Here is a 90,458-nt window from a genome sequence, read left to right on the forward strand (position 1 = left end):
CATATGGCTTCGTGAGGCGAACGCTTAAGGCGCAGTCCTCCAGCAATTAATAAGGATTGCTTCGCATTGATGCGCTCATTCCGGATTGCGCGTCGGCGCGTCGCTGATACGGCCATCTCCCCACAGCCAGCCCGCTCCTTGCAGGCCAGTCCGTGTCCCACACCTCCCAACGAGCCCCGATCTGACGGATTTAACAATCCCTGACAGAAGTTTTGCGAGCTTGCAGCGACAATAGGTCGTCGCGGCGTATTGAGGTACGGACCGCATCGAAATTGGCGCGCAGCACGCGCGCCACAGCCAGAGAAATTCGGCTACGGGGGCCGGCGCAGTCGGGACACGGCGGCGCGCCGGCAGTGAGGAAATCAGAGCGGACTCGAGTTCGCCAGATAACGCTGGTAAACAGCGCCTGGAAGTACCAGCAGTGGCGATGGCAGCGGGAAGCGCCATGATGTGATCGGCTGCAGTCTGCGGGTGGGTGTCGGGCGGTGATGCCCGCCTGCGCGTGACGCGCCGGTACGGCGGCGCCTGCGCCGGCGGTCCGGGTCCGGGGGGAAAGGACGCGCCGGAGACCACGCGGTGCGCAGCCCGCGGCTGTCGCCACTCGTTTTTCATATACGAGGCCACGCATTGCGCGTGCGCCGTTCGCGCCGCGCGCAAGGCCGCGCCGCCGGGCGCGCGCAGTGCCGGGCCAGCGGGCCTGGAGCTAGTCTGCTACTCAACGAGGGATTTCATGTTTTTTCGTTCCGGCAGCATGCGGTTTCCGCCTGGCTCACGGGTGAACGGTTCGGGCCGCAGCCGCGATCTCGATCGCATCGAACTCGATCTCGCCCGCGACCGGCACGCGCGCGCGGCCATGGAAGCCTATGCGGATTCGTGCGAGGCCGAACTGCCATGGCTGACCGAGGCTTTGCGCCGTTCGCGCTTTGGCAGCTCGGATAAATTGACGCAGTGCTCGCCCACCGTCCTGCGCATCTTCGTGCTCGCTCAGGCACGCGCCGCGGCGCGGCCCGATTACGCGCATGCCGCGTGGGAGCATGTGCGCGTGCAACTGGCCGCTTTGCTTGCCGGTGCGCCGGTAGCGGGGCCGGCCTCGCAAGAGGGGCATGGGATTCATCAGGAAGCTCGTCAGGAAGCCAAACCGGCGGCAGCAGCTCGCGATGCGCTACACGCGGACGGCCCCATGGAGGATTTGCATTCGGCGGGTATGCAGGCCCGCCGCCGCGGCTGATGCGCGAGAGAGGCGGCCGAGGTCGCGCCGCGTTCGGTCGGGGGCGTTTTCGACTACCATGTGCGAAAACTGGTTCCCGATCTCTTCAGGCACAGGGCCGCGCGGCTCCCATTCATTTCAAGACGCGGCGAGAGTGGCGCTCTCGTTACGCAACAGGATTCACGCGACAAGGGATTGGGGAGGGACGCCCGGCGTCGCAGGGCCGGCCCATCCCGGGAAGATCAATAACGACACTGGGTGCAGGACATTATGAGAATTGCAGTACTCGATGACGATCCGGCGCAGACCGATTTCGTCTGCCAGACGCTGATGGCGGCTGGCCACGTCTGCCACGCGTTCGCCAAGGGAGGCGAGCTCGTCAAGCAGCTCCGGCGGCAGACGTTCGACTTGCTCGTGCTCGACTGGAACGTCCCCGACATGGCCGGCGACGAGGTTCTGCACTGGGTCCGCCAAAGCCTCTCCACGCGCTTGCCCGTGCTGTTCATGACGAGCCGCAGCCGCGAGGTCGACATCGCGCTGATGCTCAACAGCGGCGCCGACGACTACGTGGTCAAGCCGGTCTCCGCGCCGGTCCTGCTCGCGCGCGTGGGCTCGCTGCTACGCCGCGCCTATCAGCTCCAACCGCCCACGCAGAAGGAAGTCTTCGGCGAATACGAATTCGATCTGAAGGCGCGTCAGGCCTCGGTCGGCGGCAAGCCGGTGGCGCTCACGCAAAAGGAATTCGAGCTCGCGCTGCTGCTGTTCCAGCATCTGAGCCGGCCGCTCTCGCGCGCGCACATCCTCGATGTGATCTGGAAGCAGTCCGACGACATCCCGTCGCGCACCATGGACACGCACGTCTCCATGCTGCGCTCGAAGCTCGGCCTGCGGCCGGAAAACGGCTATCGCCTCACGCCGATCTACGGCTACGGCTACCGCCTCGAACGCATCGAGGGGGACGCGGCGTGAGGGGTGCCTATCCGGCGTGCCCGGCCGCGCCCGGGCGCGCGACGCTGGCCGTGGCGCTCGCCTTGGGGCTGCTGCCTGCCGTGGGCCGGGCCGAGGCCCGCAAGCCGCATCCGCCGGTGCCGGCCCAGCCGGCCGAAATGACGGTGTACGTCACGCGTGCGGGCGACTCGCTCTACGACATCGCGACGCGCTATCTGCGCAATCCCGCCGACTGGAGCAAGCTCGCGCGCCTGAACCACGTGAGCGCGCCGCGCCGCCTGCAGCCGGGCACCTCGTTGCGCGTGCCGGTCGCGCTGCTGCGCCAGGATGGCCTGAGCGCACGCGTGATCGCCACCTCGGGGCCGGCGAGCCATGCGTTCGGCGGCGGTCCGCTGCTGCCGCTCGTCGTCGGCGGCACGCTCGTCGAAGGCGACCGCGTGCAGACCGGCCAGAACGGCTTCGCCACGCTCGAGCTCGCCGATGGCTCGCATCTCGTCATCCCGCCGGGCGCGTCGCTCGATCTCGCCACGCTGCGTCAGACCGCGCTCACCGGCGCGACCGACCGCGTGATCGATCTGCGCCACGGCCAGGTGAACACCGAAGTCACGCACGCCACCCGCAAGGACGACCGCTTCCAGATCCGCTCGCCTTCGGTGGTGGCGGGCGTGCGCGGCACGAGCTTTCGCGTGAACTACGACGGCGACAAGGGCTCGACGGCCGTCGAAGTGCTCGAAGGCGCGGTGGGCGTGGACGCGGCGCCGCACGGCACGGCCGCGTCGGTGGCGCCCGCGCCGGGCCTGCCGCTCGCGGCCTCCACGCAGCTCGTCGCGGCGCGCCACGGCAGCCTCACGCTCGCGGGCGGCGCCGTGGGCGGCCCGGTCGCGCTGCTCGACGCCCCCGACCTGCGCCATCCCGCGAAGGTCCAGGACGACGACGAAGTCGCGTTCGACCTCGCGCCCGTGGCCGGCGCGCATCGCTACCACGTGCAGATCGGCCGCGACGCGGGGCTGTTGGACCTGATCCGCGACACGCGTTCGGACGGCCCGCACGTCGCCCTCGGCGCGCTCGACGACGGCACTTATTTCGCGCGCTTTTCGGCCATCGACGAGAACGGCCTCGAAGGCATGCCGTCGACCTATGCGTTCCAGCGCCGGCGCGTCGCGCTGGGCGCCTCGGCCGGACGCGTCGACGGCACGCGCGACTACGCGTTCCGCTGGTTCGTCGACGAGCGCAGCGCCGGCAAGACGCGCTTTCGCTTCGTGCTCGCCGCGTCGTCCGACCTGCGCGCGCCGCTCGTGGACCGCACCGACATCACGGGCGGCGAGGCCGTCGTCAGCGATCTGCCCAAGGGCGTCTACTACTGGACGGTGATTGCCGAGCAGTTCGAAGGGGGCCGCTACTTCCAGAAGGCCAGCCCGGTCCAGTCGTTCCGGCTCGACTGGTGAGGCTGGGGCGCATGAGCGTGAGCGCGCACCCCCGCTCCCGCCTTGGCCGTCCGGTCGGGCGGCGCTTTCTGATCGAGTGGGGCGGCGTTGCGTGCGCGGGCATCGCCGTCGTCCTGCTGAGCGTGGTATGGCAGTGGACGCTCAGCGCCGATCATCTGGTCTACGACCGCTTTCTCGCCGCGCGCGAGCGGCCAGTCTCGCCCGACATCGTGATCGTCGAAATCGACAATGCGAGCGTGGCCGCGCTCGGGCGCTGGCCCTGGCCGCGCAGCCTGCACGCGCAGCTCGTCGATCGCCTCGCGAAGGCGGGCGCGGCCGCCGTGGTCTACGACGTGCTCTTCACCGAACCCTCGCCCGACGACGCGCGCTTCGGCGCGGCCTTGCGCGAGTGCCCCTCGTATCTGCCGGTGCTGCTGTCGCCCGCCGACGAGGCCGACCACGGCCGACGCGAAGTCGAAAAGCCGGTCGCGCCGCTGGCGCAGGCCGCCGCGGGTCTCGGCCACATCAATCTCGAAGTCGATAGCGACGGCATCGTGCGCAGCGTCGCGATGTTCGAAGGCGACGCGCAGCAGCGCTGGCCCCAACTGATGGTGCCGCTCTGGCGCGCGGTGCGCAGCGGCCAGATCGCGCTTGCCGGTCCCGCCGTCGCGAGCAGTGCCGCGGCTGCGGCCGCCGACGCGAAGCTCATGCACGCGGGCGGCCCCGATAGCGAGTCGCGTTTCCTGCTGCCGTTCGGCGCCCATGAGCAAACCTCGCAGACCTGGCGGACGGTGTCGTTCGCGCAAGTGCTCGAAGGGCGCGTGCCGCCCGATCTGCTGCGCGGGCGCGTGGCGCTCGTGGGCGTGACGGCCTCGGGATTGTTCGACCGCTTCGCCACGCCGCTCTCGGGCACGCTCGGGCCGATGCCCGGCGTCTATATCCACGCGCTCGTGCTCGATACGCTGCTGTCGGGCACGGCCATCGAGCCGGCCTCGCAACTGACTGTGGTGCTCGCCTCGCTGGTGCCGCTCGCGTTGCTGCTGGCCGGCTTTCTCGTGCTCTCGCCGCTGCGCACGCTGCTCCTGCTGCCGCTGCTCGCGCTGCTCTCGCTGGCCGGCAGCGCCGCGCTGCTCTATTACGCGCGGATCTGGCTCGCGCCGGTGCCGGCGATCGTCGCGCTCGGGATCGTCTATCCGCTCTGGAGCTGGCGGCGCCTCGAAATGACGATGGCGTACTTGCGCAAGGAGCTGCGCCAGCTCGCCGACGAGCCCTACCTCTTGCCCGAGGCGCCCACGCCGCCGCGCGAGTTCGGCGGCGACGTGCTGGCCCAGCAGATGGCGCTGATGGCGCAGGCCGCGCAGCGCCTCCAGGACATGCGGCGCTTCGTGTGGGACAGCCTCGACTCCGTGCCGGAGCCGCTCGTGGTGGCCGACCTGCGCGGCGTGGTGCTGATCGCCAACCATGCGGCGCGCACCTATTTTGCACACCTGAACGAAAGCGCCGCCGAGGGCCGCGCGATGCAGGAAGTATTCGGCGATCTCGCGCTCGTGAAGCCGATCGACCCGAACCCCGACACGCTGGCGTTCGCCCACGCGCATTGGCCCGCGCCGCTCGATCCCGCGCGCGGCGAGTTCGCGCAGCTCATGGAGCGCGGCGTGGAAGTGCGCGCGCGCGACGGCAGCGACTACCTGCTGCGCTACGCGAGCTGCACCAACGCGCAGGGGCAGGCGGTGGGCTGGATCGCGGGTCTCGTCGACGTGACCGCGCTGCACGACGCCGAGCGCCAGCGCGAGCACGCGCTGCGCCTGCTCTCGCACGACATGCGCTCGCCGCAGGCGTCGATCGTGGCGCTCGTCGAGACCGAGCGCGAGCGCGGCACGCTCGCGGCCGCCCCGGTGCGCGAGGTGATGGACCGCATCGAGCGCTACGCGCGCCGCTCGCTCACGCTCGCCGACGACTTCGTGCAGCTCGCGCGCGCGGAATCGCAGGTGTACGCGCTGGAGCCGACGAGTCTCACCGAGCTTGCGATCGACGCCAGCGACGAAGTCTGGCCGCAGGCGAGCGCCAAGCACATCCAGATCGAGACCGCCTTCGAGGGCGAGCAGATGGGCTGGATCAACGCCGACCGCTCGCTGATGACGCGCGCGCTCGTCAATATTCTGAACAACGCAGTGAAATACAGCCCACCGGAAACCAGAATTGTCTGTAGTATCGCAGTCGCGGATGGCCGGACGCCGCGCGTGATCTGCGCGATTCGCGACGAAGGCTACGGTATTCCGCTCGAAGATCAGGCGAAGCTGTTCCAGCCGTTCCGCCGCTTTCATGCGGGCCAGCGGCCCGAAGTGAGCGGCGCGGGGCTCGGCATGGCGTTCGTGAAGACGGTCGTGACGCGTCACGGCGGCGAAGTCCACGTGGAGAGCGCGCCGGACCAGGGCACGACGGTGACGATGTCGCTGCCGGCGCTCGACGCCGGGGCCTGAGCGCGCCGTTAGCGCCGGACGCGCGCGCCGCCGCTTCGCGCGTATCGGCCATCGGCCGCCGCCTGATCCCGTCCAATGGCGCCCAAGGCGGCCTGGCAACGATTCCGATGGAGTTTTCGTGAAAGCCCTGATGACGATCTGCACCTTGTCGACGCTCGGCGTGCTCGCCGGCTGCGCGGGCGCGACCGCCGACGTGCGCGCAAACGGCGACCTGAGCGCGACGGACGCAGCACCCCAGACTTACCGGCTCGCGCGCACGCCCGCGCAGGCCGACGCCGGCGAGCCGCTGCCTTACGAGCGGCTGCTGCGCGCGGGCCTCGCGCAGCGCGGCTTTGAGGAAAGCGAGTCCTCCGCGGTGCGCTACCTCGTTTCCGCGGCATGGGCTTCGCGCCTGGCCGACGTCACGGTCGCGACCGGCCAGTGCACCGGCGGCTGCGTGCCCACCGAAGGGCCGTCGCTGCCGTGGTTCGGCAAGCGCTATGTGCATACGCTCACGTTGCGCTTTTTTGCGCTGCCGGACGGCCACGAGGCCTACAAGGTCAGCGTGGAGAAACGCGACCGCAACGCCGACGCGCAGCAGGCCCTCCCGTACCTGGTCGCCGGCGCGCTCGCGCGGCTGCCGTATGCGGGGGCGCCGCAATGGCGCGTGAAGCTCAAAGAGGCGGCGCCGGGCGTCGATCAAACCGGCGGCCAGGCCGGTGCGCCCGCCATGCCCGCCGTGATCTCCGTGACGCCGCTCGCGCAATGACGCCGTCGCCCGCGCGCTCGGGCGCGGGTCCGCACGCGCAGGCATGCGCAATTTTCCCCAGGCCGTGCGCCGGCGTCGCGTACTAAACTGATTTCCTGGTCCTCGCGGCAACGGTTGCCCGCAGGCGATGAGTTCCGCATGGAACGGGAGACGGACATGTACGACCACGTGGGTTTGCGCGTGCAGGATCTCGCACGCAGCTTGCGGTTCTACGAGGCGGCGCTGGCGCCGCTCGGTTATGGCGTTTGCGTGCGCTACGGCGACGATGTCGGCATCGGCAAGCCTGGCACACCGAAGTTCTGGCTCCACACCGTGACGGCCAGCGGGACCGATAAACCGCGCGGCGTGCACGTGGCGTTCGCGGCGGCGAGCCGCGCCGAAGTCGACCGCTTCCATGCCGCCGGCGTCGAGGCGGGAGGCGTGGACAACGGGGCGCCGGGACTGCGGCTCGACTACAGCCCCGATTACTACGGCGCCTTTCTCATCGACCCGGACGGCAATAACATCGAGGCCGTGACTTTCGGCGCTTGAGCGGCAGCGATGCCGCGTCCGGTGCGGTCAAACCGCGCCGGTTCGTGCCGGTTCGTGCCTCAGCGAATTTGTTTAGGCATGCCAGGCTAAGGCGCAGCCGTGCCGGCGTTTTCGCCTCGCGGCGCGTCTTGCGCCGGCTCGTCCGGCCAACGGTTTTCGGAGACGCACTCGCCGAGCGCCCGGCGCTCGGCCCAATGCTCGATCTCGAGCATTGGCTTCGGATAGAACGCGTCGACATGGCCGAGGCAGAGGATCGCCACCGGCTTCGCGCCGGCCGGCATGCGCAGCAGCGCGCGCACTTCGTCCACGTCGAAGATCGACACCCAGCCCATGCCGAGCCCTTCGGCGCGCGCGGCGAGCCACATGTTCTGGATCGCGCAGGCCACCGAGGCAAGGTCCATTTCGGGCAGCGTGCGGCGGCCGAAGACGTGCGTCTCGCGGTGGTCCATCAGTGCGGCGACGAGCAGTTCGCCGCATTCGCGCATGCCTTCCACCTTGAGCTTCATGAACTCGTCGCGGCGCTTGCCGAGCGCGTCGGCCGTGGCGAGCCGTTCGCGCTCGACGGCCTCGTGCAACTGCTCGCGCAACGCCGCGTCGGTAATGCGCACGATGCGCCACGGCTGCATATAGCCCACGCTCGGCGCGTGATGGGCGGCGTCGAGCAGACGCGCGAGCACCGCCTGATCGATGGGGCCGGGCACGAAGTGGCGCATGTCGCGCCGTTCGTAGATCGCGCGGTAGACCGCCGCGCGTTCGGCTTCGTCAAAGGGCTGTGCCATGGAAGAGTGCGGCCGTGAAGGCCGGGTTGGAGGGCCAATAGGCGTGCATATAGGTCGCGACGATGGAGCCGTGCCGGTAGAGCGGCTCGCCGTCCGCGTCCGTTTGCGCATGGCGTGCGCGCAGCGCGGTCGCGAGCGGCGTGCTCACGCGCGAGTAGTGGAACGTGTGGCCGGTGAGCGTGCCGTGTGCGCCGTCGAGCCGCTGCATGCCGAGCGCCGCGAAGCGCTTTTGCATGACCGCTTCGCCGGGCACGAGGCCGAGCATCGGCGTGCGCGTGCCGTCGACGCCGGTAAGCGCGTCGAGCAGATAGAGCATGCCGCCGCATTCGGCTAGGAGCGGCTTCCCCGCCATTGTGTGCGCGCGCAACGAATTCGCGCTGCGCGCGTTGCGCGCGAGCGCCGCCGCGTGGAGCTCGGGATAGCCGCCGGGTAGATAGATTGCGTCCGTATGCGTGGGCGCGGGTTCGTCGGCGAGCGGCGAGAAAAAGCTCACGCGCGCGCCCAGCGTTTCGAGCAGCGCGAGATTCGCGGGATAGAGGAACGAGAACGCGGCATCGCGCGCGATGGCGATGTGCATGCCATCGAGCAGCCGTGGCACGGGCGCGACGTCATCGGCATCGTTCGCATGAAACGCGACGGCTGGCGGCAATTGCGCGAGTTCGGTCTGCGCGAGCGCGTCGGCGGCCCGTTCGATGCGTGCATCGAGATCGTCGATCTCGCTCGCCTGATGCAGGCCGAGATGCCGGTCGGGCAGCGCAAACGCCGCGTCGCTCGCGACGTGGCCGAGCCAGCGGATATCGGCGGGCAGCCCTTGCTGGAGCATCTGCGCATGACGCGGCGAGCCCACGCGGTTGGCGAGCACGCCATGAAACGGCACGTCGGTGCGATAGCGCGCGAGCCCGAACGCGATCGCGCCGAAGGTCTGCGCCATCGAATTCGCGCTGACGATGGCGGCCACCGGAATGCCGAATTTCGCGGCGAGATCGGCGCTGCTCGGCGTGCCGTCGAAGAGGCCCATCACGCCTTCGATCAGGATCAGGTCCGCTTGCGCCGCCGCCTGCGCGAGCAGGGCGCGGCAGCCCGCTTCGCCCACCATCCACAAGTCGAGCGACAGCACCGGCGCGCCGCTCGCGCGCTCGAGAATCATCGGGTCGAGAAAGTCGGGGCCGGTCTTGAACACGCGCACGCGCCGGCCCATGCGCCGGTGCAGGCGCGCGAGGCCCGCCGTGAGCGTGGTCTTGCCCTGGCCCGATGCGCTCGCGCTGATAAAGAGCGCGGGGCACGCGAGTGCTGCTGCCGTGGCGGCCATCGCGTCAGAACTCCACGCCCTTTTGCGCCTTCACGCCTTGCTCGCGGTACGGATGCTTGACGAGCCGCATTTCGGTGACGAGGTCGGCGGCTTCGATCAGCGCATCGGGCGCGTGACGGCCCGTGACCACGACGTGCTGCGTCGGGCCGCGCGCGGTGAGCACGCCGAGCACTTCGTCGAGCGGCAGGTACTCGTACTTGAGCACCGTGTTGAGCTCGTCGAGGATCACCATGCCGTACTCGCCGCTCTCGATCATGTGCTTCGCGGCGTCCCAGCCCTTGCGCGCCGTGGCGATATCGGCGTCGCGGTTCTGGGTGTTCCAGGTGTAGCCGTCGCCCATCGTGATGAAGTCGCAGTGCGCGACGCTGCCGAGAAAATCGCGCTCGGACGTATGCAGCGCGCCCTTGATGAACTGCACCACGCCGAGCTTCATGCCGTGGCCCAGCACGCGCACGGCCATGCCGAACGCCGCCGTGCTCTTGCCCTTGCCGTTGCCGGTGTTGACGATGAGGAGGCCCTTCTCGTGCGTCGCCGAGGCCTGCTTCTTTTCGTGGCCTTCGCGGCGGCGCTGGGTCATGCGTTGGTGCGATTCGGGATCAGTTTTCATCGTCGGGGGCAGTCCTGGGTTGCGGCTTTCGTTGCGGCTTTCGTCGCGATAGTTCTTGCGGTTCGAGCCGAGAAGGTGGTTTCGATCGCGGCTGCGTGGCAGCGCGCCTGCATCATGCGGGAGGCGGTGCGCCGGCTTGCGTCTGTGCTTGTTGCGCGGCTTCGGCGAAAGCGGCGAGCGCGACGGTCACGCCATCGAGCGCGAGCTTGCCGCGCACGAGCGGTCCGCCTCGCGCGGCGAGCCGCGCGCACGGCTCGCATACGCCCTCCACGCCGAAGCGCGCACGCGCCGCCACGCTGGGCGCGCTGGACACGGACTGCATGCCGATGGCGTTCACGCGTTCGCGCGCGAAGGCCTCCAACGGCAGCGCATGCGCGGCGCAGAACGCGAGCAGCGCGGGCTCGGCGGCTTTTGCGTCGAGCGTGGCCACGGTCTTCACGCGTGCGAGCGGCCACGCGCCGAGCGCCGCCTGCACGGCCGCCTCCACCTGCGCGAGCGTCACGCCGCTGCGGCAGCCGAGGCCCAGCGCGAGCGGCGCAGCATTGTGCGCCGACGCGGGGGCGGCGGGCAAGGCGTCGGTGCTGAGGGGGCGGTTCACGTGAGGGTGCGATTTCGAGGGCGTGGCATGCGGGAAGCGCGCGCATTGCGCGGCGGGTCGACTCTGGATGGACCTGCGCGTGCATGCGATTGCGCTCCGGATGCGCGCAACGATAGCACACGGATTCCGGCCTTCGCGCGCGGGCCGCGTTGCGTCAAGGGTAAAACCGGAGCGCGCAGCGGGCCTCGCAAAAGGCCGTTGTGAAGCCCGCTGCACGCCTCGCGCGGCGCACGCGTCGGTTGACGCGCGCGCGGCCCGCGCCTACACTCGCACGCACTCTGGTGCTCGCGTGCGCGTACGTTCTGCACGCAGTTAAACGGGAATCAGGGAGCCATCCCGCCAAGGGCATGGCCAACCTGAACTGCACCCGCAACGGTACAACGAGCGCGTCGGCCGCCAGGCCGATGCAAGCCGCTTCGAAGCATGCAATGCATGCGTGACGCCACTGTGCGAACGGGCCATAAGGTCTGCCGCGCGGGAAGGCGAAGCGGCGCTTCGTCAGTCCGGATACCGGCCAGATACGAGGGACGCGCGCTGCGGGGTTGCGGCGCCGGGTCCATGATTTCCATGCGTCGGCAAGGGCCTGGCCCGCGGCGCGTCTTTGCGTGACACCGGTTACACCGTTGTGCAAGCCTCGCGGCGCACCATGCTTTGCCTTCGCGCGGCCATGCTGCCCGCGCTGTCCGTGCATTTTGCGTGGACGGCGTGCTCGACGGCGCGAACCCGCCAAAGACGTGCGCGCGAGCCCCGCGCGGCGCATCCCACCTGCGGCCCCGCGCCGAAGGAGCACCTCATGCAAACGCAGCACATGCGCAAGATCCCGGTCACCATCGTCACGGGCTTTCTCGGCAGCGGCAAGACCACGCTGCTGCGCCACATCCTCCAGCACGCGGGCGGCCTGCGCGTCGCCGTGATCGTCAACGAGTTCGGCGAGCTCGGCATCGACGGCGAGATCCTGCGCGGTTGCGGCATCGGCTGCGACGAGAACGGCAACGAACAGGCCGGCGCGCTCTACGAGCTGGCCAACGGCTGCCTGTGCTGCACCGTGCAGGAGGAGTTCTTTCCGGTGATGGAGCAACTGCTCGAGCGCCGCGGCGAGATCGATCACGTGCTCATCGAGACCTCGGGCCTCGCGCTGCCCAAGCCGCTCGTGCAGGCCTTCAACTGGCCGTCGATCCGCAACGCGTTCACCGTCGATGCGGTCGTCACCGTGGTGGACGGTCCCGCCGCCGCGAGCGGCCAGTTCGCCGGGAATCCGCAGGCCGTGGACGCGCAGCGCAAGGCCGATCCGAATCTCGATCACGAGTCGCCGCTGCACGAATTGTTCGAAGATCAGCTTGCGTCGGCCGATCTCGTCATCCTCAACAAGACCGATCTCATCGACGCCGCGGCGCAAGACGCGCTCATCGAAGACCTGCGTGAGGAACTGCCGCCGCAAGTGAAGATCGTGCGCGCCCAGCATGGCCAGCTCGATCTGCACACGCTGCTCGGTCTCGAAGCGGCTTCGGAGGAGAGCATCCATCTGCGCCACGACCATCACGGTCCCGCCGACGATCCCGACCATCATCACGACGAGTTCGATTCGGTCGTGGTGCAGGGGCGCGCGAGCTCGCGCGAAGCCGCGATCGAGGCGCTGCAAAAGCTCGTGGATACGCACACGATCTATCGCGTGAAGGGCTTCGCCGCGCTGCCGGGCGCGCCGATGCGCCTCGTGATCCAGGGCGTGGGCCGCCGCTTCGACAGCTATTTCGACCGCCGCTGGAACGCGCAGGAAAGCGCCGCGCAGCAGGACGGCACGATGGCGAGCCGCTTCGTGCTGATCGGCGAGGACCTCGACGCGGCCGTGCTGCAACGCGCGTTCGACGCCGCGCTCGCCGCGGTGCAGACCGCGCCGGCCAAATAAGAAGCATGCCTGGGCACGCAGCGATGCGTGCCCCCTGATTCACTGAAGCCCACGAGAACGCCATGCATTTGCTGCGCACCACGCCGGGCGGTTTCGTCGACGATACGCAGGGCGTCGTCCGCATCGACCAGCAGCCCGCCGAGATCGTCGTGCTCAGTTCCGCCGACACGACGCTCGCCTTGCTCGCGAGCGTCGTGCCGCGCCTGCCCGCAGGCTTCCCGAGCGTGCGGCTCGCGAACGTCACGTATCTGCGCCAGCCCGCTTCGGTGGACTTCTATGTAGACGATGTCTTGCAGCACGCGCGCGTGGTCGTGGTCGATCATCTGGGCGGCGAGACCTACTGGCCTTACGGCATCGAGCAGGTCGTCACGCTCGCGCAAAAGCGCGGGCAATTGCTCGCGATGTTCTCGGGCGACCTCCAGGAAGATCCGAACCTGATCGCGAAGAGCCGCGCTGCGCCCGAGTTCTGCCGCCTGCTATGGCGCTATCTGCGCGAAGGCGGCGCGGCCAATGCCGAAGGCTTTCTGCGCGCGCTCGCGTGGCAGGCGTTCAAGTGGGGCGCCGAGCCCGCGCCGCCCGTCGCGTTCCCCGCCGCCGCGCTCTATCACCCGCAGCGCGATATCGCGACCATCGACGACTGGCGCGCGCGCTGGCAGCCGGACGCGCCCGTGGTGGCGATCCTGTTCTACAAGGCGCACCTGCAGGCGGCCAACACGGCCGCCTTCGACGCGCTCATCGACGCGCTCGCCGAACGCGGCATGAATCCGCTGCCGCTCGCCATCACGTCGCTCAAGGACGCCTTGAGCCGCGACGTGCTGGAGCGTCTCACGGCCGAGCACGCGGTTTCGCTCGTGCTCAACACCACGGCGTTCGCGGCCTCGTCGCTCGACGACCCCGAGCCACTCGCGATCGCGGGCGACGCGCCCGTGCTCCAGGTGATCCTGAGCGGCGGCAATCGCGACGACTGGCTCAAGGACAATCACGGCCTCAATTCGCGCGACATCGCCATGCATATCGCGCTGCCCGAAGTCGATGGCCGCGTGATTACGCGCGCGATCAGCTTCAAGGGTCTCGCGTACCACTGCAAGGCAACCCAGGTGGACGTGGTGCGCTATCAGCCCGATGCGGAGCGCGTGGCGTTCGTCGCGGAGCTCGCGCGGCGCTGGTGCAGGCTGCGCCAATTGCCGAACGCGCAGAAGAAGCTCGCGCTCGTGCTCGCGAACTATCCGATGAGCGAAGGGCGCATCGGCAACGGCGTGGGGCTCGATACGCCGGCCTCGGTCGTGGGCATCCTGCGCATGCTGCGCGACGAAGGCTATCAAGTGGCCGAGCTGCCCGAGGACGGCGAAGCGCTCATGCGTACGCTCACGCAGGGCGTGACTAACGATCCCGGCACGCGCGCGCTGCGCCCCGCATGGCAGAGCCTCTCGCTCGACGACTATCGCAAGCGCTTCGCGCACTTGCCGGTGGAGGCGCAGAACGCGCTCATCGCGCGCTGGGGCACGCCCGAGCAGGACCCCGCGGTGCGCCGCGGCCGCTTCATGATCGCGGGCTGGCGCTGCGGCCAGGTGTTCGTCGGCATCCAGCCCTCGCGCTCGCGCGGCGACGACAGCTACGCGAACTATCACGACGCCGAACTCGTGCCGCCGCACGCGTATCTCGCGTTCTACTTCTGGCTGCGCGAGACCTTCGGCATCGACGCGATCGCGCACGTCGGCAAGCACGGCAATCTCGAATGGCTGCCGGGCAAGAGCGTGGCGCTCGCCGACACCTGCTGGCCCGACATGGCGCTCGGGCCGCTGCCGCATCTGTACCCGTTCATCGTCAACGATCCGGGCGAGGGCAGCCAGGCGAAGCGCCGCGCGCAGGCCGTGATCGTCGATCACCTGATGCCGCCGCTCACGCGCGCGGAGAACTACGGTCCGCTCCAGGACCTCGAACGCCAGGTCGATGAGTATTACGAAGCAATCATGGTCGACCCGCGCCGCGCGAAGCTCTTGCGCAAGACCATACTCGCGACGATCATCGAGCATCGCCTGCATGAGGAGCTCAGCATCGCGGCGCCGCGGGACCAGCAGGGCGAGGACGAGCTCCTGACGCGCGCCGACGCGTATCTCTGCGAGTTGAAAGAAGCGCAGATTCGCGACGGCCTGCATACCTTCGGCATTTCGCCGCAAGGCACGCAGCGGCGCGACACGCTGCTCGCGCTGGGCCGTTATTCGTGCGGCGACGGGCAGGGCGCGAACGCGGGGTTGATCGACGCGCTCGCGCGCGACCTCGGCATCGATCATCTGCTCGATCCCGCGAGCGTCGACTGGGCCGCGCCGTGGACCGGGCCGCGGCCCGCGCTGCTCGTGGCAGTGAGCGAGGCGCCGTGGCGCCATGCGGGCGACACGCGCGAGCGGCTCGAAGCGCTGGCCGTATCGTGGCTCGCAGGCGTTTGCGACGGCGCGCCGGGCGCGCTCGACGAAGCGGCGCCAACGCTGCCGCACGCGGCGCGCGTGATCGCACGCCTGCGCGACGACGTGCTGCCGCGCCTCGACGCCTGCGGGCCCGAGGAATTGCGCCAGTTCCGGCGCGGCCTCGAAGGCCGCTTCGTGCCGCCCGGCCCCAGTGGTTCGCCTTCGCGCGGCCGCCCCGACGTGCTGCCCACGGGGCGCAACTTCTATTCGGTCGACACGCGCGCCGTGCCCACCCAGGCGGCGTGGTCGCTCGGCATGAAGTCGGCGCAGCAGCTCATCGAGCGGCATTTGCAGGAGCATGGCGATTATCCGCGCGCGGTCGGTCTTTCGGTCTGGGGCACGGCCACGATGCGTACCGGCGGCGACGACGTTGCCCAGGCGCTCGCGCTGATCGGCGCGCGCCCGAAATGGGCTGCGGGCAGCCAGCGCGTGATCGACTTCGAGATCATGCCGGTGGAGGCGCTCGACCGTCCGCGCATCGACGTGACCTTGCGCGTCTCGGGCTTCTTTCGCGACGCGTTCCCCAACGTGATGCATCTGTTCGACGCCGCCGTGCAGGCCGTGGCCGAGCTCGACGAGCCCGCGCACCTGAATCCGCTGCGCGCGCGCATACAAAGCGAGCGCGACGCGTTGATGGCCGGCGGCATGGACGCGGACGAAGCGCGCCGCCGCGCGGGCTGGCGCGTCTTCAGCGCGCGCCCCGGCGCCTATGGCGCGGGCCTGCAATCGATGATCGATCACCGGCACTGGCAAACCGACGCCGATCTCGCGCACGCCTACCAGGCCTGGGGCGGCTATGCCTATGCACAGAAGAGCGCCGGCGACGACGCGCGCGATGCGTTCCGCGCGCGCCTCGCGACGCTCGACGTCGTGCTGCAGAACCAGGACAACCGCGAGCACGACCTGCTCGACTCGAACGACTATTACCAGTTCCAGGGCGGCATGGCCGCGGCGGCGCGGCACTTTTCGCAGGCACAGCCGAGCCTCTATCACGCCGATCACAGCAACCCCGCCGCGCCGCGCATTCGTCCGCTGCACGAGGAGATCGCGCGCGTGGTCCGCTCGCGCGTGGTGAATCCGAAGTGGATCGAAGGCGTGAAGCGCCACGGCTACAAGGGCGCGGCGGAGATGGCGGCCACCGTCGACTACCTGTTCGGCTATGACGCGACCGCGCGCGTGGTAGGCGACCATCAATACGCGCTGGTCGCCGATGCCTACGTGCACGACGACGACACGCGCGCGTTCATGGAGCGCCACAACCCGCACGCCTTGCACGCGATCTGCGAGCGGCTGCTCGAAGCGATGCAGCGCGGTTTGTGGCAACAGCCCGGCGAGCATCGCGCGCGACTCGAACACCGTCTGCTCGAAGCCGGGCAACATCTGGAGGAATCCTGACTATGAGCGAAGCGCGCGTGCGTGCAGCCTTTCCCTTTACGGCGCTCGTCGGCCAGGCGCCGCTCCAGCGCGCGCTGCTGCTCGCGGCCGTCGATCCGGCGATCGGCGGCGTGCTCGTGAGCGGCCCGCGCGGCACGGCCAAATCGACGGCGGCGCGCGCGCTCGCCGCGCTGCTGCCCGATGGCGCGTTCGTTACGCTGCCGCTCGGCGCGAGCGAGGAGAAGCTGATCGGCACGCTCGACCTCGAAGCGGCGCTGCGCGAGAGCGCGGTGCGCTTTTCGCCGGGCCTGCTCGCGCGGGCGCACGACGGCGTGCTGTACGTGGACGAAGTGAATCTGTTGCCCGACGCGCTCGTCGATGCGTTGCTCGATGCCGCGGCGAGCGGCGTCAACACGGTCGAGCGCGACGGCGTCTCGCATACGCACGAGGCACGCTTCGTGCTAGTTGGCACGATGAATCCCGAGGAAGGCGAGCTGCGTCCGCAACTGCTGGACCGCTTCGGCTTGATGGTCGAGCTCGATAACCGCTTCGACCTGGCCGAGCGCCAGCGCATCGTCAAGACGCGGCTCGCGTTCGATGCGGATCCGCTGGCGTTCTGCGCGGCGCACGAGGCCGCGCAGCGCGAGCTGGCGCAGCGCATTGCCGCTGCGCGAGGCGCGCTCGACGCGCTGGAATGGAGCGACGCGGTGCACGAGCGCGCGGCGCGGCTGTGTGTGGAAGCCGCCGTCGACGGCATGCGCGCCGACCTCGTGATGCTGCGCGCGGCGCGCGCGCTGGCCGCGTTCGAAGGCGCGGCGCAGGTGCTGCCCGAGCACGTCGATCAGGTCGCCGAGGCGGTGCTCGCGCATCGGCGCCGCGTCATGCCCGATCAGCCGCCGCGCCGTGGCGAAAGCGGCCAGCGGGGTGAGAGCGGTGAGGATGGTGCGTCGCGCGAACCGGACAACGCCTCGCCAGGCGCATCGCCGGAAAGCTCGCAGTCCGAAGTAAATGCGGATTGGGGCGAGCTGCCGCCCGAGCCGGTGGCCGCGCGGCACGTGAAAGGCGTGATTCCGCTGCCCGCAAAAAAACGCTGACCCGCCGGGCAAGGGCCGCCGCTCAGGTACAGAGCGGCGCACGGCGGCGTGAAGGTCCGGGGCGCACGCACGCGCGCATCGTCCGCGAGGCGATGCCGGGTGCGCGCATCGCCTGGCCGCCCACGCTCGCCGCGAAGCGCGGCACGGCGCTGGGCGCGGAGCATCTGCGCTACCGGAAGCACCGGACCGGCACGGGCGCGTTCCATTGCTTCGTGCTCGATTGCTCGGCCTCGATGCTCGCGCATGGGCAGCTCGCGCTGGCGAAGGGTCTGCTGATCGCGCTGTTCGACCGCGCGCGCAGCGAGCGCGTGGACGTGGCGCTGATCTGCTTCGGCGGCGCGCGCGCCGAGCTGCGTTTCGGGCCTGCGGTGCCGCGCTGGTGGAACGCGCGCTGGGTGGAGCCGATCGGCGGCGGTGGCGGCACGCCGCTCGAAGCCGGCATGCACCGCGCGGCGCAGTTGCTCGACAGCGCGGCGCGCCGCGACCCGGCGCGCGAGCGTCATCTCTGGCTCTTCAGCGATGGCCGCACCACGCAATGGCCCGCGCGTCCGCGCCATGCGGACCGCATCACCGTGATCGATTGCGAAAACGCCGCCGTGCGCGTGGGCCGTTGCCGCGCGCTCGCGCAGGCGTGGCACGGCGAGTGTCTCGACGCCGAGGCGCTGCTCGCCTGAACCGTGGCGAACGCGCCGCCCTTAGCGCGGGTTACTCGTCCAGTAGACCACGTCGTCCTGGCGATCGAACACGTAGACCTTCATCGCCATCTGCCCGGCGCTCGTCAGGCTGTCGAGTTCGAGGCCGAGCGTGGCCTGCGTGCCGTCTTCCTGCTGGACGTTGCGAATGACGGCGCTCGTTTCGATGAGCGTGTCGAGATTGCCCGAGCGCAGGCTGAAGGCGATGCGCAGCCGCTCGCCGATCTTGCCGAGCGCCCAGGGCGCCGTGAGCGAGAGCCCCAGCGCGCTGATGCCGCGCGCGAGCGCGACGCCCTGATAGCCTTCGTCGCCGATGCCGAAGCGCACCGGAAAGCGCGCGCGCACGCGGATCGAGTTGCGCTCGCGCAGCATGCGGATGTTGGCGGGCTTCGAGAGCACGAGATAGCTGGACGGCGCGTAGTGCATCGCGAGCAGCGTGCAGACGAAGCGATAGACGGCCTGGCTCGCGATCGCCACGATTTCCACGTTTTCGCCGGGCGTGACCTCGATCGGGCGGCCATCGACGTAAGGCAGCGTCACGAAGATCGATTCGTTCGGCGCAATGCCGATCAGCTTGCACGGATGCATTGGCGCGCCGCTCGCGCCTTGTTGCGGGCGCAGGCCCATCAACGCGCCGATGACGAGGTGCAGGTCGCGCACGCCGGGCTCGGCTTCGGGCTCCTGCGGCTTCGCGATCGCAAGTGCGGGTGTGGGCGCCGGTGTTTCATGGTCGCCGCGCTGGGGCGCGAAATGCCGGAACAGAAAGTCGCGCTCGATCTCGCCCACGAGCGTGGCGCCGCGTTCGAGCAGCAGCGCGCCGTCGTGATCCACGAGGGGCCATGCGAGCGGCTGGCCGAGCGGGATCTGCGCGGGCGTCAGCAAGGCGGTGTCGGGTGCGGCGTCGGCAGGGGCTTCGAGAGTGTCGTTCATCGGCGTGCGTTACATGCGTTACGTGCGTGAGCGGGACGGGACAGAACGGGGCAGGATCACTGCGTTTACGGCGCGCTGCGCAAAAGCTTGAGCGGGGAGCGCGAGGTTCGCGCCCCGCCGTGCTTCACGCCATGCGCTCAGCCCTGCGTTGCGCCGTCCTGCGCGTACCAGCGCGGCGTGTAGATCCATTCGCCATCCTGGCCGGCCGGACCGCCGCGCGCGAAGCCGCGCGTGGCCGACGACCCGACGATGACCATCGTGCGCATGTCCACCTCCGCCGACTGCAGCTCGCCCAGGGTGGTCGTTTTGAGCGTTTCCCCCGGGCGGCCCACGTCGCGTCCGAGCACGACGCGGGTGCCGGGCGCGCGCACTTCGCGCACGATGGCGAGCGCCCGATCGAGCTGCCAGGGCCGCGCGCGCGAAATCGGGTTGTAGAAGGCCATCGCGAGATCGGCGAGCGCGGCGTGGCGCAGGCGCTTTTCGATCACGCTCCACGGCTTGAGGTTGTCCGAGAGCGAGAGCATGCAGAAGTCGTGGCCGAGCGGCGCGCCGGCCCGCGCCGCCGTGGCGAGCGCCGCCGAGACGCCGGGCACGATCGCGAGCTCGACGCGGTGCCAGCGCGGCTCGCCGGAGGCTTCGAGCGCTTCGAGCACGGCGGCGGCCATCGCGAACACGCCGGGGTCGCCCGACGACACCACGGCCACGCGCCGCCCCGCGCTCGCGAGCTCGAACGCATGGCGGGCGCGCTGGAGTTCCTCGCGGTTGTCGGTGGCGTGGCGCACTTGCCCCGGACGCAACGGGCCCGCCATCTCCACATAGGTCGCGTAGCCGACGATGTCGGTGGCCTCGTCGAGCGCGGCGCGCGCCATGGGCGTGAGCAGGTCGGCGCGGCCCGGGCCCAGGCCCAGCACTGTGAGCTTGCCGCGCGCCACGCCGAGCGTCTGGGCGTCGATGGGTTCATGCGCGACGGATAGCGCGATGCCGGGTCCGGCGCTGAAGCGTTGCTCGGGCGCGGGCAGCGCGAGGGCGTCGAGCAGGGCGGCGGCATCGCCGGTATCGACCGCATCGCCGACTTCCACGAAGCGCAGCGGCACGCCCAACGCGGCCGCCGCCTGTTCGAACGCGGCGTCGCCCATGCGCGCGGCCGGCGCGACGAGCGTCGCGAGCGCCTGCTGCGCGATGCCGTTCGCGCTCAGGGCCTCGCGCACATGCTCGGCGAGCAGCGCAGGCGCCACGCTCGCCGCCGCGACCACGCTGCGCGGATGAATCACGAGATGCTCGGGATTGCCGTCCCACGCGTGCGGGCTCACGCGGATCGCATGGCGCGCCGCCGGATCGCGCGGCAGGTTCACGGTTTCGAGCCAGGGCGCGGAGCCGTCGATGCGCGTGGCCTCGCCCGCGAGCAGATCGGAGACGAAGCGCTTGCCCTGCGCGAGGCTCGACAGCGCATAGCCCTCGGGCGGATTGAGCAGGCAGGTGCCGAAGCGCAGCTCGCCGCTCGTGGTGATCGCGGGCGCGATCCCGAGCGCCGCGCCGATCTCGCGCGCCATGACGTTCACGCCGGTGAGGCCGCCGAGCAGCGGCACGACCGCGCTGCCGTCCTCGGCGAGCGCGAGCACGGGCGGCTCCACGCTCTTGCTCGTGAGCAGCGGCGCGAGACAGCGGATCACGATGCCGGCCGCGCACAGCGCGACGATGGGCGTGCCGCGCCGGTAGAGCTCGCGCAAGTGCTCGCTGAGCCCGCTGAACGCGACATCGCCTTGCGCGCGCTCCTGCAACGCGTGGATCTGCGCGCCCGCATAAAGCGCCTTCACGCGCTGCGCGGTCGCGAGCGCGCCGGGGCCGAGCACGACGACAGCGGGCGGCATCAGGCTTGCCATTTTTCCCCCGGCACGACGAGCAGCGAGAAATACGGCGAGGCCATCGGATCGACGTCGTCGAGCGGCACGATGCGCTGGTTCGCCATGGTCGCGCGCTCGACATAGAGCGCGCGTTCCGCGAGGCCGAGCTCGGCGAGCACGCGGCGCACCTTCTCGAAGTTGCGGCCCAGCTTCATGATGACGGCGGCGTCCGCGTCGGCGAGGCGGCGGCGCAGCTCGTCCTCGGGCAGCACGCCCGAGAGCACCGCGAGGCTCTGGTTGCGGTAGACGAGCGGCACGCCCAGCACGGCCGCGCCGCCGAGCATCGAGCAGACGCCCGGCACCACTTCGGCTTCGTAGCGCGCGGCGAGGCGGTCGTGCAGGTACATGTACGAGCCGTAGAAGAACGGATCGCCTTCGCAGATCACGGCCACGTCGCGGCCCGCATCGAGATGCGCGGCGACGATCCCGGCGGCGCCGTCGTAGAACTCGGCGATGATCGCCTCGTACGAGAGCGGTGGTTCGAGCGCTTCGGTCGTTACCGGATAGACGAGCGGCAGGCGCTCCTGCTCGACGCCCAGATGGTCTTCCACGATGCCGAACGCATTGCCTTTCTTGCCCTTGGCGACGAAGTAGGCGACCACGGGCGCGGCCTTCAAAAGACGCAGCGCCTTGAGCGTGAGCAGCTCGGGGTCGCCGGGGCCCACACCGATACCATGCAGACGGCCTTTGATGGACATTTATTCGATCTCCGAAGCAAGTGCGTTGACGGCGGCCGCGGCCATGGCGCTGCCGCCGCGCCGCCCGCGCACGGCCACGAACGGCACGCCGTGCGCGGCCGTGGCGAGCAGCGCCTTGGACTCGGCCGCGCCGACGAAGCCCACCGGCATGCCGAGGATCAGCGCGGGGCGCGGCGCGCCGGCGGCAATCATGTCGAGCAGATGAAAGAGCGCGGTGGGCGCGTTGCCGATGGCGACCACGCTGCCCGCGAGGTGCGCGCGCCACAGTTCGAGCGCGGCGGCCGAGCGCGTGTTGCCGAGCTCGCGCGCAAGCTCGGGCACGGCGGGGTCGTCGAGCGTGCAGATCACGGCATTGTTCGCGCTCAGGCGCGCGCGCGTGACGCCGAAGGCGACCATCTTCGCGTCGCAGAGAATGGGCGCGCCGTTGGCCAGCGCCGTGCGGCCCGCGTGGCCCGCGCCGGGCGAGAACGCCAGGTCGGCGGCCACGTCGACCATGCCGCACGCGTGAATGATGCGCACGGCGAGCTTTTCGAGGTCGGCGGGAATGTGCGAGAGATCGGCTTCGGCGCGGATCGTCGCGAACGACTCGCGATAGATCGCCTGGCCGTCGCGCTGGTAATCAGACATCGGGGTTGCTCCGGGGCCGCTGCGCGAGCGTGCGCGCGGCGGCTTCGATCGTCAGGTGGTGCGCGACCAGGCGGCCGAATGGCGCTGCGCCCGTGTCGCGCTCGTAAAGGTCGTAGTGGCCGGGCGCCGTGGCGAGCAGCGTGAACGCGGCCTGATGCGCGGCCGCGCACGAGCGCTCGCAGCCGCTCAAGTGCACATGCACATCGGGCGGCAGTTGCGCGGCGAGGCGCAGCGCGTCGGCCTTGGTATCGGCGCGGCTCTTCGCGCAGCCCGCCGAGCCCGTGCAGGCGATCGTGCGCGCGAGCGGATCGGCGCTGTCGCAAACGAGGCCGAGCGCGCGCAGGCGCTCGATTACCGCCGGCATGGCGCGTTGTGCCACGTTCGGCAAGATCGCGCCTTGCCAGGGCGTGATGCGCAGCGTGGCGTCGCCGTGTGTTTCGGCGAGTGTGGCGAGTGCGTGCAGCGTCGCGGCGTCGAGACGCGCGCGCGGCGGCTGGCAGCCGATGTAGCCCAGGTCACCCATGTTGCCCGTGTCGAGTGCATTCAGTGCATGGGCGCCGAGGCGCAGCGAGAGATCGACCGGCCTGCGTTTCCATGCACGCAATGCGGCTTCATCGCCGGGACCGTTGCATGCGATAACACAATCCGCGTGATGCTGGGCACGTTTGAGCACCGCATCGGCATCGTGCGACGCGAGCACGTCGCGCATGCGTATTTGTTCCGGCTGCGCGAGGTCGAGGAACGCATGCAGCAGCGCGCGAATGAGCGCAGGCGCGTGCGCGGATGCGACCGTGCCGAGCGCACCGCCGTCGCCAGGGCAGCCCGCAAGGCCGAATGCGAAGCGCACGCCTTCGGCATCCGGTGTGGCCGCGAGCCAGATATCGTGCGGATGATCGAGCGCCGCAAGACGCTCGCCGCCATCGAGCAGCAGCGCGAACTTGGGCGAGAGCGCCGCGAAACGCGGCTCGCGCTGCAGCATCGCGACGATGGGCGCGGCGAGCGCGGTGGTGTCGAGGAGCGCGTCGGGATCGAGTCCGGCCAGCGGGCTCAGCATCAGATTGCGCAATTCGTCGGCGGTGCAGAGATGGCCATGCTCATGCACCGATGCCTGCGGGCCCAGGCCCGCCGCAACCAGCGCCTCGGTGAGCGCCGCTTCGCTGCCCGCGCGCACGCCGCGCACCTGCACGTTCGCGCGGTTGGTCAGCTCGAGCGTGCCGCTCGCGTGCGCGAGCGCGGCCTCGGCGATCGCGTGCGCCTGCGCGGCCGTGAGCACGCCGCCCGCGAGGCGGATGCGGCACAGGCCGCCATCGCGCGCCGCGACCACACGCACGAGCCCGGGGCACGCCGAACGGCGCGCCGCGGCCAGCGCAGCAGGAGACGAAGCGGGCTTCGAGTCGTGATTCAAGGGACACCGTGTAGGCAGCGCGCGCTGCGCCTCGCATGCCGCCGCGACCACGCTGCGAAGGGGCGCATGGGCGAAGGGGCGATTGCGGAGGGCGCCACGCGAAAGCGCAAAAAACGCGAAAGCGTAAAAACGTCCACGCGCTGCGGTCGAAGCCGGTACACCCCGCCAGGCTTCGGGCGCGCGAGAACAAACGTTCGGCCGGCAGGTCTCCTGGCTCGCAGGTCGTCAACCGCATCGGCCTTCCCGGTAAAACCAGTGGCTTGGGTGGAGGCGGTCTCGCTGCTCACAGTCGCGGGGGCGGCCACAGCTTCGCTGTGTTCCCTGATCTGCCTTCGGGCTTTCGCCCTTCAGGCGCCGGCGGAAGCGGTATTATGCCCGTTTTCCGGCGCGATTCGCGAGTCAGGACGGCTCTCGCGCGGTGCGAAACTGAACCAGACTGAACGAATGGGAGCGCGGATGCAGGGCAGGCGGGCGTGGCTGACGGTGATCGGCATAGGCGACGACGGATACGCGGGGCTCGGGCGCGAGGCGCGGCGCGCGCTCTTCGCGGCCCAGGCGGTGACGGGCGGCGCGCGTCATCTGGCGATGCTGCCCACGCGCGTGCAGGCGCTGCGCGAGCCCTGGCCGCAGCCGTTCAGCATCGAGCCCTTGCTCGCGCTGTGCGCAACGCACGAGCGCGTGTGCGTGCTCGCGAGCGGCGACCCCATGTTTTACGGCGTGGGCGCGACGCTCGCGCGTCACGTCGCGGCGGGCGAGATGAACGTGCTGCCCGCGCCGTCGTCGCTCTCGCTCGCGGCGGCGCGCCTCGGCTGGGCGCTCCAAAATACGGCCACGGTCTCGCTCGTCGGCAGGCCGCTCGATGGGCTCAGGCGTCATCTCCATGCGCGTTCGCGCGTGCTCGCGCTGAGCGCCGATGGGCGCACGCCCGCGGCGCTCGCCGCCTTCCTCGCGGCGCAAGGCTATGGCGCGACGCGGCTTACCGTGTTCGAGCATCTGGGCGGCCCGCTCGAGCGGCGCATCGAAGGCCGCGCCGATGCGTGGCATGCCGATGAAGTCGCCGCGCTGAACCTCGTCGCGTTCGAGTGCGAAGCCGATGGCGCAGCAGCAGCGCGCGCATGGACGCTCACGCCCGGTCTGCCCGACGACGCCTATCGGCACGACGGCCAACTCACCAAGCGCGACGTGCGCGCGCTCACGCTCGCGCGCCTCGCACCCACGCCCGGCGCGCTACTCTGGGACGTGGGCGCGGGCAGCGGCTCGATCGGCATCGAATGGATGCGCTCGCACGCGGCTTGCCGTGCGATCGCGATCGAATCGAATGGCGAGCGCCAGCGCTTCATCGAGCACAATCGCAGCGCGCTGGGCGTGCCCGCGCTGCAACTCGTGGCGGCCCGCGCGCCCGACGCGCTCGCGGGTCTCGCCGCGCCCGACGCCGTGTTCGTCGGCGGCGGCGTGACCGTGCCGGGCGTGCTCGAAACTTGCTGGGCGCGCTTGCCGTCGGGTGGCCGGCTCGTGGCGAACGCCGTGACCGTGCAGAGCGAGGCGGCGCTCGTGGCGTGGCGCGCCCAACACGGCGGCACGCTCACGCGCATCGGCATTGGCGAGGCGGAGCCGCTCGGGCGCTTCGATACGTGGCGCCAGGCGCTGCCCGTCACGCTCTACGAAGCCGTCAAGCCATGACGGCGCGCATTCTGCTGCTCGGCGGCACCGGCGACGCCTTGCGCATTGCGCGCACGCTCGGGCCCGGGCATGTCTACAGTCTCGCGGGTCTGGGCCGCGTGCCCGCCGATCTCGCGTGCGCCGTGCGCGTGGGCGGCTTCGGCGGCGCCGAGGGTCTCGCGCGCTATCTCGCCGACGAACGCATCGCGCGCGTGCTCGACGCGACGCATCCCTACGCGGCGCAGATCAGCGCGAACGCGGCGCGCGCCTGCGCGATGGCGCAGGTGCCGTACTGGGCGCTGCGCCGCGCGCCGTGGCAGCCGCAACCCGGCGACGACTGGCGCGGGGTGGACGGCTGGCCGGGCGTGATCGAGGCCATCGCGCCGTTTGCGCGCGTGCTTTTCACGCTCGGCCGCGAGCCGCTCGTGCATCTCGACGAAGTCCCCGCGCGTCAGCACTGGACGGTGCGTTGCCTCGAAGCGCACGCGGGACACGCGCGCGCCCGCGTGATCGACGCGCGCGGGCCGTTCACGCTCGAAGGCGAGCGCGCGCTTTTCGAGGCGGGGCGCTTCGAGGTCGTCGTGAGCAAGAACAGCGGCGGTGGCGCCACCGAGGCCAAGCTCGCCGTCGCGCGCGAGCGGGGCTTGCCCGTGGTGATGATGCGGCGGCCCGCGCTGCCGCCCGCGCAACGCGAGTTCGAATCGGTGCAGGACGCGCTCGATGCGCTCGCCGCGCTTGCACAGCAATCCTGACTAAATCAGCGGAGTTTCCACGCATGAGCGTTTTCTTCATCGGCGCGGGGCCGGGCGACCCTGAGCTGATCACCGTGAAAGGGCAGCGCCTCGTGCGTAGCTGTCCCGTCATTCTCTACGCGGGCTCGCTCGTGCCGCCCGCCGTGCTCGACGGCCATCGCGCGCACCAGGTCGTGGATACCGCGCCGCTCACGCTCGACGAGATCGTCGCGCTGCTCGAAAACGCGCACGCCCAGGGCCACGACGTCGCGCGCGTGCATTCGGGCGATCCGTCGCTCTATGGGGCGATCGGCGAGCAGATCCGGCGCTTGCGCATGCTTGGGATTCCTTATGAAGTCGTGCCCGGCGTGACCGCGACGGCGGCCTGCGCCGCGGCGCTCGGCAGCGAACTCACGCTGCCCGGCATTTCGCAGACGCTGATTCTCACGCGCTACGCGACGAAGACGTCGATGCCCGAGGGCGAAGCGTTGGGCGAGCTCGCGCGTCATCGCGCGACGATGGCGATTCACCTGGGCGTGCGCCATATCGCGCGTATCGCCGATGAATTGCGTCCGCATTACGGCGACGATTGCCCGGTCGCGGTGATCTACCGCGCGAGCTGGCCCGACGAGGAGCGCGTGACGGGCACGCTCGCGGATATCGTCGAGAAAGTTCAGGCCACCGACATCGAGCGCACCGCGCTGATCCTCGTGGGACGCGTGCTCGGCGCCGAGGGGTTTGCCGATTCGACGCTTTACGGCGCATCGAAGCGGTAAAAAAACACCGCGAATCCCCGCATAAAAAAACGGGCGGCGCAACGAATGCGCCGCCCGTTATCGACACCCACCCTCCACAAGATTCAGTGCGCGCCCGCGTGCTTGTGATCCGCGTGCGTATGCGGCTGCGTAACCGCGCTCACGGCGGCGAGCACGACGATATTCACGCCGAGCGCGAGAAAGCCGATGTTGATGTCCTTGAACGCATCGGACGCGAACGGGATCAGTTGCCCGACGCTCACGTGCAGCACCGTGGTGATCACGACCACCAGTACGCCCGCGAGAATCCCGCAGAACGCGCCCTGTTTCGTCGCACGATTGCGCGTCGCGAGGCTGCACACCAGCGCCGGGAACAATTGCGTGACGAAGTTGTAGCCCATCAGCAGGAGCGCGACGATGGTCTCGCCGCCCTTGAGCGTGAAACCCACCGCCACGAGCGCGATCACGGGCACGAACAAGCGCGCGAGCTTGGCGACGCGCGCGTCGTCGGCGTTCTTCATCAGCGCGCCGCGATAGACGTCGTTGGCGATCAGCGTCGAGGCCGTGGTGAGGATCATCGAGCCCGGCACGAGCGCAGTGAGCACGCCCGCCGCGCCGATCACGCCCACGAACCACGGATCGAAGGTCTGCAGCGAAAGGCGGAACAGCGAGAGGTCGATGTCGGTGCCCTTGAGGCCCGGCACCTTGAGCACCGCTGCGAAACCGCAGAAGAACACGAACAGCAGGATCAGCTGATAGAGCGGCAGGATCGCGGCATTGCGGCGGAAAATGCGCTCGTCCCTCGCGGTGTAGACCGAGCCGAACGTGTGCGGCCACATGAAGAAGCCGAGCGCCGCGAGCAGCGTCGTCGACTGGAACCACGACACGCCCTGGCCTTTCGCGGCGAAGCTGAGGAAGCCGGGCTTGGCCGCGTCGATGGCGCGGAACATCTCGGCGTGGCTGCCGTAATAATGAACCGGCAGATAGATGCCGAGGAACACGGCGATGGCGAGAATCATCGTGTCCTTGACGACCGAGTTCCACGCGCAGCCGCGCACACCCGAGACGATCACGTAGGCCGTGACCACCACGGCGCCGATCCAGATCGCCACCGTCGACGAAATCGCGCCGTACGAGGCCGTCGTCACGATGATGCCGAGGCCCTTGAACTGCAGCACGAGATACGGCACGAGCGCGGCCACGCCCACGCATGCGACCAGCACGCCGAGCGCGGGGCTCTGATACTTGCGCGTGAAGAAGTGCGGCTGCGAGACGAGCCGGTGCTCTTTCGCGTAGCGCCACACGGGCGGCAGCATCCAGTACGAGAGGATGTACGCGAGCGTCGCGTAACCGAGGATGTAGTAGACGGGCGCGCCCTTGCCGTAGGCGAAGCCGCTGCCGCCGAGGAACGTGAAGGTGGTGTAGATCTCGCCCGCCATCAGCAGGAACACGAACGCGGTGCCGAAGCTGCGTCCGCCCACCGACCACTGCTCGAGGCTCATGTCGTGCCCGCGGCGCGCGCGCATGCCCAGATAGAGCGCGACGAGCGTGATCGCCGCGATGATGATGAGCGCGCTCATGATCGCACCTCGGCATCGGGCGCGACGCGATTGGCCGGATCAAGCTTGTAGACGATGCCCATGATCGCCGAGGTCAGCAGGACCCACAGGACGATCCACGCCAGCACGAGCGGCATGCCGAGCACGAGGGGCTCGGTGCGGTTGACGAACGGCACGCCTAGCAGGATGCCGATGAAGGGGAGCGCAGCGAGCAACCTCAGTGACATGGCAACTCCTTTGGGTAAAAGGGAAACGTCGCTTCGGGTTCGGTCGAATCACTCTATGCCCGCGAATGCGCCCCGTAAAGCTGCCAAAAATCCCGATGCGCCGGCCCGAAGGCGAAGCGGTGCAAGCCGCGTGCCGCCGCTGCGCCCAAATGCGGGCATGGTGCGTTGCGTCATGAAGCCCGTGGTTTGCGCGCCGGCGCAGGCATCCAGGAGGCACGGCGCGCGCCGCTCCGGTTACACTTCACGCTGCCCGGCGGCGCCATCGGAGCCCGCCGTGTCTAACGGATTGCCTACATGATCGCCAGCCTGATTTCAGACATCCTGTTCGGTTTTACCGGACTGATCAGCATCATCAACCCCATCGGCATTGCATTCGTTTTTCTCGATCGCACGGCCTCGCTCTCCGACGAAGAACGGCGTCTGCTCGCCAAGCGCGTGGCCACCAACGCCTGCTTCGTGCTGCTCGCGGCGTTCTTCGTGGGCACGCCCATCCTGCATTTCTTCGGCATTTCAATGGAGGCGCTGCGCATCGGCGGCGGCCTCGCGGTGGCCGTGAGCGGCTGGCAGATGCTCAACGCGCCCGAGCCCGAGCCTTCGATAGCCGATCATCCGGTGAAGCCGCTCAGCGCCGCATCGGCCTCGGGCAAAGCCTTCTTTCCGCTGACGATCCCGCTCACCACCGGCCCTGGCTCCATCGCCACGGCCATCGCGCTCAACGCGAACCGCACGCACAAGCTCTCGGCGTTTCTGCTCTCGGGGATCGCCTCGGTGGCGATCTCGGTGCTCGTGATGTTCGTGATCTATTACGTCTACAGCCGCGCCGCGCGCCTCGCCCATTACCTGGGCGCGGAGGGCACGCGCGTGGCCATGCGTATCTCGTCGTTCCTGCTGCTGTGCATTGGCGTGCAGATCATATTGACCGGTCTCGACGGCTTTCTCACGCCGATCGCGGGGCTGCGCGCGGGCGGCTGAAGACTGAACGGCGCGCGCGCCGGCCGTCATCCGGGCTCGTTGAAAGTGGAGGTTCACCATGTGCCGCTGGCTCGCTTACACCGGTAATGCGGTGCCGCTCGAAACCGTGCTGTTTCGCGCGCGCCATTCGCTGATCGACCAGAGCCTGCATTCGACGCTCGGCGCGACCACCACCAATGGCGACGGCTTCGGGGTCGGCTGGTATCAGCATCCGCACGACATTCCGTATCGCTATCGCAGCGTGCATCCGGCCTGGAACGACCGCAACCTGCGCGAGCTCGCGCGGGCCGTGCGCTCGCCGATGTTCATCGCGCACGTGCGCGCCGCCACGCACACGCCCGTGCAGGAGACCAACTGCCACCCGTTTCGCCATCGGCGCTGGATGTTCGCGCACAACGGGCTGATCGAGAGCTTCCCGCTCGTGCGGCGCGATTTGCTGGTGGCGATCGAGCCGGGGCGCTTCAGCGCGCTCGAAGGCTCGACCGACTCCGAGGCGATGTTCTATCTGGCGATGACCTTCGGACTCGAAGCCGAGCCCGTGTCCGCGCTCGAGCGCATGGTGGGCTTCGTCGAGGCCACCGCGAAAAAGCACGGCATCGAGCCGGCGCTCAACATGACGGTTTGCGCGAGCGACGGCGAGCAGCTCGTGGCCGTGCGCTATTCGAGCGAGCGCAAGTCGCGCACGCTTTTTCACAGCACCTCGTTCAAGCATCTGCACGAGCTTTACCCCGACGATCCGCGCATCGAGGCTGTGGGTGAGGACGCCTATCTGATCGTTTCCGAGCCGCTCGTGGATTTGCCCGATGTGTGGGCCGAGGTGCCCGAGTCCACCGCGATCGTGGTGCGCGGCGCGCAGATCGAATATCGCGATTTCGTGCCGGTGGCGCCCTAGGACGTACAAAGCGGGTTCGCGCAAGGCGAGGCTCGCGCGAAGCGCGCTACGCGTGCGCGCCGTATTGCTTGGGGCGATGGCGTGCGATGTACCTGTGCTGCGTGGGTTGCGCGGCTTGGCCGCTTACCACGCGCGCTGCCCCGATTGATCGTACTTCTCGGCCATGGCCGGAATGCCGGCGCGCACCTGGCGCTCGGCGCGCCGCACCTGGCGCATGAGCAGCACCACGTGCGCGGGCACGACGCGGCGGCGGCGCAGCGTCCAGAACGCGCCGCGCAGCAGCGCGAAGCTGGCCGGCCCGAGCGAGCGCTGGCGCGCGAACACGGCGAGCGCGCGGCCCGTGGCGGCCAGTGCGTCGCGCACCGGCAGACGCATCCATGCGACCCATGCCGAATTGCGCGCGAGCGTGCAGTGCTGCGCACGCGTGAACCAGCGGCACAGCGGCTCGCGATGCGCGAGCGCGGCCTCGCAATAGACGATCGCATGGCCCGCGCTCAGCACGTCGAGCGCAGCCAGTTCCTCCGCGCCGCCATGCGAGAGCCGTTCTTCGTAGCCGCCGAGCGTGCGGAGCACGCTCGCGCGCAGGATGCAGGCGCCTGCCATGTAGCCCGCGAGCGAGGGGCCCGGCAGGCCCTCGGCGCCCGGCGAGGTCGCGTTGAGCATGAGGCACGCGGGGTGGATTTCGCGCTCGTCGTCGCCGACCACGCGTGCGTTGAGCACGGCCACGTCCGGATGCTCGTCGAGCAGTTGCGCCGCATGCGCGAGCGCGCCGGGCGCGAACCACGTGCTGTCGTCGCAGCACGCCACGTAGTCGGTGGGCGCGAGCGCGAACGCGCGATTGAAGCCCGCCATCCCGTGATCGCCGAGACTCTGAACGATGCGCACTTGCGGAAACAGCGAGGCGAGCAGGCTCACAGTGGCGTCGCTGGAGCCGTTGTCGGCCACGATCACATAGGGACGCTCGGCTAGCGCCGTGAGCCGCGCCACGGTGTCGACGGTCTGACGCACATGGTTGCGCGTGAGCACGATCACGGTCACGCGCGGGCCGGGCCGGACGCCGGTTTCGGAGCCGGCGCCGGCTCCGGAGTCGGGCCCGGGAGCGGGTTCGGAGCCTGGGGTGGGAGGAGAGGCGTTCATCGCGTTTCGGGCGGCGGCGAGCCGGCGGCCAGAGTTGCAGAGTGCTCTGCGGATATGGGTTTCAGCATACGCCGATGCCGCCGGGCGTGCACCTCGCACAGCGAAGTCGGGGCGCCGCTACGCTGCGCTGCGGTATGGCGTGCTGCACCGGATTCAGGCATGACGGTCTCCTGATTTTGCGGACCGCGTGGCGAAGCTCGAAGCTCGGGCCGCAGAGTTGCCGCGGTCGCGCCACCGTTCAGTACGGTACGACATGGCGCGACCGGCGACTGCGGCCCGGCGGCGGCGCGACTGCCGCGAAAATCAGCGCGCGTTCGCCACGGCTTGCCCACTCGCCGCAGCCAGCGTGCCCACTGCGCTTTCCGTGTGCGGATACATCTTGAGCAGCACCCGCAGCACGCCGTTGGTCCATCCGAAGCCGTCCTGCAGCGGGTATTCGCCGCCGCCCGCCGACGAGCCCTTCGCCGCCGCCCCGCTGATGTCGTATTTCTCGACGAGCTTGTGCGTGCGCTGGTAGTAGATGAGGTTGGTGGCGATCCAGCGCGTGGCGATGCTCTGCGCGAGTGCATTTTCCCCATAGCGGCGCAGGCCCATGACGGCGAGATACTGAAGCGGCGCCCAGCCGTTGGGCTCGTCCCATTGCTGGCCGCTCGCCACCTGGGTGGTTGCGAGCCCGCCCGGCCGCAGCAGGCCCGCGCGCACGGCGCCGGCCACCTGATGCGCCTGCGTGCGCGTGGCGATGCCGGCGTAGAGCGGATAGAGCGTCGCCGCCGTGAGCCGGTGCGTGAGCGTGCCCTGCACGAAGTTGTAATCGCTGAACGCGTGCAGTCGCGGGTCCCAGAGCACGCGGTCGATGGCGGCGGTGCGCTGCTGGGCGCGCTGGCTCATGCGCTGCGCTTCGGCCGCGTTGCCCTCGAGTCCATAGGCTTTGGCGAGCGTGCGTTCGAGATCGACGAGCAGCGCGTTGAGGTCGACGGGCACGAGCGACGTGATCTCGATGGTCGCGAGCGTGTGCTGGTCGGCGAGCCAGCGCGAGCTGAAATCCCAGCCCGTTTCGCCGCCCGCGCGCAGGTTGCGCCAGAGATCGGCGGCCGCGCGCTGCGGCGTGCTTTGCGCGGTGAGCACGTCCTCGCGATACGACTCGTCGCGCGGCGCGTCGCGCGCGTCCCAGTAGCGGTTGAGCAGCGTGCCGTCGGCGAGCCGCACCACGTGGCGCGCCGCCTCGCCGGGCTTGAGCGTATCGGCGCCGGCCATCCAGTAGTCGTATTCCTTGCGCAGTTCCGGCAGATAGCGCACGTAGGTGGCGTCGCCGTCGCGCTGCGCGACCAGTGCCACCATCTGCGCGAAGAACGGCGGCTGCGAGCGGCTCAGGTAGTAGGTGCGGTTGCCGTTCGCGATATGGCCGTAGCGGTCGATCAGCGTGGCGAAGTTGTCGAGCTCGTCGCGCGTGAGGTCGTGGCGGCCGCTCGCTTCGAGACCCAGCATGATGAAGTACGAGTCCCAGTAGTAGATCTCGTTGAAGCGCCCGCCCGGCACGATATAGGGCTTCGGCAGCGGCAGCAGCGACGAGTACGGCTGCTGGGCGGCGTCGGGATCGCGGCGCAGCACGTTCCAGAGCGTGTCGATGTGGCTCGCGACGTCCTGGTTCGGATCGGAAACATAGTTGTCGGCGGCCTGTTTCGGATCGGAAAAACGCTGCGCGACGAACTGCGCGAGCGCGGCCTTGCGCGCATCGGCGTCCGTGATGCCGGCATGGTGCGCACTCCAGAACTCGTAATCGGCGACGATTTTCGCTGGCGGCGCGTTGGGCACCATGTCGGCGAAGGTCTTGCTGTCCGGGAACACCTGGGCCAGTTCGACGTCGCGATAGAGCTGGCCGTAGAGCTCGGACGGCGGCAGCGGCGCGGCGCTTTGCACCGTGGCCGACGCGGCGAGCGGTGCGTTCGCGGCCGGAGTTTCCTGCACGCTTTGCGAGGCGCTCACGGGCGCGGAGGCCGCCGCCTGCGCGCGTGCGGCGGGCGTCGCGCAAGCGAGCGGCAACGCGATCAGCAGCGCCGCGGCGCCATGAATCCAGCGCGTGCGGGCGAACGGCGCGCGCGGCGCCGGATCGGGTGGGGAAAGAGGTTGCGGGAGGGCGTTCGGAAGGCTGACGGGTCGGTGGCTCGAATGCGGCATCGGCGTGGCTCGCGATCGTTGTTGGAAACAGGGGTAGTTGACGGCGCGCGAACGTGTCGCCGGCAGAGCTGCTGTGGTGCAGCAATTTCCGTTCCGCAACATGCGTTTCCACGTCGTCGCGGCGGCAGCGAATTGGTTGCGCGCGAATCGAGTTTGCCGGTTGCGCGCCGCGTGGCGGCGTTTTGTTTCCGATCGGCGCCGGGCGCGCCAGATTTTTCGCATCGGCACGGCGGGTGTTCGCCGGTTTTTCGCATCTGCCACAAACGACCGAATACCCCGTTTCTCTATCTAAAATCGAGATAATCCATATTCTCGATATCGCGTTGCGCGATATCCCTCGCTCCCGCCAAACTTGCGCAAAATCAACCCCGTACTGGAGACATCATCATGCGCACCCAGGTTGGCATCATCGGCGCGGGCCCTGCGGGCCTGCTTCTTTCCCATCTGCTCCATCTGCGCGGCATCGACTCCGTCGTGCTCGAACGGCGCGGCCGCGACCAGATCGAATCCACGATCCGCGCAGGCGTGCTCGAACAAGGCACGATGGATACGCTCAACGAGGCCGGCGTGGGGGCTCGCATGCAAGCCGAAGGTGCGCTGCATCACGGCTTCGAGCTCGCGTTCGAAGGCAAGCGTCGCCGTATCGACCTGACCGCGCTCACCGGCAAATCGATCACGGTCTATGCGCAGCACGAAGTGCTCAAGGACCTCGTCGCCGCGCGCGTGGCCGCCGACGGCAAGCTGTTCTTCGGCGTCTCGAACACCTCGATTCACGGCATCGAGACCGCGTCGCCCTCCATCCGCTTCGAGCATGCGGGCGAGCAGCGCGAACTCCATTGCGACTACGTGATCGGCTGCGACGGCTCGCAGGGCGTCTCGCGCGCGGCCATTCCGGCCGCCTTGCGCGAGGATTATGAGCGCGTGTTCCCGTTCGGCTGGTTCGGCATTCTCGTGGAAGCGCCGCCTTCGTCCGGCGAGCTGATCTATGCGCGCCACGAACGCGGCTTCGCGCTCGTCAGCACGCGCTCGCCGAACGTGCAGCGCATGTATTTCCAGTGCGATCCGAACGACACTGTCGAGCACTGGTCCGACGACCGCATCTGGGCCGAGCTGCACGCACGCGTCGATTCGGACGAAGGCCATCGCGTGGTCGAGGGCAAGATCTTCCAGAAGAACATCGTCGCCATGCGCAGCTTCGTATCGACGACGATGCAGCACGGCCGCCTCTTTCTCGCCGGCGACGCGGCGCACATCGTGCCGCCCACGGGCGCGAAGGGCCTCAACCTGGCCGTCGCCGACGTGCGCGTGCTGAGCGCCGCGCTCGTGGCGTTCTACAAGGAAAATCGCGCCGATCTGCTCGATGCGTACAGCGAAACCGCGCTGCGCCGCATCTGGCGCGCCGAGCATTTCTCGTACTGGATGACGCGCATGATGCACCGGCTCGACGACGCCTCGCCGTTCGAGCAGCGCCTCCAGGTCGCGGAGCTCGAGCACATCACCACCTCGCGCGCGGCGGCCACGGCCATGGCCGAGAACTACGTGGGCGCGCTGGCGGTTTAGGCTCGCGCCGTGACCGGCGCCACCCCGAACTCGGCCGCGAGATCCGCAAACGGCTTGCGCACCGAATCGGGCAAGTCGATGGCGAGCGCATGGCGCGCGCGGTTGTTCGCCTCGTATTCGCCGGGATACTGCACGGGCTGGGACGGGTCCTGCGGCGGACAGCTCAGCAGATAGTCGAGGAAGTTCGCCACTTCCTGCGAGCGCCACGTCGCGTTGAAATCCACCTGCGGATCGAGCACGAGCGCGAACATGTTGTTGTGCGCGATGCCGTTGCGCGGGTTCTCGGCGTGTATCGTGCCGCCGCCCGAGAGCACCCCGGCGAGCAGCTCCGCGACGAGGCTGAGCGCGTAGCCCTTGTGCGCGCCGAACGGCAGCAGCGCGCCGGGCGGATCGGCGAACAGCACGTTAGGGTCGGTGCTGGGCTGCCCGCCCGAATCGATGAGCGAGTCGGGCGGCGCCGTCTGCCCGTTTTCGGCGAGCACGCGTGCCTTGTTCACGGCAATCGCGCTGGTGGCGATGTCGACCACGAACGGCGCGCGCCCGCCCGGCAACGGGCCCGCGAAACACAGCGGATTCGTCGTGAGACGCGCCTCGCGGCCGCCGAACGGCGCAACCACGGGCGGACGGTTCACGACATTGGTGAATGCAAGCAGCACGAAGCCCTGCTGCGCGACCATCTCGCCATAGTGGCCCATGCGGCCCAGATGATGGCTGTGGCGCAGCGTGAGCACGCACTGGCCATGTGTGTGCGCGCGCGCAATGGCGTCGTCGATCACGACCTTGCCCACGTGCTGGCCGAAGCCGCTGTGGCCGTCCCAGGCCACGAACGCGCCGCGGTCTTCCACGCGCTCGGGCCGCGCATCGGGAATCACGAAGCCGGCTTCGAGCCCGCGCCGGTAGCTCGGCAGAATCGAGAGGCCGTGGCTCGCGTAGCCCACGCGATCGGATTCGATCAGGTGGTCGGCGACATCGGCGGCGATGTCGGCGGGCACCGAGAGTTTCATCAGCACGTCGGTGGCGAAACGGCGTGCGTCGTCGATTGCGACTTCCATCAGCGGCTCCTTTCAGTCTTTGAGCGGTTGCGCCCTGGCCGCGTGGAGCAGGGCGCATCCCATTGCCTGGTCACGGTCATGGCCGCCGAAATGAAGAGCGTGAGCGCAGCGTTCGAAAAGCTCGCGAGCGTCATGCCGATGGCTTGGGAGGTGCAGTCAAGCGGTGAAGGATCGTCGATGGTACGACGACGAGCGCGACGACGCCCGCGATCGAGCCAATGGGCCGGCCCGGTTTGTTGTATGCAAGCGCCGCGCTCGCCTCCGGTTTGGCTGCGTTCATGACGTGGACTCCATGTCGGCGAGGCACGTGCGGCATCGTCCCATATCGGACCTGCGCATGCGCTGAAGATGTGCTGAAAAGCCCGCTGGAACAGGGCCGATATGGTGGGTAACCCGCGGACGTACGCTTCGCGGCGAGCAAAAAACGTGGGAAGGGAAGCGATGCGCGAGCCGCGCGGGAGGTGATGGTGAGGGCGAGCGTCGGGCGAGGGGAGAGCGAAGAGGAACTACGGCAAGCGCGAGAGAAACAGCGGGCGATGACGGGACCGGCCACGCGCCGGTCCCTGCATGCGCGGAAAAAGCCGCAACAGAAGGCGGTTTACTGGCTCGCCCCTCCGGCAGCGGCGGCTTTTTTCTGCGCGTTCTGGAGATTGGTCGGATAGTTCGGATCGTTATTTGCGGGCTTGTAGCCAGCGTCCTCCAGTTTCTTCAGTTCGGCATTGTTCTTCGCGCGCGCGGCCTTGCGTTCGGCTTTGTGCTGCGCACGCGCCTGTTTGCGCTTTTCGGCCTTGGTGAGCGGCTGCGAGGCCGGCGCGGCGCTTTGCGCGGTGGCTGCGGGCGCGCTGGCGTCCTGGGCGAAGGCGGGCGCGGTGACGCCCAGCAGGAATGCGGCGGCGGCCGCGGCGAGAGTCAGCTTGCTGGTGGAATGCATGAATACCCCTCTTGGTTGATTTTTGCTGCTGGCTTCAGGGTTGGTAGTGCAAGGACTGCGAGAAGCGGCGGCGCGGGATGCCGCGCCGTCACCGGGAACGCCGCGTCGAACGGCTGCCCGGGAATCAATGTATACGATCCTTGCAATCGAGGGTAGCAAGTGTGGACCCTGGCTCTCGCGGCGCTGCAGAGACAGCCGCCGATGCCGATGCACGGCGCCGCGCGGCGATGGCGGCGCCGTGCCGCCATCAGGCGTGATCGCGAGCGACGATCACGCGGATGGCTGCGTATGTTTCGCCGCCACGCGCTCGACAATGCGCGTGCGCTGCGCGAGCGTCGCCGCGTTTTGCGCGCGCACGAGTTCCACCACGGCAGGCGGCGCGCTTTCGGGGCGGCCCGCATCGAACGGGGGCGCCGGTGCATATTCGAGTTCGAGCTGGAGCGCCTGGGCCGCTTCCACGCCGATCAGCTCAGCGGCGAGCGTGAGCGCGAAGTCGATGCCCGCCGTGATGCCGCCGCCCGTGATGAGGTTGCCGTCGCGCACCACGCGCTCCTTGACCGCGATCGCGCCGAACGGTTCGAGCAGCGCATGAAAGGCCCAGTGCGTGGTGGCGCGGCGTCCACGCAGGAGACCCGCGGCGCCGAGCACGAGCGAGCCGGTGCAGACGGACGTGACGTAGCGCGCGTCGCGCGCCTGGTGGCGCAGGAAGGCGAGCGTGATGTCGTCTTCGAGCAGCGCGGCCACGCCGGCGCCGCCCGGCACGCAGATCACGTCGAGCGGCGCGCAGTCGTCGAAGATGGTATCGGGCGTGAGCAGCATGCCGGTAGCCGACATGACGGGCTCGCGTGTTTTCCAGACGAGCCGCACCTGGGTGTCCGGCATGGCCGCGAGCACGTCGTAAGGTCCGCAGAGGTCGAGCGGCTGCACACCGGGGAAAAGCAGAAATCCGATCTTGAACGCCATGGAGGATGCCTCGCAATAAAGGTGGAGAAAGACGGTGGAGAAAGACGCGCGCCGTGCCGGCGACGGCGCGCTCATCGTCACTCTACGAGCGCATGCGTGCGCAGGAGCGCCAAAAAGCACGCAAATGCTGCCAGCCGCGCCGCGCGAGCGTGCACACCGATGCCCCTTGCCCGAGCGTGACGCCGCGTCGTGAAGCGTGTGCTGAACGACGCGCCTGGCTAGCGATATGCTGATTCGCGCGCTGCACGGTGCGCATCGATTCGCACTGAACTCACGCGGAATTCGCGAGGAACGATGCGTTCGAACGCGTGTCGATGCCGGTATCGAGATGCGCGACGCGGCGCTCGAAGGCGCCGTTGCAGCATCGCTGTCGCACGAAAACGCCATACGTGCGGCGTTTTCGCCGCATCGCGCACGCGTCGCGCTGGCGCAGGCAGCAAGCGTGCGGGTCCCACCGGAGCACGTTTACCCCTGTAAACAGGTATCGAAATGCGTTCGGCAGTCAGCGCCGCGCAACAAATTTGCATCTGCGATGCAAAAGAGTCACGCAAAACGCTTGCACGCTTGTAGAATCCGCCGTTGAAGCATCTGCATTCCGCTGTGCTTCGTCGATTCACTGACCAACACTGGTAGGAGAAACATGCCGACTTCCGCAAAGAAAGTGGCCGCAAAAAAGGCAGCTGCCCCGGCCAAGAAGGTTGCCGCAAAGAAAGCGCCCGCCACCAAGACGGCCGCAGCTAAGAAGGTCGCCGTGAAGGCGTCCGGCGCACCGTCGCCGATCAAGGACACCTTCACGAAGGCCTCGCTGGCTGCTCACGTCGCTGAGCGTGCTGGCGTCGAGCCGAAGGCCACGAAGGCCGTGCTCGCCGCGCTGGAAGACACGATCCTGGGTTCAGTCCACAAGAAGGGCGCCGGCGAATTCACGCTGTCGGGTCTTCTGAAGATCGTCGTCCAGGCCGTCCCGGCGAAGAAAAAGCGCTTCGGCAAGGACCCGTTCACGGGTGAAGAGCGCTGGTTCCCGGCCAAGCCGGCATCGGTGCGCATCAAGGCGCGCGCGCTCAAGAAGCTCAAGGACGCAGCAGCGGCCTAAACGCTTCACGCCGCGGGCCCTTGTGGCCGCGGCACGCGTCAGTACCCAAAGAATCCCCGTTGGCTTCGCAGCCCACGGGGATTTTTATTTGCATACGAAAAAAGTGATGCGTCAAATCACGTGTGAAGTATGTCTCGGTATTATGGATGGATGTCGGATAAGATGTTGCTAACTATGTGTGACATTTAACGATCCCAATCTTGCCCACCGATGCTTCGAAGGCCTCATGGCGAAAGAAGCATGCGCCCATGTTATGCCCGCTTCCGAGTTCAGTATCCGCCAGGTTGAAGCGTTTCGCGCCTTGATGCAATGGCGCACCGTCACGCGCGCCGCGCTCGCGCTCGGCGTTTCGCAACCGGCGGTCAGCCGCCTGCTCGCCGACTTCGAGGCCAGCGTGGGCTTCGCATTGTTCGAGCGCGCGCGCGGCCGGCTGCTGCCGACAAGCGAGGCCCACGCGCTTCACACGGAAGTCGAGCGAGCGTTCAGCGGACTGGAGCGGGTCGTGCAGGCTGCCGCGCAGATTCGCGAGCAACGCCGCGGCGTGCTGTGCGTGGCCGGCGTGCCCGAGCTCGGCCCCGACTTTCTGCCGCGCGTGACGGCGGCGTTCGTGCAGGAGCACCAGGGCGTGGACGTGACGCTGCTCACGCTCGAGCCCGCTCTCGCGCTCGAACGCGTGGCGGCGCAGCGCTGCGATCTGGCGTTCGTCGGCGAGGAAACGGCGCCGCGTGCCGTGCGGCTAGAGCGTCTCGGGCAATGGCCGATGCGCTGCATCGTGCCGCGCGGACATCGCCTCGCACGCAAGCGCGCCATCAGCGCCGCCGATTGCGAAGGCGAACCCTTCGTTTCCTGGGCGGCGGGAACCCACGCACGCGTGCGCATCGACCGGATGTTCTCCGAGTGCGGCGTCACGCGTCTGGCAGGCGTGGAGGCGGACCTCGCGCAGGCGCTGGTGACGCTGGTGGAGGCGGGGGTGGGTATCGCGCTCGTCGACCCGCTCACGGCGGCGGGGGCAAGCGCACGCGTGGTGGTGAAGCGCTTCGTGCCGGCGCTGGAGGTGCCGCTCCATGCGGCGCGATACGCGGAGCGCGAAGCGGCGCCGCTGGCGGAGGCTTTTCTGCGTCACGCGGAGGCGGCGCTCGGCAGGTTGCGCTGAAGGCGCCAGGAGAGCTGAGAAGGCTGAGAAAGCGAGGGAAGCAGAGGAAGCAGGAAGCTGAAGAAGCGATGGCACAAGTGCGGGCACTGGGCACCGCACAAGAGCGCCAGGCACGCGCCGCACGACAGGCCAACCATCAAACTCGCCGCAAGACCCGCCAGGTTCCACCCATTGCGCACCCCATCGTGCCGCCCATGAAAAAGCCAGCCTTGGCTTGCACCGAAGGCTGGCTTGTGTAGCGTGCAGCTTTTAGCTGCGTGGTCTCGTCGCCTAGCCGGGCGTGAGCCCGGCTCATGCCGATCAGAACTTGTGGCGGATGCCCAGGCTGACCATTTCCTGCGAGCTCGAGGCCGAGTTGTAGCCGTACGAGCCGATCGATGCGCCGGCGCTCACGCCCGGTTGACCCGGCTGCGTGCCGTTGGCGTGCTGGTAAGCCGCAACTGCGTACAGGTCCGTGCGCTTCGACAGGTTGTAGTCCGCGCCGAGCGAAACCTGGTTGTAGGTGCTCGACGTGTCGCCTGCGCCGTGCGTCCAGACATAGCCGAGGCCGAGCAGCAGGGCCGGGTTCAACTGATAGCCGAGGAAGCCGCCAGCAACGTTGTAACGCTCGGTCGACTGGAATGCCGAGTAGCCGTCCGGCTTGAACTGCACGTTGGCGTAACGCACGCCGATCGTGAACGGACCTGCCACGTACTGAGCCGCGATCGAAGCATTGCCGATCGACTTGGCCGAAGCGAAGGCCGTGTTGATCTGGCCGTCGAACACTGCACCCGACGTGGCGCTCCCTGCCCAGCCGCCGTCGCGGGCTGCCGGGTTCGACGCGTTGTCCATGCGGAAGTAGCCAGCCGCAATGTTGAACGAACCGATGCCGTACGTAGCCGCTGCGCCCCAGCTTTGGCCCGAGCCCGTCGCGCCAGCGACGCCGCCCAGTGCGTACATGCCTTCGAACTGGAAGCCGTCGATAACCGGCGACGTGTACTTGACGCCGCTGTTGGTACGCGAGCTGTTGTCGTTGTTATCGACGTCACCCGGCGTAGCGAACGTGCTGCCGAAATAGTTGTCGCCAGTCAGCGGCTGGATCATGTCGACGAGCGGGTCGTACTGGCGGCCCAGCGTGACCGTACCGAATTGCTCGTGCGTCAGGCCGACCAGGGCTTGACGGCCGAACATCAGGCCGCCCTGACCGAGCTTGCCGCTGTTGACGTCAAAGCCGTTTTCCAACTGGAAAATCGCCTTCAGGCCGCCACCGAGATCTTCCGTGCCCTTCAGGCCGAAACGATCACCCGAGATGTTGCCTGCGTAGAGGCCGATCAGGTTCTTGTTGTTGCCGGCTGCGTCCTGGGTGTTGTGCACCCACTGGATCGATTCATCGATCACGCCGTACAGGGTCACGCTGCTCTGCGCGTGGGCTGCGCCCGAAGCGGCCAGCAGGGCCAGCGAGAGGGTCGAGAGTGCGATTCGTTTCATCCAGTTTTCTCCACGCAGATGTTGTTTAGTTGTTGCTTGATTTGGTTGATGCTGTTGCGGAAAGGAGAATAACGCAGCGGTGCAATTCCACTGAACTGAAAAAAAAAGGACTGTCGCAAAAAGCTGACACCTGCGGAGAAAGCCTTGAAATACGGGCGCTTAGACGATTCTTCCAAATCTCGAAAAGGAACATTGTTGACGCTGCATTATTGTCGTTTTCGATGCAAGTCGCGAAACGTGCAACCTCATGCGGGGTTGTATACGGGTAAACGTGGCGCAACCAAGGGTGAACCCTGGTTGTGCCATGGCTGAAGCCTGATCGAGTGCCGGCGAGAGCCCGCGGGGGCGGGCCTGAAAGGGGTTTAGCGCGGGTCCTGCGTATTGTGCTTGTCGCGTGTGTCGGCTTGGCGACGGGCCGCCGCTGCGGTCATCGCGAGCGCGGCGCTGGCGGCGAACACCACCGAGCGCCACGGGTGGCGCTTGACGTAGCGGTCGGCGGCGGCCACCGTGCGGCCCGCGCGCACGAGCGTGGACGCGGCCGCATAGGTGGCGCTTTTCTCCATATTGACGACCGAGCGGCGGATTTTCAGGCCTGCGGCGCTGGACCGCGCGAAGGCGCCGCCCTCGGCGCGCGCCTGGCCCACGCCGTGGACCGGCGCTGCGGCGGCGCTTGCGCCATCATCGGCGGAATCTCGGGCGGTGCCGGCCGCGATGGCCGCGGCGTAGGGCGGCGGCGCGCCGTTGCTCACGGTGTGCCGCCGTCTCGCGGCGGCGTCCGTGCCTCCGGCGGTGTTTCCTGCGGTGCTTCCCGTGGTGTTTCCCGCAGTGTTTCCATCAGGAACCGCGCGTGCCGCCTGCGTCCCCGCCGCGGCATCACGCACCGGCGCGATCGTGGACGCGGCCAGCACCGAGGCGAGTTTCGCGCGGCTGCCCGGCGGCGTTTCCTTCAGGAAAGCCCATGCCCCGCGCGGATCGTGCAGGCGCGCGCGCGCCGCCGAAAATTCCGCGCCGAGCAGCAGCACCGCCGCCGAGAAGTACAGCCACATCAGCAGCACGGCGAGCGAGCCCGCGGCGCCGAACGTCGTGGCCATGCCCGCATGCGCGAGGTAGAGCGCGAAAAGTTTCTTGCCCACCGAAAACAGCACCGCCGCGACGACGCCGCCCACCAGGGCGTCGCGCCAGTGCACCACGGCGTCGGGCAGGAAGCGCAGCAGCGCGGCGAACGCCACCGCAAGCACGAGCAGTCCGACCGCGAGTTGCACGATGTTTCCGATAATCAAATAAGTGGATTCGCCCCAGATCCACTGCCCGACGAAGGTGATGGCGGCATCGAGCACGAGCGAGACGATCAGCAGGAACGCCACGCCGAGCACGAGGCCGAACGAGATCAGCCGCACGCGCACGAGCGCGAACACCGAGGAGGCGCGCGGGCCGTCGGGCGGCCAGACGATATTGAGCGCGGAATTGAGCGACGAAAACGTTGCGGACGCCCCCACCGCGAGCATCGCGAGCGAAATCACGGCGGCCACGCCGCCCGCGCCGCCCGCGCGGTGCGCGTTTTGCACGATGGTCGTGATGCCGGCGGCGGCGTCGTTGCCGAGCACGTTGTGCACCTGGCGAAAGAGCTCGCCGCGCGCTGCGTCGGCGCCGAAGAACCAGCCGGCCACCGCGATCACCATCACGAGCGTGGGCGCGAGCGAAAACGCCGAATAGAACGCGATGCTCGCGGCCAGCGACGGGCAGCGGTCGGAGATGAACTGCCGGCACGCGTAGACGACCCAGGAGGCTTCCTTGCGGGCGGCGGATTCGAGTCGTTCCGATGAAGTGGTTGCCATGTTGTGCGTCCTGCGTTCCGGCGTGGGTTTTTCACAGTGCCGGCACATTGTCCGGCGCGCGTGGAACGACCGCGTCGGGCCTCATTCGGTTCGTTCGATCTCGTTCGACTTCATCTGAATATATAGCAAGCCCGATACCCGCGCCCCTCGGCCAGCCACGGCGAGGCCTTACAGGAAGCACTCGATCGCGCGCCCGGACAGCTCGCGTGATCCGTCGCCCAAAACGTCTTATACTGAAAAAACCCACAATCACAAAGCCGAGGACGCATCATGCTGCAGATGTCCCGGCGTCAGTTCCTCAAGGTCACGGCAACGTCGCTGGCGGGTTCCAGCCTTGCGTTGATGGGTTTCGCACCCGACAACGCGCTTGCCGAGGTCCGACAATACAAACTGGCGCGCACCACTGAAACCCGCAACACCTGCCCGTATTGCTCGGTGGGCTGCGGGATCCTCATGTACGGTCTCGGCGACGGCGCGAAAAACGCCACCGCGAGCATCATCCATATCGAGGGCGATCCCGATCACCCGGTCAATCGGGGCACGCTGTGCCCGAAGGGCGCGAGTCTGATCGACTTCATTCACAGTCCGCAGCGGCTCAAGTATCCCGAGTACCGGGCGGCGGGCTCGAACGAATGGAAGCGCATCTCGTGGGACGAGGCGCTCGACCGCGTCGCGAAGCTGCTGAAAGCGGACCGCGACGCGAACTTCGTCGAGCAGACCGCGGACGGCAAGACCGTCAACCGCTGGTTGACCACCGGCATGCTGGCCGCCTCGGCGGGCAGCAACGAAGTCGGTTACCTCACGCATAAAGTGGCCCGTTCGATGGGCCTGCTCGCATTCGACAACCAGGCGCGTGTCTGACACGGCCCGACGGTGGCAGGTCTTGCCCCGACGTTTGGCCGTGGTGCGATGACGAACCATTGGGTCGACATTCGCAATGCGGACGTGATTCTGGTGATGGGCGGCAATGCGGCCGAGGCGCACCCGTGCGGCTTCAAGTGGGTCACGGAGGCCAAGGCGCACCGCAAGGCGCGGCTCATCGTGGTGGACCCGCGCTTCACGCGCACGGCATCGGTGGCGGACTTCTACGCGCCGATCCGCACCGGCACGGACATCGCGTTCCTGGGCGGCGTGATCAACTGGCTGCTCACGAACGACAAGATCCAGCACGAGTACGTGAAGAATTACACGGACTTCCCGTTCATCGTGCGCGACGACTTCGCGTTCAACGACGGCATCTACTCGGGCTACGACGCGCAAAAGCACGCGTATCCGGACAAGACGTCGTGGAACTACGAGATCGGCGACGACGGCTTCGTGAAGACCGACGACACGCTGCAGAACCCGCGCTGCGTCTACAACCTGCTCAAGCAGCATTACTCGCGCTATACGCCCGAGATGGTGGAGAAGGTCTGCGGCACGCCGAAGGAAAAATTCCTCAAGGTGTGCGAAATGCTGGCGACCACGGCCGTGCCGGGCCGCGCGGGCACCATCATGTACGCGCTCGGCTGGACCCATCACTCGATCGGCTCGCAGATGATCCGCACGGGCGCGATGGTGCAATTGCTGCTCGGCAACATCGGCATCGCGGGCGGCGGCATGAACGCGCTGCGCGGCCACTCGAACATCCAGGGGCTCACCGACCTCGGGCTGATGTCGAATCTGCTCACCGGCTACATGACGCTGCCGAGCGAGGCCGAGCAGGACTACAACGACTACATCAAGAAGCGCGCGCTGGAGCCGCTGCGGCCGAACCAGCTCAGCTACTGGCAGCACTACAACGCGTTCTTCGTGAGCTTCATGAAGTCGTGGTGGGGCGACGCGGCCACGAAGGAGAACAACTGGGGCTACGACTGGCTGCCGAAGCTCGACAAGCCCTACGACCTGTTGCAGACCATCGAGCTGATGAATCAGGGCAAGGTCAACGGCTATATCTGCCAGGGTTTCAACGTGATCGCGTCCGCGCCCGACAAGGCGAAGACGCTTTCGGCGCTCGGCAAGCTCAAGTGGCTCGTGATCATGGACCCGCTCGCCACCGAAACATCGGAGTTCTGGCAGAAGCACGGCGACTATAACGATGTCGATCCCGGCTCGATCCAGACCGAGGTGTTCCGCCTGCCCACGACGTGCTTCGCCGAAGAAAACGGCTCGCTCGTGAGTTCGAGCCGCGTGCTCCAGTGGCACTGGAAGGGCGCCGAGCCGCCGGGCGAGGCGAAGAGCGATCTCGAGATCATGTCGGGGCTGTTCCTGCGCATTCGCGCGGCGTATCAGAAGGACGGCGGCAAGCTGCCCGATCCGATCGTCAAGCTCGACTGGCCGTACTCGGACCCGGCGAGCCCCACGCCCGAAGAGCTCGCGATGGAGTACAACGGTCGCGCGCTCGCCGATCAGACCGATGCGAAGGATCCCACCAGGGTGCTCGTGAAGAAGGGCGAGCAGCTCTCGGGTTTTGCGCAGCTCAAGGACGACGGCAGTACCGCGAGCGGCTGCTGGATCTTCTGCGGCGCGTGGACCCAGGCGGGCAACCAGATGGGCCGGCGCGACAACTCGGACCCCACCGGCATCGGCCAGACGCTCAACTGGGCCTGGGCCTGGCCCGCGAACCGCCGCGTGCTCTACAACCGGGCCTCGTGCGATACGGCGGGCAAGCCGTTCGATCCCACGCGCAAGCTGATCGGCTGGAGCGGCAGCGCGTGGACCGGCGCGGACGTGCCCGACTACAAGGTCGACGAATCGCCCGATCTGAACATGGGGCCGTTCATCATGAACCCCGAAGGCGTCGCGCGTTTCTTCGCCCGCGACGGCATGAACGAAGGGCCATTTCCCGAGCACTACGAACCATTCGAGAACCCGCTCGGCTATAACCCGTTCCATCCCAGCAACCCGCAGGCCACGAGCAACCCCGCGGCGCGCGTGTTCCCGGACGACCGCAAGACGTTCGGGACGGCGCAATCGTTCCCGCACGTCGCCACCACGTATCGCCTTACCGAGCACTTCCACTTCTGGACCAAGCACGCGCGGCTGAACGCCATCATCCAGCCGCAACAGTTCGTCGAGATCGGCGAGGAGCTCGCGAAGGAGGTGGGCGTGGCCGATGGCGCACGCGTGAAGGTGTCGAGCAATCGCGGCTACCTGATCGCGGTGGCCGTGGTCACCAAGCGCATCAAGCCTCTGACGATCGAGGGCAAGACCGTGCACACGGTGGGCGTGCCGCTGCATTGGGGCTTCACGGGACTGACGAAACCCGGCTATCTGACGAATACGCTCACGCCGCCCGTCGGCGACGGCAATTCGCAGACGCCCGAGTTCAAGTCCTTTCTCGTGAAAGTGGAAAAGGCGTAAGGGGGACGACATGGCATTGCAATCGCTCGATATCAAGCGCCAGTCGGCCACCACGACGCCGCCGCCCGGCGTGCGCGAGCCGGTCACGGGCACGGTCGCGAAGCTCATCGACGTCACGAAGTGCATCGGCTGCAAGGCGTGTCAGACCGCCTGCATGGAGTGGAACGATCTGCGCGACGAGGTGGGCGTGAACCATGGGGTGTACGACAACCCCATGGACCTCACCGAGCATTCGTGGACGGTGATGCGCTTTACGGAGTACGAAAATCCGGACGGCAACCTCGAATGGCTGATCCGCAAGGACGGCTGCATGCATTGCGAGGACCCGGGCTGCCTCAAGGCGTGCCCGTCGCCGGGCGCGATCGTGCAGTACACGAACGGCATCGTGGATTTTCACGAGGAAAACTGCATCGGCTGCGGCTACTGCATTACCGGCTGCCCGTTCAATATTCCGCGCCTTTCGAAGAAGGAGCATCGCGTCTACAAGTGCACGCTCTGCTCGGACCGCGTGGCCGTGGGGCAGGAGCCCGCCTGCGTGAAGACCTGCCCGACCGGCGCGATCGTGTTCGGCACCAAGGAAGACATGAAGCAGCACGCGGCCGAGCGGATCGCCGATCTCAACGAGCGCGGCTTCGACAAGGCCGGGCTCTACGATCCGCCGGGCGTGGGCGGCACGCACGTGATGTACGTGCTGCATCATGCGGATCAGCCCTCGCTGTATCACGGCCTGCCCGACAACCCGCGCATCAGTCCGTTCGTGCGGCTCTGGAAGGGCGTGGCCAAGCCACTCGCGCTCGCGGGCATCGCGCTCGCGGCGGTGGCCGGCTTCTTCCACTACACGCGGGTGGGGCCGAACGAAGTGAGCGAAGAGGACGAACAGGCCGCGCGCGACGAGGCGCGGCGCATCCGTGGCGAACCCGAGGAGCGCGACGATGAACAACGATGAACCGCAACCGACTCAGCCGCGTTCAATTGAGCCGCATTTAATCCAGCCGCATTTAATCCAGCCGCATTTAATCCAGCGCTACACGGCCAACGAGCGCAGCAATCACTGGATTACCGCGATCACTTTCGTGCTGCTCGCGCTCTCCGGCCTCGCGATGTTTCATCCGGCCATGTTCTGGCTTTCCGCGCTGTTCGGCGGCGGGCAATGGACGCGCATCCTGCATCCGTTCATCGGCGTGGTGATGTTCGTCTCGTTCATGGTGCTCGCGCTGCGTTTCTGGCATCACAACTATCTGGATTCGGCCGACGTGCAATGGCTCAAGCAGATGGACGACGTGCTCAATAATCGCGAGGACAAGCTGCCCGAAATCGGCAAATACAATGCGGGACAGAAGCTGCTATTCTTCGTGATGGTGGTTTGCCTTGTGCTGCTGCTGCTGAGCGGCATCGTGATCTGGCGGCGCTATTTCTCGTTCTACTTTCCCGTCACGCTGATCCGCGTGGCGTCCGTCGTGCATGCGGCCACGGCATTCGTGCTGATCGTGGGCATCGTCGTGCATATCTACGCGGCGTTGTGGGTGAAGGGCTCGATTCGCGCGATGACGCGCGGCTACGTCACCTGGGGATGGGCGAGAAAGCATCATCCACGCTGGTTCCGCGAGAGCATCAAGTAGCGGCGCATGCGGCCTGGCACGAGCCGCCCGGGCATGCCGGCAAGCCGCCCGCCCGCAAGGGCGCGGCGGCTTTCTGTTATTGGAGAATGGAGACGATACGCCGTGACGCAACGCATTCTCGATCCTGAGCAGATTCGGGTCCAGGATCCCTCCGCGATTCCACGCATCCGTCTGCCCGAGCGCGCGGCGCATTTCCGTGAGCGCGCCGCGCGTCTGCGCAAGCTGGCGGACCACAATCCCATCGGCGGCTACGTGCGCCTCATGGCGGCGCTCGTGGACGCGCAGCAGCACGCGCTGGAGCAGCTCGAAGCGCAGATGCCGCCTGACGAAGCCATCGCCCACGCGCAGCGCCATTCGATGCCGATCCTGCCCGCGCTCGGCGGCGAGCGCGACCCGCAATGGCGCGCGGTGTTGCGCCGCCTCGCGGACCGCGTGGAGGCGGCGGGCGCGGTCACGCCCGCGCTCGCGAACGTGCTGGACACCTTGCGCGCGATGAGCGACACCGAACTCGACGCGCAAGCCGACGCGCTGCTCGCGCAACGCCACGCGGAAATCGCGCCTGCCACGGCGCCTTTCATCATGGCGGCGCTGCAGGTGGTGTGGACCGATCTTGCGAGCCGCCTGAACGCCCAGGACGTGCCCTATATGGACGCGCCGGGCGTGTGCCCCGTCTGCGGCGTGCCGCCCGTTGCGAGCATCGTGCGCGTGGGCGGCGCATTCCAGGGCTACCGTTACGTGCAATGCAGCCTGTGCGGCACCGAGAATCACGTCGTGCGCGTGAAGTGCACGAACTGCGATTCGACCAAGGGCATCGCATATCACGGTATCGAAGGCGGCAATCCGGCCTTGAAAGCGGAATCGTGCGACGAATGCCATACCTATCGCAAGATCGGCTATCAGGAGAAGGATTTCGACTTCGAGCCGCTCGCCGACGACCTCGCGAGCCTCACGCTCGATCTGCTGATGAGCGAGGCCGGTTATCGGCGCGCGAGTGCGAATCCACTGCTTTATCCCGAGGCGCCGGCCGAATCATGACGCGCACGAGCGAGACGAGCGAAGCCGCGCGCGAGAGGGAAGGTGAGCATAGTCAGCACGATAACCACGCGAGGGCCGGCCAGAACGCCGGGCACGCGCTGAACGCGCTGCTTGCGCAGATGCCGGCCGTGGAGCGCGTGATCGCCTCGCCCGAGGCACAGCCGCTGATTGCGGAGCATGGGCGCACGCAGGTGCTCGCGGCCATCCGCGCGACGCTCGACGGCTGGCGGCGCGACGCGCAGGCGGGCACGCTGGCGCCGGACGCGGACGGCGCGCCAACGCCGTTCTCGATCGAGCGGGTGATAGCCGATGCGCACCGCGCGCTTGCCGCGCGCGCACAAAGCGCGTTGCGCGCGGTGTTCAATCTGACTGGCACGGTGCTGCACACGAATCTGGGCCGCGCGCTGCTGCCCGACGTGGCCGTGCGCGCCGTGGTGCAGGCGCTCACGCAGCCCGCGAACCTCGAATTCGATCTGGCCACCGGCAAGCGCGGCGATCGCGACGACCTGATCGATGCGCTCATCTGCGAGCTCACCGGCGCCGAGGCAGCGACGGTCGTGAACAACAACGCCGCGGCGGTGCTGCTCACGCTCTCCGCGCTGGCCGCGCGCAAGGAAGTGATCGTCTCGCGCGGCGAACTGGTGGAAATCGGCGGAGCGTTTCGGATTCCTGACATCATGAGCCGCGCGGGCGCGCGGCTCCGCGAGGTGGGCACGACCAATCGCACCCATCTGAAGGATTACGAAGCCATGATCGGTGCGCGCACGGCGCTGCTGATGAAAGTCCATTGCAGCAACTATGCGATCAGCGGCTTCACGAAGAGCGTCGAGCTCGACGAGCTCGCGCCGCTCGCGCAGCGCCACGGCTTGCCGGTCGCGGTGGACCTCGGCAGCGGCACGCTCGCCGATCTCACGCAGTGGGGCCTGCCCGCCGAGCCCACCGTGCGCGCCACCGTGGAAGCGGGCGCCGACCTCGTGACCTTCAGCGGCGACAAGCTGCTAGGCGGCCCGCAGGCGGGGCTGATCGTCGGGCGCAAGGAGCTGATCGCGAAGATCAAGAAGCATCCGCTCAAGCGTGCGTTGCGCGTCGGCAAGCTCACGCTCGCCGCGCTTGAGCCCGTGCTCAAGCTCTATCAGGCGCCCGAATTTCTGCGCGAGCGCCTGACGACGCTGCGGCTGCTCACGCGTCCCGCGAACGAGATGCACGAAGCGGCCGCGCGCGTGCTGCCCGTGTTGCAGCGCGCGCTTGGCGACGGCTACGCGGCGAGCGTCGAGCCGATGCTGAGCCAGATCGGCAGCGGCGCGTTGCCGGTCGACGTCTTGCCGAGCAGTGGGCTGGTCGTGCGCCATCGGGGCAAGGGCGGCAGCGGCCGCGCGTTGCTCAAACTGGAGCGCGCGTTGCGCGCGCTGCCGCGGCCCGTGATCGGCCGCATTGCCGACGACGCCTTGCGGCTCGACCTGCGCTGCCTCGAAAGCGCCGACGAAGCGGCCTTCGTCGCGCAACTCGCGGAGCTGCGCCTGTGATCGTCGGCACGGCGGGACATATCGATCACGGCAAGACCACGCTCGTGCGCGCGCTCACCGGCGTGGACACTGACCGGCTCAAGGAAGAAAAGGCGCGCGGCATTTCGATCGAGCTTGGCTATGCCTATGCGCCGCTCGCGAATGGCGACGTGCTCGGCTTCATCGACGTGCCCGGACACGAGAAGCTCGTGCATACGATGGCGGCCGGCGCGTGCGGGATCGACTTCGCGCTGCTCGTGATTGCCGCCGACGACGGCGTGATGCCGCAAACGCGCGAACATCTCGCGATCCTGCAACTGCTCGGCGTCACGCAAGGCGCGATTGCGCTCACCAAGGTGGACCGCGTGGATGCCGCGCGCGCGGCCGAAGTGCGCGCGGAAATCGCCGCGTGGCTCGCGCCCACGGCGCTGGCCGGCGCACCGTGCTTCGAAACGCAGGCGACGCAGCCCGGCGACGCCGGTGTCGCGCAACTCGATGGCTGGCTGCGCGAGCGCGCCGTGCACTGGCAGGCGCGCCGCGACGACGGCCTGTTCCGTCTCGCCGTGGACCGCGTCTTCACCTTGACGGGGCAGGGCACGGTCGTGACCGGCACCGTTTTCGCGGGACGGGTGCGAACCGGCGACACCTTGCTGCTCGCGCCCGCGGGCATGCCGGTGCGAGTACGCAGCATCCACGCGCAAAATCGCGCGTCGGAAACGGGGCAAGCGGGACAACGTTGCGCACTCAACCTTTCCGGCATCGAGAAGGACCAGATCGCGCGCGGCGACTGGATCGTCGATGCGCGGCTCGCGCAACCCGCCACGCGTCTGGACGTCGAGCTGAGTCTGCTCGATGACGCGGGCCTCACGCTCCAGCATTGGTCGCCGCTGCACGTGCATCTGGGCACGACGCATCGCGTGGCGAACGTCGCGCTGCTCGAAGGCGATACGCTGGCGGCGGGAGAACGGGCTCGCGTGCAGCTCGTCTTCGATGCGCCGCTGCATGCGATGCCCGGCGACCGCTTCATCGTGCGCAACGCGCAGGCGAGCCGCACGGTGGGTGGCGGCCGCGTGCTCGATCCATTCGGGCCCGCGCGGCGCAGGCGCACGCCCGAGCGCCGTGCGTGGCTCGATGCGCTGCGCGCATGGCTCGACGAAGGCAAGCTCGGCGCGCTGATCGACGAGGCACCGCGCGGTCTCACGCGCGCCACGCTCACGCAGTTGACGGGCTTCGATGCGAGCATGCTCGCGCTGCCCGACGACGCGGTCGTGATCGCGCCGCAAGGACGTGCCACGGAATCCGTCGTGCTCGCGCGCGATCGTTGGCTGCGCCTCGCGGCGCACATCGTCGAGGTGCTCGGCGAATTCCATGCACGCACACCGGACGAGCAGGGCCCGGACGCCGCGCGCCTGCGGCGCATGGCGGCGCCGCTCGTGAGCGACGAGATCTGGCGCGCGGCCGTGGACGCGCTCATCGAAGCCGGACGTATCGCGCGCAGCGGGCCGTGGCTGCATCTGCCCGAGCATGCGGTCTCGCTCGATGCGCGCGAGGAAGCGCTTGCCGCGCGCCTCATGCCGTTGATCGCGCAAGGACGCTACGACCCGCCCTGGGTGCGCGACCTGGCGCGCGAAGCGCGCGAGCCCGAAGAGCAGGTACGCGCGCTGCTGCGCAAGCTTGCGCGCCTCGGCCGGCTCTATCAGATCGTGCGCGACCTGTTCTACGATCGCGACGTGGTTCACGAGCTTGCGCGTCTGGTTGCGCATCTGGCCGAAGCGCCGCAGTCGCAAGCAAGCGGCGTGGGCGCGGCGGCGTTTCGCGATGCCGCGAGACTCGGGCGCAAGCGCGCGATCCAGATTCTGGAGTTCTTCGATCGCGTTGGATATACTCGGTTCCAGCGCGATTTGCATTTATTGAGGCCCGATAGCCGCATGCGCGACTGGCTTTAGCGTGCGACTAGTGTTGAAAATTTCCGCAGTTTTCGCGTGTTTTTCACTGCATCAGCTTCATAACGGAAGGCAATCGTATCGGGTGGTACGGCCAGACTTCAAATCTGGTTGGGGACGTCAGCCGTTCCCGGGATGGTTCGACTCCATCTGCTTTCCGCCAATCCACAGCAGCGTTCGAGACGACATCAAGCGCCTTTCCTCGCGTGCACCATATCGTCGCCGGCATCGGGCGGAAGACGCCGCACAAGCGGAATCGATCCAACCGAAAGCAGACCCGCGACGAGAAACGCCAGGAGAAAATCCGCGGGCTCGATATGCGTGCGCCCGTGCAACGCTCGGGAAAGCTGCAGCACGATCCCGCCGACTGCGACCCCCAAACCGAGCGACACTTGCTGGACGACGCTGCCGAGGCCCGTCGCGCGACCCACATCGGGGCTCGCGATGTCCGCGTAGATAAGCGTATTGAGGCTCGTGAACTGCAGCGCGGAGAAAAATCCGCCAACCAGTACGATCAGCCAGATCACCAACGTCGGGGTCGATGAGCCGAAGATGCCACATGCGGCCGTCGCCACGCCGGATATCGCTGCGTTGTAGATGAGCACCTTGCGAAATCCCAGTCTGCGAAGCGTCACCGACGTGAGCGGACGCATGAAGATGCTGCCAAACGCGGAACCGCACGTGATGAGGCCCGACTGGAACGCCGTCATGCCCAGCCCGACCTGAAGCGAGAGCGGCAGCAGAAACGGCACGGCGCCACATCCGATACGAAACAGCGATCCGCCGAGCACGCTGGCGCGAAACGTCGGCACGTCGAAGAAGCGCAAATCGAGCACGGGCTCTTTCGCGTACCTCGCATACGGCACATAGAGTGCGAGCAGGATCGCGCCCGCGACGAACATTTCCCACGCAGTCGAGTCGGCGACGATTCCGCTGTCGACGAGCGAGAGCCCCAGCAGCACGAACGTCGCACCGAATGCGCACAGTAGCGAACCGGGCCAGTCGAACGCACCGGGATGCGGCTCTTTTGTGTTCGCGATGTAGCGGCCGCTCAGATAGACGCCGGCGACGCCGATCGGCACGTTGATGAAAAACATGAGCCGCCAGTGCAGATAGGTCGCGATAAAGCCGCCCAGCAGCGGCGCGAGAACCGGCCCGACGTACCACGCCATACTCAGATAGTTCATCGCGCGGACGAACTGATGCTTCGGTACGGCCCGCACGACGATGATGCGGCCGACCGGCACCATCAGCGCGCCGCCGACACCCTGCACGAAACGCGCGAACGTGAACATGTGCAGCGATGGCGAGGCGGCGCATATCAGCGACCCGGCGACGAAAATGCCGATGGCGGTCCGGAACACGGCGAGCGCGCTGAAACGATCGGCAAGCCAGCCGCAGATCGGGATGAACACGCCGAGGCTGACCACGTAGCTGATGATGGTGATTTTCAGCGAGACGGGATCGCTGCCGAAGTCCCGCGCCATCGCGGGCAGGGCGGTGACGATGATGTTGGCGTCCACGGCCTCCATGAAGAAGGCGCAGGCAACAATGAGGGTGGAGATGAGGGTGGCAGCTGCTTGCCTGGGACTGCTGCGAGGGTTTGGGCTTGGGCGGCCAATCACGAACGGTGTCTTCCTTGTTGATTTAACCGGCTCGACGACGCTGCGTTCGAAATTCTAACCCTTCATCCGCCCTTTGGGGATCCGCACGTTTGCAACCGGCCGGGCCTTGTTGTCAGCGTGATTTCAATTGCTCGACAACATACTGGCTGACGATCAGGTCCAGGTGCGCTCCGCCGGCATTCTTGTAAGCCGTCCGGTCGCGAGCCGCACGATGGAACGCCGGCATCCGGCACAGATCGAACAGATCGCCTTCGATGTCGCCTTCCCCAATCACGCCCGCCTGCATCGGGATCTGGATGTCGCTCGCTTGGGCCGCGCTCTGGCGGTCGTCGACGAAAATCCGGGCGCCCCGGAACACATCGCAATCGGCCTCCTGCATGTCGGGCCGGGAACGGTGTCGCCCGGAATATGCGGGATGCCGCCGGTCACGACGCGCATGGGGATACCCGAATGGGTCTCCACGGCATGGATGCTTCTCTTGAAACCCATATGCTGATGTCCTCTTTCGTGTTGCCGCCACGGTGCGGCGTAAAGATAAATTCAGGCCGGTTTCTCCGCGCTCATTTCGAATTGAGGGAAGCCTTTAAACGAGCAGACACCACATTGCGACTAGCGGGCGGGCTCCCGATCGCATCGCGTGCACGCTACTGGGCAGGTTGTGCAGGCCGCCGCCGATGCCCGGATCGAACCAGTCTCCATCGCGTTGGCGGAATTCACCAGCGCTTAGCAGTACATAAGCCTCTTCGGGCGGATGGTGATGATCGGGATAGCGCGTGTGTGGCGCGAGCAAGGAGAATCCCAGTTGGACGTCGTAGCGGCTTTCCATGCCGCCGGGGCCGCAAATCATGCCGTGGACGTGGTTTTCGACATAATTGTCGCTGCCATTCAATCCCGACGTTCGCCGTTGCCAGCCGATCGAAGGCGCGAGTGTTTTGATGGCGCGCGCCGCGACACCGAGATCGGACGGCTCGCCAAGAACCGGCTCAAGGGCCGGGTCGAGCAGTTCGCAAGCGGGATACCGTTTGCTGTTGCGCTTGCCATCGTCGGACGGATGATCGAGACGCTCGAACACTTTCACGGCTAACTGGCGTGCGGTATCCGGGAGCGCTGGCGCCTGAAACAGCGTGCGCGCAACGCGGATGAACTGCTCCAGGTCTGCAGGTCGCTGATACATAGAGGCTCCGAAAAACGGGTTGCAATGTCGCGTGCCGTCGCGACGCAAATTTGGGCATGCGCGTTTCGCGCCGGTCACAAAAGACCATGATATGGCCGGATTCAGATGGCCAGATTCAGTCGACGCTCACCGCGCTTTGCATGGGCGCCGCTTCCCTGGGAACCGTGCGTTGCCGACCGATTTCGAGCATACCGATGCTGCCGAGTATCAAAAGCGTCGCCACGATTTCCAGCAGTCCCACCTGCTCGCCGGCGGCCCAGCCGATCAAAAGCGCAATGACGGGCGTGACGTAGACGGCGCCTGAGGCAGCGACGGCGCCCAGCTCCTGCAGGAGGAAGTAGTAGAGGACAAACGCCGTGCCCGTGCCCAGCAGGCCCAGACCGATCACCACGCCCGCCGTGGCGCGCCCGTCCTGCAGTATCTGGCCGATGCCGTGGCGGTCGGTCAGCGCGAACAGCATCAGCAGCGCAAGTCCCGTCTGCCAGGTCACGATGGCCAGAGGAGGGAGCCTGATGGGAGAGAGAAAGCGCCGGACGTAGATATACGAGAGTCCGAAGACGATCGACCCCGCCATCATCCACGCGATGCCCGCGAGGCTGATCGGGTCGTTGCCGCCGAGGGCGGCCCACGGGCGAGCAATGAGCGTAATGCCGACCATGCCCAGCGCCACGCCGGACACCATCAGCGAGTTCATCTTCTCGTTACGCAGAAACAGCGTCGACGCCAGGGAGGTGAAGATGGCGGGCGACCCGCCGAGCACGCCGGCAATACCGGACGGCAGGACCGCCGTGCCCTTCGCCATGGCGAAGTAGGAGAACGCGGTGGCGAGCGCGGCCATCACCGAGAAGTGATGCAGATACCGGACCTGGCCAAACCTCAGTACGCCGTTGCGCCATGCGAGCGCCGCGAGCGGAATGAACCCGAACAGCACCCGCAAAAGCGATATCTGACCTGGGCTGATATACGCAGCCGCCCATTTCATGTAGATGAAATTCGACCCCCAGAACAGGCCGAGGAGAATGAAGGCGGTATAGATGCGTATCAAGGTACGATCCAGACGGTATGGTCAGCCACTACGGGGCGCGCTTGATGCGGTTGCCTCGAATGGCGTGGGGCCAAAGTGTCCGTGGCCCCTTCAGTGCCGCCCATGACGGGCGAATACATGCGCGTTCAGCATATCCGGTGGTATCGGCGCCCGGTCGCGCTTCAGCGTTGTTTATAGATAGCTGAAGCCGTGCTTGCGAAGTGGCGATCCGTCGTTGGGAATGCTAAGCGAGCCAGGGGAAAAAGCGCCGGCCAAGGCCAGCGCAAACTTCTTCGCGAATCGGTGCGGCTGAACGAAGTCAGCGTGACGCTCAGGCGGCTGCTTTAAGGCTGGCGTGCGGATCGATCACAAATTTCCTGGGCACGCCGGAATCGAATTCCGCGTAGCCGACCGGCGCCGTGGTGCGGCCTCGCACCATGTGTTGGTCGGATCCGCAAATGTTCGTGGCCACCTCTCGCAGAATGACGCCGTGGTTGGCCTTGCGGCCGGACGGATCGGAGAGTTCGGGGAAACGCGATATTTTGCACTTCCACTTTTCCAGGGCCTGCGAAAACGACACCGCGATTTCCGGACATGCTGTCTCCTGATTGCTTTCTCGATGAGCGCTGAGTATTGGATCGAGCAGAGCCGGCGTCAACGCGCATTATTTTCACGCTGGCATGACTTCAGGTTATGCGGGAAGTTTTGGGGCGCGACTTGGGCGTGGTGCCGCGGCGTAAAGCGTGGCGTTTTTCTCCCTTGATTAAGCCGCAGTGATGAAAAATATCAACCCGGCTTATGATGTGAGCGCGAACCGGCAATCGATTTACGTTCGTACACGACTTCGGCTTGGCGGCGGTCGCCACGCATCGTGAGGGGGAAGGCATGCAGAGCGAAAATTTCGGGCGGATTGCTCGCGGCAACAAGCCGGTGCTGGTGGTCGCGCCGCACGTTGGCGCCAGCGTGCCCGCGCAATTGCTGACCAATCCGGCCTGGGCGCCAATCGATGGACGCCTGTCCGATCCGGCAGGCATCGCGTGGATGGCGACGGCGCGCGAACAGGGCATCTCGACGGTTTCGGCGTGCATTCACCCCTGTGTGATCGACTTGAACGTGGCCACCGACAATCGGTCGCTATCGCCGCGCTTGAACCGGGTGGGACTGTGCCGGACGCACACGTCGCGCGGCGAGCCTCTTTATCCGCACGACTGCGAACCGGACGAGGAAGCAGTCGCCGCGCGCGTCGCCGCCTGGTGGCTTCCGTTTCATCAGATGGTGACGGCCGAGATCGTTCGCCTCAGGCAATTGCACGAGAATATTGCGGTGCTTTTCTCGCACGCGAGCTCCTGGCTTTCACCGTACCGCGAGCAGGCAGGGGGAACCGATTTCAATCTGGGCACCCACCAGGGCGCGGCGTGCGACCGTCAACTGCTTGCCGCGCTCACCGATGCCGCTCAAGCGCACGGACGGTCATGGGTGGTCAACGGGAAGCTCGGCGGCGTCTTCGCCGCACAGCACTATGGTGTGCCCGCGAGCGGCGTGCATGTGGTCGAGGTCGAGATCGCCGGCAAATGGCGCAGCGAGCTCGAGGCAAGCAGCGAAGCCGGGCGGGTTTGCGATGCACCTCAGGCCGACATGGCCGCACTTCTCGATAGCGCGGGCGCCGCGGTCCTCAAACTCCCTGCTGCTGCCGGCGACGTGCTCGGCGCGCTCGAAGCCATGCGATGCACCGATTAACGATGGAGAGCGGCCGGTTTCGCGCGAACGGTGCGTCCGCGACGTGCTGGATTTTGGAAAGCATTCCTCAACAGCCATGAAAGACAGCGCGCCAGAAAAATACCCCGATTGGGATCTCCTTGCCAGCTGGGTGGCCGTGGTGGAGGCCGGCTCGATTTCGGATGCCGCAAGTCGTCTTGCCATTTCGCAGGCAGGCGTTTCGCAGCGTATCAAGGCCCTCGAAACACTGCTGGATACGACCTTGCTCGACCGCGCCACGCGCCCCGCGCGGCCAACGGCGGCGGGGCAGCGCCTGTTCGAGCATGCCACCGTCCTCCTGCAAGGCGCCGACCAGATGGTCGAGAGCGTGCGCAACGTCACTCGCGCCAAGCGGGTCGTCGTGCGCCTGGGGTGTGTCGATTCTTTCGCGGCGACCATCGGTCCGATTGCCATCAAAGCGTTGTCCGGCACATCCCACCATATCCGTCTCTGGTCCGGTATCACCCCGGCACTCGACGGTCAGTTGGAGGCCCGGCAGCTCGACATGGCGGTGACGACCAGCAGTTCGTCGCATGCCCCCGGCATCCGCAAAAGGAAGCTGTTCTCGGAGCCCTATGTCGTGGTCCTCCCGGGCAGCTTCGAAGTCGACCGCTACACGACGCTGACCGGGCTGAGCAACCATCTGCAGTTCATTCGCTATAGCGCGCGCTCGGTCATCGGCCAGCACGTCGACTCGTATCTTTCCTCGCTCGGTGAAAACATCGAGCGCACCTGTGAATTCGACGCTACGGACCCGATGCTCAGCCTCGTCGCGGCCGGCCTGGGCTTCGCCATTACCACGCCCCTGTGCTTGTGGCAGTCCCGCCACTACGTACCTGACGTTCGTGTGGTTCCGTTGACGGCGTTCTCGCGACATGGGCGGCCTTATGGCCGGCTCACCCGTTCGTTTTATCTTTCGTATCGGGAAAACGAGCTCGGACATCTTCCCACCGATCTCTACGATCTGATTCGGCGCGCGTTTGAGCGGCAGGTGGCGCGCGATATCGCCAAGGCGCTTTCGCTGAAGCCCGAAGACGTGGGCGACACCGACGACGAATAGTGCGAGTGCGGCCCGCTTAATGCCGTGAGGCGGCGAGGCGCTGAAAGCTCGTTTTCCAGCCCTGGTTGGTCGCGTTGTCGATGACGCCGTGAAAGATCGCCAGCACTTCGTCGATTGAAATCGTGCCGGCCACCCGGTGCTCGATCCATAGACCGTGCGTGAGCGCCAACGCCTGGATGGCGTAGATGTTGGCCATCGGCGCGTCGCAGCCCGCCTGCCGAAAATCATGAATGAAGTTCGAGCGCAGGCGCCGCGAAAACGCCGCGCATAGACGCTGAACCTCCACTTCATGGGCCGACGAACTCCACATGTGCGGCCAGACGTTGGCAGCGCCGGGGCTCATCACTTCGTCGCTAAAGCACATGTCGACCGTGAATTTCAGGCGCTCGACGGGATCGCTGATGTTGCGCCGGCCAGCGATCAGTTGATTGCGAACGCTCCGGATCATGTAGACGAACGTCTTGTAGACGAGATTGCTCTTGTTCTCGAAGTGGTGATGCACGAGGCCCACTGAAACGCCTGCGTGCTCGCTCACTTTACGGATCGTCAGATTTTCCAGGCCGACCTGGCCCACCACCTCCAGCGTCGCGTCGACGAGTTTCAGGCGCATGCCGTCGTACTCCACGGGCTCTTCCTTGCGGGTTTCAACCTTGACGGTGTGTTCCGCGTCATCACGCATCGTGCTGTCCTTACTCGGGAGACAGGGGCTGGCGCCCCAAAAAGCTGAACATTCGTTCACAGGAAATAGAAGTATAGCGGCTTTGATTTCACGGAATCGCTGAACATATGTTCATGGATTGGAGCGGGTTGTGGGACGGGTGTTTACCCTTCGCTTCCGTAAGTCTGAAGATTTATCCGTGTAAACCCCAATGAAAACATTTTTGACATCCTCGCGAACGGATATATATTCCCATCAGCATGTTTTTTACTGAACATATGTTCAGTGATTGGTTGGATGTCGTCGCTTCCCGTGTTCAGCGTGTCTCGCCCGGTTGTCGCGCACGTCGTTCATAACGGCCAACGATTTACAACATAAAGCGAAGTTAAATAAGCGGCCGTTCTTTTGGCACCCTCTAGTCTGGACACTGAGCGTTGCTGGTGCTGCAAGAACCCCGCGATCCTGCTTCTGGCAAGGGTTCTCCCGGGTCGAGCCCGGCGGCTCCTCAATGATTCGTCCAACTTTTCTGGTAAGGAGCAAGCGTGATTTCAGGTCCACAATTTCCGTTGCCGGCGAATGAAGCCGAAGTTCAATTTGGCGAAGGCACCGCATCGGGCGCCGCGCTGCGCAGCGCGCTTGAGCAGCGTGAAGTCGTCGAGATTCCGACTGTTATCGGCGGCAAGCGGTATTTCTCGAATGAAGTCACGGAGGTTCGGGCTCCTCACGATACGCAGCGCGTGCTCGCGCGCATTCATCGCCCGTCGGAAGCGCAGATCAAGGAAGCGATTTCGGGTTCCAGGGGCGTTGCCCGCGAATGGGCGAGCCTGACGCACGCCAGCCGCGCCACGATTCTTCATCGCGCGGCCGATATCGTCGCGACGCGTCTGCGCGCAAAGATCAACGCCGCCACGATGCTCGGTCAAAGCAAAACGCTCGACCAGGCAGAGCCGGACAGTGCATGCGAGCTGATCGACTTCCTGCGCTTTAACGCCTACAACGCACAGCGCGTCTATGCCGAGCAGCCGATGTCGGTTCCCACCGCGGTGAACCGCGCCGACTGGCGGCCGCTCGAAGGCTTCGTCTATGCGGTGTCGCCATTCAACTTCACCGCCATTGGCGCGAACCTGACCACGGCGCCGGCCATCATGGGCAACACGGTGCTGTGGAAGCCGTCCGAAAAGTCGGCGCTCGCAAACTACATCTTCTTCGAGGCGCTCGAAGAGGCCGGTCTGCCGCCGGGCGTGATCAACTTCGTTCCCGGCGATGCCGAACTGACGACGCGTGTAGCACTCTCGTCGCCGGATCTCGCGGGCATTCACTTCACCGGTTCGTCGGCGGTATTCCAGTCGCTCTGGAAGGGCGTGGCGTCGAAGGTCGATGCGTTCCGCACGATTCCGCGTCTCGTGGGCGAAACGGGCGGCAAGGACTTCGTGCTGGCCCATCCGTCGGCCAACGCATCCGAGGTGGCTATCGCGCTCGTGCGCGGCGCCTTCGAATATCAAGGCCAGAAATGCAGCGCGGCCTCGCGCGCGTATATTCCGCGCAGCCTGTGGCCCGCGGTCAGCCAGCAACTGCGCGACCGTCTCGCCGAACTCAAGGTGGGCGACGTTGCCGATTCCAGCACCTTCATGGGGGCCGTCATCTCGCAGGCTTCGCATCAGAAGCTCAGCCGCGTGATTGCCGCCGCGAAGGACGATGCCGCGGTGAAGCTCGTCTTCGGCGGCAAGACCTGGACCGAGCCGGGCTGGTTCGTCGAGCCGACCGTGTTCGAGGTGAGCGATCCGCAGCACGCGCTGATGAAGGACGAACTGTTTGGTCCGGTGCTGTCGGTGTTCGTCTACGACGATGCGCAGTGGGACCAGACGCTCGAACTCATCGATTCGACGAGCCCCTATGCGCTCACCGGTTCGATCTTCTGCACGGACCGTTTCGCGCTGCACCAGGCCGAGGCCGTGCTCGTCAATGCGGCAGGCAACCTCTATCTGAACGACAAGCCGACCGGCGCGATGATCGGCCAGCAGCCGTTCGGCGGCGGCCGCGCGAGCGGCACCAACGACAAGGCGGGTTCGTATCTGAACCTCCTGCGCTGGGCCTCGCCGCGTGTGGTGAAGGAAACGTATCTGCCGGCTCGTGACTGGAAGTTCGGCGCCTGATCACCGAGTGTGGCTTTCCCTGAGGAGTTGTGATGTCGACCATTGTCTCTTTCAAGAACGTTCAGAAGACCTACGACGGTGAATCGCTCGTGGTGAAAAATCTCAACCTCGATATTCGCGAGGGCGAGTTTCTCACAATGCTGGGGCCGTCCGGGTCGGGCAAGACCACCTGCCTCATGATGCTGGCCGGCTTCGAGACTGCGACGCATGGCGAGATCCTGCTTCAGGGAAAGCCGATCAACCGTATTCCGCCGGAGCGGCGCAATATCGGCATGGTGTTCCAGAGCTACGCGTTGTTCCCGCATAAATCCGTGGCAGAGAATCTGGCGTTTCCGCTCAAGGTCCGCAAGATCGCCAAGGATGAGATCGCACGGAAGGTCAGCCGCGCGCTCGCGATGGTGAACATGGAGAAGTTCGCGAACCGCATGCCGGGGCAACTCTCGGGCGGTCAGCAGCAACGCATTGCCGTGGCGCGCGCGCTCGTGTTCGAGCCCGCGCTCGTCTTGATGGACGAGCCGCTTGGTGCGCTCGACAAGCAGTTGCGCGAACAGATGCAGTACGAAATCAAGCAGATCCACGAACAAAGCGGCCTCACGGTCGTGTACGTGACTCACGACCAGAGCGAGGCCATGACGATGTCGGACCGCATTGCGGTCTTCAACAACGGCATCATTCAACAGCTCGCGCCGCCGGCCGATCTCTACGAGAAGCCCGAAAACGCCTTCGTTGCGCGCTTTATCGGCGAGAGCAACGAGCTGAAGGGCACGGTGGCCTCGGTCGAAAGCAAGGCGTGTACGGTCAAGCTCGACGGCGGGGCCACGATACGCGCGAGCGCGGGCGCGGCCATTCGCGCTTCCGGTTCGACCTCGGTGTCGCTGCGCCCCGAGCGCGTCGCCGTGGGCGAACACGCGCGTGCCTGCGACAACGTATTCAGCGGCGGCGTGAAGGATCTCATCTATTACGGCGATCACCTGCGCGTGGTCATGCAGGTCTGCGGGCGCAACGACTTCATCGTGAAGCTGCCCAATGATGGTGTTGCACGGCAACTGCGTATTGGCGACTCCGTGGATATCGGCTGGATGGCCGACGCCTGCCGGGCCCTGCAGTAGTCACAGCGCGGGGAAGTTTTCCGAAGCGGCCGGGTCCAGCGGGACATCAGGTCAATGCCGAGGCCCGGTGAATCAGATCAATGGTTTGGATTACTGATTTATCCAGGCCGAAGATGACCGGATTCCTGCTGTACCACGCACAAACGTATCTGCAGTTGCATTGACGAGGAGGGCGCGGTCGAGACCGCTGAACCACGATGATTCTACCGACTGATATGGCAATCCCGACAACCGACGCAACCCAGGTCGTCGCCGCAGACTCGAAGAGCCTCAAGGCGAGGCTGCGCAGCGCCGAGCGAACGGAGCGCACGAAGGCCATGTTGCTGGTCTTTCCACTGTTCGCATTCCTCCTCGTGACCTTTCTCATTCCGATCGGCAGTCTCCTGACGAAGAGCTTCCGCGACCCGACGGTTTCCCAGGAACTGCCGCATGCCGCGGTGTTGTTGCGCGCGTGGGACCCGGCCAGCGGGCAATTGCCCGGCGAGCAGATCTATGCCGCGTTCGGGCAGGATCTGACCGCGGCCAAGGGAACCGATGCCGTGAGCCGCGTGGCCTCCCGGCTGAACTATGACGAAAGCGGCATGCGCAGTCTCATCATGAAGACGGCGCGCCATATCGACGAGAGCAGCGAGGGGACGTGGCATCAGCGTCTGTCGAATATCGATTCCCGCTGGGACGACCTGGGGGCGTGGTCGACGTTGAAGTATGCGTCGTCGCCCTGGACCTTCGGGTACTACCTCAAGGCGTTCGATTTCGAGCGCAACGAGCACGGCGCCATCGTGCGCCAGCCGGACGGCGAGCGGCTTTACGTCAGCGTGTTTCTGCGCACGGCGTGGGTCAGTATGGCGGTGAGCCTGCTCTGCCTGCTGTTCGGCTATCCCGTGGCCTATTTTCTGGCGAACATTCCGGCGAAGTACAGCAACCTCTTCATGATCATGGTGTTGCTGCCGTTCTGGACGTCGATACTGGTTCGCACCACGGCATGGGTCGTCGTGCTTCAAACCCACGGTGTCCTCAATGATCTGCTGATTCATCTGGGGCTCTCGAAGCACGGCGTCTCGCTCATCTATAACCGCGTCGGCGTGCTGGTGGCGATGACGCACATTCTCCTGCCGTACGCCATTCTTTCGCTCTACAGCGTGATGAAGGGCGTGCCGCACATCTATATGAAGGCTGCGCGCTCGCTCGGTGCAGGTCCCGTGCGCTCGTTCTTCCAGGCGTATTTCCCGCAGACGCTGCCGGGCGTGGGCGCCGCCGGCATGCTCACGTTCATTCTGGCCGTTGGCTACTACATCACGCCGGCCATCGTGGGCGGCCCCGACGACCAGCTCGCGAGCTATTACATCGCCAATCACGTCAATACCACGCTGAACTGGGGGCTTGCGAGTGCGCTCGCGTCGATCCTGCTCGTTGGCGTGCTCATCATCTACAGCCTCTTCGTGAAGCTCACGGGCGGCGGCATCAAACTGGGGTAACGACATGTTCACCTTTCCGGCTTATGTGACGGTCTGGGGCCGTCTTGGACGATTCGCTCACCTGGGTATTTCGCTGGCGGTGCTGCTGTTCCTCGTGCTGCCCGTGCTCGTGGTGATGCCCCTTTCGTTCAGTTCGCAGCCATACTTTACGTACCCGCTGCCGGGATTGAGCCTGCGCTGGTATCAGGACTTCCTTGGCAGTCCGGACTGGATGCTGGCGCTAAAGAACACGCTGATCACGGCGTTCTCGTCCACGGCGATCGCGACGGTGCTGGGCGTCACGGCTTCGCTCGGGTTGACGAGCCCGCGCCTGAAGGGCAAAGCCGTGATCACCGGCCTGCTCGTTTCGCCGATGATCGTGCCGCTCATCATCACGGCCGTGGGGGTGTATTTCGCGTTTAGCCCGCTGGGCTTGACGAGTAGTTTGACCGGGCTGATTCTCGCGCACGCATCGTTAGGTGTGCCATTCGTCGTCGTCACTGTCACGGCGACGCTGGCCGGCTTCAACGAGACGCTTTCGCGGGCGGGCCGCAGCCTCGGTGCCTCGCCGCTGCGCGTGTTCCTGCAGGTCAAGCTCCCCATCATCGCGCCCGGGGTGATATCGGGGGCGCTGTTCGCGTTCGCGACGTCCTTCGACGAAATCGTCGTCGCGCTGTTCCTGACCGGCCCGGATCAGAAGACGATTCCGCGCCAGATGTGGTCCGGCATCCGCGAACAGCTCAGCCCGACGATTCTCGCCGTGGCGACCATTCTCGTGGTGATTTCGACACTGCTTCTCGTGACGCTCGAGCTGCTGCGCCGGAGAACCGAGCGCCTTAGAGGCACAGCGATGTGATTGAGCGGCGACGACGCCCGCAGCCTGAAACGCCCAGCCCGAAACTCGCAATCAGCAGCCCCCAACCCGGTCATCCAATCATGTTGTCAGAAAAGAAAGTCACGCCAACGGACACGACGAATCTTTCCGTCCTGCGCCAACGCATCGCCGAAGCATCCGCGCTTTCCGAGGAGGAGGTGGTGCAGACGCTCATGCGTCGCGCGCAAATGGATGCGCCCACGCTCGCGAAGGCTCAGGAGCTTGCTGCGCGCCTCGCGCAGGGGGTACGCGATGCACGCATCGATGCGGGCGGTGTCGATCTGCTCACGCAGGAGTTTTCGCTGGATAGCCGCGAAGGTATCGCGCTCATGTGTCTCGCCGAGGCGATGCTGCGCATCCCCGACACCCAGACTCGCAACCAGCTGATTCGCGACAAGATCGTCGATGCCGACTGGCGCGCCCACGTTGGCAAGTCGCCGTCGATGTTCGTCAATGCGACGGCCTGGGGCCTGCTCGTGACGGGCAAGCTGCTGAAGCAGCCCGACGAAAACGCGCTCGCCGAAGCGCTCACGCGCGTCGTGCGCAAGGGCGGCGAGGCTGTCGTTCGCGCTGGTGTCGCGTACGCGATGCGCATGCTCGGCAAGCAGTTCGTGACGGGGCAGACGATCGAGGAAGCGATTGGCGCGGCGAAGGGGCGCGAGAGCGGCGGCTATCGCTACTCGTACGACATGCTGGGCGAGGCCGCACTGACCGACGAGGATGCGCAGGCCTACTTCGAGTCGTACCGTCACGCGATCGAGGCCATCGGCAAAGACGCGCAAGGCGGTGGCCCGATCAATGGCCCCGGTGTTTCCGTGAAGATCTCCGGGCTCCATCCGCGCTACGAACTCGCGCAGCGCGAGCGGGTGCTTGTCGAACTCTATCCGCGCCTGCTCGAACTCGCGCAACTGGCGAAGAAGTACGGCATTGGTTTCCACCTTGACCAGGAAGAGTCCGCGCGTTTCGAACTGACGCTCGAGATGCTCGAATTGCTGTGCAACGACGCGTCGCTGCGCGGCTGGAACGGCATCGGCATTTCGCTGCAGGCCTACCAGAAGCGCGGCCACGCGGTAGCGGACTGGATTGTCGCGCTCGCGCGCTCGACGGGCCGTCGCATCAATATTCGCCTCGTGAAGGGCGCGTACTGGGATACCGAAATCAAGCTCGCCCAGGACGCCGGCTTGCAGGGTTATCCGGTATTCACGCGTAAAGTGCATTCCGATGTGAGCTACATTGCGTGCGCGAAGGTGTTGCTGGATGCGCCGGACGCGATCTTTCCGCAATTCGCGTCGCACAACGCCTTCACCATCGCCGCGGTGCATACGCTGGCCGGCAACAAGGAATACGAGTTCCAGTGCCTGCACGGCATGGGCGAGACCGTTTATGACCAGGTGGTCGGTGCCGCGAAGCTCGGCCGCCCGTGCCGGATTTATGCGCCCGTCGGCCCGCATGCCACGCTGCTCGCGTATCTGGTGCGCCGCCTGCTGGAGAATGGCGCGAATTCGTCTTTCGTGAACCAGATCGTCGACCCGGCAGTGAGCATTGCCGATATCGTCGAGGACCCTGTTGCCAAAGCCGCGCGCACCGATGGCAAGCCGCATGCGGGCATTGCGGCGCCGGCCGATGTGCTCCCCGGCCGCGTGAATGCAGCGGCCATTTCATACGGCAATTGCGCTGAATTCGATGCCGCGGTGAGCGCGATCCGTTCGAATCGTCTTGCGGCGCAATCGCTGGTGGCCGATAGCGGCGACATCGAATCCGATTCGACGCATCTCGTCTACAGCGCGGGCGACACGACCGAAATCGTGGGCAGCGTCTCGTTCTGCCGCGCGGGCGCCGTTGCACAGGCTATTGCCGCAGCGAAGGACGCCTCGGCGAACTGGGCGCGTGTCGACGCCTATCAGCGCGCGGACAGGCTCGACCAGATGTCCGCGGGACTCGAAGCGGCGAGCAGGCACCTGGGCGCGCTGCTCGTCCTCGAGAATGGCGCTACGCTTGCCGAGGCCGCGGAAGAAGTCCGCACCGCCGTCAATCTGTGCCGCCTCTACGCCATGCAGGCGAAGTCGGACACCGGGCTGCGCGCGCGGAGCGGCCTGGGCATCGTGGCGAGCATCACGCCGGTGTCGTCGCCGCTGGCGACGTTCGTCGGACACGTTGCGGCCGCGCTTGCAGCAGGCAATGTCGTGATCGCGAAGCCCTCGTCGAAGGCATCGCTCGTTGCTTACGAGGCGGCGCGCGCGTTCTATCGTAGCGGCCTGCCCAAGGACGTGCTGCAGTTGCTGCTCGGCTCGGGCGCCGTGGTCGGCCGCGCGTTGCTGGCTTCCGAGGAGGTGAGGGGCGTCCTGTTTGCGGGCGCCGCTGAGTCGGCCAGGACGATCGGCGTGCTGCTCGCAAAGCATGCGCGGCCGCCGAAGCTGCTGGCACAGGTGGGCAGCGTCAACGCGATGATCGTCGATAGCTCGGCGCTCCCCGAACAGGTTATCTCGGACGCCATGATGTCCGCATTTAGTTGTGCTGGACAAAGCGCTTCGTCGCTGCGGCTGCTCTGTCTGCAGGACTCGACGGCTGAGAAAGTGTTGAAGATGCTCAAGGGGATGCTGAGCGAACGCCATACCGGCAATCCGCTTTTCGTCGGTACGGATATTGGCCCGCTGGCGTCGCGCGAGGCGAAGGAGCGCGCCGAAGCCTATATCGAGCAGATGCGCGGCCTTGGCTATGCCGTGGCGCGCGGGAAAGTCTCCGCCGACCAGACGAAAGGCAACTTCGTCGCGCCTGCTATCGTCGACATTCTCGATCCCGGCGCGCTTCCGACGATCGACGCGACGATCCCGGGCCCGGTGCTCCACGTCGTGCGCTACAAAACGGGCGAGATGGACGCATTGCTGGCGGCCCTGAACGCAATCGGATGCGGCGTGCAGGGGCTGCATACGCGCATCAACGAGGCCGCCGGCAAGCTGCTCTCGGCATCGAATGCCAACAGCGTTTGCGTGAACCGCGCGATGCACAGCACGGTGCCGGGCATGCAGCCGTTCGGCGGCGCGGGCGCCTGCGGGACGGGTCCGATGTTTGGCGGTCCGCTTGTGCTGTACGCGCTCACGTCGGCGCCAGCGCCTGCTTTCAACGCCGACGCGGGACCATTCGTCCAGACGGCCTGCGCCGTGAGCGAGAAGTTCTTCGAGTTTCCGGTTGAGTCGGCCAGCGGGAAGCTCCAGAGCCGTCGCGGGGAAATGGCCAGGGCAAAGAAGACGCGCCTCCATAACGTGAATGCGCTGTTTGGCCTCGCGACGGCGCGGAGCATGGAGTCCGCCCAGCGCACGGCGCTCGGCAACTGCAAGCAACGCCTCGACGAGCTGATCAATCGGACGACGACCCTCAGCCTCCCGGCACTCACTGGCGAAGAGAACACGGTGGAGCTGCTGCCGCGCGGGCAGGTGCTCTGCACCGGCGAATCGCCCGTCGTTGTCCTCGAACAGGCAATGATGGCCAGCGCGTTCGGCAACACGGTGCTCGTGTTCAAGTCCGCCGCGTCGGACGAAATCGCCCACGCACTGGGGGCGGCGTGCCGGGTCGTGAACGGATCCGACGTTGCGGCACTGATCCGGGGCGAAGTCGCGGGCGTGAGACCGGACGCAGTCATGGCGGCGGCGAATCATCCCGCGTTGGCCGCCCTGCGCGTTGCGGCAGCCGAGGACATGAAGGCGCTGTTGCAGCCCGGTGCGGACGGACAATACGACTGGACGCAACTCGTGCGCGAACGCATCACGACGGTGAACGCAAGCGCCGCGGGCGGCAACACGCAGTTGATGGTATTGAGCGAAGACGCGGTGTGAATCACGCATAGCGGTGCGACGACGAACGCCGATCGATTGCCATTTCAACGCATCTATTGAGGGAAGTGACCGTGCGCCTTGAAACACAGCAAGCCCACGATATCGCTCGTCGAGCCGCGATAAAAGCCGGCGCCAGCAACGAAGTCGCCAATGCGCTCGCGCAAGCGGTCGTGTCCGCCGAATGGGCCGGCAGTCGCGCGGTGGGGTTCGCCCATCTGTTCGATTATCTCGATGGCTTCGCCAAGGGGCGCATCGCGAAGGACGCGAAGCCCGAGGTGACGTTTCCCGCGCCGGCCGCGATCGCCATCGATGCGAAATACGGCATCGCCCAGTTGGGATTCGACCTGGCATTCGACGAACTCGTGCAGCGCGCGAGGACTTACGGCGTGACGGTGTTGTTGCAGTCGAACAGCTTCACGGTTGGCGAGCTGGGGTATTACACGCGCCGTCTGGCCGAGGCCGATCTGGTTGCTATCGCAACGACCAACGCAACGGCGCAGATGACGACGCTGGAGAGCCGGAAGGCTGTCTACGGCACCAATCCTTTGTCGTTCGGCGCGCCGTGTGCGGGCGCCAGGCCGTTCGTGATCGATCAGGCCTCTAGCGCAACGGCGTTCGTGAACGTACGCCAGGCCGCGGAGCGCGGCGATCCCATTCCCGAGGGCTGGGCCGTCGACGCGCAAGGCCACCCCACGACCGACGCGCGGGAAGCCGTCAAAGGGCTGTTGCTCGCATTTGGCGGGGCGCGCGGCGCCAATATAGCGATGATGCTCGAGTTCCTGGTGGCGGGGCTGGCCGGCAGCAACTGGTCGATGGACGCACCGGGTTTCGCCGAAGGCTGCGAGTCGCCTGGCGTGGGCCTGTTCGTTGTTGCGATCAAGCCGGATCTCGTGGTCGAGGACTTCGCCGCCCGGCTGTCTTCGCAGATCGAGCGCCTGGCCGCGCAAGGCGTGCGCATACCCGGCAGTCACCTCAACGTGACGGAAATCGACGTGCCGGAGGATCTGCTAAAAAGGCTCGAAGGCTAGGAGACTTCAGAGCCTGCCGCACCGGATCTTCGGGAGGCAGGCTTTTGTTTTCAGTACTCAATTCTGGCCGAGCCAGACGGCGAATCGCTGGTTCAGATCGTCGGCGTGATCGGCCCAGAAGGCGACATCGGTATCGATCGCGCCTTTCTGGTTAACGGGCGCAGTCGGCAGGTAGGGCAGCAGCTTCGGCGGGATCATCGAAATCGCCGATTTGCGGGTCGGGCCGTAGGCGGTCAGCGGCGCCAGTTTCGCCAGCACATCGGGCTGCGTTGCATAGCGCACGAAGTCCTGGGCCGCCTTCAGGTTCTTCGTGCCCTTGACGATGGCATAGCCTTCCAGGTATTTGACCTGGCCATCCCAGATGAAACCGAACGGCTTTTTGTCGTCGGCGATCGCGCTATAGATGCGGCCATTGTATGCACTGCTCATTGTTACCTCGCCATCAGCGAGAAGCTGCGCCGGTTGAGCGCCGGTTTCCCACCAGACGATGGACGACTTGATCGTGTCGAGCTTCTTGAAGGCGCGGTCGACGCCGGCGGGCGTGGCGAGCATCTTGTAGACGTCGGCGGGCGCAACGCCATCGGCAAGCAGCGCCCATTCGAGCGCACCTTCCGGCGATTTGCGCAGACCGCGCTTGCCCGGGAATTTCTTGAGGTCGAAGAAGTCGGCAATCTTCGTCGGCTCGTGGCCCTTGAATTTGTCGCTATTGAAGGCAATGAGCGAAGACCAGACGATGTTGCCGGCCATGCAACTGGAGACGGCGTTCGGGACATAGTCGTTCTTCGCCAGCGTGCCATCGGGGGCCGGGGCCAGCGCGGCGGGATCGATCTTTTCGAGCAGGCCTTCGTCGCAGGCGCGCGTCACGTCGGACAGTTGCAGATCGACCACGTCCCACGTGACATTCCTGGTTTCGACCTGGCTGCGAATCTGCGCAATGCCGCCGTTGTACGAGTCGTTCTTGACCTGAATGCCTTTGGCCGCCGTGAACGGTGCGACGGTGGTCTTGTCTTGCGCGGCCTGATACGAACCGCCCCACGAGACGAAGGTCATTTGCGAAGCGAGGGCAGAGACGCTCATCACGCTGCAGGCCAGCAGCATGCCAACATTGGCTGACGTTTTCATTTTTTCACTGGATTCAAGGGTTGATCAGGTTTGCCGCCGAAGCGCGCGGCGAGCAAGGAGTCTGGTGGCGCCGCTATTCGCGTCCCGTAGCGCGGGCGCTACCGCTGGCGCACCACAACTCTGGAATGGAGACTGACCTGGACAAAATTCGCGGCTGCGAGAATCAGGAACACTTATGAAAAGGCTAAGTGCCGATGATGTTCGCGCAGCCGCTAAGCCGAATCACTATGTTGGAGGGATGGAGCCGAAGCATGCCGTGCGGGGCTTCGGCCGCGGATTTTTGCGTCAGGAGATAAAAATTGAATAGCGCGGTATACGAATTCCATGAAGGCACGCTTCCTCTGCTCATATCGATCCCTCACCAGGGAACCGGAATACCCCAAGATGTGCGCGGGCAGCTAACCGATGTTGCCGATGCGGTGGCCGACACCGACTGGCATCTGGACACGCTTTACGATTTTGCGCGCAGCGCGGGCGCGTCGGTGCTCGGGGCGAAAATCTCCCGCTACGTGATCGACCTGAATCGCCCATCTACGGGGGAGAGCCTCTACCCTGGGCAGACGACGACGGGGCTATGCCCGACCGAGACCTTTCGCGGAGAGCCGCTGTACCGGAACGGCACGGGCCCCTCGGATGCCGATAAAGCGCTGCGGCTCGAACGGTATTGGCAGCCGTATCACGCGAGGCTCCAGGCGGAGCTGGCGCGCCTGAGAAGCCTCCACGGTCACGTGCTGCTATGGGAGGCGCACTCGATCGCGAGCCTCCTTCCGCGTCTCTTTGAAGGCAAGTTGCCCGACCTGAATCTGGGCACGCATTCGGGGCGTAGCTGCGATCCGCGCATTGTGGAGGCGGTGACGGCGAGCCTGGCGAGCCAGCCCTTTACCTGGGTCCATAACGAGCGCTTCAAGGGCGGCTTCATCACGCGGGAATACGGCCGGCCCGAGCAAGGCGTGCATGCGATTCAACTGGAAATGTGCCAGTCGACCTACATGAATGAAGCCGCACCGTTCGAGTACCGGCCCGATCTGGCGGAGAAGGTGAAGCCGGTCGTGCAGGGGATGCTTGATGCCGCGTTGGGTGCGCTTCGGAGTTTGCCGCGATAGCGCCGGATTCAGCGAGACGCGGAGTGCGGCGGCGCTGGTCGTGCGTATCGCGTAACGCCGCTCCTCTGCGTTCGAGCGGCGTTCAAGCGGCGTTCACCGGATACCCCACGGACTACGCAAGGTCGCCCTCGACGATAAGCAGCTCCCGCTTTGATGCCTTGAGCGCGTGCTGTTTGGCTTCTTCGTAGGCCGGGTCCGCATAGCAGGCCAAGGCCCGCTCATACGAAGGAAACTCGACGACCACGACACGCCGGGTCGTCTCTGCCTCCTTGAGAACGGCTCCAGGGTCCAGCGACTTGAGCTTCGCGCCAAATTTTTCGGCGATGGGGGCCCACAGCTTCCCATAGGCTTGCTGCGCTTCGGGGTCGGTTACGTCCGAGCCGAGAACGATCCAGTATCCTTTCACCTGACATGCTCCTGGTTGAATGAAGAGGCCAAAAAAGCCGCCAGGGCGCAACTTATCGCGCGAGGCGGCAAAGGTACTGCTGAGAAGCCAATTGGCCTGCGTGAGGCCGCGATAGCGTTCAGATCGCTTTTACCATTTCTGGCACCGCGTCGAAAAGGTCGCCCACGAGGCCGTAGTCGGCAACACCGAAGATAGGTGATTCGGCATCCTTATTGATGGCGACGATGACCTTCGAATCCTTCATGCCCGCGAGGTGCTGAATCGCGCCGGAAATGCCCACGGCCACATAGAGCTCCGGCGCCACGATCTTGCCGGTCTGACCGACTTGCAGATCATTGGCCGCGAAACCGGAATCCACGGCGGCGCGCGATGCGCCAATGGCCGCGCCCAGCTTTTCCGCGAGCGGGTCGAGGATAGCGAAGTTCTCGGCGCTGCCGAGGCCGCGGCCGCCGGAAACGACCACGCGTGCGGCCGTGAGGTCGGGGCGATGGCTGGTGGCGATTTCGCGGCGGATGAAACGCGAACGGCCCGTATCGGCAACGGCGGGCGCTGCCGAGATTTCGGCATGGCCGCCGGTCGCCGCCGCGGCGTCGAACGCCGTCGTGCGTATCGTCGCGACTTTCACCGCGTCCGGCGATTGCACGGTGGCAATGGCGTTGCCGGCATAAATGGGGCGCTGGAACGTATCGGCCGAATCGATCGCGATGACGTCGGAAATCTGCGCGGAATCAAGCCTTGCGGCCACGCGCGGGGCCGCGTTTTTGCCCGCCGCCGTTGCCGGGAAGAGCAGGTGCGAGTAATCGCTGGCCAGCGCCGTAACCTGAGCCGCGATGTTCTCGGCCAGCGCGTCGGCGAAATGCGGCGCGTCGACGAAGATGACCTTGTCCACCCCGGCCACCTTGCTCGCGGCCTCCGCTACGGCGCGAGCGCCGCTGCCCGCCACGAGCACATGCACGCCATTCGCAAGCTGCCGGGCGGCACCGATGGTATGCAGCGTGGCAGCCTTGAGCTGCGCGTTGTCATGTTCGGCAATAATAAGAGTCGTCATTTAGATCACCTTCGCTTCGTGTTTCAGTTTCTCGACGAGCGTCGCGACATCCGGAACCGTCACACCCGCCTTGCGCGCGGCCGGCTCGACCACCTTGAGCGTCTTCAGCCGCGGCGACGGATCGACGCCGAGCGCCGCCGGCGTCACGGTTTCGAGCGGCTTCTTCTTGGCCTTCATGATGTTAGGCAGCGTCACGTAGCGCGGTTCGTTCAGGCGCAGGTCGGTCGTGATGATGGCCGGCAGTTGCAGGGCGATCACTTCGAGACCGCCGTCGACTTCGCGCGTGACGGTGGCCGTCGAGCCGTCGATTTCGATGTGGCTGGCGAAGGTCGCTTGCGGCCAGTCGAGCAGTGCCGCGAGCAACTGGCCAGTCTGTCCCGCGTCGTCGTCGATGGCCTGCTTGCCGAGGATAACGAGTTGCGGTTGCTCCTTCTCGATGACCGCCTTGAGCAGCTTCGCGACGGCCAATGGCTGGAGCTCGGCATCGGTCTCGACCAGCACGCCGCGATCGGCGCCGATCGCCAGCGCGGTGCGCAAGGTTTCCTGGCTTTGGGCAACGCCGCACGAAACGGCGACCACTTCGGTGGCCTTGCCGGCTTCCTTCAGGCGCGTCGCGGCTTCGGTAGCGATTTCGTCGAACGGATTCATCGACATCTTGACGTTGCCGATGTCGACGCCGCTATGGTCGGACTTCACGCGGACTTTCACGTTGTAGTCGACGACGCGCTTCACTGCTGTAATGACTTTCATCTCATCTTCCTCACATTCAATCATTCGTGCGCGCTGGCCGGCTCGATGGTCACCAGCACGGGAAGCGGCGGGCTTGCGGCCTCGTCGATGGCGGGTGCCGTCGGCGAGAACCGGATGGCGCGATCGAGGGAATGCGCGATCAGAAACTGTCCCGCTTCGATAACGCCCGTCGATGCGCTCGTGGCGTCGCGCCAGGCGCAACCGCCGTGAAGCGCAACAACGGCCACGAGGCAACCGGGTGGCACGGTGAGCGGCTCCCGAATGCTCCTGATGCTTGCGCGATAGCGCCCCCTGGCGGTCATCACGTTGAGCGCGGTCACCGGGCCATCGACGAGCGTGGCGTTCCATTGCGCGTCGCCGTCGTACTCGACTGCCTCGAACGGCTTGAGCGTGACGGCCGAACGCTCGTTGCGCAGCGTCACGCCGGCGCCGCGCAGCACGAGCGATATCCGGTCGATGCCCTCGAATCGCGAGTAAGGCCCATTGCGTTCCACTTCGGCGAGGCTGATGCGCCATTGCGACTCGCCCGAGGCCCCCGACGCGATCGTCCGCGTGACGCCGCCGCCGTTGCGCCAGCGCTCCACGGGGAGCGCGGCGATTGAGCGAACTTCGATTGCCGACATGCCCGACCTCTCACGACACCGCGCCGAGGCCGTATTTGCCCGTCAGGAGCTCGCCGGTTTCGAAGCGCTCGATCGAATAGGGCTTGAGCGACACGTCGGTCGGCAAGCCGAGCGCTTCCTGGGCGAGCACGCGGCCCACGGTGGGCGACAGCTTGAAGCCATGACCGGAGAAGCCATAACCCACGACCAGGCCTTCGACGCCGGGCAGCTTGCCGAGCACGGGATTCCAGTCCGGCGTCACGTCGTACACGCCGGTCCAGGAAGACGCAATGCCTGCCGTCTCGTACTCGGGGAAACGTTCGGCAACCTGCGCGCCGACTTCGACGACGTAGTCCATCGGAATGTCGCCCTGCTCGGTTTCGGCCGTGTTCAGTTTCTCGCCCACCACGCCTTCGCTCACGAGCATCTGGTTGCCGCCATAGCTGCGGTAGTACAGCATGCCGGTCGACGCGAGGTCCTTGAAGACCGGCATCGTGAAGGTGTACCTGGCCGCGTCGCATTCGAGCGCCAGCACGGCGTGCCGCTCCGGCATGATCGGCAGCTTGCGGCCGGTCCAGCCCGCGAGCTCGGGCGTCCAGATATTCTGCGTGCTGACGACCATCGACGTCGCGAAGTCGCCAATGCTCGTCGAGACGCCGACGACCTTGTTGCCCTCGAACAGAATCTTGTTGACGGTCGCGTTCTCGCGGATGGTCACACCGCCACGGCGCGCGGCGCGTGCGAAGCTCGTCGCCACCAGATAGGCGTCGGCGAAGCCGGCCTCGGGCTCGTAGCCGATCAGCGCGGCGTCGTCGAACCGGGCGATAGGCAGAAGCTCCTTTGCCTGCTGCGCGCTGAGCAGTTCGAGCGGAATGCCTTGCTCCTTCTGCTGATCGAGCGACGCGCGCAGCGGCTCGAGCTTGTCGCCTTCGCTCGCGACAATCATGTAGCCGCATTTCACGAGGCCGCACGAGGCCTCTTCATCACCCAGATAGCTGGCGAAGTGGTTGAAGACATCCCATGATTTGCGCGCCAGTTCCACATTCTCCTTGACGGAGTAGTGGGTGCGCAGGATTCCTGACGATTGCGAGGTCGTCCCGGCCCCGATCGTCGCACGATCGAGCACCAGAACGCTTTTCGCGCCGAGCTTCGAAAGCTGGAACGCTACCGAACTGCCGATTACCCCGGCGCCAATCACCACCACATCGTATGAGTTCACGATTCAGCTTCCTTCGTTGGTCAAGTCATGGGCGCAGTTTGACCGCAAGAAATCTCGGGGGCGCCAATATAAGCAAGGGCGATCTTTAGCAAAAGAGCGCATCGGTATCGGGCCGCGCGGGCGCGCCGAAGGGCGGGTGGTTTCATCGGGCGAATGCAACGTCCGGTTGTGTGGAGCATAAGCAGACCTTATTTCACCGGGACCCGAAAACATCCGGTTTTACGATGCGCTGCACGTGACGCCCCGCGCGTCGTTCGGTTTCGGAGCGGCCCGGCGAGGGCCGCCAATTTGCCCGCCTACAGTGACTGACATGAATACACCATCCCTCGTTGAACAATACGGTCCGCGCGAATCCATGGAGTACGACGTCGTCATCGTAGGCGGCGGTCCAGCGGGGTTGTCGTCGGCGATTCGTCTGAAGCAACTGGCGCGCGAGCAAGGTAAGGACGTGAGCGTTTGCGTGCTGGAGAAAGGGTCCGAGGTGGGGGCGCATATTCTCTCGGGCGCGGTCATGGACCCCGGAGCGCTGACCGAACTCATTCCCGACTGGAAGGAGCAGGGCGCGCCTTTGAATGTCGAGGTGACGGAGGACCGTTTTCTCTTTCTTTCGAAGGAGCGGGCGAGGCGCGTGCCCAACTGGCTGTTGCCCGATAACTTCAAGAATCACGGCAACTATGTCGTAAGCCTCGGCAATGTCACGCGATGGCTGGGACAGAAGGCCGAGGAACTGGGTGTGGAAATTTTTGCGGGCTTTGCGGCGGCCGAAGTGATTTATGGCGAGCGCGGCGAGGTGCGGGGCGTGGCCACGGGAAACATGGGCATCGGCAAGGACGGCGAGCCGGGCGACGCGTTCCAGCTCGGGATGGAGCTCCATGCAAAGTACACGCTGTTCGCCGAGGGCGCGCGCGGCCACCTGGGTCGGCAGCTCATGGACCGGTATGAATTGCGCAAGGAGGCTGACCCGCAGGTCTATGGCCTTGGCATCAAGGAGCTCTGGGAAATCGACCCCAAGCGCCATCAGCCCGGTTTGGTGATTCATACTGCGGGTTGGCCGCTCGAGCGCGACACCTATGGCGGGTCGTTCCTTTACCACCTCGATAACCATCAGGTCGTGGTGGGATTCGTGGTGGGTCTGGGCTACACGAACCCCTACCTCTCGCCGTTCGAGGAATTCCAGCGCTACAAGACGCATCCCGAGATTCGCCAATTTCTCGAAGGCGGCAAGCGCCTGTCCTATGGCGCGCGGGCCATTACCGCAGGCGGGCTGATGTCCTTGCCCAAGCTGGTTTTTCCGGGCGGCGCGCTCATCGGCTGCGAGGCGGGTTTTCTGAACGCATCGCGCATCAAGGGGAGTCACGCGGCCATCGCGAGCGGCAAGATGGCGGCGGAAGCGGCTTTCGGTGCCTTGTGCGGCGCTCGCCAGAATGACACGTTGGTCGAATATCCCGAAGCCTTCGAGCGCTCGTGGCTCAAGGACGAGCTATACCGGGCCCGCAACTTCAAGCAATGGATGAGCAAGGGCTTGTTCACCGGCACGGTGATGGTGGGTCTCGAGCAAAAGGTATTGGGCGGTCGGGCGCCCTGGACCCTGCATCACAAGCACGCCGACCACGAGACCTTGCGCCCCGCCACGCGGTGCGAAGAGATCGTCTATCCGAAGCCGGACGGGAAGCTGACGTTCGACCGGCTTTCTTCGGTATTCCTCTCCAATACGAATCACGAGGAAAACCAGCCGGCGCACCTCACGTTGAAAGATGCATCGGTGCCGGTGCGGGTCAACCTCGACATCTATGGCGGACCGGAGTCACGCTTCTGCCCGGCGGGTGTGTACGAGTTCACAGAAAACGCGCCCGGCGAGCGCCGCTTGGTCATCAACGCGCAAAACTGCGTCCATTGCAAAACCTGCGATATCAAGGATCCCACGCAAAACATTGTCTGGGTGACGCCGGAGGGCGGCGGCGGACCCAACTATCCGAACATGTGAACGCATCGGGATGAGCCCGAGCCTCTTCCCATACTAGTCATGCCTTCCGGCGCGCATGAGTTCATAAGGGATGGTGATGCTCAATATAAAATGCTTGAACGCGTGTTCAGTGTGTTTCCGGGTTCGGCCTCGTGATTTTCCCTAAGTTCGCGTAAAAATCCGCCTGTCTGGCGGAAATTGCTCTTTCCATCCATTTTTGACGCGCTATTATGCGGTTCAGACGCTTCCGAGGTCTCGTGTAGGCTGAACTGATGTTCAGTTGGTGTGATGAAAGAGAGAGCGGTGTGCGGACGGTCGGGCAGGACCGCAGCCTCCCGGCTCCAGCAGTCTCACGCATGGGACGAACAAACGGACGAACAAGCATATCAATTAGTAAGGGTTCCGAATCAATCGTTATTAACGGAAGTTGTTCTTTAACCTGAAAGCGATTGACGCGAAGTGCGCCAATCGACATCGTCAAGGAGTGGATGGAATGGAACTGCACAAGACGTTGACCCCGAAGATTGTGGCGCTTGCTGCAGTCGCCACGATGAGTACCGCCGCCTCGGCAAGCAGCCTGATGTTTGCTTCCTGGGGCGGATCCTATCAGGACACGCAGGTGGCCACCGCGACCAAGCCGTTCTCCGCAAAGACCGGTACCAGTGTTCAGGTCGACACCTACAACGGCGGCATCGCGCAGATTCGCAGCCAGGTGCAAACGAACAACGTGACGTGGGACGTGGTGGACATGCAGTTGGCCGATGCCGCAAGAGCCTGCGACGAGGGGCTGCTCGAAAAAATCAATCCGGCCATGCTGCCGCCCGGGAAATCGGGCACGCCGGCGAAGTCGGACTTCCTCCCCGGCGGTTTGTCGGACTGCATGGTGGGCAACGTCGCATGGTCGACCATGATTACGTATAACAAGAGCGCATTCAAAGGCGCAGAGCCGACCGCTATCTCCGACTTCTTCGACCTCAAGAAATTCCCGGGCAAGCGCGGCCTCAAGAAGTCGCCTGAAGGTGCGCTGGAATGGGCGCTGCTCGCCGACGGCGTGAAGCCCGCCGACGTGTACAAGGTGCTCTCGACCCCGGCGGGCGTGGACCGCGCATTCAAGAAACTCGACACCATCAAGCCTTCTATCGTGTGGTGGGAAGCCGGTGCCCAGCCTCCCCAGCTACTCGCCGATCGCGAAGTGACGATGACCAGCGCCTACCCGAACCGTATCTGGGTTGCCGTCGAGCAGGACAAGAAGCCCTTTGGCTTTCTTTGGGATGGTGAGGTGAAGAACATCGAAGGCTACGCGATCGTCAAGGGGACCAGGAACCTGAAGGCAGCCGAAGACTTCGTCAAGTTCGCCACGTCGACGGACCAGCTTGCGAAGCTGTCCACCGACACGGCACTGGGACCGATGCGCAAATCGGCGATCCCGATGGTGAATCCGGCGGTGACACCCTACCTGCCGACGAACCCGTCGAACGAGAAAGATGCCGTCGATGTCGACGTCAACTTCTGGGCCGACCACGGCGACGATCTGAACCAGAAGTTTGCGGTTTGGCTCGCGGGGAAATAATTCGGCGCGAGTGGGGCGCGTAAGCCGAGAGTTAGCCCGGGACACGTGCTGTGCCAGGGCTAACTCGTACTTGTTTTTGAAGTCAGCGCGGCGCCGGGGCGCCGCGCAGCCATTCGATCAGCTGCGTAATGACCGGCGTAATGGTCCGGCCATGGGGAACCACCACGAAATAGGCGTCGCTTGGCCGGAATGTCGCGATGTCGATCGGGACCAGATCTCCCGAGCGCAGCAGATCGTCGACCAGACGGCTCCACCCCAGGGCGATGCCTTGTCCATATCGCGCCGCCTGGATGGCGTCGGTGTAGAGGCTGCATCGCAACACGGTGTTCAGCCGCGAAGGGCGGTATCCGACGGCCCGGAACCACTCGTTCCAGCCCATCCATCCCTCGGACGTTGCATCCGACTCGACGAGCGCCATCTTGGCCAGCTCGTCGAGCGAGGAAGGCTTGCCATATTCCTGAAGAAACGCCGGCGAGCAGACAGGAAAGACCTCGACGTCGAAGAGCAAGGTTGAAGTGCCGTCGGGCCAGTTGCCATCGCCGTAGCGAACTGCGACGTCCACTTCGACGTGTCGAAGGTCGGCCGTAAACATGTCGGTCGACAGCCGCAACTGCAAAGGGGGATCGAGCTTCTTGAGCTTGGCGAGCCGCGGCAATAGCCGGAATTGCGAAAAAGCGGCGGTTGCCGCGAGCACCAGCTCGCGTTGCTCGGTTCCGGTTACGAGGCGATCGAATACCCCGGCGATTTTCTGCATCGACTCGGCCACGACGAGGTATAGCGCCTGGCCTTCACTCGTCAGGCCAATGGAGCGGTGCAGCCGGTGAAAGAGGCGCACGCCCAGCGTTTCTTCGAGAAACCTGACTTGCCGGCTTACGGCGGACTGAGTGACGCCCAATTCGCTCGCGGCGTAAGTGAAGCTCCCGAGGCGAGCCACGGCCTCGAACTCGACAAGGGCGGTAAGCGACGGAACGATCCGGCGATAGCCTTTCGTTGCTTTGGTGGTTTTCATTCGCTATCACGGCGGTCTAGGGGGACAACAAAGGGCGTTGAGCCTGCGTGGTCCGCCATCGGTTTTCAGGGAAAACCCGCGCCCGGGCCCAGGCCGCGAGGCGCGATTCGGGAGCCAGGTCCCGCGCGCATTTTCGCATGATTTAAACGAATGTGAGTGAGCTTATAAAGCGCGTTGACGGCCCATTCTGGTAGTCCAATACTCCACGCCATATCAGTGCTTATCAGTACCACACGCACTATTAAACGTTCTCATCAAGAGGCCCCCATGTCCGAAGTTCAAATTCATACGCACCGCGAACTCATCGATAGCCGCAAGAAAGGACACGGCATGCCCGGCGAATTATTCGGGCGTCAGGACGTTTTCGAAACGGACGTCGACGTGTTCTTTCACAAGCTCTGGATTCTGGTTGGCGTGACGGCCGACGTTCCCGAGCCGGGCGATGTGCACACGGTGGATATCGGCAAGGCATCGGTCATCATCGTGCGCGACGACGACGAGAACGTCCGTGCGTATCGCAATGTTTGCCGTCACCGCGGCTCGCGCATCATGAAGAAGGCCGGCAAGGCGAGCGTGGGGATGCTTGTCTGTCCGTATCATCAGTGGACCTACGACCTCGACGGCAGCCTCAAGCATTCGACGCATATGGGCAAGGACTTCGACGCGGGCTGCCACAGCCTGATTCCCGTCCACGTGAAGACCGTGGGCGCGCATATCTTCGTGTGCCTCGCCGATGAAGCGCCGGCCGACTTCGAAAAGCTCGAGCGAACCATGGCCCCGCGCTTCGCGCCGTACGATCTCACGCGCACGAAGATCGCTCACGAAATGGAGATCGTCGAGAACGGCAACTGGAAACTCGTGATGGAAAATAACCGCGAGTGCTATCACTGCGCGGGCACCCATCCGGAACTGACGAATTCCTTTCTCGCCGAAGACTTCGGCTTTTGCCCCGACGGCCAGAGCGAGGAAGCGCTCCAGGCCTATGACGACTATCTGAAGCGCAATGCGGAATGCCGCGAGCAATGGGAAAAGGACGGACTCGTTTGCGCCCCGTTCGAATCGCTCGATGAAAGCGTGGATACCAACTTTCGCACTCAGCGGCTCGTCATCGCGGGCGCAAACGAATCGCAGACCTTGGACACGAAGGTGGCCTGCACGAAATTGCTGGGCGGCATTCAGCGGCGCGATCTTGGTGACGTCCATATGTGGGGCCATCATTCGTGGACCCATGTGATGAGCGACCATGCCGTGATCGCCTATAGTCTGCCCGTTGCGCCGGACAAGACGGTCGTGCGTACTGTCTGGCTGGTCCATGAGGACGCTGTCGAAGGGGTGGACTATGACCTCAAGAAGCTGACCGAAGTCTGGGTCGCTACGACGAACCAGGATGCGGAACTCGTTGCGAACACGCATGCAGGGACTCAAGACCCCGCCTATATTCCGGGGCCCTACTCGAACTATACCGAAGCACCGTTGGACCAGTTTGCACGTTGGTACGACGCCAGGCTCAAGGCGCAAGGCGTCTGAGGTTGCCATGAACGTAGCCGCAGATTCATGCTTCATCGGGCAGGGAAGTGAAATGGTTGATCGCTTTAGCAGCGCGAGCACGTGGGAGCGCGCCGACGCACGGTGGCCGAATCACGAGCAGCGCACGCTCATTTGCACGCGCGTAAGCGATGAGACGCACGACGTTCGAACATTCGTGTTCAGCACGGCGGATGGGCAATTGTTCAGCTTCGAGCCGGGACAGTTCATGACGGTCTCGGCGCAAATCGACGGCAAGGAGATCAGCCGCTGCTACACGATCTCTTCGCCGCCGACGCGCCCCTATGCGCTTTCCATCACGGTCAAGCGTACGCCTGGCGGTGTCATGTCGAACTGGCTGCACGAGAATATGAAGGCGGGTGTCGAACTGAAGGCGTTCGGGCCGTCGGGCGTATTCACGCCCTCGTCGGGGCCGGCGCTCAAGAGCCTTTATCTTTCGGCGGGTTCGGGCGTGACGCCGTTGATGTCGATGACGCGCGCGGCGCTCGATCTGGGCCTGAACCGCGATATCGTGTTCGTCCATAGCGCGAGAACGCCGGAGGACATTATCTTCCGCAAGGAGCTTGCAGCCCTGTGCGGCGTCTCGGGCAAGCTTCGCGTGATTCACATATGCGAAGCGCCGGGAAATAAAGCCGATTGGTCCGGTCCGGTGGGGAGGCTCGATCTGGAACTCTTGATGGAGCACGTGCCGGACTTCCGCGACCGGGAAGTGTTCATTTGCGGCCCGGCCGGCTACATGGATGCGTCCAGAAAGATGCTTGTCGATAGCGGTCATGATGCCTCCCGATATCATCAGGAGAGTTTCAATTTCGCGGAGACCGTGGAGTGCGCCGAACAGCCGGCATGCGCGCCAGCCGGACAGGCCGGATATACGGTGCGTCTTGCGCGCTCGGGTCGCGAGTTCACCATGGACGCGTCGCAGACGGTGCTCGCCGCTGCGCGAAAAGCCGGCGTGCCGCTGCCATCGTCGTGTAGCCAGGGGATATGCGGGACCTGCAAAACCCGGGTGCTCGAAGGCAGCGTCGAGATGAAGCACAATGGTGGCATTCGTCCGCGTGAAATCGAGAAGGGCATGCGGCTGATGTGTTGCAGCCGTCCCACTTCGGACCTCGTTCTCGATCTTTAGCACGACCCGGTTTCGAAGTCGCTATCACCGCACGCCGGCGGTGCGCTTGCCCGCGCCATCAATCGCTGGCTGGCGCACAAATTCAATGCGTTACCCTCGTTTCGATTCCTGGAAATCTGAATTTCGTTTTTTGTTGGTTAGGCAAGTTTATCGGCAATCTAAACTTCGTCGTCCGCCGATGATGTCGCCTCCAACAGATTCGTCGTTTCACGGCGTATACGAATCGACCATATACAGGAATACTAATGATGAGACGGAGAGGGAAATTCAAATGGGCGCTGTGCGTGCCCGCTATGTTATTGGCCAGTGCAGCACACGCTCAACAAAGTGTCACGTTGTATGGGCTGATTGACGAAGGGCTTAACTTTACCAGTAACGTGGGCGGCCATACCGCATATCAGATGGCGAGCGGCGACACGTTCGGTAGCCGCTGGGGCTTGAAGGGAGCGGAGGACCTGGGTGGCGGGAACAAGGCGATCTTCCAGTTGGAGAATGGCTTCAACGTGAACAACGGCAGGCTCGGGCAGGATTCCAGCATGTTCGGCCGCCAGGCGTTTGTCGGACTCTCATCGTCGCAATACGGGACACTGACGCTCGGCAGACAGTACGACACGAGCGTCGATGCGCTCGGCTTCGCCAGTCTTACGGCGACCGGCAGTTGGGCCGGCGACATCAATGCGCACCCTTTCGACAACGACAACGCGGACTGGGACTTCCGCGTCAACAACGCAGTCAAGTACACGAGCCCGACCTATAACGGTCTCACGGCCGAGGCGATGTACGGCTTTAGCAACCAGCCTGGCGGATTCTCGAACAACCGCGTCTGGGGCGCGACGCTGAACTACCAGAACGGTGGACTCACTGCCGCCGCATCGTATTTGAAGCTGAACAACGGCGGATTCGCGCAAGGCGGTGCGGTCAATCCGGGCGATCTCTTTGACTCCGCGTCACAGCAGGATATTGGCATCGGCGCGTCGTATCGCTTCACTCACGTACTCGTGGGCGCAACGTATTCGCACGTTGATGTCTATGATCCCGTCAGCAATGCATGGCTCGACAATACGAATCTGCCAGGCGGGGCCGCGTGGGATTCGTGGAAATTCGACAACTTCGAAATCAACGCGCAGTATTACTTCACGCCGACCGTCTGGCTAGGCGCGGGTTATACGTTCACCATGGCGCATCTGTCGTCGTCGGATGCCAGATATGTGCCGAAGTGGCACCAGATCGGCCTGATGCTCGACTACGACGTGAGCAAGCGGACATCGCTCTATCTGCAAGGCGCGTATCAGCACGTGGTTAGCGCCCATACCGGAACCAGTTTCGACGATGCACAGATCGTCGATGCGTCTGCGGGAGCGTCGGCTGGGGTGAACCAGACGGTCTTTCGTCTGGGTATGATTCATCGGTTCTGATCGTGGTGGAGCGTCGCCGGAGTGGTTGTTCGGCGACGCTGCGGACCTCCGCGAGGTCGAGCCCGTCCGCGAGATGACCCGACGGTCCTGCGAACTGGCCGGGCAGGCTCACGAACGACAACGAGATCGCGGGCACGCATGTCACGACCGATGCCCGCCGGGGCGTTATCCGCCTGACTTCAGCTGCGTCCAGAGTCTGCTTTCCAGCCGCTTGATCGTCGGCGACAACGGCTTGAGCAGAAACAGCGTTTTCAGCACCGGTTCCGGCGGGTACACGGTCGGGTCGTTCAGAATCTCGGGACGCACGAACTTGCGTGCGGCCGCGTCGGCATTGGGATAAAACACCTCATTGGTGATGGCCGCATGCACGTCAGGCTGCTCGATATAGTTGATCCACTGGAGCGCGGCTTGCGGGTGCGGCGCATCTTTCGGGATCGCCATCATGTCGAACCACACGGGCGCGCCACCGGCGGGAATGAAGTATTTGATCTCGTAGTTTTTGCCGGCTTCGCGCGCGCGATGACTTGCCATCGATACGTCGCCCGACCAGCTCAACGCAAAGCAGATGTCGTCGCCAGCGAGATCGTTGATGTAGGTGGTCGCGTTGAATTGCGTGATATAAGGGCGAATCTTTTTCAGCGCCTCGTAGGCGGCCTGATAGTCGGCCGGATTTTCGCTGTTCGGGTCCTTCCCGAGGTAGTGCAGGGTGACTGCGAAAACGTCGGCAGGCGCGTCGAGCACGGACACGCCGCAACTTTTTAACTGGCTCAGATATTCGGGCTTGAAGAGAATGTCCCAGCTATCGAGCGGCGCCTCATTGCCGAGAATCTTTCTGACGCGCGTGACGTTGTAGCCAAGTCCCGTGGTGCCCCACGCCCACGGCACCGCGTATTGATTGCCGGGGTCCGCATCGGCAACGAGCTTCAGCAGGTTGGGGTCCAGATTCGCCAGGTTCGGCAGTTTCGATTTGTCGAGTTTCTGATAGATGCCGGCTTCGATTTGCCTCGCAAGAAAGTTCGAGGTCGGCACCACGACGTCGTAGCCGGTCGACCCGGTCAGCAGTTTGGCCTGCAAGGTTTCGTCGCCGTCGTAGACGTCATAGCGCACGTGAATACCGGATTTCTTTTCAAAATTCGGCACCGTGTCTTTCGCAATGTAGTCGGCCCAGTTATACAGATTGAGCTGCTTGTCTTCGGCATGCGAGCTCGCGACGAATGCGCCAGCCAGTAATGCTGCCAGCATCCGCTTGATGAGGGTGTGGGACATGATGGTCGCCCGGAAAGGTTTCGATGAATTTCGATAAAGCCTGCGGTGGTCTCACATGCGCTGATGGCGCTGCAGCTTCTGGTTGCGCATCAGGCACAGCATGTCGACGGCAAGATGGGCGGCGGCAAGCGCCGTCACGTCGCTGTGGTCATAGGGCGGCGAGACTTCCACCACGTCCGCGCCCACCAGGTTGACGGGGCCCAGCGCGCGAACGATCTCGAGCGCCTGCGCCGAACTGAGGCCGCCCGCTACCGGTGTGCCCGTGCCGGGCGCACAGGATGGATCGAGGCAGTCGATGTCGAAGGTCAGATAGGCCGGCGCGTCGCCCACAGTGGCCAGCACTTCGTCGATGGTTGCCTGCGTGCCGTTGCGATGGACCCACGGCGCATCCAGAACCCGTACGCCCATGAAGTCGTTGTTCCATGTGCGAATGCCGATTTGCACCGAACGCGCGGGATCGATGAGCCCCTCGCGGATCGCCTTGTAGAACATCGTGCCGTGATTGAGCGACTCGGGGTTGTCGTCGGGCCAGGTGTCGGAGTGAGCGTCGAAGTGGATCAGGCTCAGCGGCTTGCCGTACTTTTCCGCGTGCGCGACGAGCAGCGGATAGGTCACGTAGTGGTCGCCGCCGAGCGTCAGCATGCGCGGGCCGGCTGCGAGAATGCCGCGCGCGTGGGCGATGATCGCGTCGCGAATGCCAAGCGGATTGTGGGCGTCGAACCAGCAGTCGCCGTAATCGACCACGTTCAGGTGATCGAACGGGTCGATGCCCCACGGAAACGCACCCAGCTCGGCGAGCATCACCGAAGCCGCCCGCATGGCTGCCGGGCCGAAGCGGGTGCCGGGGCGGAAGGTCGTGGCGAGGTCCAGCGCAATGCCGGATACGGCGACATCGACACCGGTGAGATCGCGCGTGTACGGCCGGCGCATGAACGACAGCATGCCGGCGTACGTCGGAGGCGAGGGTTGCCCGTCGATTCCCGCGGCGGCGGTTGGCGTAAGGTGAGAAGGCGCAAGGGTCACGGTCATAGGGGTCGATCCGGTTGGTTTTGGCGGACGCCGTCACACAAATATTCCTCATGTCTGCCTGAAAGGCGGAACGCGTATGCGTGAAGACAGGCAGTATCATTGCGAGTAAGCATTCCAGCGAAAAGCGAAAAATCTTGCTGGAAGTATCGATATTTCTAATACCTTCCGGCTTCAATCCCATGCGCAGACTTCCTCCTTTGCAGGCCTTGCTCGCCTTCGACGCGGCCGCGCGGCTCGGCAGCTTCACGCGCGCGGCGCAAGAGCTCGCGCTAACGCAATCGGCGATCAGCCATCAGATCCAGCAACTCGAGGAATGGACCGGGCAGCCGCTGTTTCGGCGCATCGGGCGCGGTGTCGCGTTGACCGCCGCCGGCGCGCTGTACGCGCAGACCGTAACCGAGGCGCTTGTCACGCTCGCCGATGGGCGCGACCGTATCGAGCCGTATGGCAATCCGGATTCGGTCATCGTCGTGTGCACGCCCGAGTTCGCGTCGGGCTGGCTCATGCCGCGCATGCGCGCGTTTGCGAAGGCGCTGCCCAATATCGAGGTCTGGCTCGTGACCGGTGAAAAGGTCAATGAGATCGATCGCGTCGATGTCGATCTTGTCGTGTCGCCAAGGGAAATCCGCACGCCCGAAGTGGTGTGCGAGCCCTTGCTCGACGAAGATGCCGTCGCGATCTGCGGGCCGGCGACCGCGCGTCGTTTGCGCTCGGCGCCGTTCCCCGAGGTGTTGACGCAAGCGCCGTTACTGATTGACGAGGCGCGCCCGGACTGGGCGCCCTGGTTGCCCGAATTGAGGCGGGGCGGCTTGCGAATACGGCGTGCCATGACAGCCAGCGATCCGGGCTTCCTGGTGGCAGCGGCCGGGCAGGAAGTGGGGATCGCCATGGTGTCGCGCCTCGCTGCGGGTGATGCATTGACGAGCGGGCGCGTCAAAGTCTTGCCTCAGGTGCCGGGATTCGCACTCGCGCCGCTTTGGTTGATGCGCTCAGCGCAGCCGGCGCGCTCCGCCGCGGTGGATGCGGTTTATGAGTGGATGATAAAGCTCTGCAGAAGTGGCGGATGACGGTTGAGCGGGTCTCGTTTTCACGCCCCCAGATTTGAGCGATCATTACCCCAACCCCATCGCTACCGGAGCGCACCCAATGAGCGTGAATACGGAACCCGACTGCTTGCATACGGCCTTAACCGATCTACTAGGTTGCCGCTATCCGATCGTCTCGGCGGGCATGGGCGGCCCGGCCAGGTCCGAACTTGCCGCAGCCGTTTGCGCAGCGGGCGGATTCGGCTTGCTCGGCATGGTGCGCGAATCACCCGAATTGATCGAGCGGGAGATCGCCGCCGTGCGCGCGGCCACGCCGTGTCCGTTCGGCGTCAACCTGATTCCCTCGGCAACCGAGGCAACCCTGTTTGCCGCGGAACTCGACGTGTGCCTCGCGGCGCGCGTTCCGGCGCTGTGCTTCTTCTGGGACGTCGTGCCGGACGCCGTGAAGCGCGCGAAAAACGCCGGCGCCATCGTGCTGTATCAGGTGGGATCGCTAGAGGATGCTCTGGCTGCGGAGCAGGCCGGAGCCGATGCCGTGATCGTCCAGGGCATCGAGGCCGGCGGCCACGTGCGCGGGCGAGCCGGCCTTCTCACGCTATTGCCCGAGGTCGCGCGCCGCCTGCGCGTGCCCGTGGTCGCGTCAGGCGGAATCGCAACGGGCGGTGGATTGATCGCGGCGCTCGCGCTGGGCGCAGCGGGCGTGCATTGCGGCACGGCGTTCCTCGCGACGCATGAGTCGTTTGCGCACGACTATCACAAGCAGCGCATTTGCGAGGCGCGGGCAGGGGACACGCTCTACACCGATCTCTTCGCCATCAACTGGCCGCCCAATTCGCCGGTGCGCGTGCTGGCCAATAGCGTGACCGCCAAGGCTGGCGGGCAATTGTTCGGCTATCACCCGGACACCTTGCCACGCGAGGTGATCGCCCACGACGACGGGCGGCCGCTCTACTTGTACAGCACCGATTCACCCTTGCGCAGCACGACGGGCGAACTGGAGCGCATGGCGCTGTTTGCGGGCGAATCGTCGGCGCTCGTGAATGAGCGGACGTCTGCGGCCGAGGTGATCGAGCGCATGGTGGTCGAGGCACTCGAAGCACGCCGCCGCATTGGCGCGGGTGAAGAGAGGGATCACCCCGACGCGTCAGATAATCAGCATCCCTGACAAAATCGAGGCGG

The 90,458-nt window shown here is 65.9% G+C and carries 73 protein-coding genes, 1 tRNA gene, 1 pseudogene and 2 riboswitches; of the genes and pseudogenes, 41 read left to right on the forward strand and 34 right to left on the reverse strand.

Translation table 11 applies throughout. The features are described from left to right. Window positions 1–853 precede the first annotated feature (853 nt). The 6 genes from U5775_RS27805 (at window position 854) to U5775_RS27830 (ending at window position 7,338) form a co-directional block, all read left to right on the forward strand. Window positions 854–1,228 (forward strand): hypothetical protein, encoded by a 375-nt coding sequence (locus U5775_RS27805; RefSeq protein WP_322061319.1) that lies wholly within the window; start codon window positions 854–856, stop codon window positions 1,226–1,228. A 249-nt stretch (window positions 1,229–1,477) separates the two neighbouring features. Then, the gene (locus U5775_RS27810) at window positions 1,478–2,176 is read left to right on the forward strand and encodes a response regulator transcription factor (RefSeq protein WP_322061320.1); all 699 of its coding nucleotides are present in this window, start codon (window positions 1,478–1,480) and stop codon (window positions 2,174–2,176) included. Continuing rightward, complete coding sequence (locus U5775_RS27815) at window positions 2,173–3,600, forward strand: FecR domain-containing protein (protein WP_322061321.1); 1,428 nt, start codon at window positions 2,173–2,175, stop codon at window positions 3,598–3,600. The genes U5775_RS27810 and U5775_RS27815 overlap by 4 nt, the downstream gene beginning before the upstream one ends. Window positions 3,601–3,611: 11 nt before the next feature. Continuing rightward, the gene (locus tag U5775_RS27820) at window positions 3,612–6,059 is read left to right on the forward strand and encodes a CHASE2 domain-containing protein (RefSeq protein ID WP_322061322.1); all 2,448 of its coding nucleotides are present in this window, start codon (window positions 3,612–3,614) and stop codon (window positions 6,057–6,059) included. Window positions 6,060–6,177: 118 nt separating this feature from the next. Continuing rightward, window positions 6,178–6,807: a DUF4136 domain-containing protein gene (locus U5775_RS27825; RefSeq protein ID WP_322061323.1), complete on the forward strand. Its 630-nt coding sequence runs from the start codon at window positions 6,178–6,180 to the stop codon at window positions 6,805–6,807. A gap of 156 nt (window positions 6,808–6,963) precedes the next feature. Continuing rightward, a complete protein-coding gene (locus U5775_RS27830; RefSeq protein WP_322061385.1) occupies window positions 6,964–7,338 on the forward strand; it encodes a VOC family protein in 375 nt (124 codons plus the stop codon). Between the two features lie 86 nt (window positions 7,339–7,424). Here the strand turns inward: U5775_RS27830 and bluB are convergent, their stop codons facing one another. The 4 genes from bluB to U5775_RS27850 all read right to left on the reverse strand — a co-directional run bounded on the left by bluB (window position 7,425) and on the right by U5775_RS27850 (window position 10,631). Then, the gene (gene bluB / locus U5775_RS27835; protein ID WP_322061324.1) at window positions 7,425–8,117 is read right to left on the reverse strand and encodes a 5,6-dimethylbenzimidazole synthase; all 693 of its coding nucleotides are present in this window, start codon (window positions 8,115–8,117) and stop codon (window positions 7,425–7,427) included. Next, window positions 8,101–9,426 carry a cobyrinate a,c-diamide synthase gene (locus tag U5775_RS27840; protein ID WP_322061325.1) on the reverse strand — a complete coding sequence of 442 codons (1,326 nt, stop codon included), beginning with the start codon at window positions 9,424–9,426 and terminating at the stop codon, window positions 8,101–8,103. Before U5775_RS27840 ends, bluB begins: the two co-directional genes overlap by 17 nt. A gap of 4 nt (window positions 9,427–9,430) precedes the next feature. Further along, window positions 9,431–10,033, reverse strand: a complete 603-nt coding sequence (gene cobO / locus U5775_RS27845) for a cob(I)yrinic acid a,c-diamide adenosyltransferase (RefSeq protein ID WP_322061326.1) — start codon at window positions 10,031–10,033, stop codon at window positions 9,431–9,433. A gap of 112 nt (window positions 10,034–10,145) precedes the next feature. Then, entirely contained in the window at window positions 10,146–10,631 is a 486-nt protein-coding gene (locus tag U5775_RS27850; protein WP_415913670.1) for a cobalamin biosynthesis protein, read from the reverse strand. A 262-nt stretch (window positions 10,632–10,893) separates the two neighbouring features. Next, window positions 10,894–11,165, forward strand: a riboswitch (cobalamin riboswitch). A gap of 259 nt (window positions 11,166–11,424) precedes the next feature. On the opposite strand from U5775_RS27850, the gene cobW reads away from it, so the two are divergent. From cobW to U5775_RS27870, 4 genes are all read left to right on the forward strand, one after another. Then, on the forward strand, window positions 11,425–12,534 hold the full coding sequence (gene cobW / locus U5775_RS27855) for a cobalamin biosynthesis protein CobW (protein WP_322061327.1): 1,110 nt from the start codon (window positions 11,425–11,427) through the stop codon (window positions 12,532–12,534). Window positions 12,535–12,596: 62 nt separating this feature from the next. Next, a complete protein-coding gene (gene cobN, locus U5775_RS27860) occupies window positions 12,597–16,391 on the forward strand; it encodes a cobaltochelatase subunit CobN (RefSeq protein WP_322061328.1) in 3,795 nt (1,264 codons plus the stop codon). Between the two features lie 2 nt (window positions 16,392–16,393). Then, entirely contained in the window at window positions 16,394–17,464 is a 1,071-nt protein-coding gene (locus U5775_RS27865) for an ATP-binding protein (RefSeq protein WP_322061329.1), read from the forward strand. Window positions 17,465–17,556: 92 nt separating this feature from the next. Then, complete coding sequence (locus tag U5775_RS27870) at window positions 17,557–18,138, forward strand: vWA domain-containing protein (protein WP_322061330.1); 582 nt, start codon at window positions 17,557–17,559, stop codon at window positions 18,136–18,138. A gap of 21 nt (window positions 18,139–18,159) precedes the next feature. Here U5775_RS27870 and U5775_RS27875 read toward each other — a convergent pair whose 3' ends face one another. From U5775_RS27875 to cobG, 5 genes are all read right to left on the reverse strand, one after another. Then, entirely contained in the window at window positions 18,160–19,086 is a 927-nt protein-coding gene (locus U5775_RS27875) for a flagellar brake protein (RefSeq protein ID WP_322061331.1), read from the reverse strand. A gap of 137 nt (window positions 19,087–19,223) precedes the next feature. Further along, the gene (gene cobJ / locus U5775_RS27880; protein ID WP_322061332.1) at window positions 19,224–20,966 is read right to left on the reverse strand and encodes a precorrin-3B C(17)-methyltransferase; all 1,743 of its coding nucleotides are present in this window, start codon (window positions 20,964–20,966) and stop codon (window positions 19,224–19,226) included. Next, the gene (locus tag U5775_RS27885; RefSeq protein ID WP_322061333.1) at window positions 20,954–21,685 is read right to left on the reverse strand and encodes a precorrin-2 C(20)-methyltransferase; all 732 of its coding nucleotides are present in this window, start codon (window positions 21,683–21,685) and stop codon (window positions 20,954–20,956) included. Before U5775_RS27885 ends, cobJ begins: the two co-directional genes overlap by 13 nt. Continuing rightward, window positions 21,686–22,312, reverse strand: coding sequence for a precorrin-8X methylmutase (locus tag U5775_RS27890; RefSeq protein ID WP_322061334.1), 627 nt, complete (start codon window positions 22,310–22,312; stop codon window positions 21,686–21,688). It abuts the gene before it with no gap. Then, the gene (gene cobG / locus U5775_RS27895) at window positions 22,305–23,717 is read right to left on the reverse strand and encodes a precorrin-3B synthase (protein ID WP_322061335.1); all 1,413 of its coding nucleotides are present in this window, start codon (window positions 23,715–23,717) and stop codon (window positions 22,305–22,307) included. Before cobG ends, U5775_RS27890 begins: the two co-directional genes overlap by 8 nt. A gap of 182 nt (window positions 23,718–23,899) precedes the next feature. Then, a riboswitch (cobalamin riboswitch) is annotated at window positions 23,900–24,091 on the reverse strand. 82 nt (window positions 24,092–24,173) lie between these two features. Here cobG and cbiE point away from each other — a divergent pair. From cbiE to cobM, 3 genes are read left to right on the forward strand one after another with little or no spacing between them, the layout of a single operon-like run. Further along, on the forward strand, window positions 24,174–25,397 hold the full coding sequence (gene cbiE, locus U5775_RS27900; RefSeq protein ID WP_322061336.1) for a precorrin-6y C5,15-methyltransferase (decarboxylating) subunit CbiE: 1,224 nt from the start codon (window positions 24,174–24,176) through the stop codon (window positions 25,395–25,397). After that, complete coding sequence (locus U5775_RS27905) at window positions 25,394–26,128, forward strand: cobalt-precorrin-6A reductase (RefSeq protein ID WP_322061337.1); 735 nt, start codon at window positions 25,394–25,396, stop codon at window positions 26,126–26,128. The genes cbiE and U5775_RS27905 overlap by 4 nt, the downstream gene beginning before the upstream one ends. 23 nt (window positions 26,129–26,151) lie before the next feature. Beyond that, the gene (cobM, locus tag U5775_RS27910; RefSeq protein ID WP_322061338.1) at window positions 26,152–26,883 is read left to right on the forward strand and encodes a precorrin-4 C(11)-methyltransferase; all 732 of its coding nucleotides are present in this window, start codon (window positions 26,152–26,154) and stop codon (window positions 26,881–26,883) included. An 83-nt stretch (window positions 26,884–26,966) separates the two neighbouring features. Here the strand turns inward: cobM and U5775_RS27915 are convergent, their stop codons facing one another. Then, the gene (locus U5775_RS27915) at window positions 26,967–28,442 is read right to left on the reverse strand and encodes a sodium:solute symporter (RefSeq protein WP_322061339.1); all 1,476 of its coding nucleotides are present in this window, start codon (window positions 28,440–28,442) and stop codon (window positions 26,967–26,969) included. Further along, on the reverse strand, window positions 28,439–28,648 hold the full coding sequence (locus tag U5775_RS27920) for a DUF3311 domain-containing protein (protein WP_322061340.1): 210 nt from the start codon (window positions 28,646–28,648) through the stop codon (window positions 28,439–28,441). The genes U5775_RS27915 and U5775_RS27920 overlap by 4 nt, the downstream gene beginning before the upstream one ends. A gap of 294 nt (window positions 28,649–28,942) precedes the next feature. On the opposite strand from U5775_RS27920, the gene U5775_RS27925 reads away from it, so the two are divergent. Continuing rightward, entirely contained in the window at window positions 28,943–29,620 is a 678-nt protein-coding gene (locus U5775_RS27925) for a MarC family protein (RefSeq protein ID WP_322061341.1), read from the forward strand. Window positions 29,621–29,678: 58 nt separating this feature from the next. Then, the gene (locus tag U5775_RS27930) at window positions 29,679–30,512 is read left to right on the forward strand and encodes a class II glutamine amidotransferase (protein ID WP_322061342.1); all 834 of its coding nucleotides are present in this window, start codon (window positions 29,679–29,681) and stop codon (window positions 30,510–30,512) included. 123 nt (window positions 30,513–30,635) lie between these two features. Here the strand turns inward: U5775_RS27930 and U5775_RS27935 are convergent, their stop codons facing one another. After that, a complete protein-coding gene (locus U5775_RS27935; protein WP_322061343.1) occupies window positions 30,636–31,649 on the reverse strand; it encodes a glycosyltransferase family 2 protein in 1,014 nt (337 codons plus the stop codon). Between the two features lie 303 nt (window positions 31,650–31,952). Next, window positions 31,953–33,824, reverse strand: a complete 1,872-nt coding sequence (treF, locus tag U5775_RS27940) for an alpha,alpha-trehalase TreF (protein WP_322061344.1) — start codon at window positions 33,822–33,824, stop codon at window positions 31,953–31,955. Between the two features lie 387 nt (window positions 33,825–34,211). Here treF and U5775_RS27945 point away from each other — a divergent pair, with 387 nt between their 5' ends. Next, entirely contained in the window at window positions 34,212–35,384 is a 1,173-nt protein-coding gene (locus U5775_RS27945; RefSeq protein ID WP_322061345.1) for a 4-hydroxybenzoate 3-monooxygenase, read from the forward strand. On the opposite strand, the gene U5775_RS27950 is transcribed toward U5775_RS27945, so the two are convergent. The 4 genes from U5775_RS27950 to U5775_RS27965 form a co-directional block, all read right to left on the reverse strand. Then, a complete protein-coding gene (locus U5775_RS27950; RefSeq protein ID WP_322061346.1) occupies window positions 35,381–36,436 on the reverse strand; it encodes an Ldh family oxidoreductase in 1,056 nt (351 codons plus the stop codon). The two genes, U5775_RS27945 and U5775_RS27950, sit on opposite strands and share 4 nt — an antisense overlap. A 130-nt stretch (window positions 36,437–36,566) precedes the next feature. Next, on the reverse strand, window positions 36,567–36,716 hold the full coding sequence (locus tag U5775_RS27955; RefSeq protein WP_322061347.1) for a hypothetical protein: 150 nt from the start codon (window positions 36,714–36,716) through the stop codon (window positions 36,567–36,569). Between the two features lie 318 nt (window positions 36,717–37,034). Beyond that, the gene (locus tag U5775_RS27960; protein WP_322061348.1) at window positions 37,035–37,367 is read right to left on the reverse strand and encodes a DUF4148 domain-containing protein; all 333 of its coding nucleotides are present in this window, start codon (window positions 37,365–37,367) and stop codon (window positions 37,035–37,037) included. 270 nt (window positions 37,368–37,637) lie between these two features. Further along, window positions 37,638–38,330 (reverse strand): DJ-1/PfpI family protein, encoded by a 693-nt coding sequence (locus U5775_RS27965; RefSeq protein WP_322061349.1) that lies wholly within the window; start codon window positions 38,328–38,330, stop codon window positions 37,638–37,640. Between the two features lie 640 nt (window positions 38,331–38,970). On the opposite strand from U5775_RS27965, the gene U5775_RS27970 reads away from it, so the two are divergent. Then, a complete protein-coding gene (locus U5775_RS27970; RefSeq protein ID WP_322061350.1) occupies window positions 38,971–39,420 on the forward strand; it encodes an HU family DNA-binding protein in 450 nt (149 codons plus the stop codon). 253 nt (window positions 39,421–39,673) lie between these two features. Continuing rightward, the gene (locus U5775_RS27975) at window positions 39,674–40,573 is read left to right on the forward strand and encodes a LysR substrate-binding domain-containing protein (protein ID WP_322061351.1); all 900 of its coding nucleotides are present in this window, start codon (window positions 39,674–39,676) and stop codon (window positions 40,571–40,573) included. A gap of 300 nt (window positions 40,574–40,873) precedes the next feature. Here the strand turns inward: U5775_RS27975 and U5775_RS27980 are convergent, their stop codons facing one another. Both U5775_RS27980 and U5775_RS27985 read right to left on the reverse strand, forming a co-directional pair. Continuing rightward, window positions 40,874–42,040: a porin gene (locus tag U5775_RS27980; RefSeq protein WP_322061352.1), complete on the reverse strand. Its 1,167-nt coding sequence runs from the start codon at window positions 42,038–42,040 to the stop codon at window positions 40,874–40,876. Between the two features lie 362 nt (window positions 42,041–42,402). Next, window positions 42,403–43,875: a YihY/virulence factor BrkB family protein gene (locus U5775_RS27985; RefSeq protein ID WP_322061353.1), complete on the reverse strand. Its 1,473-nt coding sequence runs from the start codon at window positions 43,873–43,875 to the stop codon at window positions 42,403–42,405. A 270-nt stretch (window positions 43,876–44,145) separates the two neighbouring features. On the opposite strand from U5775_RS27985, the gene fdnG reads away from it, so the two are divergent. The 7 genes from fdnG to U5775_RS28020 all read left to right on the forward strand — a co-directional run bounded on the left by fdnG (window position 44,146) and on the right by U5775_RS28020 (window position 53,479). Next, window positions 44,146–47,217, forward strand: a complete 3,072-nt coding sequence (gene fdnG / locus U5775_RS27990) for a formate dehydrogenase-N subunit alpha (RefSeq protein WP_322061354.1) — start codon at window positions 44,146–44,148, stop codon at window positions 47,215–47,217. 10 nt (window positions 47,218–47,227) lie between these two features. Beyond that, a complete protein-coding gene (fdxH, locus tag U5775_RS27995) occupies window positions 47,228–48,163 on the forward strand; it encodes a formate dehydrogenase subunit beta (protein ID WP_322061355.1) in 936 nt (311 codons plus the stop codon). After that, complete coding sequence (locus tag U5775_RS28000; RefSeq protein ID WP_322061356.1) at window positions 48,150–48,836, forward strand: formate dehydrogenase subunit gamma; 687 nt, start codon at window positions 48,150–48,152, stop codon at window positions 48,834–48,836. Before fdxH ends, U5775_RS28000 begins: the two co-directional genes overlap by 14 nt. A 102-nt stretch (window positions 48,837–48,938) precedes the next feature. Continuing rightward, entirely contained in the window at window positions 48,939–49,871 is a 933-nt protein-coding gene (gene fdhE / locus U5775_RS28005; protein WP_322061357.1) for a formate dehydrogenase accessory protein FdhE, read from the forward strand. 119 nt (window positions 49,872–49,990) lie between these two features. Continuing rightward, complete coding sequence (gene selA, locus U5775_RS28010; protein WP_322061387.1) at window positions 49,991–51,394, forward strand: L-seryl-tRNA(Sec) selenium transferase; 1,404 nt, start codon at window positions 49,991–49,993, stop codon at window positions 51,392–51,394. Next, window positions 51,391–53,319, forward strand: a complete 1,929-nt coding sequence (gene selB, locus U5775_RS28015; protein ID WP_322061358.1) for a selenocysteine-specific translation elongation factor — start codon at window positions 51,391–51,393, stop codon at window positions 53,317–53,319. The genes selA and selB overlap by 4 nt, the downstream gene beginning before the upstream one ends. A gap of 64 nt (window positions 53,320–53,383) precedes the next feature. Continuing rightward, a tRNA-Sec gene (locus tag U5775_RS28020) sits at window positions 53,384–53,479 on the forward strand. Window positions 53,480–53,504: 25 nt separating this feature from the next. On the opposite strand, the gene U5775_RS28025 is transcribed toward U5775_RS28020, so the two are convergent. The 5 genes and pseudogenes from U5775_RS28025 to U5775_RS28045 form a co-directional block, all read right to left on the reverse strand. Then, window positions 53,505–54,938 (reverse strand): MFS transporter, encoded by a 1,434-nt coding sequence (locus U5775_RS28025; RefSeq protein WP_415913672.1) that lies wholly within the window; start codon window positions 54,936–54,938, stop codon window positions 53,505–53,507. Between the two features lie 115 nt (window positions 54,939–55,053). After that, on the reverse strand, window positions 55,054–55,320 hold the full coding sequence (locus U5775_RS28030; RefSeq protein WP_322061359.1) for a hypothetical protein: 267 nt from the start codon (window positions 55,318–55,320) through the stop codon (window positions 55,054–55,056). Between the two features lie 204 nt (window positions 55,321–55,524). Beyond that, the gene (locus U5775_RS28035; RefSeq protein WP_322061360.1) at window positions 55,525–56,115 is read right to left on the reverse strand and encodes a dimethylsulfonioproprionate lyase family protein; all 591 of its coding nucleotides are present in this window, start codon (window positions 56,113–56,115) and stop codon (window positions 55,525–55,527) included. A gap of 115 nt (window positions 56,116–56,230) precedes the next feature. Further along, entirely contained in the window at window positions 56,231–57,160 is a 930-nt protein-coding gene (locus U5775_RS28040) for a DMT family transporter (protein ID WP_322061361.1), read from the reverse strand. Window positions 57,161–57,545: 385 nt separating this feature from the next. Then, window positions 57,546–57,735 (reverse strand): annotated as a pseudogene (locus U5775_RS28045) (formaldehyde dehydrogenase, glutathione-independent); the annotation flags it as partial. Between the two features lie 253 nt (window positions 57,736–57,988). Here U5775_RS28045 and U5775_RS28050 point away from each other — a divergent pair. Both U5775_RS28050 and U5775_RS28055 read left to right on the forward strand, forming a co-directional pair. After that, a complete protein-coding gene (locus U5775_RS28050) occupies window positions 57,989–58,876 on the forward strand; it encodes an N-formylglutamate amidohydrolase (RefSeq protein WP_322061362.1) in 888 nt (295 codons plus the stop codon). A gap of 76 nt (window positions 58,877–58,952) precedes the next feature. Beyond that, on the forward strand, window positions 58,953–59,954 hold the full coding sequence (locus U5775_RS28055) for a LysR family transcriptional regulator (protein ID WP_322061363.1): 1,002 nt from the start codon (window positions 58,953–58,955) through the stop codon (window positions 59,952–59,954). Between the two features lie 16 nt (window positions 59,955–59,970). Here the strand turns inward: U5775_RS28055 and betI are convergent, their stop codons facing one another. After that, the gene (gene betI, locus U5775_RS28060; RefSeq protein WP_322061364.1) at window positions 59,971–60,633 is read right to left on the reverse strand and encodes a transcriptional regulator BetI; all 663 of its coding nucleotides are present in this window, start codon (window positions 60,631–60,633) and stop codon (window positions 59,971–59,973) included. A 521-nt stretch (window positions 60,634–61,154) separates the two neighbouring features. Here betI and pruA point away from each other — a divergent pair. The 6 genes from pruA to U5775_RS28090 all read left to right on the forward strand — a co-directional run bounded on the left by pruA (window position 61,155) and on the right by U5775_RS28090 (window position 71,060). Beyond that, the gene (gene pruA, locus U5775_RS28065) at window positions 61,155–62,765 is read left to right on the forward strand and encodes an L-glutamate gamma-semialdehyde dehydrogenase (RefSeq protein ID WP_322061365.1); all 1,611 of its coding nucleotides are present in this window, start codon (window positions 61,155–61,157) and stop codon (window positions 62,763–62,765) included. A 32-nt stretch (window positions 62,766–62,797) separates the two neighbouring features. Further along, on the forward strand, window positions 62,798–63,874 hold the full coding sequence (locus tag U5775_RS28070) for an ABC transporter ATP-binding protein (RefSeq protein ID WP_322061366.1): 1,077 nt from the start codon (window positions 62,798–62,800) through the stop codon (window positions 63,872–63,874). 215 nt (window positions 63,875–64,089) lie between these two features. Further along, window positions 64,090–65,349, forward strand: coding sequence for an ABC transporter permease (locus U5775_RS28075; RefSeq protein ID WP_322061367.1), 1,260 nt, complete (start codon window positions 64,090–64,092; stop codon window positions 65,347–65,349). Window positions 65,350–65,353: 4 nt separating this feature from the next. After that, the gene (locus U5775_RS28080) at window positions 65,354–66,184 is read left to right on the forward strand and encodes an ABC transporter permease (protein ID WP_322061368.1); all 831 of its coding nucleotides are present in this window, start codon (window positions 65,354–65,356) and stop codon (window positions 66,182–66,184) included. 80 nt (window positions 66,185–66,264) lie between these two features. Next, entirely contained in the window at window positions 66,265–70,032 is a 3,768-nt protein-coding gene (gene putA, locus U5775_RS28085; RefSeq protein ID WP_322061369.1) for a bifunctional proline dehydrogenase/L-glutamate gamma-semialdehyde dehydrogenase PutA, read from the forward strand. Window positions 70,033–70,103: 71 nt separating this feature from the next. Next, window positions 70,104–71,060 carry an Ldh family oxidoreductase gene (locus U5775_RS28090; RefSeq protein WP_322061370.1) on the forward strand — a complete coding sequence of 319 codons (957 nt, stop codon included), beginning with the start codon at window positions 70,104–70,106 and terminating at the stop codon, window positions 71,058–71,060. 57 nt (window positions 71,061–71,117) lie between these two features. On the opposite strand, the gene U5775_RS28095 is transcribed toward U5775_RS28090, so the two are convergent. After that, window positions 71,118–72,182, reverse strand: coding sequence for an ABC transporter substrate-binding protein (locus U5775_RS28095; protein WP_322061371.1), 1,065 nt, complete (start codon window positions 72,180–72,182; stop codon window positions 71,118–71,120). Window positions 72,183–72,481: 299 nt separating this feature from the next. Between U5775_RS28095 and hutG the strand changes: the two genes are divergently transcribed. Next, a complete protein-coding gene (gene hutG / locus U5775_RS28100) occupies window positions 72,482–73,285 on the forward strand; it encodes an N-formylglutamate deformylase (protein WP_322061372.1) in 804 nt (267 codons plus the stop codon). A gap of 112 nt (window positions 73,286–73,397) precedes the next feature. Here the strand turns inward: hutG and U5775_RS28105 are convergent, their stop codons facing one another. The 5 genes from U5775_RS28105 to U5775_RS28125 all read right to left on the reverse strand — a co-directional run bounded on the left by U5775_RS28105 (window position 73,398) and on the right by U5775_RS28125 (window position 77,310). Next, complete coding sequence (locus U5775_RS28105; RefSeq protein ID WP_322061373.1) at window positions 73,398–73,691, reverse strand: DUF1330 domain-containing protein; 294 nt, start codon at window positions 73,689–73,691, stop codon at window positions 73,398–73,400. A gap of 118 nt (window positions 73,692–73,809) precedes the next feature. Beyond that, the gene (locus tag U5775_RS28110; RefSeq protein ID WP_322061374.1) at window positions 73,810–74,739 is read right to left on the reverse strand and encodes an electron transfer flavoprotein subunit alpha/FixB family protein; all 930 of its coding nucleotides are present in this window, start codon (window positions 74,737–74,739) and stop codon (window positions 73,810–73,812) included. Further along, window positions 74,740–75,489: an electron transfer flavoprotein subunit beta/FixA family protein gene (locus tag U5775_RS28115; protein ID WP_322061375.1), complete on the reverse strand. Its 750-nt coding sequence runs from the start codon at window positions 75,487–75,489 to the stop codon at window positions 74,740–74,742. A gap of 20 nt (window positions 75,490–75,509) precedes the next feature. Next, on the reverse strand, window positions 75,510–76,112 hold the full coding sequence (locus U5775_RS28120; RefSeq protein WP_322061376.1) for a HutD family protein: 603 nt from the start codon (window positions 76,110–76,112) through the stop codon (window positions 75,510–75,512). Window positions 76,113–76,122: 10 nt separating this feature from the next. Next, window positions 76,123–77,310 carry an FAD-binding oxidoreductase gene (locus U5775_RS28125; RefSeq protein WP_322061377.1) on the reverse strand — a complete coding sequence of 396 codons (1,188 nt, stop codon included), beginning with the start codon at window positions 77,308–77,310 and terminating at the stop codon, window positions 76,123–76,125. Window positions 77,311–77,620: 310 nt separating this feature from the next. On the opposite strand from U5775_RS28125, the gene U5775_RS28130 reads away from it, so the two are divergent. Continuing rightward, entirely contained in the window at window positions 77,621–79,294 is a 1,674-nt protein-coding gene (locus tag U5775_RS28130) for an electron transfer flavoprotein-ubiquinone oxidoreductase (RefSeq protein ID WP_322061389.1), read from the forward strand. Window positions 79,295–79,766: 472 nt separating this feature from the next. Then, on the forward strand, window positions 79,767–80,843 hold the full coding sequence (locus U5775_RS28135; protein ID WP_322061378.1) for a polyamine ABC transporter substrate-binding protein: 1,077 nt from the start codon (window positions 79,767–79,769) through the stop codon (window positions 80,841–80,843). Window positions 80,844–80,925: 82 nt separating this feature from the next. Here U5775_RS28135 and U5775_RS28140 read toward each other — a convergent pair whose 3' ends face one another. Further along, the gene (locus tag U5775_RS28140; RefSeq protein WP_322061379.1) at window positions 80,926–81,852 is read right to left on the reverse strand and encodes a LysR substrate-binding domain-containing protein; all 927 of its coding nucleotides are present in this window, start codon (window positions 81,850–81,852) and stop codon (window positions 80,926–80,928) included. Window positions 81,853–82,119: 267 nt separating this feature from the next. Here U5775_RS28140 and U5775_RS28145 point away from each other — a divergent pair, with 267 nt between their 5' ends. The 3 genes from U5775_RS28145 (at window position 82,120) to U5775_RS28155 (ending at window position 85,938) form a co-directional block, all read left to right on the forward strand. Further along, window positions 82,120–83,379 carry an aromatic ring-hydroxylating dioxygenase subunit alpha gene (locus U5775_RS28145; protein ID WP_322061380.1) on the forward strand — a complete coding sequence of 420 codons (1,260 nt, stop codon included), beginning with the start codon at window positions 82,120–82,122 and terminating at the stop codon, window positions 83,377–83,379. Between the two features lie 7 nt (window positions 83,380–83,386). Next, the gene (locus U5775_RS28150) at window positions 83,387–84,523 is read left to right on the forward strand and encodes a hybrid-cluster NAD(P)-dependent oxidoreductase (RefSeq protein WP_322061390.1); all 1,137 of its coding nucleotides are present in this window, start codon (window positions 83,387–83,389) and stop codon (window positions 84,521–84,523) included. A gap of 245 nt (window positions 84,524–84,768) precedes the next feature. Next, on the forward strand, window positions 84,769–85,938 hold the full coding sequence (locus U5775_RS28155; protein WP_415913671.1) for a porin: 1,170 nt from the start codon (window positions 84,769–84,771) through the stop codon (window positions 85,936–85,938). Window positions 85,939–86,103: 165 nt separating this feature from the next. Here the strand turns inward: U5775_RS28155 and U5775_RS28160 are convergent, their stop codons facing one another. Continuing rightward, the gene (locus U5775_RS28160) at window positions 86,104–87,180 is read right to left on the reverse strand and encodes a polyamine ABC transporter substrate-binding protein (protein WP_415913673.1); all 1,077 of its coding nucleotides are present in this window, start codon (window positions 87,178–87,180) and stop codon (window positions 86,104–86,106) included. 75 nt (window positions 87,181–87,255) lie between these two features. Further along, on the reverse strand, window positions 87,256–88,233 hold the full coding sequence (gene speB / locus U5775_RS28165) for an agmatinase (protein ID WP_322061382.1): 978 nt from the start codon (window positions 88,231–88,233) through the stop codon (window positions 87,256–87,258). Between the two features lie 80 nt (window positions 88,234–88,313). On the opposite strand from speB, the gene U5775_RS28170 reads away from it, so the two are divergent. Beyond that, window positions 88,314–89,300, forward strand: a complete 987-nt coding sequence (locus U5775_RS28170; protein WP_322061383.1) for a LysR substrate-binding domain-containing protein — start codon at window positions 88,314–88,316, stop codon at window positions 89,298–89,300. Between the two features lie 79 nt (window positions 89,301–89,379). After that, window positions 89,380–90,444: a nitronate monooxygenase gene (locus U5775_RS28175; protein WP_322061384.1), complete on the forward strand. Its 1,065-nt coding sequence runs from the start codon at window positions 89,380–89,382 to the stop codon at window positions 90,442–90,444. The last annotated feature ends 14 nt before the right edge of the window (window positions 90,445–90,458 follow it).

Source organism: Paraburkholderia sp. J63 (assembly GCF_905220245.1).
In the GTDB taxonomy this organism is placed as follows: domain Bacteria; phylum Pseudomonadota; class Gammaproteobacteria; order Burkholderiales; family Burkholderiaceae; genus Paraburkholderia.

Coding starts and splice junctions, on each gene's coding strand:
- U5775_RS27890 (WP_322061334.1), bottom strand. CDS start 22,312: ATGTCTGATTACCAGCGCGACGGCCAGGCGATCTATCGCGAGTCGTTC.
- U5775_RS28120 (WP_322061376.1), bottom strand. CDS start 76,112: ATGTCGGCAATCGAAGTTCGCTCAATCGCCGCGCTCCCCGTGGAGCGC.
- U5775_RS27830 (WP_322061385.1), top strand. CDS start 6,964: ATGTACGACCACGTGGGTTTGCGCGTGCAGGATCTCGCACGCAGCTTG.
- U5775_RS28110 (WP_322061374.1), bottom strand. CDS start 74,739: ATGACGACTCTTATTATTGCCGAACATGACAACGCGCAGCTCAAGGCT.
- U5775_RS27905 (WP_322061337.1), top strand. CDS start 25,394: ATGACGGCGCGCATTCTGCTGCTCGGCGGCACCGGCGACGCCTTGCGC.
- U5775_RS27930 (WP_322061342.1), top strand. CDS start 29,679: ATGTGCCGCTGGCTCGCTTACACCGGTAATGCGGTGCCGCTCGAAACC.
- U5775_RS27820 (WP_322061322.1), top strand. CDS start 3,612: ATGAGCGTGAGCGCGCACCCCCGCTCCCGCCTTGGCCGTCCGGTCGGG.
- putA (WP_322061369.1), top strand. CDS start 66,265: ATGTTGTCAGAAAAGAAAGTCACGCCAACGGACACGACGAATCTTTCC.
- U5775_RS27935 (WP_322061343.1), bottom strand. CDS start 31,649: ATGAACGCCTCTCCTCCCACCCCAGGCTCCGAACCCGCTCCCGGGCCC.
- U5775_RS27980 (WP_322061352.1), bottom strand. CDS start 42,040: ATGAAACGAATCGCACTCTCGACCCTCTCGCTGGCCCTGCTGGCCGCT.
- U5775_RS27870 (WP_322061330.1), top strand. CDS start 17,557: ATGCCGGGTGCGCGCATCGCCTGGCCGCCCACGCTCGCCGCGAAGCGC.
- U5775_RS27985 (WP_322061353.1), bottom strand. CDS start 43,875: ATGGCAACCACTTCATCGGAACGACTCGAATCCGCCGCCCGCAAGGAA.
- U5775_RS28000 (WP_322061356.1), top strand. CDS start 48,150: ATGAACAACGATGAACCGCAACCGACTCAGCCGCGTTCAATTGAGCCG.
- speB (WP_322061382.1), bottom strand. CDS start 88,233: ATGACCGTGACCCTTGCGCCTTCTCACCTTACGCCAACCGCCGCCGCG.
- U5775_RS27840 (WP_322061325.1), bottom strand. CDS start 9,426: ATGGCCGCCACGGCAGCAGCACTCGCGTGCCCCGCGCTCTTTATCAGC.
- fdxH (WP_322061355.1), top strand. CDS start 47,228: ATGGCATTGCAATCGCTCGATATCAAGCGCCAGTCGGCCACCACGACG.
- U5775_RS28135 (WP_322061378.1), top strand. CDS start 79,767: ATGGAACTGCACAAGACGTTGACCCCGAAGATTGTGGCGCTTGCTGCA.
- bluB (WP_322061324.1), bottom strand. CDS start 8,117: ATGGCACAGCCCTTTGACGAAGCCGAACGCGCGGCGGTCTACCGCGCG.
- U5775_RS27875 (WP_322061331.1), bottom strand. CDS start 19,086: ATGAACGACACTCTCGAAGCCCCTGCCGACGCCGCACCCGACACCGCC.
- U5775_RS27885 (WP_322061333.1), bottom strand. CDS start 21,685: ATGTCCATCAAAGGCCGTCTGCATGGTATCGGTGTGGGCCCCGGCGAC.
- U5775_RS27865 (WP_322061329.1), top strand. CDS start 16,394: ATGAGCGAAGCGCGCGTGCGTGCAGCCTTTCCCTTTACGGCGCTCGTC.
- U5775_RS28080 (WP_322061368.1), top strand. CDS start 65,354: ATGTTCACCTTTCCGGCTTATGTGACGGTCTGGGGCCGTCTTGGACGA.
- U5775_RS27920 (WP_322061340.1), bottom strand. CDS start 28,648: ATGTCACTGAGGTTGCTCGCTGCGCTCCCCTTCATCGGCATCCTGCTA.
- betI (WP_322061364.1), bottom strand. CDS start 60,633: ATGCGTGATGACGCGGAACACACCGTCAAGGTTGAAACCCGCAAGGAA.
- U5775_RS27805 (WP_322061319.1), top strand. CDS start 854: ATGGAAGCCTATGCGGATTCGTGCGAGGCCGAACTGCCATGGCTGACC.
- U5775_RS27925 (WP_322061341.1), top strand. CDS start 28,943: ATGATCGCCAGCCTGATTTCAGACATCCTGTTCGGTTTTACCGGACTG.
- U5775_RS28130 (WP_322061389.1), top strand. CDS start 77,621: ATGAATACACCATCCCTCGTTGAACAATACGGTCCGCGCGAATCCATG.
- U5775_RS27965 (WP_322061349.1), bottom strand. CDS start 38,330: ATGGCGTTCAAGATCGGATTTCTGCTTTTCCCCGGTGTGCAGCCGCTC.
- U5775_RS28145 (WP_322061380.1), top strand. CDS start 82,120: ATGTCCGAAGTTCAAATTCATACGCACCGCGAACTCATCGATAGCCGC.
- selA (WP_322061387.1), top strand. CDS start 49,991: ATGCCGGCCGTGGAGCGCGTGATCGCCTCGCCCGAGGCACAGCCGCTG.
- U5775_RS28155 (WP_415913671.1), top strand. CDS start 84,769: ATGATGAGACGGAGAGGGAAATTCAAATGGGCGCTGTGCGTGCCCGCT.
- U5775_RS27960 (WP_322061348.1), bottom strand. CDS start 37,367: ATGCATTCCACCAGCAAGCTGACTCTCGCCGCGGCCGCCGCCGCATTC.
- U5775_RS28075 (WP_322061367.1), top strand. CDS start 64,090: ATGGCAATCCCGACAACCGACGCAACCCAGGTCGTCGCCGCAGACTCG.
- U5775_RS28140 (WP_322061379.1), bottom strand. CDS start 81,852: ATGAAAACCACCAAAGCAACGAAAGGCTATCGCCGGATCGTTCCGTCG.
- U5775_RS27915 (WP_322061339.1), bottom strand. CDS start 28,442: ATGAGCGCGCTCATCATCATCGCGGCGATCACGCTCGTCGCGCTCTAT.
- treF (WP_322061344.1), bottom strand. CDS start 33,824: ATGCCGCATTCGAGCCACCGACCCGTCAGCCTTCCGAACGCCCTCCCG.
- cobW (WP_322061327.1), top strand. CDS start 11,425: ATGCAAACGCAGCACATGCGCAAGATCCCGGTCACCATCGTCACGGGC.
- U5775_RS28115 (WP_322061375.1), bottom strand. CDS start 75,489: ATGAAAGTCATTACAGCAGTGAAGCGCGTCGTCGACTACAACGTGAAA.
- U5775_RS28055 (WP_322061363.1), top strand. CDS start 58,953: ATGAAAGACAGCGCGCCAGAAAAATACCCCGATTGGGATCTCCTTGCC.
- U5775_RS27945 (WP_322061345.1), top strand. CDS start 34,212: ATGCGCACCCAGGTTGGCATCATCGGCGCGGGCCCTGCGGGCCTGCTT.
- U5775_RS27970 (WP_322061350.1), top strand. CDS start 38,971: ATGCCGACTTCCGCAAAGAAAGTGGCCGCAAAAAAGGCAGCTGCCCCG.
- U5775_RS27810 (WP_322061320.1), top strand. CDS start 1,478: ATGAGAATTGCAGTACTCGATGACGATCCGGCGCAGACCGATTTCGTC.
- cobO (WP_322061326.1), bottom strand. CDS start 10,033: ATGAAAACTGATCCCGAATCGCACCAACGCATGACCCAGCGCCGCCGC.
- U5775_RS27950 (WP_322061346.1), bottom strand. CDS start 36,436: ATGGAAGTCGCAATCGACGACGCACGCCGTTTCGCCACCGACGTGCTG.
- U5775_RS28150 (WP_322061390.1), top strand. CDS start 83,387: ATGAACGTAGCCGCAGATTCATGCTTCATCGGGCAGGGAAGTGAAATG.
- U5775_RS28030 (WP_322061359.1), bottom strand. CDS start 55,320: ATGCAGGAGGCCGATTGCGATGTGTTCCGGGGCGCCCGGATTTTCGTC.
- cobN (WP_322061328.1), top strand. CDS start 12,597: ATGCATTTGCTGCGCACCACGCCGGGCGGTTTCGTCGACGATACGCAG.
- U5775_RS27975 (WP_322061351.1), top strand. CDS start 39,674: ATGCCCGCTTCCGAGTTCAGTATCCGCCAGGTTGAAGCGTTTCGCGCC.
- U5775_RS28175 (WP_322061384.1), top strand. CDS start 89,380: ATGAGCGTGAATACGGAACCCGACTGCTTGCATACGGCCTTAACCGAT.
- cbiE (WP_322061336.1), top strand. CDS start 24,174: ATGCAGGGCAGGCGGGCGTGGCTGACGGTGATCGGCATAGGCGACGAC.
- U5775_RS28070 (WP_322061366.1), top strand. CDS start 62,798: ATGTCGACCATTGTCTCTTTCAAGAACGTTCAGAAGACCTACGACGGT.
- U5775_RS27955 (WP_322061347.1), bottom strand. CDS start 36,716: ATGAACGCAGCCAAACCGGAGGCGAGCGCGGCGCTTGCATACAACAAA.
- U5775_RS28160 (WP_415913673.1), bottom strand. CDS start 87,180: ATGCTGGCAGCATTACTGGCTGGCGCATTCGTCGCGAGCTCGCATGCC.
- cobM (WP_322061338.1), top strand. CDS start 26,152: ATGAGCGTTTTCTTCATCGGCGCGGGGCCGGGCGACCCTGAGCTGATC.
- cobJ (WP_322061332.1), bottom strand. CDS start 20,966: ATGGCAAGCCTGATGCCGCCCGCTGTCGTCGTGCTCGGCCCCGGCGCG.
- U5775_RS28035 (WP_322061360.1), bottom strand. CDS start 56,115: ATGTATCAGCGACCTGCAGACCTGGAGCAGTTCATCCGCGTTGCGCGC.
- U5775_RS28095 (WP_322061371.1), bottom strand. CDS start 72,182: ATGAAAACGTCAGCCAATGTTGGCATGCTGCTGGCCTGCAGCGTGATG.